The sequence below is a fragment of the Streptococcus sp. HSISS3 genome (assembly GCF_000448605.1).
Lineage (GTDB): Bacteria > Bacillota > Bacilli > Lactobacillales > Streptococcaceae > Streptococcus > Streptococcus raffinosi.
This window is the reverse complement of record NZ_CM002130.1, coordinates 316,893-418,047: the sequence shown is the minus strand read 5'-3', so window position 1 is coordinate 418,047 and position 101,155 is coordinate 316,893. Positions and strand designations below refer to the sequence as shown.

The following is a 101,155-nucleotide window of genomic DNA, read 5'->3' as shown; positions in this document are numbered from 1 at the left end:
CAGATAAAATTGACGCTGAAAAGTTAGCTAAATCTCAGCTTGTGCACAATCGTAAACCAACTTACGTGCAGGAAGAAATTTAGCAACACCTGCGTGATTTAAGCCGTTTCTATCAAAATATGGCAGAAGATCTTGTTCGAACTAAAAACCGTCTGCACAAGGTCTTACAAGTCACCTTTCCTGAATTGGAAAATCTATTATCCACACCTACTGGAGAGCAATATTGGAACTTAGTGATGGCTTTTCCATGCAAAGAGTTTGTATTAAGCCTATCTCAAAGTAACTTGTGTGAGATTATCCGTCAATCTACCTCCTAACGCATCTCTGAAAAGCGTATTGCTTACCTGACTGATAAACTTATAAAACTCGCTAAACAATCTTTTTGTGCGGTCAATAAAACCTCTCCAATGCTTGAAGAGGTTCGTTACTATGCTCAAGAATTGCTTCGTCTTTCTGAACGCAGACAAGTTGTCTTAAACGACATGGTAGAAAAGAGCCGAAATTGTAAGTAACGAAAACTTCCAAAGTCACTTTGACTTCGGAAGTTTTTGATATACCTTGTTCTTGGACACTTACCATCTACCCGCAACAATTGGTAAACAAGTAATAGCTACAATAAAACAATATTTAAACAAAATAATCCATAGATAGAATCCCGAGTTTAATTTAAGCAAATCACCCTTCTGCTTAACTAATACCAAGATTGACTTTCATATGAGCCAATGCTTAGTAATTTTGTTCCTAAATAGAATAAGCAAACGATTCCTGATAAAACTAGATCTGGTAGCCAAACGTTATTTATGCTTGTCATGTGATTACCTAATAAATTTGCACTATAATTAACTGCGAACAATATGATTAAATTAAATAAGAAAGAGATAACAAATATTATCAAGGAGTGTAAAAATGCTTCAGCAAATTTAATCATGATTAAATTTTTATTCGATGCTCCCAATACCTTTAGTTGAGATAATTCTTTCTTATCCTGATTTGAAGATAGTATTGTAATAGAAATTGTATTTGCCAAAATAATCAAGATTGGAGCAGACAAATAAGTAACAAAAGAAAAAACAGCTTCTTTAGCACCATCCGAATAATTTCCAATATAAATATTCTGTACATATAGTAAAAATCCTGAAACTAAAGTAATTCCCATTGTTACCGAAACCTGTAAATTTTTTAAATATGTTGGATTAAATAGAATATTCCATTTACCAACAACTAAAGCATAATTATTCGATGGAATAACCTTTGATATCCAGTTTAACAGAACCATCTGTGCCTTAGGAGACATCAGTTGAATCAAGAATAGATGAATCAAAAGTAAGAATAACACCGTACCTGTTTGTTGGATAATATCACTCATGCTCTTTCCAGCAGTGTCCGAAATAAGAATTTTAAAACAAAGAAGCCATAAACCAATAGAAACTCCCCAAAAAAGCAACTTTACTACTGTAGTTGAAAATTTCTTTTGTTTAACTGTATCATTTTTTTTCAATTCTTTTCGAGAATGATAATAAGCACTTGTTCCAACTATAACAGGTACAATAGAAACACTTAAAAGAAAAGTTTTTATATCAAATATTACAGTCAAATCAGGAAGTTCATTATGATTAACTAAAGTCTGCAACAACATATAATAATTATTTATAATTGCAAAAGATAAAATTGTTCCTAAAATACTTATCATTAAAGACATAATGAACAGCTGACCACTTATTATAAGTGATATATGAAAATAACTCGCGCCTAAAGTAGCCCATAACTTATAATCATCTTTAAAAATATCAATTAGAAACTGAATAATATTCGAAATTAAAAAGAATAGAGTTAATCCTCCAAAAAAAATGAGCATTTGAAATAACTGAATAGAAGTTATTGCTGTTTTTGAAGCACTGTTAATACCAATTACTGATGTTCCAACTATCATGCTGGAAACGAGTACTAAAGGCACAGTTCCTAATAATATTTTTTTTGCATAGTTAAATTGATAAAGAATAAGTCTAATCATAGTGAATTTCCTCTTCAGTCCGATTGTTTCGTCTCTAATTTATGATAAAGAACACTGGATGATGGTTTATCTATCTCCTCAGAAAGTAAACCATCTCTTAAAATAAATGCCTTATCTGTTTGAGAAGCCAACTCAATATCATGTGTTACCATAATAACACATTTACCATCATTAGCTAATTTACGTAATAATTCAAAAATCAATTGTCTTGATTCACTATCCATAGCCCCTGTTGGCTCGTCTGCAAAAATTATTTTACATTCTGACAGTATAGCTCTACATATTGCAACCTTTTGTTGCTCCCCACCAGATAAATTACCTACCAGACTGTCCAACTCTGCATTAAATCTTAATTTTTTCAGTAAACCTAATACCTTAGTTTTATCTACTTTCTTATGGGACAAGCGCAGTGGTAAAACAATATTTTCAAAAACAGGTAAAGAAGGTACAAGATTATATGATTGAAAAATAAATGAGATTTCTTCCCTTCGAACTTTTGCTAAATCTCTATTTTTTAATTTATAAGGATTTTTCCCATTGATTGTAACTTCTCCTGTCGTTGGTCTTGATAGACTAGACATACAATTTAATAAAGTTGTCTTTCCAGAACCACTAATGCCAAGAATCGATATAAATTCTCCATAGAAGACTGATAGCGAAATATCTTTCAAAACCGATATAGATTTATCTTTATCAATTTGAAACTCTTTTGTTAACCTCTTAACATCAATTGCAAGTTTATTCATCTTGTAATACCCTCCTATAATATCAACTCTGTTTTTTCATTTCATTACGTTTTGTAGAAAAAAGCTTAGTATATTTATCAAAAATTCACTATCTTCACTATTTATTCCCCCATGTCCTGCATTTTGGTTTAAGTAAACATAACTTCTTACATTAAGTTTTTGTAATTTTTTAGGCCATTCAATGACATCACTATTGTCAATATAATTATCTCTTTGACCTAAAATACTTAATACAACTGTATCTGTCCCCCTTGCCTTTTCTATATTTTGTAAAGGAGAATATGACCTAATAAAGTCTCTTATATTCTTATCTGATATATCTCCCCATTCTGTGACCTCAGTCTTTACAAGTGGATCATTACCAGAAATAAGTTGACCATAAGGATTGATAAATGGAGAAAATAATAGCATACATTTTAATAAATTTTTTCCTCGTTAGGTACAGAACCAGCAATTATTCCACCTGCACTAGATGAAATCAATTCTATTTTATTCTTATGTGCGATTCCCTCATCAATTAAAAAATGAATAGCATTTATATAATCTCTAATAGAATTTTTTTATTCATTTCTTTTCCAGCACGATACCAATCTCCACTAATAAACCAACTCCTCTAACATGAACCACTGCATAAAGAAATCCACTATCCACAATAGAAAGCACTATGGGATCAAATTCGATCTCATCGTTTTTTTCCAAATGAGTTGAAATAAAATCTCAAAGTTGACTTTACATAAAAAGTTTTAGTAATTTGATATTATCTACCAAAAACTTAATAATATTCCTCTCAATGTTACTTTTTGATAGAACTAAAGAAGACCTTTTATGTCTTTTATGTCTCATCACTAATACTTAAGGTAATCATCTCAGCTTTCAGTCTTTCAACGTCTTCAACAGTGGGTTTCCAGCCTTCTATCATATTCGTACTTAGAGCATACCAGACACTTTTAAAAATATTTCTGTCTATAAAAGATACACCCATAATAGTCATCTTTTCTTCATTTACATCTAAAACCATAAGGTACCTCTAGAATTGCGAGTATCTAGTACATTAAAGGATAACATAGATTCACTTGAAATAATGTAGAGTAGTTTTTCGATTACTAATTCAAATAAATTATTGATAATAATTACCGTGGCTACTTAATCATATGGATAACCCTGTACCAATAATAAATTTCGGAAAATTAGTTGTCGATAAATAACTTTTTTATATCAGAAAAAAAGTTATTCAAATTCTAAGTTAATGTCAATCTTATGCATTACCTCTCCTTTTTCTTACTATAACCTTTACGTGACTTCCCTAGCAATTCTCGTTCCAACCTAAGCATTTCCTCTTCCACCTTACTCCATTTCCCAAAGAGACATTCTTGTAAAACTGTTGCAGCTGGACCTTCGTCTGTTTCAGAATCATATATGCAGCTTCTATCTCTTTGGTAAATTTGAATTTGCTCAAAACACTTCTCGTTTTCCAACGCTCTGACATTATCAACCAAATGATTAACAATGTAATCATGATGTTCCTTAGGCGTTGCTCTAGCTTGATTTGGATCTTTAGCATAGAGTTCCTCATAACGTATCAAAGTGCTGAGATAGGACAACTCTGGTTTTGTCGCAATTAGTGCTAGTGATACCTGATAGCCTCTTGCTCTCAACAATTGAGCTGTTTGTCGTGGGACATCTGTTGTTCTTAATGTTCCTTCGATTAGTAAATCGTAGCCTAACTGACTTAGTGCGTCGACCAGTGTTTCTACCATTTTTCCAGCAAATCCTTTGGTATAGTCAACACTATCTTTACCATATTTTTCCTGCAATTCTAGATAATGAGGATGCTGAGAACGATAGCTATCGCCATCAATAATAATGATATTCCCACGATATTCTTTTTGTTTAATACGATGAATCGTTGTTTTTCCAGCACCACTTTGCCCACCAAGCAAGATGGCTTGTGGTTGTTCTGAAACAGTTTTCCCAAGAGTTAGGGTACGAATATTTCTCTTTACAACCTGTTGAAAGTCAGAATTACTAAAGTCTTCAAGTTTCATTAGGCTACCACCTGATGACGAGTCATCACCAACATACGCTCAATACCATCTAAATAGCCATCATAACGCTCCAATTCTTCAAAAGTATCTGCGAGATAAATTTGAGTATTGATGATATCAGCCAAATCGTCACTCATCAAAATCCATGGATTTGTCTCGTCATCAAAAGCGATGCCATGTTTATCTTGGTAGCGATAAAGTTCTGAAAGGATGGCAGCACCACGTTCTTTAATCACTTCCATTTTGAGAGTCAGCTGGTAATCTTCTACAGGTGTTAACATTTTATCTTCTCCCACGATATCAACATATGACACGTTAAACTTTTGACAAATACGATCAATCAGCTCTGTCGAAACTGCACTGGTTCCATTCTCATAGCGACTCAAGCTATTGCGTGAAATACCTACAATTTTAGCAAATTCTGGTTGTGTTAAACCATGTGTTTTTCGTAAAGATTTTATGTTATCTCCAATCATAGGATACCTCCTCATTTTCTTTTATTATACCATAAAAAGCAAAAACGCACCAAATTTGGTACGTTTAGATCTTTGTTTTATAGCAAAATAAAATATTAGCTTATTCATCATCTTAATAGAGATATTTCATGTAAAGAAGTCGTGTCCCCAAAAATGCTGCTTTTACACTTTAAAAGACACGACTTTGTAGTGTAAAGACAACATTTAAATGTATGTTTTCTTGTTTGCAAAGGCGTATAAACAAATAGGGCTGTACATTGAGCAATACTGGGCAGTTTTGTCTCAATCAAGAATAGACAAATAATCATCTAATCGTTCATTTACATCTGTTCTCAAGTCTGAAAACTTCTATCTCCATAAATGGAGAAACTTAACCAAAGATAGTATAACAGATATTGTCAATCTTATATCATATTTTATAATGAAACTAGAATTCAACAGAAATTAAATGACCAGTCTCCTGTAGAGTACAGAAAACTGGTCGCATAAGAGGGTTTTTCTCTTGTCCCATTATTGGGGTGTAGTGCCGCTCGTCCAATCGTTTTTAATGTATCTGTTAATTAAAGTAACTCTTACAAAAAATCAAAATAGTTCTTCACATCCTCCACATACCCATGCTTTTCAATTAAACTAGCTAACAAATCTCTATTATGGCCTTGGTAATTGTCCTCTCGCCGCAATTCTTCATACATTTCGATAAAAGGAAGACCTTTGGCCTTGGCTGATTCTAGCTCTGCTTCATAGTCATAGGCTACTTTTCGAAATTGAATATTGACTAATTCACCATTTTCAACCTCAAATAAGGCATACTGAGCTCGGTGATTTTTCAGCCCTTTCCAGTCAAAATAAGGCATACCAATCGAACCAGGGTTGATGATTTGTTGACCTTGACTACCATAACGCAGAAGCTGTTTATGGACATGTCCATAGACGGCTACATCAGTAGTTTCATCAAGTAGCTGGTCAAATTTTTCTGTACCATTTTCAACCAGCAAATCACCACCATAATTTTTCTCAGGTAAATTATGAGATAGAGAAAAACGCAAGCCTTCAAATTCTTTCTTGGCTACCATAGGTAGCTTTCTCAACCAATCAATATGCTCTGGGTTTAGGCGCTCCATCAAAAACTGGGTCATTCTGAGAAGCTGAATTTCTTGGGGTTCCTCTAAAGCATATTGCCCATCTAAAGCCTCTAACACACAATCATCCCAGTTTCCTCGAACGGATGCTGTAAGGGGGAGGTCTTTCAAAAGAGCCACCAAGTCATTTGCTCCCGGCCCAGGAAGAAAAATATCTCCCAAAAGCCAATATTCAGTCGCTCCCAAATTTTTAGCGTCCTCAAGCACTCCAGCTAAAGCCGTCGTATTACCATGAATGTCTGATAAAATTGCAATCTTATGGTTCATTTTCTTCTCTTTCTTTAGTGGATAACGTTCGGTTTATTCAATCCACTCTTATATTTTTGTTCTTCATTATAGCATAAAATCGCTAGAAGATTTTCACTTGAAAATATTCTTTTAAAAAATATGTCAAAAATAGTTGACATATTATTTTAAGAAGAATATACTATAGTCAAATATATACGACACATTCTGAAAAGGAGAAAGAATGAACCGTGTGAAAGAATTCCGCAAGGAACTGGGAAAGTCCCAACTCGAACTGGCCAAGGATATCGGTGTCTCTAGGCAAACCATCAACATGATTGAAAACGACAAGTACAATCCTACTCTGGAACTCTGTCTCAATCTCGCTCGTAGTCTCCAAACAGACCTCAACAGTCTCTTTTGGGAAGATGATTTTTAACAAGAAGGAGAAAGAAATAATGAAAAAAGAAACTCTCACTGAAAAACTTATGAAACGAACCTATGGCATTTCAGGACCACTTGATGAACACAAACAACGCGAGGCCGACCGCATTGGAAATAAAATCTTTATGGTTCTCTTTTACCTCATGATTTTTGGCAATCTCGTTCCCTTTGTTCTTGCTTATAAATATCCCCAAATTGTCGCTTTCGGATATCCAATCATTATTTTTATGATTTCCATGATTTGTGCAGTCTATGTCACCACTCAAACTAAAAAACTGGTATTACTGCCATTGACCCTGATATGTTGAGCCAGAAAGAAAAGAAACAGTTACGCTACCCTGGCCTTAAAGCGGGACTTGTCTATGGAGTTTTTATGTTCTTTGGAATGCCACTTCTCAATGTCTTAACGGATGATAACAAGAACTATCTTAGCTCCCTTTTCAATCTAGGTCATTTCACATCAATTCTTTTCGCAGCTTTCCTTTTCGGATTAATGATGCAAATTGTCGTTTGGCTTCGCATTCGCAAAGCCAAGGAAAATCAAGACGACTAATAGGAGGAAAATTATGAAATCACCATTTTGGTATTGTTGTAAACACTACATATGTATGGATGAATACTCTCAAATTCAATATGGAACTTTGCTAGTTTGGTAATGATATCCTCTGTGTTCTCGTGATACTCTATGAGTAGTTGCTCCATTTTTGGTCTAATCATGTAGGGCTGAGCTGGTTCATTAAGCCCATAATACGAACAGGAACATTTCGATAGACGCCTCTATCATCCTTTTTGTCAGATAATACAAGGCAATGAATATCCTTTATTATTTTTTCCGTCAAAGGTATGTTTTCAGAGACTAGGATTTGTACATATTGGAATGCTTCCTTGTGAGCAATAGCTTCTAAATGGTCCTTTAAAGGTTTCTGATCAATGGTTAACCCTCTCAACACCATATCAGTCTCTCTTAAAGTCAGGGTATTACCTTCAATGGCGTTCGAATTATAGGTGAACTCTACTAAAAACTGCTCGTTAAGACGTTCAACTTCACCTTCAGTCATTGGTCTTCTTTTAGATAGCTCTGTTTTCTTTTCCTCTATGGTCTTTAAAAGGTTAGAACCCTTCTTTAATCTTCCATCAGCTGGTTTCTTTGCACTAGCAGGTATTTTCCAAAGCTTACCATCATGAAATGCCCCATCAATTTTGCCTTGAGAACAGAGGGTACGAATGCGCCTTTCAGATATTCCCCATTTAATAGCAGCTTCTTTTACGGTCATAAACATTATAGTCTACCTCATTTCTGCTTATTATTATATCATTTGCGGAACAATACATCTATTTGCGGAACGACATAACTCAATTTGCGGAACAATAGAACTGCTTGTTAGTCATTGAAAATGGTTATCCGTGGGTACTTGCAAATATTCCAACCAGCCCTAAGCAGGGATACGGCAGAGGGTCTAAGAAGAACAACCAAACAAATTTCAATCCCTTACCTTTAGTACCTTCTATAGAACTCCGCATAGTCAACACCAAGAACTGCAACCATTCTATCCACCCAACGTTCTTGTGGTAGAAAGTGCTCTTTTTTGTAATGATACAGTTTGCAATACAAGCGCCAAAATTCGCTTGGGTAATGGTACTCTCCTACAAACATCTGCCTAACGAGCTCCGCAAAAGTCATCTCTCTCTCGGCTAATAACAGTGTGACATTATCCCAAAATAAACTGCCCATGATAAGCCTCCTACTCTTTGCTCTAGCTGTTGCACTTATTCTTGCAATTTATCAAAACTTAAAAAAAAAAAACGACTTCACTCAATTAGGATAGAAGTCGATTTTTCATGAGTTTGTCGAAATATCAAAAATGTCACCATGACTTTTAGTAAAATCTTAAAATTGTTGAAATAACACAATGATTGCCGATAAAATCATAGCAATACCACCGATTTGATTGATTCGTTTTTCAGATTGACGACCTAATAAATCTCCTATTTGAGAGGCAAAAAAACTATATAAATAATCATTGATTAGACCAACCGTTAAATAAGTTATACTTAAAATTCCCATTTGTAAAAGAAAAGAGGCTTCTTGCTTAATAAATTGAGGAATAAAAGAAGCGAAAAAAATAATATTTTTTGGATTCAAGAAAATGAGGAGAAATCCATTCTTAAAGGCTTCTTTTCGAGTTACTGGGGTTAGACTGTCAGTCCTATCCTGTGGTTGATTAGCTTCAATCAAACTTTTTATTCCTAAATATATTAAGTAAATAATGCCAAGTATACGTAGACTAGCATACAAAAGAGAGGATGTGCTGAGAATCGCACCTACACCAATGAAAGATAGTAGTAAACAAAGTAATCCACCCCAAAAGCTACCCCAAACAATTCCGTAGGCTACCTTCTTTCCATGTGACATGCTAGTAGTGATAAGATAGGTTACAGTCGGACCAGGTGGGGAAATAAGCAAAATACATGCAATGATATAAGACATCCAAGATGATAGAGTCATAATTCTACTTCCTTTATTTTTCTATATTTAATTTCATTTTTGGTTAACCCAAACAATATTACTGGTAATTGATGATGAACAAATCTTTTAGGAGTTAAAGATTCTGTCATTTTTGATAAAAAGTCTAGTAAATTATCTTTATTATTTGAAGCATATATCGTATAAAAGTTTCCTGAATTCCAATTTACTATTGCATAATCAAAAAGTTCACTTAAAATAGCTGTAAACTCTTCTAATGTAACTAGACCATTATGCATATCACCTAATACATTTTCTCTTTTTTTGTTTATATCTACTTGAGAGAAAAATAATTTATTTTTTTCATTATCCTGTGCAAATTCAAAAGTAACGAGATTTTTCTTGGTTAAACGTCTAACACTCTGAGTAATAGCACTCCTTGAGACTTCAAGTAACTCAGATAATTTTACTAGATTCATAGGCTGATTGCGACTTATCAGGCCAATCAAATGGACTTCATTATCGAAAAAACGGCTTTCGAAGATAAGTGGTTAAAATGCCAGGTTAAGTGGTGCGATAGTAGACATTAAACAAAATCCGAAATAGACTACAGCCATTCTTTTCCCCATTGATTCAAGTCTCTTAAAATCGGCATTAGCGATTTACCTTTTTCTGTTAGCTCATATTCTGTATGAAGGGGCATGGATTCAAAATCAACTTTCTTAACTAATTGATGTTCCAGTAAGACATCCAGTCCGCGTGTCAAACTAATCGTTGTGATTCCTTCGACTTCTCTTCTTAACTTGTTAAAACGAATCGTTTGATGCTTGTTGATCACCCATAAGATATTCATCCTCCATTTCCCACCAACCACATCTAAGACTCGAGACATACTACAGTTCCAATTTTTATTTGTTAACATTTTTTCTCCTTACAAAAATGTGCCTACTATTCAGGTAGTTTGTAAAGTATTATAATCTATTTATCATTTATTTTAAAGGAGTCGCTTATGTTTATTGTAAATCTTACCTATATCAAACCCCTTGATACAGTTGAAAAATTCTTAGAAAAACACATAGATTTTTTAAATCAGTATTATACAAAAGGTCATTTTATCGCATCTGGAAGAAAAAATCCAAGAACCGGTGGTATCATCCTCATGAGAGCAAAAAATAAAGAAGCTGTTCAAGAAATCATTGCACACGATCCATTCTATCAAAATGAGATTGCCCAATATGATATCATTGAATTTGAGGCAAGTAAGTATTGTCTGGAATTTGAAACTATCATCAGTAAACCTTTTGACGACAAGTAGGTTTATTAGGAATCTATATACAAAAGGAATTTTCAACACAAGTAAAAACAGCTCTTTTTATACGAAAAGAGCTGTTCTATTTTATGAAAGAGAAAGTCACTAGTTACCTTTGTGCTTCTCCCTACGTTTTTGCTGCTTGCGTTCAAATTTCTCTTGTTTGAGCAATTTATGCTGTTAAAAAGTGCTGTAAAATCTCAAAGACTTCTTCTTTAGACAGAAAAATATCTTCATTTTGAGGAATAGATTGAATATCTAAAGATAGTAATTCAATGAATTGCTTCATATCATTCTTTAGTGTCTCGGAAACCTCTAGATTAGCCAACTTATCATCATCATGAAGTAAGCCGGTCAATCGTGTGATATCGTTCAAATGTTTTTTTATCTTCTTACTGAGGCCATGCTCCCCTTGTTCTACACGAGCTTTCATGTCAAGCCAAGCTTTGGCTTTGAATACGATTAACCCACGATTACTTAATACAGAGTAACCATCAATTTCTTGACGTTCTCTCATGAGAAGTTGATAATAATCCTCGTCTAGCAACAAAGCAGACAGACTAGCTTCCTCATCAAAGTGTACTGGTGTTTCTCTGCTAAGTTTCTTCAGAGGATATTCTGGTAGGATACTAAACAATTCAACCATTTCTGGAAAACCTGGCTTCTTGGTTGTAAAACGAAAAAGCTGAGCCTTATGATCTTTATAACCTCCTTCGTATTCTCCCAATTCTAAAAACTTTGTCAAAACTTCATAGAATGTCTTATTTTTAATTCATCAATGATAACCATATCATAATCTTTTGTTGTACGACTTTCAAAACCATTAGCATCTAAGACAATAGATGTAGCTGTACCACCTATTAGGACATAGTAGTCTTTGAAATCTTGAAACATATTTTGAAAGGCAGGTTTAAAATTAGCTGGCATAGTCTTCTCCTAGAATAGTATATATCTTTTCTTCCAGTTCTTCCACTTCCTCCATAATACGAGGATCATCATTATCTTTTAAGGTTAAGTATAAGGAAATAGGATCTACCATATTATAATTAGTCTCCACTCCCAGTTGCGTCCAATAGTCGCTATTATATCCAAATACAATCGGATCATATGTCCAAAGTTCTATTCGGTGCCCTTGAAAAATCGGTTGCTTAATCGTTTTTCCTATTTTTTTATACTGTTTTTTTGATAAGGCATATTGACCGTAACTTTCCGTATTGGCTAACATGCCAAGATAAGATAAAGCTTCAAAATGTGATATCTTAAAATCTAAATTGGTTTTTAACCTCTGAAAATCTTCATCAGAAATAATTACAACTTTAGTTATTGGATTTTTTAAAAAATTTTTGACTTCATCAAATAAATCTGTTTTCGTTTTTGCTAAATGATAAGATTTCCGGTGATTAATTAACCAACCTCTCTCTTTATAAGATTTGAAGATACGGTACAAACTAGGTACCGATAGACCTGATAGCTGGCTAATTTTATTAATATCAATAACCAAATCAGATACAAACAGCAATAGAATAATCAACACACGCTGTTCTGTTGGCGTAAGTTCTCTTTCATTTTGTTTTGTGTCTGATATTTTTGAATACAAAAACCCTAATTTCGGTAAATAGGCATTTTCTTGATAATCAAGATATGACACTCTTGCATGTAGAAGTTTTTTCTTTTCATCATCTGCCAATTGTCTAAAGACTAGGATAACATTTTGATTCGTCAGCCTCTGAACGGCCTGACTTTGTTTAACAAAATTATTCAAACTTCCCGATCTTTTTTCAGCCATTAGCAAGAACTCTTGGTCTGCAACTACTAAATTTGCAAAGTCATATCGTCTTTGAAAGATAATAGGTAAGTCAAGATTCACAGGAGATATATTGGCAGCAAAACAAAAAGCTTGCAAAATTGTGTTAACTTTACTAAGATCCATTTCTCTCTCCATTTTATCAATATATTTGCATTTTATCACGTTAGATAATAAAATGCAATTTTTTTGATAAGATAAATTGCAAGAATAAGTGCAACATATACTCGAATTTTCTTAGAAAATGGTCTTTAGGCACAAGCTCATCAAGCGTATAGAAACCTACTTGACGACGATTATATTCAGGATTATCTTTGTGAAACATAGGAGTACCTCATCAAATACCTTTTCCTTTTATTATACTCCTTCGAAGCAAGAAAAGTCCCCAGAAGTATAACTTCTGAGGACTTTGTCTTCAATCTGAAACAAGCCAATTTAAAGGCTTGTTTTTTCGTAAACTATTTATTACAACTCTCCGTCTTCTCCAGCATCAAATTTTTGGAAACGGCGATCACTATCTAAGCTATTTTTCTTTGGTAAGGTTTGAGGAGGAGTGATAATATTCGAGGTATCTCCCTTTGGAGTAACTCTTCCTGCTCCCCCAGTGTTATTTAGGAGTTTATCTTTAACATTATCTCTAGCTCTTGTATAACCTTCTCCGAAACTACTAGAGAAATCTCTTTTGACTGCTTGACCTGCATTCTTGAATTCAGTTCCAACAACTTCTTTACCAGATTTAACAGTCTCTTTGACTCCTCTAGACACATTGCGTCCAGCAGTACTCATTGTGCGTCCAGCAGTACTCATTGAATTACCAGCAATCTCTCTAAACTTGAGCCCCTGATTTCTTTGTTTGGCTACTGCTTTCCAAGTACCAGCTACAGTACCGGCTGTAGCACCTGCAGCAGTCAGAGCACCTCGTCTCATACCATTAGCCATACCATAAGCAGTTGACCCCACTGTGCCTCCTGCATTCTTGAGACCTCTGATTCCACTACCCGCGCTATTTTTGAGGTGATTAAATCCACTTTGATTGCGTCTTCCAGTGACTGGATTATACCTACCAATAGCGAAGTTTCTAGCACCACCACCCATTTTATTAGCAGCCATAGCACCTAAAGCCATTGTAGCAACTCCAGCCTTAGTGCCACTTGAAAGGTTTGTATCGATACCTAGCCAACGTTCCAGCATTTTTGAACCTTGAGAAACAGCAAGATAAACACCTAGATAGACAGCAATTGTCGCTATGGCATGTTGGAATGGGTCTAATCCATCATAGAAACTGCCACCCAGTGTCTTCTTAGCAACATCAGATGCTCCATTACCTAAATTAAGCTTGACTTCGCTATAGGTAATTAAGAACCACTGAGCAACTTTGACAAATAGTAATTGGAACCAGATAGCGGCAATTCCTGTCATAACTTCTTGCCAAACCTCTAGGATACGCATACTATTTCCAACAGCCGAGTATGAAACCAGTGGTGAAATAATCACTGTTATAAGTGTTTTGAAAATTACTCGAACCGTAGTAACTAATAATCCAATTAAAAGCAATAAGAGTATAATTTGCTGAGTTATCAGAGCTATCCAGTCAACCTTATATCGGGCATATGTGGGTAAGAAAGCAGTATTATCAAAACCAAGGAAATAACCTGCTTTTGAAGTGGTAACTCGTGCATAAGCAATCTTCCCATCTGCATAACGAATAGTATTGAGGGTAGATCTCATTACGTCAGAAAAACCATTATAGGGTGATTTTTCTTGATTATCTTTCCACTCGGATTCTTCTTTCCAACCAGTAAATAATAGTTTACTTTGTAGAAGAAGACCAGTTATCGGGTTAGACATGGCTGCACCATTTTTAGTAACTTGCCACCAATCGAGTGAGCCATCTTCTCGTATCCCTAAAAACTTAGGTATCGACGATACTCGTCCTTCACGTCCAGAATAGTACTGAAGCATTGCCTTATTGGTTGGACCATATGTTTCAGTAAAATTAGTGGACCAAATGTTACCATCTGAGATAGTATTCCAGTTTTTATCACCTGCTATAAAATGAGTATCTTCATTATAACCCAATTTATCTGTATCAAAATCCATTGCATAAAGCATCTCAAGATCAACTGTATTACCTCGAAATGGTGTTACCGAAAGTGAAACACTTTGTCCACTACCCATTACATCGAAATAAGCCAACCCTACTGTATCTTTAGCAATAGCACTACCGAACTTTGAAGCAAAAGTCGGTAGTGCAGCAACAGAAAAAGTTACCAGAATTATATGATTGAAGAATTCTCGATATCTGAATGGTGCTCCTGCCATAGCCATTATTAGACGAATAAGTGTTACCAAAACAAATAAAGCAATCCCAACAATTTGAAGCCACTTATAAACTTGACCAACAAAGCTATCTGATTGACTGATATAATCAAACATCCCAAATAACTTAAACATGTTGAGATAAACTTTCTCAATCGCATAACTAAAACTATAGATACCTTTCGAAAGCATCTCTGGAATAAAGCCAAAGGCTATAAATAGTCCTGATGTTGGATGTAGATATTGGTCCCATTGTGCATAAAAAGATGCCAATAGGAGCTCTTTGTCTTTATCACCTCCCCAACCTTTAGCACCAACCTCATTAGGCCAATCTTTAGATTGGGAAATCATATCTGAGAGAGAGGGCCAAACCTTCCCTTGTTCAATTTCTATCGTTGCTTCTGCACCCATAGGCTAGCCCTCCTTATTTTCAGCTGAAGTTTCAGTAGAAGGAGATGTTGGGGTTGCAAATGCGGTTGTGGTTGGTTCAGTAGTAACTACCCACCCTTGAGTAGCTGATGATTTTTTCTTGACATTAAAGGTGACTCGATGAACAGTAGTTTTTTGAGCCTCATCTGTTGTACCTACGACGTATGTAACTTCATAGGTATCTTTCTCACCTTTAACAAGTTCAATTTTTTCTAACATTGTGCTAGAAACAGTTGCTACCTCTGGGTTAGTAAATTTAGCATCATTATTATCCAAGTAAGCCTTAAGCTTATCCTTGTCTCCTGAATAATAGTATGACAGGAAATAACGAGCCATAACATCAATCTCATGTTCATGATCTTGTATCATTGTAAGACGCTCAACCTTATCTGTTGTAATTACAAGTTCTTTTTTCACGCGCGTGAAATTACTATTATAGACCATTAGCATCAACAATAAGAATACCGACAACGTACAAGAGCTGATAGCCATAATCAATGGCAATTTACTTGGTGGTCCTACTTCTTCATCCTCATACACTCTTCCTGTTTTCTCCTTCCGTTTCTTTGCTCGAGCAACTGACTGCTTATGCTTATCCTTATTCGACATAAGACGGTTTGGAAGTTCTCCTTCAATCGTTCCAGGTTTTGGATAGGGTGGCATATCAACTAGAGACAAGCCAAGACTTTCAGCATAACATGGAAGTAACCCCATAGGACCACTGAAAAAGTTAGAGATGCCTTCATATGTTGTCTTCTCAAACCGTTTATCACGATGTGCTTCTTCGATAAGTGGGGTAACGAGTTCCTTATAATCTTTCGTAATAACAAAAGGGGTAATCTGTGGTTGTCCTTCAATACTAGGGACTCCCGTAGTTGGTCGTGTTAAACGACCATTTTGTTCCATCGGTTGACTAGCAAGAGCAATTCCCTTCAAGGTAAACTGAGAATAACGCTTTTTGATTTCTCGAAAAAGTAATTCCGCTTGTTTAAAAGTTAGGAATGGGAGACTTTGTGCGATACTTTCCTTTTTATTACTAGGAAAATATTCAGTATCTAAGTCATCAATAATATCCGCTAACTCTTCATCCTTTTTAGGATTTGCATTTCCTTTCCACTCGATATAAAGAAACAAGGCATCCGGAAACAATACCTTGCGATTCCCCTTTATGGTAAGTAATTCTTTTTCCATAAAGTATACCTCTTAAAGACTTATTTGGGTTGCCATAGGTAAGCAACGATTGTACTTATCGATGAACCAACACATAGTCCGATTGCAATCCACATCAGCCAATCAAGTGCTACTGTTCGTTTCTTATCTCCCATCATTAACAAGAAGGAAGCAATTAAGCCAAATACTATTGCAGCCGCTGGGAATGCAATACGCAACATACCTGAAACATCATTAAGTGTATTAGTTGCCTCATTAGCTGGGTTAGCAGCAGCCCCATTTCCTCCAGTTTGCTCCGCAAAAGCAAGTGATACAGAGTTTAACGTCAATAAAGCAGTCATTCCTAGTGTTGATGCCTTTGTCTTCACGTTGTTCAAAAATGTGTTTTCTTTCAAAACAGCCTCCTTAAAATTTTAATATCTGTAGTCTACAATATTCCATCTACGAGTCACAACCTAGTGACACCCCTTAAGAAGTAAGCAAGTAGTTACCATACTCCTCTGGAGGTATCCGTTTGACACTAATATGCGTCTGACGCCTATCTTGAACTGTCTTTCTACCTGAGTCCCCATACGCAAACGTTCCTGGTGCATGTCCAGATAGAGACACGTCAACTATAAAGTAATCTTCTGGCTTTCGCCCAAGGAAATACAATTGCTCAAAGATTTCATCTGTTAACACTTCATCAATAGTTCTCTCTAAAGGCCTTGCTCCATCTTCTGGGCTAACACCGACGCTACTGAGATATTCATAAAAGTATTTTTTACCATCGATAGTTTGCTCACCATCCATAACATCCTCATAATTAATAAGGATATGATGCTCTTTAAACCAACTGCTCTCATGTACAGCCATTTTTGAATAGACAATCTTATCAATGGTTTGTTTCGTCAAGATATTAGTCACTTCAATTTTCCAACGGTTGATAAATTCAGGACGTTTAAAGATCTTGATTAACTCGTCTCTCATGTCCTTCATGAACTCTTTATAGTCAGTCTTGTTCATTTCTGTAAAGGTCTGACCAGAGGTGATATATTTATCTTTGATTCGCTTATGCCCCACGTTTGATGTCGCAATGATAAACGTATTCTTAAAATTGATTTTTCGTCCACGTCCATCAGTCAAATGCCCGTCATCAAGCATTTGCAAATACAAAGCCCAGACATCTGGATGAGCCTTTTCTAACTCGTCCAATAGTACTAACGAGTAGGGATTCTTCTTAATTTTCTCCGTTAAGTCACCTTTTCTCTCGTCATTTCCTATAAGACGAACAACAGCATTATCAGTCATGTATTCTGACATATCCAGCCGAATCATCGCTTCTTCACTGCCAAACAGTTGTTTGGCTGCTTGTTTCGCCAATTCAGTTTTACCTGTACCTGTTGTTCCAAGTAGAAGAAGAGTTCCAAGAGGCCTTCGCTTGTTCTGTCCTCCCTGGATTCCCTTATACATAAGGCGTGCTATCGTTCGAATCACATGGTCTTGCCCCTTAACAACAGCACGCATCCCTTCCGCAAAATCCACTGGAGTTGACGACGTGCGTAGTAGACTTTCCATAGGAATACCTTTTTTACGGTGAATGACATTCGCAATATCTCTTAAGGTAATCTCTGATTTTCCATCGATATTTGCAGTCGCTGAAGCTTCATCAATAATATCAATAGCTTTATCTGGAAGCATTTTATCCGTAATATAACGAATAGATAATTCTACTGCTGCCTTAATGGCATCATTAGTAATTTCAATGTCAAGTTCTCGTTTATACTTGGAACGACGTTTTTTCAAGACCAAAATAGATGCCTCTTTGTCCAGTTCATCAACGTAAACTGGTTGCAGACGTCGTTCCATCGCTGGATCTCGTTCGATAATCATAAACTCATCAGCTGTAGTGGCTGAAATAAGATAGATTTCCCCACGAGATAAGGCTGGTTTCAAGCTATTAGCGACGTCAAGGGCACTTCCCTCAACCCCAGTTCCCATAATGGTATGCACTTCATCAATAAAGAGGATAAACTCATCTTTATGAGCCATAAACTCTTTAATCAATCCGTCCATTTTGGCAATGATGTTCACCTCTTTACCTATATGGTCAAATTCTTTCCCTTGGATAGCAGATAATTCTAGTTGCTTAACCTGCTTACCTTGGAAACGTGTTGGGACGTGGGCTTTCTTGTTAAGAATATCCGCACAAATTCCTTCTACAATAGCTGTTTTACCTACACCAGCTTCACCAATTAGTACAGGAGAATTTTTTTCTAATCGATTCAGTGAGATAAAGACTTGTCTGATTTCATCTTGTCTACCCCAAGCCACAAAATCTTGACGCTTGGGTCTGATTTTCTCAGTAAGGTCTGTTGTGTATTTGTCAATATAAGGAGTCTTACTAAGATTATGGTTAGTCCTCTCCTTCATCTATTTATACTTCCTTCCTAAACGTTCTGCAGCCTTATCCATTAAGTAGCGACGGTTTTTCGAGCCATCATCTCTCAACTCTGGGTAACAGTTCTTATCAATTGGATAATAACGTTTCTTTGTCCGACGGTGTGCATGAATAAATTCCCAGAACTTATTTCCACCAGACGAAGAAGGGATCATCCAATAAATCGTTAAAGTCATTGTACAGAGTAAATTGATTAGGAACTTCAACTCCTGCCCTCTAGGGAAAAATATATCCCTGAATTGTAGCGGAAAAACAAAACTCCCTACTATAATGAAGGCTTTCATTACCGGAACACCGTAGTACTTTACCTGCGTGTAAAGACCACGAGGCAGTCCCCAGTTCCCCTCTTGTTGTTGGTTTTCTTCTTGATTCATCCAGTACCTCCTAGAAGTCAATATCCATCATTGGTTGAATATTACTTTCAAAATAAAGGAAATAACGGAATTTCTCAGTCAAAAGCTCCACTTGATCCCTCTGAATACAAATAGAACCTTTCTCTCCAAAATCAATATCCAAAAGGTCCGTACATTCAATACGGCATTGGTTTAAGTGTGTCTTAACTACCTCAATGGATGTTTCAGAGTCATGATGTACGTTACTTGAGACAAAACTACGAAAGTTCTTCCAACCAACTTCTTTATCAATGATTTGATGTAGGCGTTCTAAACCGTCTGCCCATTTCCCTCTAAAAATTTGAAGGGGTTCATTCATAGCGTTACCTCGCTGGTATTTCATCAATAGGCAGTCCTGGTTAAGTAAATAGCGTTGTTCGTCAATTGTCATAATCGTTAATAAAGTCCTTTCTTTCCTTTTTATATTTATTCCCCAATATCTTGTTTTACTGAGCGAACTGGTGAATTAAACTTGTAAGTACCATTCTTAACTGCTTTGATATTTTTTTCAATCTGTTCAATGATTGTCTGAACATAAGCAGCATTTTCACGCGCTTTCGCTCCGTCCTTCTCTTTAGAGTCCATACTTTTCTCGATAGCTTCCATATCACTCTGCTTATCGGTTAACTCGTTACCGACCAAGTATTCTGACTCACGCTTCAACTGCTCCAATGTCTTAGTATCTTCCTTGACACTGTCATCAAGTGTTTTTGCAGAAGCCAAGAGTTCTTTTCGTTGACCTTTTTGATATTTCAACTCCTCTTCAAAAATATTGAGGGCAAACTTCTCACGAGACAAATTCTTGACATATTTGTTTTTGAGAAGTTCATTTTGAGGAGTTACAAAGAAATCAACGTAGTTCTTATTCACTTCCTTATCTTTTTGTTGATTCTGCTTAGAAACTGAAGCGTCATTAGAACTTGATGATAAGTAGTCATTGTATTCTTGAACGTCAATCTTGAGACTGTTTGAGTTCGGTGTCTTATTTGTCGCACGAATAACCATGAGCGTATAATCTGAAGGCACATTACGCATGACCAGATACACCTTATCTCCGGTTAACGGAATGACTTCTAAGGTCACTGCTTCAGGATTCTTAACACTACTTGGCAAGAAAACCTGCCAATCAAGATTTTCAGTATTAATCCCTTTTTTAACAGCACTAGTAGCATCTGATGTTGTCAACTCCATAACGACCAACCCATTTGAAGAGGAGTAAGTCATAGAGGTTGCTGTGATACTTCCAAGACCATTACCAAATGATTGGGTTGCCTGCAGTTGTGACTCTAAATAAGTAACTCGGGTTGGAGAGAAATAAGCAGTTGTAGCTGTCCATACCATTGTTCCCAATAATGCATAACTAATGATCATCGTTCGTTTTAACCGATGTCGCCTCAAGTAAGAGAGAACGCTGTTGCTCTCCCAGAAGGACTTGATCCTATTTGCTACTCTAATCGGAAAATACCGCCAACCTTCTAGTTCTTCGAGCTCTTTTGTACTTTCATAATCTTTAATTTCTACCATGAAGCCATGATAGGCTATATCATATAGGTATCGCAACCTAGTGACATAGGTTGACTTTCGAGATAATAATTCTCTTATTCTGGTTTCCTAGCCTTGAAACAACCCCGTCAATAAGCTATACTAAAACTGTGTTTAGGAGTAGTCCTAAACACAGTCATTGTTTTTCCCTTCGGGGAATTTTATGGAGAGGTTGCTTTTCTCCCTCTTCTCCATATCTTCTTTTTCATAAAACGTCATTGTTTTTTGAAAATATTGTTGTTGTGACCATTGGAACTTCCTGTTGTTCCGATGGTTTTTTCTTGTCTAAATGAGATCCTTTGACAACAAAAAAGAGGCAGCCCTCAATGGACTACCTCTCTTCCCAAGAGAAATTTCTCTGGAGAAGAAAAACAATGACTATTTTTAGTTTAACAGCGAGGTGAGAAACCTCATAACACTAAAAACAGAAAGGATAGTTATGCTTTGGGGGAGACCCCTGATTCATAACTAATAGAAGTTAATAGATTATGTTAGATGCGAGAGGAGAAATCTCGTCTAACCTTACAACAACAATGGTCGGGTTAAGGAGAGGGGAGAAACCTCATTCCTTAACCTTGATATAAGTATATCATAACAGGTCTTGTATTCGAAGCTCAGAGGACCCTTTATTTCACTTTTTTTATTTTTTCAACCAAATTTCGTAAATGCTAACAACCAGATTAAGCGGAAAGCAAATTACCTTATCAGAAAAAATGGTCTATTTAAATAAAAAAACATCATCTTGCTTATGCTTACGGATCCATTATCTAATGGTTGTTTGACCAATATTAAATCTTCTAGCAAAATAATCACAGACTTCTCTTCGTTTAGATAGAGTTGAACTACTCTTAGTTTTTTCAACAGATTTTGGACTTCTTTTGGGCGGCAATTCACTTCTAGTGAATTATAGTATTTTCACTGTCCACTGTAAGTGGGAGTATATCACCTTCACCGTCTCAGAGGATAGGAATTAAAAGAAGATTTCAATAGAAAAAGGACTCTGCATTGAAAAAGAATCCTTAATTTCTTATAATCCCATCAAATAATTTCTTCAAATTCCCAAAACTCACCACTGGAAAGACGAGTCCTGAGTAGAATAAGAGCACGGTGTTTAGAAAATCTACCAAGACTGAAATTCGTTGGAAGCGGATGGTCAGTCGAATCATGACAAGATAATAGCCGAGGAAAATCAGGAAACCAATCAGTACCACGAGCAGTACTTGGAAACTGATGACCTTCAAAGAAAAGTGAGTTGGTAAACCCTGATGAATCAAAAGCAGAGCAATCCAGAATATCAAAGACAACCAAACAAAGTAAACCACTGCTCGTTGCAGGTAAATTCTATACACTGATTGCAAAGCATACTGGGTGCCAAAATATTGCCCAGACCGAATCTCGTACTCCAACTCTTCATTTCCCAAGGAAACCACATGGGTCAAGATGAAATAATAATAGAAATAGGACAACTGAAAGTCAGAATTTCCCCTCAAAAGGCTATAAAAACCAAGAATGAAAATGACGTGGTAGAGGGTGTCAAACAGGGTATCCGCCCAGCGTCTCCTGCGAAAGAGATAAAATCGCTTCACTTCATTATACATGGAACAAACTTCCCTTCTTTTTGGCATAGGTCAAACAAGTTTGAAAGCACAAGTAACCCAAGAGCCAGTAAATCAAACCGTATCCCAGTAATAATAAAAGAACGAACCAACTTGGTTGGCGGATAAAACTCACCAAGAGATGAAAAGGCAAGAAACGAGTTAAAGTAGCAATCAAATGACTCGATTGTTCCTGAAAACCAACCAAAAAGAGAATCCCGTAAGCAAGGAGGCTAGTAATACTGGAAATTTTTGTAAAGACAAAGGAAAAACTGGCAAAGAGAAAGCCTAGACCATAAAGGGACGCAATAACCACAAAGGACAGAAGAAAAGTAACAAATGTAACGACCCAGTCAGTAGGAAAGGCAATCTGCTGAACCAAGGCAACCAAGCAAAACAAAGGAATGGCCTTGACCAAGTCCAACAAAATCTGTACGATAATTTTGATAAAAAGCATGCCAAAGATGCTCCGCCGACTCTGAATCACGTTGATAATGGTGCGGTCTGCAATCTCATCCTCGATAAAATAGGTTGGATGGGTGATACTGTGGCTAGAAAAATACCAAGTAAAAAGCAAGATAAACAACTCAAAAGTATCTTGCTGGCTGTCAAAATAGGTCAGAAAACCCGTAACTAGAAAGAAAATTCCCAGGTTGGCAAAGAGAAGATTGACTTTGAACTGTTTGTATTCACTGAGTTGGCGACTAAACTCTCGCCCAATCGCTGATAGCATCATTTGAGCACCTCATACAGCAAATCTTCCAAAGAGGCAGGTTCTCGGGTGAACTGCAAGACTTCTGTTTCTTCCAGCAATAGCCGATAAAGGTCTGGATTTCTGGTCTCTACCGAAATCCCACCGTCAAGGACCTTGTAGTCCAGCTCAGGGAATCTTTGTTTCAGTACACTTTCTGCACTCTTATCTAACAGCAAGTGATAGACTTCATGCTGGTGGACATTACCAAAAATCTCCTCAAAGGTTCCTTCACGATAAAGCCGCCCCTCCTGAATTACCACCACCCGAGTGCTGACCTTCTCGATAAAACTAGCATCATGACTGGTGATAAAAATACTGGCTTGATGGTGACGCGCATAATCCTGCAAAAGAGTCATCAGCTGTTTTTTGCCAGCAAATCTAGCCCATTGGTCGGCTCATCCAAACAGAGTACTTTCGGTTTTTGCACCAAGGCTAAGATTAAGGTCAATTTTTGACGGTTGCCCTGGGACAGTTCTGAAACCAGCGTGTCCTTATAAGGGGTAAACGCCAGCTGGTCGCACAAGACATCCACCTCTGCCTTGATATGAGACAAGGCAATCCCATTCAAGCTTAGAAAATATTGGAGATTCTCCATAGCTGTCAAATAACTGTACAACCCCTGCCCGCTCTCCAAGACAAACTTGACCAGCGAGTGGATTTTCTTGGAGCGATTAGAAACGCCATAGACACGAACCTCGCCCTTATCCTGCAAAAAAATCCCTGCCAAGAGCTTGATAAAAGTCGACTTCCCGGCACCATTACCACCAACGATGGAGATGATTTCACCTGAATCCGCTTGAAAATCAGGAATGTCTAACACCAACTTCTTGTGAAAACTCTTTTGAACTTGTGAAAATGTTATATTAGTCATTTAAGATAACCCCTAGATTTAGAAGATTCCCCTTAATTTGTTCAATTATTTTTTCAATATCTAATATGATAAAACTCTTCTTGCTTATCTTATAGCAATAAATAATTATTGATTGCACCATGAAAAGTTCATTCCTATAAAACTGGTTCTCCAAATATTACATAAAAATTGAACAACTCTACTCCTATAATATCTGGATTTCTGTCAATATCTTATACACATTTTGATAGTATATTATCTAACCAAATAAGTAATCACTTTATTGACACAATAATATTATCCTTTTCTCGGATAACTAGAACTAAAAATTATAGCTCAAAAACAAAGTCTGCTATTCGTTTTGCTGCTTTCTCTGTGGCTAAATCAATATCCTCTTTAGTCCAAGTATCTTTGGTATACGTCACGAGAGACTGAGCTATTGGAAACTTACTACCAATATATCCATTACCTTTAGAGATATGATTTTCCTTCTTAGTTCTAAACCAGGCATCTCCAATACCACGATTTATTTCTGCTTCAAGTAAAATTTTGTTTCCTAACTTCTCAGCATATTCACGAAATTCATCCGGATCATCGACACCTATATCATGCATGATGTGCTCTCTGTTAATCCCACTTTTTGGCATAATATGTTCGATGTCTATATTTCCGTCAAGCTTTAGATTTATACCATGTTCGGTTGCAAATAGGTACTCATTCACATAAATAAGAGCATTTGAGACTCCACTCTCTAAAAGTGTTTGTTTAACATTTTCATATTCAAAATTCAAACGTATATGCTCTCGAACCTTATCAATTAATGACTCTGTTGAAAATGTATCTACTTGACTATACAACAAATTGATTTCCTCAAGAAAGCGTTTGAATAATCTATGACTGTATGATAACTCTGATAATTCAATTAAGATACCAATTCGCATCAGGTACTCTATATATCTCTTATCATCTCGGAAAAATAGATAGCTACTCACAAATGGCCTTAAATTACCATTAAGCTGACTGACTACTCTACCAATCGATGTTTCTGATGTAAGCAAATAAGTATTGAGTATCTTTTTCAAATCATCTGTAAAGACAACATCATCATTAAGAAGTTCCTTATTCTTATTAAAGAATGCACGAATTCCGGGATTCCATCTGTCTGTACCATTTTGTTGCGATAGCTTAGTGAAAATATAATGTGTCATCAACGTATTCAAATCAAGATTTGACTTGTCAGCCCATTCTACTATCTCCTGCCAATTATTTTCAAATGTTTTTCTATCTGCAGCACTAGCAGTCGTTTTGGAAACAATGACTTCAATTGGAGTCAATGGTACACCAGTACCATTTAAAGAGTTAAAAATATTAATAGCTTGGTCAGTATTAAAACTTGTAATGGTGATGACTTGGCAATTTTTTATGAAATGATTAGCAAAATTAATGCAATTAATAACACTCAATTCTTTGCAAGTATTATAAAAATATCGGAAATTTTTGTAGAAGTTCGTATAGCGATTATCTTTTTGGCGACGGTATATTTGATGAACACTCTGTTTTATTTCTTCAAAATTGCGTCCAAGTAGAATAGCCTGCATGTCAAAAGAGTATTTTTCTGAGATGGAATCATTAATGTACTTTATCATTTCAACAGTTGGGAATGATAGCCCATCAACAAAATCATCTAGTTCATCCTCAGACATATTAAACAGCAATGATGCAATTTGTTCTTTTAATCCGTTCAGTCTCTTAATAAGTCGTCTACCATCTGCATCGTCTTGAGGTTGGATAGCTAATTCACTCTCAATTTTAAGTAACAACGCTTTTAATAACAACATAAAGGTAGTTGTTCTTTGTTGACCATCAATTAGTGTAACGTCATGGTCCTCACCAGATTCCTGGGCAATCAGTACTGCTCCAAAGAAGTAATTGTCCTGTGAATCTTTATCGAAGTTTTCCATATGCTGATTGATGTCTTCAATTAACTGATCACATTGTGCCACCTGCCACGCATACGGTCTCTGGTAGCTAGGAATATAAAATTCAGATTTAGAAAAATATTGTTCTACTGTTTGTAGACTCGGTTGAATATCGTTACGCATAATGAACTCTCATTTTTTAAAATTTGTCTCATTATAATGAAACTACACTTCCTCCATATTATACCACGAAAATACTAACACACTAAAAAAAGTAGAGAAACTAATCGTTGTGTCTCTACTTCAATCTCAATTTTTATTGACTGTTGAATTCAAGTAATATCATGTTCTCACTTTTTCTCTTTCTTTTCGAACATACTATAAAATTTGACTTCGTCTATAAACTACCACTTCTTTTTATCATATAGAATTATAACTAAAAGATACAACAATCTATTTTCAAAATAAAAATATTTTCATATATTATTCCCTCAACTCTTCAAGTACAGTCTCTAAGTCTACTTCTGTCACTATTTCTCCAGGTTCTACTTTCTCTCCTGGCAAAACATAATCATGGATCTTCCCATTTCGTCGGACAATACTGATTTTATCCCCCTTGATAAACCCTCTTTCTATCGCTTCCATTACTTCATCATATGTCATCATTTTATATACCTCCTATTTTCTACAATATATCTATTCGTAAAAGATATCAAAAAGTAACAAAAAAATCACTCAAAGTGATATGCCCCCTGTCAAGTAGACAGGTTAAATATCTAAAAAAGTGTCTGTTTTATAAGGTCAGTCGTACAAAATAAATGTACGGCTGATTTTTTATGCAGACCACTTAGACTTATACTTTTCAATTTTGTTATTCTTAGCGATTGGGTATGACAAAGGATGTTCTGATGTTAAGGCAGCTTTTCTGACTTCCAAAGGCGTTTTACAGTCATATCTGCTTTGTGGACGCTCTTGACAGTAAAACCGGATATAGTCTTTGATGGCATATCGGAGGGAGGCCTCATCTGAAATCTCATACATCTGATACATTTCCGATTTTATAACTCCCCAAAAACCTTCTATTGGTCCGTTATCAATACAATGACCTACTCTTGACATGGATTGAATCATATCAGTATCTTTCAGCTTTTTTTGAAAGTTTTTATTGGTATATTGAAACCCTCTATCGCTGTGAAATATAGGCTTAGCTGTGGGATTTTTTTCAATAGCTTTGTCAAATATTTTGAAGACTAGCCGATTGTCATTTCGACCACTTATGACAAAAGCAATAGGATAGCGGTCATATAAATCAAGTATGGCACTAAGATAGAGTTTCTTACGAGAGTTAGGAATTTTAAACTCTGTAACATCTGTTACCCATTTTTTATTTGGAGCAGTTGTATAGAAGTTTCTTGCCAACTTATTTTCTGCAGTTTCTTCAGGCTTGGTAGTCTTGTATTTTTTCCTTTTCTTACGGATAACAGCGTGAATATCGAGTATCTTCATAATTCGGTGAATTCTCTTTCTTGAGTAATTCGTATGATTGAAATGATTGATCCAATCGGTCATTCTTCGGTACCCCAAGATATGTGAAAAACGTTCGTCATATTCTTTAATTAATTCCGCAATTTCGCTGTTTAATTGTTCTTGTTCTGGGACTATTCGATATTTCCATTTATAAAATGCAGACCTCGTAATGCCGAGCTGATGACACATCCAGCTAATGCTCCACCCTTTATTGGTGTTGAAGTCTTCAATCACTAAGTATTTTGATTCGTGGCGCTGTTTGCCTAGCCTCACATCCTTCCGAATTCTTTCACTTTTTTTAAGAGTTCAACGGCCATTTCCTTTTCTTCTAACTGACGTTTTAAGCGCACATTTTCTCTTCGTAAACGTTCTAATTCATCAAGCTCATCATCTAGTTTGTGACGACCTCTTTTATCAATTAATCCTTCTTCACCATCACTATCACACTTCTTCATCCAGGAGTATACTTGACTATAAGAAACATTGTAAAGCGCCGCTGTTTCCTTATAATTGCGATTGTGTTCAATACAATGGTTGACAATCTCTTTGCGTTCATCAATAGTGGTTTTACGTCTTGCTTTTGCCATATAGACCTCCTGTTTTGGATTGTAATCCTTAAGTTCTATATTGGCATTATACATCCTAATCCACTTTCTTAAAAGTCCTGAAGAAATATCATACTGCTGGCCTAAATCAATAGACGAAGCCTCACCACTAATACATTTTTCTACAAGTTCTATTTTAAATGCTTTTGAATAGGAACGATTTTTTGTTTTCTTTGTGAATCCTAAAATTCCATATTTTTCATAGATAGCAGCCCAATCTTGAATCGTCCTTGTGGAAATATGGAGACAGTTACATATTTCAGATCTGGAACGATTACCATTAATATAATCAAGACAAGCTTGTTCTTTCTCGTATGGGGTTAATTTTTCTCTTCTAGACATAAAAATACCTCTTAAGTAGATTTTAGGTATTTACCGTGTCTACTTTAGAGGTATCATATCAAACTCTTGAGTGCTTTAAAACGTTGATATAATCGTATTGATTAACGTTTACTAAATTGTGATGCTTTACGAGCTTTCTTAAGACCTGGTTGGTGGAACCTACATCTCTTTAAATACTAAAAGCCTTTATTACTGCGCTTTTATCACTATGTATCTTTTATTATAACTTATTTAATTTCAAATAATTTCATTTAAATAAGGTAAATTTTTTAGCACTTTCAAATAAAATACTGAGCTAGAGGTTATCTCATTAAAGAAGGTGCCTTTTTATTTCGGTTAAATAAAAAATATAAAGTTGCTTAAAACAACGAAAAAAGTCTTCAAACCAATGTTTGAAGACCTTGAACTATAGCGGTGACCGATATTTAATTAAAATTACTTTATTGATTTTAAAGCATTTGGACAGTTTAGAAAACTACTTAAAAAGTAACTGATTTTGGGGGAGAAAAATTGAGGCACAACAAATATGATAGTTGTAACTGATTTGAAATATTTTTAGTATACTATCAAATAGTAATTAAATAATAATCATATTCATAGATTTAATTTATATTCTTCAATAAATTACCATCAATTTTTATAACTCTATCAAAAAAGTCAAGTTCAGTAAGATGGTGCCCCACTGCAATTATGATTGCTGTGGGAAGTTTCGACTTTAATAATCTTAGTAATTTTCTAGTAGATAAGGTATCGACATTTGACAATATTTCATCTAAAATTAATACCTTAGGAGAGTATAATATTGCTCGTGCAAGACGTAATTTCTGAAGCTCCCCTAAACTAAGATGTTTACTTAATTCTTGACCAGAAGTGTCAATACCTTTGTCTAATGTCAGTATTTTTTCATATAAACCAATATCTTTTAAAATATTAGATATGTCTTTATCAGATACTGTGTCTGATAAGAGTTCTTCTCGTAATGATTTTAGTGGAAAGCCTTGATTATTTGACAGATAAATAATATTAACCGGTGTTAGTTTTATTTGATTATCTAATTTTAGTGATACACCACTTTTCTTTTTAAAATATATATCTCCTGTATAGTTATCATATAAGTTAACAAGAGATTTCAAAAGTAAAGTCTTTCCACTACCATTTTCTCCACGCAACAGAATCCTTTCTCCTCTTAAGAAAGTAAGATTAATATTATCTATTAATTTGTTCTCACCACTAAAAATATTTAAATTACATAAATTCATAGAATCCAAATTGTTAAGGTCGACTGTAGCTTGGCTTTTCGGAGACATCTTTAAGAATTCTGCTATTCTCTGTTCATAAACCTTACTAATTGATACCGTAGCTATGATATTTACAAGTTGGGTAACTGGCGAGAAAATTACTCCACTATAGGTATTAAATGCTATTAAATCACCTATTGAAATTTGATTATTAACAACCAAAAATACTCCAAGAACAAAAATTAAAATTGTTGTTGAAGAGATTATACCTGCAGATATAATTCCTATAAAATTTTGAAAAGTTCTAACTTCGGAATTAGTTACATAATTACTGCTAATATTTTCTTTAAATTCTTTGTATACTTTTGAGAACAATCTAAATATTTTTATAACTTCATAATTTGTTGTTATCGTGTTTAAATTATTTAACAATAAATCTCTATTGTTTTGTTGTTCATAACTTAATAACTTTAATTTTTTCCTACATATATCATCCATAGTATATAGATAGGAATCATAAATAATACAATAAATGTTAAGCTAATATTTATCTGTGACATTAATATCAAATAACCCAAAAACAGACCTATATTTGAAATAAAAGGAACTACCGTATTCTCAACATTTGTCACATATAGCTCAGAATCATTAAAAATAACAGTTGTAATATTAGAATCACTTGTTAATGATTCTAAAGCATCTTCTGATAAAATTTGCTGACGCAATTCCATTAAAAATCTTTGAAAAAAGTGTGCTGATGCTATAGAATTTAGCCTACCAACAAGTAACTGAAATAGTATAATTACGATTACAAGTATAATATAGGGGAATAGTTTTTGAAGATTCCCACCAATTAAAACATTATCTACAATAAGTTTGGATATATATGGCATAGGTAAAGAAAATACCACACCTAATAAAATCAAAAAAACAATAGAAGTAAAATGATATTTATGTTGCCTTACAAAGTTCCAAAAGAATTTCATAATATTGATTTTCCTTTATAATTACCACACTATCAGTTTCTGAAAACTTTACAATAATTAACTTGCTATTGAATTAAATATAACCACCTTTTCCAAATATCTTGTCAAAACCTCGTTTCTAATCTCCATATAATTATTTTCTATTGCCTCTAATAAATGTTTATTATTGTATAAATAAGCACAGTATAAACACTTATGGGCAAAACTTGGTGACATTTCCCCTAACCATTTAGAAGCCATCTCAACAACTTTTTTAGGGCCGTCTACAAAAATCCATATTTTCAAAAAATCATTATGATGATTAGATAATAGTTCTTCTAAATCTGAATCCATGATTTTACCTAAGTGTAACTCACTAATATCATTAGAAGTGAGACCACAACACCCTACTACATCATTTCTAGGCTCCAAGGCAACTGTATCAAATATTCCATCACATCCTTCATCATTACCTGACAAAAGCGTCTTATCAAATTTATAAACTGTATCCGTATGAAAGGAAACCCATATCGTAGGCATAACTTTTAAAAGTTTAGAATAACTTTTATCTTGTATATATTTAGAATAGAGTGGGTGATTTATAAAATCTTCTACTTTAAATTTTTTACTACTATTAGTCTCTACTGCAATACAAGTTAATAGTCCCTTTTCTATACTTGCTATTGTACAATGTAAAACATACTCTACAGGAACAAATTTTTGATGACTATCACCAGTTGAAAAATTAATTTCATTTAATCCGTTGTCTTTTAATTTTTGAACTCGTTTTCTAGCAGACTCTATACTGGTACCCCAGAATCCGTTAGTTACACATCTTGTCAGAAATCCTAACTCGTGTGCATATTTGATACTCTTAATTAACAATTCAAAATTAATAAAACATTCTCCACCTGAAAAAACGACAACTTTTATACTCCCAATTTGCTTAACCTTATTTAAAAATATTCTTATTTTGTCGAAACTTAAAGAAGTCCCCTTTAGGCGAGGCGAACAAGAGAAACAGCATTCATCACATTCAGCAATACATTGATATGTCATAAGTATTGCTGCTGTCCGAGGTTTGGGTTCTAAATCATTCATTGACTTCTCCTAGGTTATTATACTCTCTAACTGTTTGAACAAATTGTTCAATTACATCTTTTAAATATGATACTCCACCAGTCTTAAGTGCCTTTCGAGATACTTTGGATAAAAATTCATTATCTATTTTTTTGAAAAAGTCTTCACTTTTATCAGGGTCAGAAGTTAGAACTCCTAATGCAACTGCAACTACAGTTGCAGCTCCTAGTACTGTGGTCAGCCCTGCCACTACATTTGCACCAGCCGCAACTTCGTGTACAGCTACATAAGATACGGTATAAAACCATCCTTTACTATATTCTACGGTTGGTTTCAGTAAATAGACATCATCCTTAGACATACCATAATGAATTCTTTCATTTTCTATAAAATCATATGGAGCTAGAAGATTTTGCTCGGATAGGTTATCAAAAGTCAATGAAGCTGCGATATCCATTGGGACATCTAAACTAAATTTAGATTGTTTGTCCATATCTCTTAAAGAATCACCAAAAATACGTTTATTACTCATAATGTTACCTCCTTCAATTATATGAGTTAATGTGTGGGACCCAAAATTAATAGTAAACAAAATATAATAAATATTAGGATAAAGGCACTAATATAGATTATACGACCTATTGGATGTTTAGGATTTATAGCTATACCAAGGTATCTAACTTCTGAAAAATTTTTAGAATCTTGGAATTTGTTATCTTCAAATTTATATCCAGCAACCAACATGCAAAATATTGAAACACATAGTAAACAAGCTAGTATCTTTTGGATTTTAAGTGGAGCACCACCACCTAAGCTAAGCATTATCCCCATTATAATCAGTTCACAAATAAGAAAAATGAAAAATAAAATCAATGGAATATTAATACTTCTATTTTGTTTATGTTTATTATTGTGTCTCTTTTTATCCCAATATCTATAATAATAATTTCCTAAAACAAGTATAATTAACAAGCTTCCTAATCCGACTAGACTTATCAAATAGTCAATATGAGTATAAGTACAAATAATGGCTAATAAAATAAACCCTGCTGTAATTATCAAATTAAAAATTCTTATTTTTTTGACATAATCTGCCTCCTCATAATAAGATGAAAAACATCTTATTTACCCTGCTTAATTAACTATTATATTAAAATTAGCTCTGATGTCTTATTTATTCCTTTACCATATTTCGCAATCATTATACAACTCCTTTTTAGTTTTTTCAATAGAAATTGAATAATTATTAATCAATATTTTTTGTTTGTCTATTTTTGTATTACATAATTGTAATATTTTTCTAGTATAATATTATTAAAGGAGGTTTGGAAAATGAAAAAAATACTTAGTTTATTACTTTTAGGAATTTACCGTGTCTACTTTAGAGGTATCATATCAAAGTTAAAAAAATTTAAGTGCCTATTTGTTTTCTACTATCAGTAAGCATTAGCTTAGGTTTGGATAAATTCCCAATGTAATGCTATATCATTTGGGAAAGCATAGACAACTAAATCTGCTACTGCTGCGCCATTTGTAAGTTGATTAAGTTCGGACGTTTCATCTGACTCTTTTAGAGTTGTCTCTTGTGCCGATGACAGCTGTTATTTCGAAAACTTAAGTAGCTCTTTTTTATGATATGGTACCTCAAAAAAGCCTGTTCAAAAGCCAAATCTCTGTCACTTTTAGAATTAAAACGCATCTGGTATGTCCCCTTTTAAAAAAGCCACGTATTAAATACGTATCTTAACTTTCTACTGAACTTCAGGCCCTAAGACGAGATAGAGAATATCTCGCTTAGTATCATACTCTCAGGCGTGTTCATCAACTTCAAACAAGACTTCCGACCTTTTTGTTTAGCCCTGCGGTCGTACTGTTCCTGTGCTTCTGTATAATATCGCTTACATTACATCATTTTTTAACCCTTTTGGAAAATAAGATCCATATCAAAAAACTCTCCAAGAAGGAGAGGGTGTTCTATAATGGATAAACTTTGCGAAATTCTTCTAAAACCACCTTGCTGTCAGGTGTAAAAGTCAGTCCGGCCTCGCTCATCCACTCGGTGAAAACCTCCTCATGAACCTGACGCCAATAGGCCAGAGATTTATCACCCTCACCTTCCTTGTAGGCATGGTCGGCTGACACTTGATGGAAAGGCTGAACAGAAACCTTTGTGACTTCGACAATGCAGACAGCTTGATCTTGACTGTCTAAAACAACATCAAAGGTCCCTTCTTGTGGCAGGGGGTCGTTATCAACTGCATAAAGATCATAGGCGGATGCAGTTGCCGTCTTTTCACCTTTTAACACCAAATCTGCCAAGAGATCGGCTTCTACTCCAAAAGCCCAAGCATCGATTTCATCTCCGATTGAGGGGTTAATTTGCTTGTAGGCATTCCACATTTCTTGAGGTGTCATTTCTTCTCCTTTATTTCTTTTACTTTCCAATTATTATAGCTTGTCAGTTCTAATTCTGGAAATCCTCGCAACTCTGCCTTCACCTTCAATACTAAAGGTGAAGCATTGTCTGCAGTAATTTCTTCCAAATTCAACCAAATTGCATTTGCTGAATCATTGCTTCCATCAAGAAGCTCCTGAGGAAGGGATTGTTGAGAGCGTTCGAAATCGAGTACGATATCATAAAAGGCCATGATATGGTATACGGCGAAGTCTTGCCCTTCTTCTTGAACCAACACATCATAGATTCTAGGGTTTGAATAAGAGCTTATCGCATATCCTGTCTCTTCCAAAACTTCTCTCTTAAGAGTTTCTGTCAACCCCTCACCGAGTTCTTGACTACCACCCGGTAAATCAAAACGCTGTTGATAAGGTCCTCTCGTTTTCTCAATGCAGAGAAGTTTCCCATCTTGAAGACAGACTCCGTATACACCAAAGTGATCTTTGATTTCCATATTCTTAACTTCCTAGCTTCATTTATTTTTTACCATACCTATCATCATACATTTATCTTGGGTTGGGGGGGACTCTTTATTAAAGACATTTTGTCTATTTAACTTTAACAGACTTTCAAAACAAAAAACGCAAGAGTTTCCCCTTGCGTTAAACGTCATGGTGAGATAACCCCATGAGCACATAATCAATTCTAAAGCTATTTTACCATATTTGTAAAGACTTTTCAACCAAAAATATACTGTCAATTATTTTGTGTTTACACAACTTATTTTACACTACCACCAATACATAGCAACTCCTTAATGATGAAGTCTTCATTGAGTGTGATAAAGACCAAAGCCTTGAAGATATAGCAAGTCTAATGGGTATAGCACCTAACTGGATGCCTGATAGCAACCTTCGAGCGAATGGATATGAATGTTCCTTTTACCAGAAGGATTAGAGACAAAAAACGGTTCACTACCCAATATATGGTAATGAACCGTTTTATATTACATAATAGTTGTCATGAGTTCTTTAACAATCTGAACTGATTTCTCAAAAGAAATATCTTGTGCATATTTGAATTGTCTTTGATAACGTGTCCAAAGTTGCTTTTGATACTCATCAGTTTCAATACTATTTAGCTGACTTTCCCAAATATCAATAGCCTCTTTACTTCCTCGTTTTTCTACAGTATTGGCCAGAGCTTTACGCAACACATCGAAATCTATCTCATCTTTTCTGATATGATACAAGGTAAAAAGGTCATAACGATCACGAGGACGTGTTGATGCTACTCCTCGGCTAATAATCGTTTCCAATTTTTCAGCTAGAACAGTTTCCAAATTATAAGTCCAAACCTCAATGGTTTCATTTGCAAATAGGGATGGCATCGAATAAGTAATTTCTCTAGGTGTAATCTTATCACCCGTTGTAATATCGATGAAAACAACCTCTCTTAAAGTATCAAATGTAGCATTGAGTTTTAGAGAAAATCCCCCGTATTCGTCATCTTGACGAATCGGCTCTAGTTTATCTACTTCAAATGAAAAGACATCGTCCGAATCCGAAAGAATCTCTTCAAAGATGGTAATCAGATTTTCTTGGCTAAGTGCAGTCCCTTTAAGTGTCACATCTAAATCCATTGTCGTTCTCTTATCAAGTCCTATCAACTGTCCTATTAGATAACCGCCTTTAACAATGAAAGAATCCTTATAGGAACTTTTAGCAATCAATTTCAATACCTGTTCAATCAGGAAGTTTTGCTGAAGCTGCTGGGCAGGAATACCTCTATCCTTAGCCATATTCTTAATCTTTGCCTTAAAGCTATTTGCATTGGAAAACATTAGGTTAATACCTCCATGTAAGATTGCAACTTATTAGTCACCTTGAATAACTGTGCATAGTGAAACAGTTTTGAATAGTTAACTTTGTGATTTTGAAAATACATCTTAAATGCAGGAGCTATAACTTGAACATCAACTTGATAAACTGGTCTCAAACATTCTGCTAAAACTCTCTCCGGCTCGTAAACCTTAATCTTCTGCCCCACTTGTCGCTCAAGCTCAATAATTCCTTCATCATAATAAGAACGAAGAACTAACGGACGTATACCTTCTGATTTAACATTTTTTGTATTGGTTCCATAAGGAAAGCTCATCGTCATCTCAAAGGGAACTGTTAGTGATAATCCATGTAACCAAAGAGCTGTTTCTAAAGAAAAAATTCCTTTTGAAAAACGTTGCTGCGCCACAAACCATTCGTCCAGATAAGTATCAGGGAGGCGATATAACCCCTTTCCTTCAATCTCTACTTGTCCCTCATCAATCATTCTCAGCAATATTTTGTAAGGTAATTTCTCTTCAAGTACTTGTTGAAAGGTCAAAAATCCTTGATGTTGTTGAAAAGAAGCCATAATCATTTCAATATTATTCATAATAGCACTATCCTTTCGTAAGAAATAAAATGCTAACACTTTTATTAAATGTTAGCATTTTATTTCTTTTTTATCAACTATTTCGGGTTTAATTCCTTCAATAAGGATCCACCAGAGCACGAGTTTTTGGCAAGCAATAAAAACCAGTAGACCGTATAACCCTTTTAAAAAAGCCACGTATAAAATACGTAGCTTACCTTTCTACTGAACTGCAGGCCCTAAGTCGAGATAGAGAATGTCTCGCTTAGTCGCATACTGTAGTGCATGTTCATCAGCCTCAAACAAATCTGAAGCTAGAAACGTTTTCGCAAAGACGGTTGCGTCTTTACGTTTAAATGTTGCTATATAACTATGTTTAGTCATTATCTTTCTCCTTTAATATTCGTACTGACCTTTGACTCCACTATAGAGCCAATACACAGCTTTATCGTAACCTTGCTGAAGGGTACCGTTAGCATCCTCCATTAGGTCTCTCAAGGAATAAAATCCTCTGTAACTGTCTAATGCAGATTCCATCAGACAGAAAAGATAGGTTGGCATATCTTTTGTTCCCCAAGCTAGAAGATCTAATTGACTTAAATCATCTCTTGCTTCTTTTGGAAAACGACTCGGAAAATTACTTGTCGTAAAATTTCCACATTCTTTTGCTCGCTGTAACATAATCAAGCGAGTTTCCAACATGTGTATATCAGCTTCTTGAAAAGCTTCTGCATGCTCTGTGGTAATAATCAACTTTGATAGACCAGGATTGATTTCCTCAACTTCATAATAAAGTGAAGATTCAAACGGGATCTCAATCGGAGGAAGGTTAGATACTCCCTCTCGATTCAAAACCACGTTCCTAACTGGTCGGCATAGCAAACTTTGTTGCATATCCGACTTGTTGCTATCAATAATCGACGCAATCCGGTCATCAATTAGGTCTGACGGAAATCCAGCAATATTACTATTATATTGGTGAACCTTTTCAATATAATAGAGTCCTTGAGTGATTGTCATTGTTTTCTCCTTTTTTATTCAGGTCAAGCCATTACAACATCGTCAAGACCGAGCTCCTTGAACTCTTCTTGTGTCTCGCTATTGCTTTCAGTTGTCTTCAATTTGATGACAACATTCAGCCCCATAGCACGTGCTTGTAACAATGCTGAAGCGAGTGCTGGTTCGGGTTTTCCCTCAACGAATAGGGTTTGAACCTTACGCTCCTTCATTTCCAGAATTCTCTTGAGATAAAGACAAGAGAGTTCCAAGAATGAATAGGATTGAGCGTTATCAATCTGAGGGAAAGTTGTAACGCCTTCAAGAAGGTCTTTGGCAAAAAGATCCGCAAAGACCTCTTGAGTTTTTTGTTTTTTATAAATATAGATATGTTTTTTTGTCATTGTTTTTCTCCTTTTTATTTTAGAAACTGGACTACCATAACTTCTCTACTTAACAGAAGGAAGCTCCTCGACACGACGTAAGAAAGAAAGCAGCTCCTTGCGCGTGTTGATGTCTTCAACATCTTCTGTTACTGGCGTATCGTAAGTAAGATGATACTCACCATTGTCCCAACTCTTAAAGACAGAAGACTGGCAGAACTCAATCTGGTCATCTTCTACCTGATAAACCAGGTTAGCCATGTAGCCATTATCAAAGTAATAGCGATGGAATACAACCTTACGATTGCTTCCCAAACGTACCAAAACTTCTGGATTTTGACGTTTATATTGGGTTGGTTTAATGAAAAACCCAAATTGTGACCTTAAACTAGTCATCTTTAAGTCTTCCATTGCTACCAACGCCTCTTCACAAGAAATAGGCATTAACCCACTTTGTACTAACAAGGTATTGATAGCAACCATTCCATCCTTCTTGATAAAAAGATGGCTATTCCCAGTCTTATTCAAAAACTGATGCAAGGTCATTCCTGAAAATGAACCATTAACCTCTTTATCAGAGGAAATACGTTCAAACAGTTTTCTTCCTAGTAAACTTGTTGATAATGTTGTCATTGTTTTTTCTCCTCCATAGAAAAAGAGGAAGGTGTAGCCTAGGGCTAATACCTTCCTCTTTCTCTTATATATCAAATATGCGATGTATCTTGCACGATACACTATTTATAGCAGTAACTCACCACTGCATCTCATCAAGTTCTCGTGGGCTTAACTCACGCCCCAATTTTTCTTCAACACGCGCAGCCCAGACAAGATTGCCATTCTTAATCATTTCAATCTCCTCTGGTGTCTTGTAAGGTTTATTCGGTAAACCTGAAGACTTCCAGTCTGCCTTAAATTGTTCAACTATCCTCATGGTTAGCTTTCGCCTCCCTTCAAAAATCGGTCAATAAGCAACTGGCATGCTGCCGTATGAAACATCACACGATTGGTGTTTGCAATACGACTGCAACCGTAGCGACGTACGTAGTAATCTAAAAGAGCAGTCTTTGAAAGACACATCATGAAGCCCTCAAAACCACGATTGAAAGCATCTTGGGCAACATGTGCTAACAAACGCCCTGCTATCCCTTGGTTTTTCTTGTCCATACGAACCTCTAGCTTATGAACAAAGGTGTAAGCATCTCTAGGCTCTGGAGTGAACTCAATCATTCCAGAAATCTCACCTTGAATCACAAAACCACTGGTCATAGCATCAGATGAACTCCTTACCGTCCAATCAACTTCAAACCCTTCTGACGTCAAATCAGATAAGGTCGAAATCGCATCTGAACTAAAGGTCCAAAAGAAGGTCTCTTTCATGCTTTGTCTCCTCGCTACATCTTTTTCTTTATACCTATTATAACACCATTTTTAGATAGACAGTCGGCCTAAAGCAAGCTCTTGCTCATAGACTCCCTCTAACTCTTTCAGATAAGACTCTGAGTAATCTCCGAGGTCTTCATCTGTTAAGAGTTTAGTGGTTACCCCTTTACCTGGGACATTGCGAGTCATAACGGTTGCTTTATAAATAAAGTTTACGCCAGACTCTGCATCCACATAATCAAATGTGGCAGACATTGGGATATCACTAAGAGTGCTATCTTGCTTTAAGATGTTAGTCAAAAAGCTATCGATATTCTCTCGAATATTCCAATTCCCACAAGCTGTAAAAGGAAGTGTCACTGAGACAAGTCCTTCTTCAGTTGTGATACAATCTGCTTTTCTTGGATGACCTTTTAGAGTCGTTGGGGTCCAAGCTTTGGCATTGATTACCCTATGAGTAGCCACAAGCACTTCAATATCTGAAAATGTTGGTGCGGAAATCGTTACCTTTCCAAAGGCATCAGAAATATTTCCCATTCTTTTTCTCCCTTCCTAGAAACAACGCATTCTTCCGTTATCTCTAAAAGAATAGTAATTATCTTTCGTTACGATAACATGGTCTAAGACCTCCATCTCAAAGAGCTTTGCAGCATCTTCAAGGGCCTCAGTAACATTAATATCATTATTGGAAGGATATACACTTCCAGAGGGATGGTTATGAGCTACCAGCACGTAGCGAGCTAAATTCTTCACTGCATAGTGAAAAATCTCTCTTGGACACGCCATACTACGATGAACGCTACCGATGAAAACTACTCGCTCCTCGATAACGTTATAATGCACGTCTAAGTACCACACTACAAGATGCTCTTGCTTCTTATGTCCATAGGCTTTTTGGATACTTTGAGCAAAATATCCTGTCCCAGTGACACAAGTTGGCTTTTCTTCCTCACCTTCTGAACGTTTGAAAAGTTCAAGCATTGAAAGAAAGGCAATAGCATCTCTCTGAGTTAATCCATAATGTTTTAACTCCTCGATACTTAACTCACAGACCTTCTTAAAGACCTTCTTAAAATCTCCTTGCAATTCAGAATACAAGGCATCGACCTTTTCTGAAGGAATCCAGTGAGTGAAAGCCCTTTTGAATAGCTCTCTATCACCAAAGTCTTTAGGATGTCTAACTTGTCTCCTAGTAATTGTTTCTGTCATTGTTTTTCTCCTTTACCTGTTAAACCACAAGCCATTTTTCCTGCAGTTGCATAGCGACTGCTGCGGTTGTGGTTACTTTAAAAAGCAAACGCTCCTGGTTATCTCTTGCAACTACAACAGCAACGTCACCCTTATAGATAACCGAAATGTTACTTTCTTCAGGTAGCGTATTGGTCAAAATCATAATTCTATCCATAACTACCTCCTCCTAGGCTGGCGCTACTACCCACATAGAACGGATAGCTTGCACCTTTCGATTCGTCTCTGCACGGTCTAAGCGACAATCGCTATCAAAATTAGTACCATAGACATCTTCATATACCTCTCGCATACGTCTGCCCAGGTCCTCAATATGAGACAATTGCGCTTTCGAAGCGCGTGCATTGAGGTCAGTCATATAGCGATGATAAACTTTCCTAAACATCGCATTTAATCTGGCATCATTCTCTAGGTACCATTTAAGGGAGTAGTTCTTGTAGTGCTCGTGTAACCACAAGGCTTTTTCTCTTTTTGTCATTGTTTTTTCTCCTTTATAAAACAAAAAATGGCCCCTAGGACCATTTTTCTGTTCTTGTTTTGAGGGCTGTCAGTTCGTTAAGCATAGCTTCGTAATAAAGTCTACGTTTCAGACGTGACGAAAACAAATCCACAAATTCCTTATAGTAATGAATATCTTCATTTGTATAGGACTTACAGGGACGATTTTCATCATAAACGATTAACCAGACTCTTTTTCCGGGAACGGCTTCACTCATTGAATTGACTCCTCTGTTATCCAAAGCTTCAAGACCCGCTAGTGAAACATACCCTACTCGAACCTTATGCCCGTCGTTCTTTAGATAAGTACACACTTTCGCCATACATTGCCTATGTTTTTTGGGCTTATGGGCACCCTCTAAAAAACACAGTATATTAATAATAGACGTCTCCTTCCTTTGTTCAACTACGAAAAAGGTGTTGAATCCCTTCTATCAAAAGAATAGGGATTAGAAATACTACGGCAACTAATAGTTTAAAAACCAATTTGTTGCAAAGCAAGTTGCATAGGGAAAAATAGCCTAGAATGGCCACAACCCCAATAACCAACAGCTCTGGAAGTGTCTGTTTAAAGAAAGTGTACCAAACTTGTTGTTCGACATAAGTTCGGTTTGAATGGAAAAGATCTAAAACACTGGTGATTGTTTATCTGACAAAGTAGTCACGACTAATCACCTCTTTTTGCTTCTGTTGCAAAGCATGGTTGTACATATTTAGCAAAAACTCCCTCTTAATAGAGTCCTCTTCTGCGATATATGCTTCAAAAAGATCATTAATGTTTTGCATATCCATTCCTACCTTCGTTCTTATAATATCATGTTCTATAATTCTCTTCCTATTATATCATACTCTTTCTCACCCAGGGATAGTTCTACCTTCTGGATAATGTTCACTTAATGCCAATCAGATAATGGCACTAATGAACATTTCTCTTATGTTGTTGCCGTAATAAAGCTTGACCACTTTTGGTTCTACACCTATTGTTGTTGTGCTTGTTGACGTTGTTTAGCAACAAAATCAGACAAAGCTTTGAGTTGAACAGTCAACCCTTTACTTTCGCCTAGTTCAGACCACTCAAGCAACTGGCTTTCTGTGGCCCCAAGAGACATTGCCGCTTCTTCACCACGAGCAACCATTTGAATCAGTTGATCGTCGTTACAAGCATTTGCTTTTGTCCCTTTTGGCTCTAAAGTGGTAGCTATTTCACTCTTTTGAGAAGGTACTTCAACTTCACTAGTTGCTTGTGATACACTATCGCTTGCAACTTTGTTAGCAGCTGATGTCACCTCACTTAGTGATGTCTGTTCACTACTACTCAAAGAAGTAGCAAGTGACGCAGACTTGGTTGTCTTTCCATAGCGAGCACCTGTTGGCTTGCGAGGTGTTTTTGCTTGGGCATTTGATTGATAATTGTGGTTATTACCATAATTACCAGTTTCTTGTGTTGATTGCGATTGATTTGGCACATTGTCCATATCTAGTTCTTCGCTATCAGCCTCAATGCCAAGCAAGGTTTTCACCTCGTATCGACGTAGGTAAGTCACCTGAGCTCCCAGGTTCTTAATGTCATTGACATTGTAGAACACAGGAACAGACTCAATAGCGTAAGAGGCACCACTTTCGTGAAGTAGTGTCGTCACAACTTTGAGTCCATTAGCATTACCAAACGGGATATGTTTGGTTTGTTGCGTCAAAGTTAGACCATACTTATTGAGTGCTGGACGTACAGCCCCTAAAATCTCTGAGAGAGGGGCGAACTTAAAGTCCACGTTCTTAAACGTGACTCTACTTGTCGCTGTTACAGCTCCAAACTCAGCTTGAGCCTTGGCCAAAGCCTCAAACAATGGAGCCATAACTTCCGGTTCGTCTTTTTTAACTTGTTCAGCCTTTTGCCATTCTAACTGCATTTCCGCCTTAGCTAAAGCTACTTTAGCTTCAATAAGTTCAGCTACTAAGGTTTTCTCATTTGGTGTGTTCAACATAGTTTCAGTCATTTGTTTTTCTCCTTTATCATAAAAAGTGGCCTTTAGACCACTTTCTCTATTTATTGTTGTAAAAATTCTGCCACTGTTTTTGCTGTTGTTAACGACTTATTCGTTAAACAGTAATCACAGTGCCCACATCCTTCGACAGACTTATGTGCCAAAGCATCTTTAAGCGCTTCAACATGTCCATAGAAGATGTCTCTCCCCATTTCAATGATTGTATCATCGATTAGAATTAACTCCTTATCGGGAACAGGTTCCTTTGAAACTGCCATAATATAAGGTGTAAACTCATAACCGTAGGTTTGCTTCAGCAACTCCTGATATACGTACATTTGTAGCGTATACTGATATTCTACTATGTTATAGAGAAGCGACTTCGTATAACGATGTAGTGTCGTCGAATATTTTTCCGACTGAAGACTCTCCATCGTTTTCAAATCTATGAAATAACCACCTGAAAGATTCAGACTATCAATTTTGCACTTGAAAGGAATCCCTTCTAACGTTCCAGTGATAATCCGTTCTTTCTCCACCATCTCATCATCTGTACCATGATACAAACGATTAAAAAGCTCCTCTTTTTCTAAAGCAGCAATCATCTTATCTGCTTGTTTGAAAGAGGCTTTTACCTGGCCAGCAGTTTTTCCTCGTTGACTGATGATCTTATCTCGATTCATTTCCAAGAAAGCTTCATGAGCTTCTTTAGTCTCAAAATAAGAATGGACATAATTACCAACAAGTAGGCTTTCTGTCTCCGTCTTCTCAGGCCAAAAGCCCAAATCGACAACTTGTTGTCTTAAGGGACATTTGATGTACTCCTTCAGACGAGAAGTGGACATGTAATACCTATCTTGGTAGTAATTATCCTCTGTCAATGGAGGAAGTATCTCTACTTCTTTTATCATTCTTTCTCCTTCCAAAACAAAAAGAGCTCAGTATGACTGAACTCTCTACTTTCTTCTTAAAACCTTGCACTATGTACTAGAAAGGAATATTCTCAAACATAGAATCATCTAAAGGTTCTCCACCTCCAGGAAAGCCCCCTTCTGCAGGTCCAAAATCTGGACTTTGCGAAGAAGTGTTACTATGTTCACGAGGATGTAGGTTGTCAAAGTTTGACACATTAACCTCGGTTACATAGACACGTTGACCTTGCTGATTCTCGTAGCTACGAGTTTGCAACCGTCCTTCAACGGTCACAAGATAGCCTTTCTTGATCCAGTTCGCGAAATTCTCCGCTTTACCCCAAATGACGAGGTTAATAAAGTCGGTCTCTCGCTCTCCATTTTGATTTTTGTAATCACGGGGAGAAGCGATTCGAGCCGTCGCCACTGCCTTGTTCGAAGGTGTGTAGCGAAGTTCCGGATCTGAGACCAAACGACCAGTAATAATGACTTTGTTAAGCATAAGCTTTTCTCCTTTATAAAAAATTGTTGTTGTAAAGTTACCTTGGAAAGCTTCGAATACCTATTCGTAACCTTTCCTCCGCATGCCGACTGTTTAGAGTTGGGAACACCTGTTCCTCGCCTCTAATCATCGAGATGTCGCCTTCCTTTTTGTCCATCTACCTAAACTCAAAAACAAAAAAAGCATAACAAAGAAGCCGGCAAGCCTTGTCTCAAAAAACAAGGATGCGCGTGCCTATGGCAAACCATAGGAAAAACTTCTCGTTATGCTTACTTGCTAATAACGTTTGTTGTAGCCTTTCAAAAACTCAAGGCAAGTTATCTCGTACGTGTTTTAAAGCGTTAAGCCCCTTCTTTCTGTCTGATGGCTTAACTGATAGCTAAAAGCGAGTACGCTCTCTTTTAACCCCTTAAACATGGTATGCTTTTCACTGGGACAGAACCAGTAATCACATATCCTCCTCCATGTTTCCTCTTTTCTCTAGTCACTTGACTATGAGTTCACCGTTTGAGGTGTGGTGAAATAGATATAAATTAAACAATTTATGCCTTTAGTATAGCAAACGCATGAAAAAATAGCAACCTAAGGTTAAAGATGACTTACAGTAAAATACAAAAACACCTAAAAGGTGCATGATATACATTTTATGCTCTAGTGCCATGTCAATTAGAACAGTAACAAAACCTCGACATGGACCAGCTCCCGACCTTCTTGCCTCGGCTTCCGGTTAGGCTATCTGGTATTTACAAGGTTATTCATAATTACCTTGAAGGTTCCTAAATAAACCTTTTTAGCTATTATAATATTATTTATCGTTTGAGGCAAGGAATCAAGCACTACATGATGAATTGTGATTAAAAAATATTTAATTATGATATACTTAAAGACAAGATATTATGGATATGGAGTAACACATGGCTATTAAACAAAGCGAAGGGCGTCATTCTTTAAAACAAAAATTACATGAAAGAAAATTGTATTTTGAAGATAAAGAACTTGATGATGCCCTAATAAAATATAATTACTTTAATTTATTTAATGGAATTGAAAACCTTTTACTCTCTAGTAGAAATCCCAAACGATTCAATAAAGTTACATTAGATGACTTTATTACAATTTATAAATTTAATAAAAAATTGGCGACTACAATTCTGGAGATTTTAGATAATATTGAATCAAAATTAAAAAATTCAGTAGCACACCATTTCACACAAACTTATTGTCTAACAATAAGTGATACTATGAACTATACCTTAAAATCAAATTATATAGACCCAAAAAATAGTCAATTTGCTAACAACTATCCCTTTGTAAATTACCAAAACAAAAGGATCTATGACGAATTTGATAATTTTATCCTTTTTAAACCTTTTTATCTTACAAAATTAATCAACGAAAACGACCACATTGACTATCGGTTTTATACAGATTCACGTTATACTAGCCAAAGAGGTCAGACAACTTTTCGTACAGGCCAAGCTCCAAATTATACCTATCATACTCACGTTGCAGTACCTTTTTGGGTCGCAATTGAAACACTGACCTTAGGAGAGGTGATCTGTCTACTACATTACTTAGATCCTTACGTACTAAATAAGGTAATGGAAGACTTTAATATGCCATTATTTTATCGAAATGAATTTTTAAATATGTTTGATATTATTAAATCACTTCGAAATTTTTGTGCCCACGGTTCATTAGTATATCGCTACCAATCTCCAAAATATATTAAGTTAAATGCGAACTTGGTTTCATTATTTAATTTAACACCATCTGAAACAGGTACACCTCCTTCAGCCCTATCTTTATTTGACACTCTACAGATTGTCAATTATTTTGAAAGTACTAAACCATTAAAGAAACATATCAATTCAATTATTTATAGAAACAATAAACATTTCAAATCACCTGATTTTGACTTGAATACTCGTTTATTGACACGAATGGGGAATCCGAATTTAAAAGACTGGAAAAAATTTATTTTTATGGACTCACAATATCATTTTTAAATAAAGCTAAATAAATTTGCTTTCTCTGTTGACATCTGTATCCAAATATACTAGAATAGCTATAGAAAATAGAATTGCTCTTAAGAGCGTTGGAGAATATCAACCTTATATTTTCCTCGAAAAAGTCCCCCTTGGTTTGACTACCAAGGGGGACTTTTGGTTTTACATAAGATGAGATATAACTAGGTGTTTCTGTCCTCCTGCTTCTATTTCGTCGTATAAGCAAAACTCATGGTACTATCCACTCCTAATAATTTTCGGAAGGTGTAGTTTGGATTACCGTTATAATTCGTTTCTGATATGAGAAATGAACCATCCGGGTAAACTTTTTCAATGAATGCTACATGCCCGTATGCTGTTGGTGTTCCATGTGCTCCTCCCGCAAAGGAAATGATAGCGCCCGCTTTTGGTGTTGTCCCTGTTTCTCCACCAAGGCTTGTGGCAGTCCGTACCCAATCTTGACCATTACCTATGTTACTGATAATAGGGAGTTTATCGCCACTTCGGCCTTTGAGTTTCAAGCCTAATTGGTTAATCCGAGAGGCAACTCCCCAGGTACATTGACCATAAGCATAACCCATGCCATCACCACCACCAGGTACAGAATTCTCATAAAGGTCACCTCTGACGGCTTCAAGTGCTTTTGAATCACTTTGAGAGGTTCCTCCATTTGGTTGGCTAAAGCCTTTTTCAATTTGGTAATACCACTCCGTTGCTCGTGTTTGACCTTCTAGGAGTTTATCGCCTGAATTGCCTTCCCAATAAATGAGAAAGAGTTGCGTCAGACTAGCTGGGCTTCCACTATTTTTAAAGAAGTCTTTCAACCAATTGGTGTAATAGGGATTATCCCCATGAAGCATAAAGTCAAGTTGTAGACCAAAGTCATACCACTTTTGATGTTTGCTTTTGGCATACTCTAAAAGAAGTGTGTGACGGCGAGACCCGTCAGCCGTATCTGTCCATTGACCTAACCCTAAGCCACGTTTTAGGATATTAGGGTATCTGCCATTATAGATAGATGGTCCACCTAGTAATAACCACCCCTCATCATCCCAAGAGGATTCTGTTGCCCCAACAGGAGGATTGAGATAGTCTCCTTCTGCTCGTTTGGGATTGATAGACGACTCTACCGACCAGTTTCCTAAAATCGCTGCGATGGCTTGATTGGTTACACCTTGTTTTTTGAGGTACTCCGAATTTAAATCTAATTTAACTAAATTAGATTTCATATACAAATAGACTAAAATTCAATTTGGTACAAATAAAAATTTTCGTAAAACCTGGTTTTTTCTACATTATGATATTTATGGTAAATTATCACTAAAATTAAGTACTTTTGAGAGATAAATCCTCAATTTTTACATATATAATCCTTTTAAAAATCAAGAGGTTATCAAAGGGTTATCAAAAATATCATGTTTTCAGATCTTATGTAATTGAGAAATACGAACTACCGTATCACAAAGATGATGTACAGTTTAACAACAAATATACAGTTTCTTCGTGCCAGTGCAATTTCTTTTTCTATCCTGAAGATATTCAAATAGCCCCAGATATTATTTCTAAATACTTAGAAATGATTAAATAAATCAAACATTATTTCTAAATATTTGAAAATAATTACTATTTATATTATACTGTCTTTGAGGTAACTATTATGAACTATATTAAAAGACCACATTATTTAGACTTTTTAAGAAGACATCGTGACCGACAAATCATCAAAGTTGTGAGCGGAGTTAGGCGAGCTGGTAAATCTGTACTTTTTCAACTCTATAAAGAGGAATTACTAGCAACTGGGGTAGACAAGGAGCAGATTATATCCATCAATTTCGAAGATTTGAGTTACTATGAACTGCGACATTTTCAAACATTATTTACTTATATAAAAGAGCGGTTAGTTGAAGAGAAAACATACTATATCTTTTTAGATGAAATTCAACATGTTGAAAAATTTGAACTGGTAGCAGATAGTCTATTCATCTTACCAAATGTAGACCTCTATTTGACTGGATCTAATGCCTACTTTATGAGTAGCCAATTAGCAACAAACTTGACTGGGCGTTATGTTGAGATAGAGGTTCTTCCTTTGTCATTTGAAGAATACCTATCAGGTCAATCTCTCTCTGAGAATCTGAATACAACAAAAATTTTTAACAATTATCTATTTAGTGCTTTCCCTTACTTATTGCAAACATCATCTTACGCTGAAAAAATTGACTATCTCAGAGGAATATATAACTCAATACTGTTAAACGATATTGTAACTAGATTGGGAAATCCAAATCCTACTATTATTGAGCGCATTGTCCGAACCCTTCTCAGTAGTACAGGTAGCTTAATATCAACAAATAAGATTCGCAATACCCTAGTCAGTCAAAATGTTTCCATATCCCATAATACTTTGGAAAATTATTTGACAACTTTGACAGATAGTTTACTTTTTTATTCCGTTCCACGTTTTGATGTAAAAGGTAGAGCATTATTGCAACGCTTAGAAAAATATTATCCCGTTGATTTAGGATTACGGCATCTCTTATTACCAGACCACAAAGAAGACATTGGGCATATCTTGGAAAATATTGTATATTTAGAATTGAGACGTAGATATTCACAAGTATATGTTGGTAATTTAGATAAGTATGAGGTTGATTTTGTTGTTGTAACTGATGTTGGTCACTACGCTTATTATCAGGTCAGTGAAACAACACTTGCTCCAGAAACACTAGACAGAGAACTTAGACCACTAGAAGCCATTAAAGATCAATTCCCAAAATATCTATTAACAATGGATACGATTCAGCCAACAGCAAATTACAATGGTATTGAGAAGAAAAATATCATAGATTGGTTACTAGAAAAGTAGATAGGCACTGAACACATAAATTGAGACGCAAAAATAACACTCCTGTTGAGCTCTAGTGAAACTATGAACAGGAGTGTTTTATTATGACCGAAAAAGATTATTCAGTAGAAACGAAAAAAGCTTGATTTATTTCTATCGTCTTTAATACTTTATATTCCGTTCGACAAACTTGAAGTTGTTTACTTACAGTACTCCTCTATTTTGTAGCTATATTCTTTTAGAAGTCCCCGTGAATAGATTTTTTTATTTTTTGAATCTCTAACTTCTTTCCAAAGGATAGCCGCAACTTTTAACTTGTTGGAGTAATGATTGCTAAATTCATCCGCACAAAAGTCTTTTAGAAATTGATTCCATTGGCAAGCTGAATTATCATACTTGGCGTAGTCTGACTCTCCATAGTATATTTTAATCATATCTTGGATTGTAAAATTTATGTTGTTGTCCCGTTTTACTTTTCGCCAAGCTGTTGCCATATCAGCATTAAATTTAAACGGATTAACACCTGTTACAGCTGAAAAATAATCACGAAATTTCTGATTAAAGGAAAACCCACATTCAAGTAATGATGTATTTAGGGTTATTATTTCGGTTTGATTTTTGTTTTTTTTCCTCAAAAATTTTTCTACTCTATTTCCCTTAAAATATTGTTCTATAATATGATTTAATTCTTTTTTTGTACATCTGTATTCTAATCCAAGGTACTTACAAATTTGTGAAAGCTCTTCTCGATACCAGTAGTATCTGTTAAATTCTTCAAATGATTTTATATCTCTAAAATCAGGTCTGTTTTCTTCCAAATGCTCACCTCTACAACTCCAAATTTATCTTATTATACCATAGGTAATAAAAGTCATCCCCTAGCTAATTTGTCATATAGACCTAGTATTTCATATATCATAGTATGCCATTGTCCTGTTTCATTTCATTCATCACTGCTTCTGTCACTCCTAACCTATAGTTCATATTAATTATTAGTCTAATTTTACTATACAATAAAACATACTACTATACCATAAGTCAGTCGTTCTCTAATTATAGGGGGTGTGACACCCCCTAAGTCCATTGTATCCTATCTCATAAATTGGTATAATTTTCTTGTAGTTCGATGAAACTACACTCGAAAACTAATCCTTTCTGTCTCTAATCCTCCTAATAGAAATAGAGACTCCTAATCAATCCCGTTCACATCATAATCTCCTATAAACCCAGATGTGAACAAACCTCCTTTACAACTAGGGCCATCGCTCTAGTTTTTTTGTGTTTAAAAGTTACATGATGTCCTACTCACGCGCGTGCTGAAAAAAAAGTGATAGGCTATTCTACCCATCACTTGTTGTATGAATTTTACCCAAACAAATAAACGTGTCCATAAAATCATACTAACATCAGTCTCCCTTTTAGGAATAAAAATATACTGTTTAGGCAAACATTCCCTAATTTATATCTTATTATGGCATAATTAATTAAATTACCTAAAAAGGAAATAATGTATGAAACGGTATGCTTATGTTGCTCAAATGGATATGCGTGACTGTGGTGTCGCTGCCCTTGCCTCCATTGCCAAACACTACGGTTCTGACTTCTCACTAGCTCATCTTCGAGAACTTGCAAAAACGACAAAAGAGGGTACTACTGCCCTAGGTATTACTGAAGCTGCCAAAAAAATGGGATTTGAAACCAAGGCAATTAAGGCAAATATGGAATTGTTTGATATGACGGATATTCCTTATCCGTTCATTGTCCATGTCAATAAAGAAAGGAAATTGCAACATTTTTATGTTGTTTATAAAGCTAAGAAAGATTATCTGATTATTGGTGATCCAGATCCGAGTGTAAAAGTTACTAAAATGTCTAAGGAGCGCTTTAAGCAGGAATGGACAGGTGTTGCTATTTTCTTAGCACCAGCTCCTAGTTACAAGCCACACAAGGATAAGAAAAACGGTCTTTTAAGTTTTCTCCCTTTAATCATAAAGCAAAAAACACTAATTACCTATATTGTTTTAGCTAGCTTGCTTGTCACTTTGGTCAATATTGTTGGTTCTTATTATTTACAGGGAATTTTGGATGTGTACATTCCTAATAATATGAAATCAACTCTAGGCATTATTTCTCTAGGACTTGTCATCACCTATATCCTGCAGCAGCTCATGGCATTCTCCCAGTCCTATCTATTAAGAGTGCTTAGCCAACGACTGACAATAGATGTCATTTTATCCTACATCCGCCATATCTTTACACTACCTATGTCTTTCTTTGCAACGAGGAGAACCGGGGAGATTATCTCTCGTTTTACAGATGCTAACTCCATCATAGATGCTTTGGCTTCAACTATCCTATCCCTCTTTCTAGATGTTAGTATCGTTTTTATTGTCGGTAGTGTACTAGTGCTTCAAAATATACGGCTATTTCTTTTGACACTCGTAGCTTTACCGATTTATACAGTCATTATTTTTGCATTTCTCAAGCCTTTTGAAAAGATGAACCATGATGTGATGCAAAGTAATGCCATGGTTAGCTCAGCTATCATAGAGGATATCAATGGTATTGAAACGATTAAATCGCTAACTAGTGAGGAATTGCGTTACCAAAAAATTGATAGCGAGTTTGTTGATTATCTCGATAAATCTTTTAAACTAAGCAAATATGAAAATATCCAAACTTCATTAAAGCACGGTGCTCAACTCATTTTAAATGTTGCTATTTTATGGTTCGGGGCTAGCTTAGTGATGGATAGTAAAATCTCAATCGGTCAACTCGTCACTTACAATACTTTGCTATCTTATTTTACAAATCCTATTGAAAATATTATTAATCTTCAAACAAAGTTGCAATCTGCTAAGGTTGCTAATAAACGTCTTAATGAAGTTTATCTCGTTGCTTCTGAATTTGAAGGCACAACTAGTATGACGTCAAAACTTTCTGGTAACATCACTTTTCATGATGTGTCTTACAGATATGGATTTGGGACCTACACTCTAAGTGACCTCAATTTAACTATAAAACAAGGAGAAAAAGTCAGTTTAGTTGGAATCAGTGGTTCTGGTAAAACGACACTTGCAAAGATGATTGTAAACTTTTATGAGCCTAACCAAGGCAATATTCGACTGGGTAATATGGATTTGAAAATGATTGATAAAAAGCAACTCCGTCAGTACATTAACTACCTTCCACAACAATCATATATTTTTTCAGGATCTATTTTAGACAATCTCACCTTAGGAGCAAGTCCAGACATTACTCAAGAAGATATCCTTATGGCTTGTCAAATTGCGGAAATTCGAGCAGATATTGAAGCTATGCCCCTTGGTTATCAGACAGAACTATCTGATGGAGCTGGCTTATCAGGTGGACAGAAACAACGCTTAGCTTTAGCACGTGCTTTACTAACCCAAGCTCCTATTTTGATTCTTGATGAGGCTACAAGCGGTCTAGATGTTTTAACAGAGAAAAAAGTCATCAATAATCTGATGCAGCTAACAGATAAAACAATTATTTTTGTCGCACATAGACTAAGTATCGCTAAACAGGTTGACCGTGTTATTGTCCTTGACAAAGGAAAATTAATTGAAGAAGGTAGTCACCAAGAATTGATCAATAAACAAGGCTTCTACTACCATTTATTCAAGTAAGGAGAGTTTTATGAACAACCACTTATTTCAATCAGCGGAGTTCTACCAACGTCGTTATCATAACTTTGCTACTATACTCGTGCTACCTTTGACGCTACTGGTCTTATTCATTGTATTATTTTCTTTGTTTGCTCATACAGAAATAACGGTAACAAGTACTGGGGAAATCACGCCAACAAAAGTAATCGAGGTTATTCAATCTACTAGTAATAATATTATCTCAACTAACAATCTTAAAGATAATAAGACAGTAAAAAAAGGAGACCTTCTCGTTAAATACTCTGATAAGCTCGAAGCTTCTCAGAGTAATAGTATTCAGCAGCAAATAGATAGAGATGATAGACAAGCTGCTGCTTTAGAGACGTTAATTAACAGTTTAAAACAAGGGACGAATCTTTTCGGAGATAATGATGAATTTGGCTACTCTAGCACAATCAATGCATTTTTAAACCAAGCGATTACTATTACTAGCCAAGTTAATCAAGCCAATGTCACAGTTGCAAAGCAAGAGGAAAGTGTGAATAAAGCTAATTCTAGTATTCCTAAACAAATAACAGAACTACAAACACAGGTCAACCAATATCAAGAACCACAATCAGACATTGACAATCTTAATCTGAAGCTTTCTAGTAATGTAACCACTGGAACTTACGATAATAGCGCTTCTTCACAAATAGAGACACTGCGAAATCAGCAAGTATCACAAGCTCAAGAACAGCTTAATCAAGTCAATAAAGACAAAGAAAGTCTTCAAGCCCAACTTGAACAAGCTAATATCAGAAAAGAAGCAACTAGCCTGTACGCTAACTCAAATGGTGTCCTACATCTCAATAGTCAAATCAAAGGCGAATCTTATATACCTCAAGGAACTGTTATTGGACAAATTTATCCTAATCTTTCTGAAGCTAAAAATGTAGCCATAACATACTATGTCAACTCAAACTATATCAACCAATTGAAAAAACAACAAACTGTAAGATTTACACTAAATACCGTTGGAAAAACTCCTACAGTTATAAAAGGAGAGATTGTCTCACTAGATAAAGCTGCAACAGAAACAAAAAACGGTAACTTCTTCAAAGTCACCGCTAAAGTCAATGTAACATCACAAGATAGAGAACATCTTACCTATGGTATGCAGGGAAAAGTAGTGAGTGTTATCGCTAAAAAAACTTTCTTCAACTACTTTAAAGATAAATTATTGAATAACAATTGAATCCTTATCGTTACGTTTTTTATCGGCTCTATAATTTCTGTAGTGGGTAAAACCACTGTAGAGATTATAGAGCTTTTTGAATGCAGACAAAAAGTCCCATAAGAACTATAATGAAAAGCAACCAAACCATCATTAGGAAGAACTTATGAGACTTATTAAGAATACCACAGAATTAATCGGAATTAAAGACCCTAACATCATTATTTCTCTTGTTTTTGAAACTGATACTCATATGCCAGAAAAATCTTGTTCAAGTGCATTCACAATATCGCTTCAGCTAGCCATACCAATCCTTGCCATATCTCAGATTTCTATGAGAAACGAAAAAGACAATCGCAGACAACTTCAACTAAGCCTCATACGATTGCCTCTATACATCGCCTTATTAGGACAATGTATTATCTTATAATACATAATAAACTTTACGACTATACTTTAGCCCAAAGTCATTAAAGTCGTCTATGCCCTATAATTCTAACACCTTGTTTCAAACAATACCAGATGAGGTGTTTTTTTAGCATGCCCATTTATGGATCAAAAAGTGTTAAAAATAAGACAGTAACCTCAGAATAGCTACTGTCTTATCTCTTTTTTTACTTAAAGTCTTGATAGACTTGACAAATGGTAGAAAGGAGCCGTTATACAGAACACAGTCTTTATTTAGTATTTATTTCTAATTATAAAATTCCCAATTCTTTCATACGTATTTTTAAGGTCTTTAAACGTAATCGTGACACAGGACAAGTGGTTCCCTCAAAAAACATCACTTCCTTCGTCTTTGAGTCATAACTAGCAATATTTTGAACATTAACAATAGCTGATCGGTCAACACGTTGAAAATGGTTCTTCGTATCCAATTGCAAAATTTCAGACAAGCTACCATAAAACTCTTTGATAAACTCACTAGTATAAATGACTAAGCGATGCGATTTTACAGAAGTTTGAATAAAAAGAATGTCTGAAATGGGAATGTTGATGCCTGGTCTTCCTTGATAACTATAATGTAAAATTTCCTCATGCTTATTCGTCTGTCCATGTTTTAAAACCTGCTCTAAGCATTGTTTGACACGTGCTCGATAATCTTTCTCAGGTAGGTCTTTTGTGATAAAATCAAGTGCTGAGACATGATTTTTAAAGACTAAAGGCATAGCTTCTGAAAGAGTTGTCGTAAAAATAATAACAGCATAGGGATTTATTTCTCTAATAGTTTTTGCTATTTGAAATCCTTTGTCTCTATCTCCATCAATCTCCAAATCAAGGAAGTAAACTTGGTTGACAGCTTCCTTTTGTTTATAGTCTTCAAACTCCTCTAATGTTGTAGCGCACTCAACATAAATATGAAGGTTCAAGTTTTTTGCAACATCATAAAGCGCTGATTCTAGTCGCAACTGATGATGAATATTGTCCTCTAAAACAATGATACGCATACTCCACTCCTTTACTGAATCGTCATTATCTGAGTAAAGTCCTCTTGACCGACTTTCGTCTCTAAACTTAATTGAGGATAATCTCCCAATAATTTTTTGAGATTATACAAGCCCAATCCTCTATCGTCTCCCTTACTTGATACACCTTTTTCCCAAATACGACGTTTATTTAAAGGTATTTTTGAACGTGTATTATAAATCATAACTGTTATAACATTATTTTTATTTGTTATAGCAACCTCAACGAGAGGTTTATCAGCTTCTTGCGCTGCTTCAACTGCATTTGTTAGAAGGATTGATAATATCCTAATCATATCAAGCATAGAAATATCAACAACTGGAATATGCCCTGGTACATCACACTTGAAAGTGACGCCTTGTTTTTCAGCTTCTAACATCGCTTTAGCAAGAGCATTTCTAAAAGCCAAATCATCAATATTTTTCAAATCAAAGGCAGAATAGTCTAACTTTTGAAGATTTGCATTTGTGGTTAGCAAAACATCTTTGTAAACTAACTCTATCTCATTAATATTTCTTTCTTGGATAACTGGAGCTAGACTGGCTATAATACCAGCAAAATCATGTCTAAATCCTCGAATTTCATCATATAAACTACCAAGCTTATTAACAAACTGATTAAGCTCTTTGTTCTCATCCTCTCGTCGTTTAATCTCTTGATGAACCATGTAAGTATTTTGTTGAGATTTAAGATATTGAGCGACATATAAAAAGAGCAGCAGGTGAACCAAGGAAATGGTTGAACCAAACGTATTAATAAGAAATGCATGGTTTCCCATGATAATAGTCCACATAGTCATGGAAAGAAGTAAAGCAATAAAGATAATATTAGCTTTACAGACTATCTTTTTAAAATCATCTTTTTCTAGCAGATCAAACCTAAGGTCTATATTTTTTAAGACAAGAATGAGACAAAATAAAGGAACCAGATATTCGACAAAACTCACAGCTAAAAAAAATAAAAAAACAAATGATAAAGACTATCCAAATCAATAATCTTAGTCATGACACTGCGAAAAAAGCGATGGAAAGTGTCATAACTAAGTACTATAAAAGCTGCATTAAAAAAGGAAAACGCTCTATTCTTTTTATTAGCCAGACGAAAAAGGATATAAAAATAGGCAATAAAAAGAAATGGTTCAAAAAAGTAGGGTAAATTGACAGCAACAAGGTAAATAGGAAAAAATAAAAGCCAATAAACTTTACCAATACTACAGCCCAGTTGCTTACAGGTAGCGTAAAACGGCAGATAAGCCATCAAAAGCATCTCAAGAATATTTAGTACCGTTATGAGCGCTACAAACACATAAGGTAACATTTACTATCCTATTCTCCCTTTTCCCCTACAATTAGTCAAATCACAAAAGAAATGATTGATATCATTGAAAATCGACATTCCTCCACCTTGAACAGTGGCTAATTCTTCATTCTTTAATACTTCAAAGTGCTTTTCTTCTGCTTTACGATGGTTTCCATTTAACATAAGATTTTCCTCTCTCCCAATCATTTTATTGTAAATATCATAAATGATCAATATGAAATAATTTTTTAGGAAATACCATTATTCTGTTATCACCTAAAAATACCCTTTATTCACGATAAAACTTTATTACAAATTCTAATCATCATAATAATACAACCTCTCAATATATATGAGCTTTTTATTCAATTATACCACAATAATCTTATTTTAATGAATTATTAATTGAAATGTCGATTTTTGTTCCTTAACTAAATTTATTCTAACTTTATTGCAAGCTTTTTATCATGTTCGTGCAAAGATACCTCCATGATATCATCTTTTCTTCATTTACATCTAAAACCATAAAGTATTGATGTTAGTATGATTTTATGGACACGTTTTGGTAGACTAGTATCTAACCAAAGGAGATGTCCAAATGAGCCAAAAATATACCAAAGAGTTCAAGGAAACAATTGTTCAATTGCATGAAGCAGGACAGCCTATTTCAGATCTAGTCAAAGAGTACGGAGTTGCCAACTAAACTATATACAAATGACTTCAGCTATACGGGAAATCTAAAAATCAAAATGTATCCCTTCATGAACTCCAACAAATGCGCAAAGAGATGGCTAAAATGAAGGAGGAAAATGAAATCTTAAAAAAGCCTTGAAGTTCTTTGCGAAGAAATAAAAGATTCTACTATCTTCCAAATGATTGATCATCTTTATGCTAGTCATCAGTTTTCTATCAAGGTGATGTGTCGCTTATTCCAAGTTTCACGGTTTAGCTACTACGCCTTTAAAAGCCACCAACCAAGCCAACGAGATCAAGAAAATAAACTTCTTAAAAAGGAGATTATGATCTCTTATCTTGCTTCTTCTAAGCGATATGGTGCTCCAAAGATCCATAAAGATTTATTGGAAAAGGGATACCAGATTTCCGAAAAGAGAGTACAAAAACTGATGACTGAATTAAATATTCGTTCGATCGTTAGAAAGAAATACCGACCTGCTTCATTGTCAAAACAAGAAGCAAAAGAATACCCCAATTTGTTAAAACGTGATTTTTCAACAGATAAAATCAATCAAAAGTGGGTAACTGATATGACATATATTTACACACTTTCGGATGGCTGATGTTATTTATCAAGTATTTTAGATCTTCATTCTCGAAAAATTATTGCTTGGAGACTTTCCAGACAGATGGAAACACGACTCGTTATAGAAACACTACAAGATTCCTTAAGTACGCGAACTGTAGCAGATGGGCTTATCCTTCACTCAGATAGAGGGAGTCAATATACAAGTAAGGAATACAATGATTATCTTGAACACCACAGTATTCGACACTCCTATAGTGCCAAGGGATGCCCATATGACAATAGTTGTATAGAGTCGTTTCACGCTACGATTAAAAAGGAGTGTATTTACGCCAAAACTAATGTTGGTTATAAAGATTTTCAGACCTGTTACAATAGTATTTTTAAGTATATTGAAGGTTTTTATAATTCGAGGAGACGTCACAGCAAACTGAACTATATTTGTCCGAATGAATTTGAAAAACAAAATGCTTAGTTAATAGCACTCCTTCTACGAGCTTATAAAATTCATTTTATGATCTCGTAGAAGAGCGCTAGCCTTCAAACTTTCCTCCCAAAATGTGTCCAAAATATTGACAGAATTCCAGACAGAGACGTACTGTTATAAATTTTAAAGTAGAAAAATTAGAAAATGTACAAGTATAACGGGAAATGATAGATACAGAATGTATAATAAGAAATCAGATATAAATACTTAATATTATTGTAATTACAGTATATAATATCTCTGTTGATATAGGAGTATCATACATTTTAGGCTTTATTGATATCATTTCAGGAATTATCATAGAATGTAAACGTTTTTACGATATACTATAAATGTCTCGAGATAAAGCAATTTTATTTAGGAGGTATTCGTTATGAATGCAGTGTTAAATCAATTTGAAGTTATGGATGATATTAAGCTTTCTTCTGTTGAAGGTGGTGGATGGGCAAGATGCGCCCTAGGAACGGCTGGTTCCGCTGGTTTAGGATTCTTAACTGGATCTGGGGCTGGTACCTTTACTTTTCCTATTGTTGGAACTATATCTGGCGGTGCAATTGGCGGATGGTCTGGCGGCGCAGTTGGTATCGCAACTTTTTGTTAAATTTTTCAACTAATGAAAATATTAAGTGTTTTTATAAAAAATATACTTCTTATATTTTTTATAATACTAGGTTGTATCAATATATTTAAAGACCAGACCATTTTCTTGAAAACTTTAAATATAATTGGGCTATTTGGATTTGTCATAATTGCTTTTAGAGTATTTAGTAAAAATAGAAACTAATTCATACTCTAGAGTATAATCGTACTTTACGATGAATATTATATGATAATCAGAAACAATGAGCAGTGATGGACTTCTGTAATTTTAAAGTCTGTCATTGCTTTTTTATTTTATTAGCGAGTCAAAATAATAAAGTATTCTTCTCCTTCCTCTGTAAGGTTCACATAAAGAGATCGAACAGAAAGTATTAGTATTTACACATGAATGGTTAACCTAATATTTTTAGAGCATGTTCATGACCACATAGGTAAAGACACTTCAGTGTAAACGTTTTTGTGACATATTGAGTATGCCAGAGTTGCAACGAGACAAACTAAAATGAAAAGGAGATATTGACTATGATGACAGCAATGGAACAAAATGTATAATAAGAAATCAGATATAAATACTTAATATTATTGTAATTACAGTATATAATATCTCTGTTCTTATTTAAGATTCTATAGTTTTGATATTTAGTACAAGATGAGTATAACTGTAACATTACGATGGTTATTATTAACTATAGTGGGTTGATAAAAACTATGTAAGAGAGAACGAGATTCGTTCTCTCTTTATGTGTTCAAAGTGATGAGAATCTTAATTTTAAAGTTTTTGAAGTTACGAAATCCGAAAACCTACTGTTTGATGTCCTTGATAAGTTTATTGGTAGCTTCCAGTTTAGTGTTGAAATAAAAAGTGTCAATCAAGACCTAATTATAACATTTTAGGCAAAAACGTAAAATAATAGAAAGCTTGTGCTATACTTATCCCATCTTAAGAAATAGCTTAAGATAAAAATAAAAAAGGAGACAATAGTAATGAATACTATTAAAGACTTTAAAAGTCTAAACACTGACGTATTAGCTACTGTTGAGGGTGGCGTTTGTAGACCTGTTTTATATGGAGCAAATGGCTATGGTTGTCTAGATACTAGGACTCATCAATGGCGTTATGTCGTTACCACTGGAAATGTTCAAGCAACTGTTAACACAGTTGTTAATGGCTGGATGAGGTATGGACCATGGATTCCTCGTCCATAATTAAAGGTTGATCACTTACATAAGGGGACCATAAGCAGATGATAAGCACACATAGTAATAAAAAAGAAGTTAAATTGACAAAATTGCTTGATGATTGTCTTGATTCTAAATTGTCTCAGTCTGAAAGGGTGATTTTACAAAAAGCTAAAAGTGATTTAGAAAAAAAGAGTTCTTATTTTCCACGAATTGTAGCTGATTTGGAATCTTCACTTCGTCCTTTGGCAATTAATCAAAAGTTATCAGATAGTGTAAAGCTCCTCTATATGACAATTACTAGTCATGAATATAAAAATAAAGGACTTGGAATCGGTTTGATGAGTATTGGACAATGGTTGTGAGTTTATTTTAGATAAAAGAGCTATTCTCCATTTGTTGAGTGCGAACTTTATTTTATTCCAATATTATGAATTAGTTGACAATAACTTAAACTAATGGGATAGTAAGGCTGGTTAGTGTCATAAAGCGAAATGCAAACGTTTGAGACTATAGTAAGTCTTATTATATTAAAAGTTTCAAGCTGAGCTTGTTCAATGGTTGTGAAATGAGCATCATTGACAAGCTCTCTTTTGATGTCTTATTTTCTTTCTAGATAATTCTCGAAATCATACTCTAGTATATTTATTGAGAGCTTTGGTAGTATGAACGATAAATCCTTCTTTAGGTAATACCTTCTCGCTTAGAAACATTTATGTACAAGATTGAGACGCATTAATGAGAAAAGGTCGACAGTTAGAGTATCTATATTTGTAGTATCTTCCCTTAGCAAAGAATTCTAACTGATGAGGTTGTGTTCTGCCCCATTTATGATTAATCTTTGTTTTTTTTGCCCAAAAAGCACCTTTTGGGCAAAAAACTATACCTTTTAGGAAAAGAAGAAAAAAGAGAGTTTCTTTTATGATATAGTCTTAAGACAGGAAACTTAAAAAGTGAAAGGATGATAACTATGATCAAAAAGCAACTAAAACAGATAACAGTGTTAACAAGTATCTTATTTATAGCTAACTTTCCAAATGTTTTAGCAGATGAAACCAGTTCTATAGATCAAAAAACAGCGATTATAACTGAGGATACGGTTGGTCAAAATAATTCAACCGTTGATGAAATACCAGAAATTACTGAATCCACAGATAGTTTTACACAAGTACCCGCAGTCGTTTCTGAAGAGGCCACAAGTACTAATATGGAAACACCTGTTGCTGAAGAAGCGTCCGATATAGAAGCTGAAGCTGCTCCAGAAGTTACACAAGAGCAGTATCAAGAAAATGTAGAGAACTTAACTAAAGTTTCTATCAATGATGTATATCAAATGTTTACCCCTGATGAGAATAAACATCTTCTTTATGTTGGGCGTCCAACTTGTTATTACTGTCGCCAATTTTCACCAGAGTTGAAAAAATTAAATCAATTAACACCAGTTGAATACTACAATACAGATGGTGAAGATTTTGATAAGAATGCAAGTGATTTTCTTTTCGGTACTGTGGGTATCCCTGGAACACCAACTCTTATTCGTCTTGAAAATGGACAAGCTATCTCTGGCTGGGTTGGCGGCGGCGGAGCCGATGATATTTATCGCTATATGTTTAAAGATCTAGATAAAAAAAGTAGTGAGGTAGCTTTTACTGAGAGTAACGTAGGCAACAGCGAACAAGAAAAGCAACTCCCTAGCGTTGGAGAAAAAACCGAAGCTACTAACAAAAATACAGGTGTTAGCTATACTACTTTATCAATAACGCCTACATCTTCAAATGAAAAATCTATTGGTACGGCAATAGTTGCGCAGTCAAATAATCTTCCTAAAACGGGAGATAAGAAAGATTATTTGACAATTATTGGAGGTATTATGTTGCTGATAGTCTATGGACTACTTAAGAAAATTGATAAAAAGTATATCAGTTAACAAATAATCACTTGTTTTCAAGGGAGATCAAATGAACTTTCTATCACTTAAGACAAATTCTAGAGTTTATCAGTTTGCTCTTGAAGATATTTATTACATTAAGACAATCAAGGAGCATAAAATTGAAGTGGTAACGATTGATTGGTCTTATTCATTTTCTTCAATACTTATATTGAAAAGTGTAGGAGGTAACCATTATGAACAAAGTTTATTTTAAGAGATAAATTGTAAAACATAGTGCAACAAAAACTCTAAGCAGGCTCTGCCTGCTTAGAGTTTTTTGTGTTTAAAAGTTACACGATGTCCTACTCACGCGCGTGCTGAAAAAAAGTGATAGGCTATTCTACCCATCACTTGTTGTATGAATGGGGCCTTAAGGGATAGCTAGATGAACTTAGCAGCTCTCACTTACTAATTCAGACACGCAGAACAAACAACTCAATTTTACATACAAAAAAAGCGTAGGAGAATTTCCTACACTTCACGCTATGTTGAAATTTCACAGCGTTTCCATTAATCCTCAATGAGGTGATAACATGGAAAATGTGATTTTAATACTGTTATTATACTAAAAGTTTAATTCTTTATCAATAAAAAACATAAATATCTTTATATTTTGTGGTAGTGTAAAATAAGTTGTGTAAACACAAAAAGGAATAAATCCATTATAGTAGAGTTGCGAAACAATAGCAGCATCTTGAACCTCTCTACCATACCTATTAATTTTGCTCAAATCACTTTCACTAACAGACCGGTATTTGGGTGTTTTCTTGACTTTAAGCCACTTTTTATGCTAATATTTATATAGCGAGAGGATACGGTAGGACGTCTGGTAACAGAGCGTTCAAAGGTATCAGTTTCTGGTACGGGTGCGGTGCTACCTTCAGCTTCGAGCTGTAAAGAACCCTTACTGACATTGGTCCTCTCTTTTTTTATTTGCTCCTGACTATGTTCAGGAGCTTTTTTTGTATCCTCAATTTGATTGTGTAATCCTTGATTGGTTTCTGTTGCTGGTAATGTCTTTTCTTCCTCTTGTATCTCTTGGTTGTCAAACTTACTAGCTTTTAATACATCATTCCAATCCTGTTTAATTTCTCCAGGTTTTTCAGGAGGAAGATCTGCAACTAATCCCACTCCCTTCTCTCCCTCCGATGCTCTCTTAAAAGTACTTCACCAAATTGTACCCCACTATCCTCACTGACTCGTGCCTGGCAATCGACACAATACAATTCTCTAGCCAATCGCTGTTGTCGCCCACCTACATAGACCACCTCATCCATTCCAGGCAACATATAAGGTAGCATGGTATCAACCAGCTCATCAAAATGTGATTCATCGTTACTTAAAAAGAAACGTGCAGGATGGTCACTATTTTCAAAATCTCCAATGCCCACAAGACTATCATCTTCTGTCAAGAGATAGTAATAAGCAGCTGTGAGGTCTTCTGTGTATCGAAAGAATAAATGTGATTCATGACAAAATGGGCATGTTTTATACTTATGGCCAATGACTGATTTTAACCAACGTACAAGCAAATCCGATAAAGAAGCTTTGATACCCTTAAACCAGAACAAGATATTGGGTAGAATAAAACCAACAATTATAGGAATAACGGTTAGATTATTATCCACTACCAAAAGATAAAACTGGGACATGGCTGTTAATCGCAGGAACCAGACAATAGTATTAAGGAAGATCAGATTCGTGCCACTCAAAAAAGTACTGACTACTGTAGACTCTTTATTCTTCACAAAAGTAAGAGTGACACACTTGATAGCAAACATAACTACAAACAAAATGATATAGGCTAACATTCACTTACCTCATTTTCAAAATCAGTAAATTCAGAAGCTACTTCTCCTAAAAGAGAGATTAACTTAAAAGCACCCAAGGTATTATCTTGACTCAAGTTCGTAAGCATACGGTCAAGGGTTTTTAGACAACGTTTCTTCTCTGAGAGTTTCCGTCTATCCAATAAAGCACTATCTTCTAAGTCTTCTGTGTTACTAGAGGAACGTAGTTCATTTAGATCATAAATATCCCCAACGTCCAGTACTGACAATTTTCGAAGCACCCTAGAAACAACTAATGAAGAATAATTCTGCGCGTGCTCTAGAAGTTCAGCAGACTCTTTCAAATTTTGAATAATGGTGTCTCTTTTGGCAAGTTCTTCCTCATCTAAAAGTAAAGCATCCAGTGGGAAAAGTTGTTCCACGATTGTCTTTTGACCTGATACGACAGAGTTACTTTGTCTCAAACCAGTGCTAGGGACAAAATGCTTTCCGTCTACAACTATAAGTCTCTTTCCTAACCACTTGTCAACAATACAACGCTCACTAGACACTACAATACCATCCATACGTGTTCTCTGAATAGCAACCTCGTCACCTGCTTTTAGGTTGGCAATCCACTCTGAAATGTCTTTTTTTGATAAATACATTATTTTGTTTTCTCCTTTGCGACTGATACGATATCACGAATAGCATCCTCATCAAGACGAGGTGCAGCATGCTTCCCACTTGCCATTCGTTCAATCCGTTTGGACCATCCACCAGAATTCTTATCCTTATGATAAATAACTACTGTTGCTGCTTTTTCTACCCCCATAGCTTCAGCTAAATTCTTACCACTTTCATCAAGAACATTGACATAGATAATCTTGTTTCGTTCTTTTTTAGTTAAGCTCTTGTTGAGTACTGGAATTGATTTTTGACAGTAAGGGCAATCAGGTCTAAAGAACACATATATCTCTGAAGCTGTATTCTTCTTATAAGGAAAAATGACATTATCTTTCTTAAAGTAATCAAGTTGGTTTGATGTAATCCTCGTTGCGTGGAAACTTTGTTGTGTGAGTTCTTGGTCAAAAACTGAAGTAACCATACGATTGCTATAACTATATTCATTCTTAAAATTAGAAGTAAAACCTATCAGAATTACTGGTAACATAAATAACCCAAGAACAACTTTAGTCGATGTAAACTGATGAGCATGGTCCACACCTTGATATACGATATAAAAGGTCGTAAGAACCCAAGGTAAGATAATTCCAAAAAGCAAACCAAACCAATCAAATGGAAATGCATAGACCACCTTATGGTTCACTACAACTACCATCAAAATAGATAATATCACAAGGACCGCATAGCTAATATACCAACCCTTGTAAAGTGGATTATCCTTTAATTTTGGGAATGCATCACAGAGGGACTGCCAAGCAGATTCAATTTTTATTTTCATTAATTATCGTTACCTTTCAATCTTTTTTTATAGCCAAGAGAATGATGACATGTTGCAGTTGCTGCGCGTGATTTAATCTTTTTTTGCTGATAAGAAGGCATCAACCTTCTTGATAACCTCGTTGTGTGGAACAAATAACGTATAGAGTGTTGGGATGATTAATACGGTTTGTAAAATCATTTCCAGCACATTATTCAGTGTTAGCGAATGCCATGATAGGAAAAAAGTAACTACCGTAAACAAGTACAAAATAAAATATGTAACAAGAACTAGCCAAGCAATCGTTAAGAAAATAAAGTAGTTGATTTTACCGATAACTTCATCACTTACTAGGGCCAATCCTTTCAAAAGTCGTGGTCTTTTTACTACGATTACAACTACAAGCGAAACAACTAACCATACAAGTCTTCTTCCTAAGTATTCCAAATAATCCATTCACAAACTCCTTTACTCTATCTATAAACAATAATGAAATAATCATCAAAAGGGAGTTTGATTTTTTCTGGTAGAACTTCTTTTGAAAATACAATGATCATATGTTCATACTCTATTGAGAATTCTTCATAGAGACTAGTTAAGTGTGGAATCAAGTCATTTTTGATATATGCCATAGGTATCATAGGGTACTCTTTCAATTCCCAGGAGTCAGTTTCAACAACAGCTGATAACTGGAATTTATCATCATCTAAAGGTTCTGATATCTCCTTTACAAGATAATCTATTTTATGTAGTTCAGAAAAATCATAAGCCTCGCAATCACACCAATCTTTATGATTTGAAAACAGCTTTTCTTGAATGATTTCGACAATAACGTCAGAAGCATTTGTTGTTGTTTGACTGAACAAAGAAATACTTTTACGCTTTAACATGTCATGTCCAGTTACACCTTCAACCTCGACCTCATTTACATATTCCAAAAAGTTCATTAAACGTTTAGATACTTGCGTATTATCTTTACGGCTATTCTCGAAAACGAAAAATAAACTAGAATTTTCAAATGCTGGTTCTTCTGCGTAACCAAATATTTTAGAAAGTAGAATTGTTTGACGTTCTGTTGCTCGGTCATACTCAATAAAAAAAGGGTTATCGTTCACAAATACAACAGCATCAGGAACCATTAAAAGATTAACCCGACTAATAGGAAATACGACTTGTATGTTAAGGTCGTAAACAGACTTGTCTTGTTTTTTTAAGAAAAGCTTGTTTAAGATTTTAGCAACTAATCGTCTGGTCTCTAGATCATGAATATTTACGGTTTGAGGTTTCCCTCCTAAAAGATTATTACTGACAATGCTATATACTGACCTATCATATTCTGTCGTTGTCGTCAGCAACCGAATTTTATCAATCCCCTTAATCATAGTAAGCAACCAGGTACTAAAACCTTTGTTCAGATAATATATTTTTCTCTTACCGCTTCTAGCATCCGAACATGCTGAAATAGGATGATTAACCTTTCCAACAAGACGATAAAACCATGAATTAGGAGTTTTGGATTTTCGTGTTACTGCGGTATAAATGAGGTCAACGATTTCCTTATCAAAATAACCAAACCTTAGTAAGTGGTAAAAGATAATGAGCTCCTCTTCTGAAAACGACAGTGAGATCTTTTGATTTTTTGAAACAAAATAAGTAGCTATTTTATTTCTCTGGGTGTAATGAATTTTATTTTTTTATTTGAAATAAACGAGGTAAAATCTCTATTTTTTATATCTTGCATTTTGTAGTTCTAAAATAGTCAATCAATAGGGTATATAGTCTAGTCTTTTTTCGAAGAGTGCAGCTATTACTTTTAAAGTCGTGTTATGCCTTTACTATTGCCTTACACAAGTATTCTCTTATACCCGTAAAATGCTGATTGATACTTTCATCTCCTCTCATTCATATAATCGTAGTATGTTGCTATAACGATAACCCTATAAAATAAAGTTGATTCTAGCTATACAATGCTCGCTATTTACTCATTTATAATTTACGTGTTTCTAATGTTACCTTTCAACCCCATAAATACAGGAAACTCTTAGACTATTGTTCTCTGTATACTTTCATTCATAAAATCTGGGTATTACATAACACTCGCAACAACCGGTTTTATTAGGTTTTAAGTACTTATAAACTACAACTAGGATTCATTTATAATAGGTCGCTATAGTGTTCAGTATACCCAAGAATAGATTATTTTCAAGGGAGTGACATGGGTTGACTTTTAATGTTTTCACTCTATACTATTAGATATAATTAATAATTAAGGAGCAAATTATGGTAGGAAAAAACAAAAAACTGAATCAGATTTTATTAAGGAACTTGAAGCTTTAGAACAACAAAAGAGAGAAGCTACAGAGCAACTTAAAGCCTATCTAAAATCACAAACAGATAAACTAGGGCAAATCTATTTTGAATTGAAAAAACTAGAAAATCCAGATTTATCTATTGATGAGTTGGTTGTTGAAACACAAAATAAGGTTAAAGAAGTAAAGAAAGAAATTAAGCAAAGAAAAGCAGAAGAAAAAGAAAGAAAGTATGCTGAGAAAACTAACAAAGAAACGTATAATGACTCTAAAAATTAGAACAAAAGCAACGGAAATCGTTGCTTTTTACGTTATCTAAAAACCTTCTTCTTCATCAATAGCCATTTGTTCTACATTACTTTTTAAAGTTTTAGTTGCTTTCTCACGTGCTACACGAGATAGCTCTTGAGCTAATTCAAACTCTTGATTAGGTGCTTGAATATTTTGAGTATCAACTGTTTCAGGTGTAGAGGATGGAGCTAGGATCACTCTTTGAGAGATTTCTTTATCCTTCAACTCAACGATATCATTTTTGCTTTTTACAGTTTGTTTTTCTTCAACAACTGGAGGGATTTCAGAGATATCGATCTCCTCTTTTTGCTCAGTATCCTCTGTCGACTCTTCTCTAATTGAAGTGTTTTCTCTATGTTCTGTCATACTTTCGTTGACTAAGATTGTTCTTTTACCTGATGGGGAATCATCCTTTTTACCAACCGTATCATTTACATTACTATCAACATTTGGCACTTTAACATCCATGATTGCTTGCCATTCTTCTTCAGTAAAATCACTTTCATAGAGGTGGCTTTCAGACTCTTTTTGAGCATAATATTCTATCACTTCTGCTCTCCACAACTTGTATGCTTTTGCAATTTCCGGTTCTTCCTCTCCAAGCCCATAAACCTTATTGAAAGGTGTATGTGAGACGAAAGAGTCCTTTGAAATATCCATTTCAAAATGCGGAGATGTTGTTAAATAAATCATATTTGAGACTTCATCATCACTGACGATAACACCACCAACTTGGAACTTCTCTAGGTTATTTGCATCTCTAGCAGTGAAGTTATCTTCTTCTACTACTTCCTCTGAAGTCGCACTTGAGTTACCTTGATTCCCTGCTAAGAGATCATCGTTTGCTGCACGTTTGGTTTCTTTAAGAGCATAATGTTTTCCTCCTGATCGTAGATTAATGAACTCTACAACCTTTGTTGAGGTTTGTTGGAAGGTAAAGGCATTACGATAAGACATCTTGATTGCATCGGCTCCAGATTCGCCAATAGAATCCCTAATTTGTTCGTCATGTTGATAAGCATGCATAACTGGAACATGGAACTTACGAGACTCATCTAGGAAATTACTATCATTACCTGGCATCAAATAACCATTCTTTTCATCTTCATAAAAAGCAAAGAATGGAGACTTATCTGGGAGACGTCTTTGAGCAGCATTTTGCATAACCAATGTTACCATCTGTGCTACCATTCGAGACTTTTCTTTACCAAGAACACCTTTAGCAGAATTGACCAAAATCATCCCACCCGTTTTTAAAACTATATCCAAATCCTTGGTGCTTTGAGAGAAAAATACACGACGGATTTCTGGTGAAGATGATAGGTCATCAATGACTGCTTTTAGACCAGATACATTAGCATCAAAGGTATAATAATATTCCTCTGTGTACGAATTTAATTGATGAGCATTGATGAAATAATCATAAGAGCTTTGGAGGTTTTCAAGTTTATTCCTTTCATCATTAAATGCGTTAATAGCTTCATGAACATTCTCTGGTCTAAGGATAGTATCAAAGAGTTGTTCGTGTTCACGATTGTACTCTGATTCCTCTAACCACTTTTCTTTTTCATGCTCTAAGAACGCTTCATGCTTTTTCAACGTTTCTTCAAAAAGCCTTTTCTTTCGATTGAGTAATTGTTCAAAAACAGCAATATAGGCTTCAATCCAATCGCTAGAACGTAACATATTTGAGAATTCAGTTAGTGTTGGAGACTTACCTTTTAACATATAGTTGATTGGTGCATCTGGGATCAACGCTACCTCTTTAATGACAGTAATGATATTATCAGTAAGTTGTCCTTCTTGGTTAAGGAAGAAAGAAGAACCAGTCCCTGTTGGATCACTAAATCGTTTAAATAGGTCTCGAACCGCCCCTTTTACCTGAGTAGTATCTCCATCTAAAATATTAATTGCACCAGTTCCTGGGTTAGTAGGATCTAGAGTCCAAATCATTTCGTCGGGGAAGCCCATCTTATGAGCATACTTAACAATTGTGCCATACATTGAACCCGATGGTTCGGTCATATAAATACCATTTGTAAGCTCTGCAGCATAACCATTGTTATACCACTGTTCCAACAATTCACGTCTTTTTTTCTTCCGTTCAAACTCTGTGCTAAAGAATTCTTCTTCCAGTTCTTCATCTACTTTCATCAAATACTTACGATAGGATAGTAGATAATATTTCATATTTTCCATATCCTGTAGCATTGCTGGAATCAGAATCGTTGCCGATTTACCAGTACCAATCAAACCAAAGATAATGGTATGATAAGTCCTCTCATTAGCATGTAAAATCACTTGCTCTCCAGTTTTAGAGTTAAGCCCCATAACCAAATTCGCTTGACCTTTTTCATCTTGATTATGAACGATATTACTTAATACACTGTCTTGGAAATAACGTCCACCAAGCCATTGCTCTACAAGTTTCTCGTAGGTTTTTTCAGCAATTCCAGTCGCATAACTATTATAAAAAATAAGACCAATTGCTCCAATCGGAGTCAACAATAATAAACTGTTGAACCAGTCCGCTCCTATTAAAGGTTTGAGGGTATGATAACTTAAAACAATACCTGTCTGACTTCCATTTGGTATTGACCAGGGCATATATTTGAGATAATTATCTGCCACATCATACATACGATTAATAAGGGATAAGATAAAATTATTGATTGTTAGTACATATAATCCAGAAGATATAAGTACTGCTGCTAGTGCTGCTCTTATAGCATACTTACCAATAATCTTCTTTCGTTCTGCTCGTTTCAAGGTATCATATTTTTCAAATAACACGAAAATTTGACGACTTGTAACATTACTGTGCCATACACCAATGTATAAAACTAAAGCCATATTAACGAACAAAAATATAAATAAAGATATAAATACCCAATTAGGTAAACGCCATCTAAAGATAAACATAATAATATTGAAAGCAAATAATCCAAAAGATATATGATATACCCAATCAATATATTTTCGCCAACAAAACAGTAAGATATCTATCGTTCGCTTACCATTTGTATAATAACGATTAAAAAATAATTTCAAGATCTTCCGCATAAAGCACCTCTCTAGTAAGCAAACATTCTTTTCAAGACTTCCATAAATACAACAATAGCAATCGGACTTATTACTCCAAGTCTAATGAATAGATTTCGTCGAGGTAAGCTTGTTGTTTTCTTACCTTCTGTAATTAACCATTGATAGTGATATATGTATCCTTGTATGAAACCATATGCAGGCAATATTCCAACTGCAAGAATTTCTATTAGGGTAAAGACTTCTACGAAGCTAATCATAGAGAAGTCACCACTATGTGTGCCTCCCTTTGATATCATTGCGAGTCCATAGATGATGAAAATAGGGATAAATGTAACGATATATAAGAATAAAATTGATTTTAAGGCAAAATTTACTCCCATAATTTGTTTCTCTGGATTATTGATAGATTTAGCATAACTCCACCTACCGATACCGATGAAGACCAAGGTAATAGGTAAGACATACCGAAAAAAGACTATCAGATAATAGACAATAGCATTGATATTATGATGGTTCATTGCCCCTCCTTGTTAAATTTTTCTGTTCCGAACGTAAACAAAAAGTTCCCATTTCAGAGGGAACTATATGCGACTCAACTAGTAAAAAATGTTGATAAGATTTTACTGTTCACACGATTTGGATAGAAACTATTGAAACGTGATTTGATACGAAACAGACATTTTTTCTCTTCCGTATTCTGTGAATTACTGCTCACTTCTTCAGTTTTTTTAGCCACTCGACGCCCCCTGCTATTTGCGTCTACCCAGCGATAATGAGCATCTTGAATAACAACTGAAATTTCATCTCCTTGCTTAAAAGGAACTCGATTTAAAGAACCTGAGTCCTTCATTTTAATTTTTATACCTGGAAAGTCAACCAACTCTACGGTATGTAGACTCTGTGGATCAAAACTGATAAATCGCACTTTAAACAATCGTCCTATGACTTTCTTATTATCAATCATCTCAATCAAAGCATCTTGAGGTGCTTCTTCGAGAACTTTCATATCTCCCTCGATACGAATATAGTCATGGATAATGTGACGTTCTCTTTGATTTGGACTTGGTTTTTGGGTATTGGCCCCAGTAATTTTAAATTCCACCCTATCAAAGACTGACACTACTTCGTCTAGGTTAACAAATGAAGAATCACACTCATAACTTACCCTATGTTTTGGAATGAATACCGTTTGTAATTTTTTGGTCATAACCATGATACCTGCATTACTACCATTGTTAATCACGGCAGATACAATACCTTCATGAGTACGTTCCAAGATGTTTTTTCTATCTCGATTACGTGAAGAGTTATCTTTACTCTTTTCAATTTGCTGAAGAAGTTGATAATTAGTTAACCACTCAGCTAACTCAATACTACCTTCAACAACATAGTTTGATGGGTTATTAATAGTTAATTTATAATTGTCGATAGTTTGGATATGAATTTCAGTTAATTTGCAAGGGAAAATACGCCCAACCATTTTAAAGAAGTCTTTTGGTTGGCGGAAGCCTGATTCTGTTTGTTTAATATAAACTGTTGTTCCAGCAAGTTCTCCATTCTGAACACGCCCTACTAACATATCGCAGAATGCGACACCTTCACCGATAGGGCGACCATTTCTATTTCTCGGAATAAACGGCTGTGTTTCAAGTACATTCTCTACCACAACTGATACAACCTTATTAGTTGCTTGTTCTAACAAATACTCATCTTCAGTATTTCCGAGATCAATATATGGGAGTGTATAGTTTCGAATGATATCTGAAACTTCTTCTGGAACACATTCGATTTCTGGTTGCTCAAACCATTGTTCTTGTTCATCTTTCCTATCTGCAACAACCAATGTTTTAAATTTTTGCTCCCCTAAACTAGCATAATGGACGTTTTCATAACCGTCCTCTCTTATAAGTTTAAGTGCTTTCATATTTTTCTCCTTTAATGTCTTTTTTTACATTAAAAGCATAACAAAAAAGGTCACTACCTGTAAGATAGTGACCCCCCCTTGACTTTTGTTAATTCATTGCGATTAGAATTTCCTCTTGACTTTTTATATAGAATGTCTCCTTTATTTAGTGCTAACGACTGCAATGTAACGTAAATCCTTGCCAATTTTATTGAAAAAACTATACATTTTCGTAAATTGGGAACGATTTTCTTTTTGTAAGCCTCGGTATAGAATCTGACAAGTTTTTAAGAATCCTTCATCACGAATCATCCCTGACAATGACATCAAAGTCATGTTTCCATAGGTTGCTTCAACACTTGAAAAGCCGATTGCCTGAAAAAGTTCTTGCCAATGATTAACATGTAAAGGTTCAACATTAGCATTAATCGTTTGGCTTAACTGATGTAATTTTGCTTCTGCTTTATCAGAAACATAGGAAACATCATGTGTTAAAAGGCGTCCGCCTGGTTTCAAAACTCGTAGATATTCCTTAATCGCTTTTGCTTTGGCTTCTCCGCGAAGCATGGTTAACATCGCCTCATTAATGACAATATCAAATGAATTATCAGGGAATGGGAGCTTTAGTGCATTTCCTTGCTGAACGTGGATATGATTCTCAAGTCCTGCATTAGCAATGTTAACACGCGCTTTTTCCAGCGCCTTACTATCCATATCAACACCAATAATTTGACAACCATAAGTTTGTGCCAATTCAATTGATGTGGTACACATATTGCAGGCGACCTCTAAAACCTTACTGTCTTTGGAAAAATTTCCCTGTTCAACCAACCAATTAGTAGCTTTTACGCCTCCTGGGCGCAAGCGTGTTTTTCCTAACCTAGCCAAAAAATGATGTCCGATTTCTTTTTTAGCCATATCTATGTCTCCTTTCGGATGTAAAGCTTATCTTTATAGCGACTAATCGCTATAAACCTTATTTTAGCATAAATTTTGATTCTCTTGTAAAAACATAAAAAACCAGAACCTCGGTTCTGGTTAACTTGTATTACAAGTTTTTCTTATATTTATATTAGTGGGTAGCTCCCGCTAGTATAAACCCTTTCTTTAATTATTTTTTAGATTTGTTTTATACTTCGTTCAGCGCTGTGGATTAGTACCATGTTTTAATCGCTTTGACGATTTAAAGGAGACTCTAACCACAGCTCTTTGTTTTATTGGTAATGAGAATGATAACGCTTGGACGTTTTATTTCGTGTAAGAATACAAGGCAAAGAGTGCGTGGAACGAACAACAGCTGCTAATCACTTGGAAAGGAATCAGAAACTTATGTTCTATGTTGGTATTGATATCGCCAAAACCAAACACGATTTAGCTTGTATGGATGAAACTGGAGAAACAGTAATCACTAACTTTAGATTTGCCAATTCTTATCAAGGTTTTCATCAGCTGAAAATAAAGCTAGAACAGCTATCTCCTATCACACAAGATGTCCAGATTGCACTTGAAAGTACAGGGCACTATAATTACAATATTGTCGCTTTCTTAAGAGAGATAGGCTACAACGTGTTTGCTTACAACCCTTTTATTATTAAGCAATTTGCCAAATCACAATCCCTTAGAAAAACTAAGACAGATACGAAATACACTTTATTAATCGCTCGTAAGCTACGCTCTGACGTCACTCCTGATTATTATCAGACAGATAAAGTAATGGATGAATTAAAAGAACTCACACGCTATCAAAATCGCTTAATTCAGTCCCGCTCTAAATGCAAGAACTTATATATCCGATTACTTGACATTATCTTTCCTGAGATTAATAGCTACGTTAGTAATCTTCATAGTCATTTTGTCTATGAGTTATTGACTAAGTACCCTTCTGCTCAAAAGATAGCTCGTGCTAGAGTCTCATCGTTACTTAAAATCAAACGGCTAACCGCTGATAAAGCTCATCAGATACAAGAGATAGCCAAACAAACTATTGGTAATACTTCTACCGTGTTATCCTTAGAATTAGTGCAATTAATTGAAAGCATTAAACACTACGATAAGCAAATTAACCAAGTCCAAGAAGAAATTAACCTCTTGATGATTGAGTTGAACTCTCCTATTACTTCTATTCCTGGAATTGGAAGTCGCCTTGGTGCAATTATTCTAGCTGAAATGAAGACTATTCATAATTTCAGAAATCCAAATCAGCTTCAAGCCTTTTCAGGTTTAGACCCTGCCATTTACCAATCAGGACAGATGGATAATACCGGTCATATGGTAAAACGAGGTTCCTCTTATCTAAGGTATGCCCTAATACAAGCTGCCAAGCTCATCTCGATTTACTCACCTCATTTTAAAGCCTATTTAAAGCTAAAAATCAGTCAAGGAAAACACTATAATGTAGCTGTGACACTTGTTGCCAAGAAGCTTATTCGTGTCATTTATCATCTCCTCAAAACCAATCAAACCTTTGATGAGGCTAAACTAAGATAAAAATACAGAAATCAAGAATGATTTTTAAAACTTGCTCCAGGGCAAGATTTTTTGCGTGTCTAAAATTAAGCTTTTAGACTAAAAGGTGTAAAATAATAAGTCCATCCTCCAGACGATTGAGTAACTTGCATTCAAGTTTATCGCAGTGGTGTTTTTTATTTTTTAGAATTTCCTCTTGACTTTTTATATAGAATGTCTCCTTTAATGTCTTTTTTGACATTAAAAGCATAACAAAAAAGGTCACTACCTGTAAGATAGTGACCCCCCTTGACTTTTGTTAATTCATTGCGATAAGAAGCCCGACACACAACACTACAATTGGTGTAATTAAGGCGAAAATTGAAAAGATTTTCTTGGCGATACCAATGGTAACATATAAGAAACTCGCTAATGTTAGTAATAGAACCAAGATCATAAACATAATTCTCACCCTTTCTTCTGGCTCTGTTTTAATTATTATTATATAGATTTTTGATATCAATGCAAGGCTAGAGAGCAACAAATGTAAAGATAACTGATTATAAACTACTTTTTCCCTTTGGAATAATACTTCGCTTGGGTGGTAAACCCAATCTAATATAATACTTTAGAGGGACTTTGGGATACATCACTAAAAACTTTTAAGAACTACTAGTGCAGCCCTGAGGTTTTCAAAAGACAATAAAACTCCAACACTGATTAATGTACAGGTAGGTTAGTGCACCTTTTCGATATTAAAAAAGTAATCTAGATATCCACTAATGACATTAGTAAATCCTGCTAATGACTTTTTTATATCAATAACACCTAAGAGTTCGAGATGTTCATTGAATATTCTTTTATAATCAATGTTTGGTATCAATAAAATAATTTGTGCACTAACGTTACACCGCCTAATTTTTTTGACTTTTTTCCCATAGTTACATCCATGTGTAAGTGTGATAAAATATAGACAATTGGTTGCTGTAGTAATTCTTAATGAATTAAATTGATTACTAATTTTAACTTTCAACTTATATTTTTTTATATACCTTTTTACAGTAATCAACAACCAAAAGTGCTTTACAATATTTAGCATGCTTCTCCTCCAATTTCTATTCCTATTATAGCTTGGTTATATCGTTTAATTAGTCGAATATCGTAAACGGTTCATTTATTGTCATCTACGATAAAAATATAGCGATGATGATTGTTTCTAGACTATTTACGACTTATCGGTTTTATTACTCCAATCACTACTTATACAATATTAACTTGGAGAAGAAATATGGATTTTTATTTAGATGCCATAGAAATGCATTAATTACCCCTAAATAATATCATTCTTATCTAAAACAACAAGTCATATAATTTTTAATTTTGGAAAAGATCTCAATGTCTTTTGTTTTAGGATAAGGAAGATACAGTTACTAAATATTTTAGCGAATGAGGAGTACACTAATTGTTAAATATTTTTATTTTAGAAGACGAATTTTTACAACAAACACGAATAGAGACTGTTATTAAGGATGTTATTTCAAAAAATCTCTAAAATGTAAAGGACCTGAGATTTTTGGAAAACCTAGCCAGCTACTTGATGCGATTACCGAAAGAGGTTCTCATCAACTTTTCTTTTTAGATATTGAAATTAAAGGAGAAGAAAAAAAGGGGCTAGACATTGCAAAAGAAATTCGGAAAAAAGACCCTAATGCAACAATTGTTTTTGTAACAACACATTCAGAATTTATGCCAGTCACTTTTAAATATAGAGTTGCTGCACTAGATTTTATTGATAAAGCTTTGGATGATGAAGAGTTTTATGAACGTGTTCTTTTAGCAATTGAATATACCATGGATAAAATGGGTGCCACTATTGCCCAAGATTCATTTACTTTTGAAACAGCTACGGCTCAAGTTCAAGTTCCTTTTAACAATATTTTATTTTTTGAAACATCTCCAACAATACATAAAGTTATTTTGCATACTAAAGAAGAACGCATGGAGTTCTACGCCAGTATTTCAGAAGTTGAACGAGCTGATGACCGCCTATTTCGATGCCATCGTTCATTTATCGTTAATCCTGAAAATATCGTTAGGATCAATAAAGAAGATAAAATGGTAATGTTTGAAAATAATAATGAATGTCCCATTTCGCGTACGAAATATAAGGGCCTCCTAGAAAAAGTTAAATCTCTGAAAAGCTAAGGTGTTTCTATGGATATAGTTATAAATTTATTGCTGTTCTATTCTAAGATGTTAGTAGCATTGTTACTGTTTCAACAGGTTAGTAACCAACCAATCAAACCTTTGTGGTGTATTATTGGTCCATTTTTGTATGTTCTACTCCTCATCATATGTCCTCCTGTTGGGTACTTTACTTTCTTTTTTACCTTTATTGCTTATAACATATATCAAAATAAGTATGGTAGTAAAACACTTGATATTTTTTATGGCTTGTACCCCGTTATCGTTGAAAGCTTGCTAGGTAGAATGTTAGCATTCTACGTTTTCCCTCTACTAGGAGTCTCTGTCTTCAATGAAGTCAAACTAAGTTGGTATGATATCTTAATTGAATTACTGGTTTTCCCTCTTCATTTACTCATAGTAAAATCTCTTAGGTTAGATTTTAACGAAATAAAAGAAGGTTTCAAGCGTTACTATTTCAAGTATTTATTGTTACTGATCAACATCTCTATGTTTGTATATATGCTCTTAGTTTCTATACTTGTTATTTATAGAGACAAATTAGCTGATGCAGATAATTGGAGAGGACATATTAATAACTTTTATATTGTTCTGTTTTTTGTAATGCTACTCTATCTCAATGCAATTTCAAAAGAAAAACTAGAGAAGGAAATAATTGATCAAAAAGATACTCAATTAAATGAACTATCTATTTACAGCCATCATGTTGAATCACTTTATGAGGAAATTAGAAGTTTCCGTCATGACTACATTAATATTTTGACCAGTCTAAAATTAGGAATTGATAATCAAGATATTGAAGCTATTAAAACTGTATACAATGGTGTACTTAGAGATAGTGCAAACCAATTCTATGATAGTAAGTTTGATATTGCTAAACTTAGTAATATTAAGAATGATGCTATCAAAAGTATTCTTTCCGCTAAATTACTTGAGGCACAAAATAGGGGAATTTCAATTTCTGTTGAGATTGACGAACCTGTTAGTAATTTTAGGATAGAATTACTAGATTTCATAACTGTTCTTTCTGTCCTTTGTGATAATGCCATTGAAGCCACCATTAAAGCCACAAGTCCTAGAATGACTGTTGTTTTCATAAACAATGATGATTCATTGGTACTTATCGTTGAAAATAGTATAAAATCAGAAAAAGTGGATGTTAGTCATATTTTTGCTAGGGGGTACTCTAGTAAAGGGGAAGGAAGAGGCCTTGGGTTACATAATGTAAATAGCGTATTGGAAAAATACCCTAAATCTACGATTACCACTCGTAGTGCAAATCATCTCTTTTCTCAAACTATCAGATTTTGTGAATAAGTGTCGGCTTTTAACTTTAACCTCTTTAATCGACTTAGGTTTTGCCGTTGAATAGTCTGTTTCTAGTATTTTTTGCTACATAGCTTAATAATTTTTGGGACCACTAGCTGTGCTAGTGGTTTTCGTAGGACCCAAAAAGACAGTAACTTCAGAATAGTTACTGTCTTTTTTATTTCATGTTTATCTTAAAGCCTTGATAGACTTGAAAAGTGGTTTATAAAGACTTCTTAATACTTTATCAATGCCCTACATCTGAATATGAAATATAATAACGTTGCCCATCTTTGACAAAACTATACCAGTTTCCATCAGGTAAAATTTCATATTTATCCCAATCAACATCACCTGCAGGCATTTTAGAAACAACCCCACTGTCTTTATCTGGTGCAGCATATACAGGGGTTTCCTCATCAAGTGTCAATGTTCCAGAAGTAGCTGTCCAAGCACCTCGACCACCTTCAACTCCCCCAACTTGAGAAGCTGGTGTTGTTGCTTCAGCCACTTGCCCAGCATCTGTAGTGCCTGCTTGAGCTTGTTCTTGAGAGGAAGCTTTAGGCGCTACTGCTGAAGCCTGATTGTCATTTTCTTCATTTGAAACTGCTGAAGTTGATGATTGGACTGATTTCTTATCCTTCTTAACAGCTTTACTTGAGCTTGAAGATGATTTCTTAACCGTCTTGGCTGGGCTACTACTTGTGCTAACACGCGCTGACTCATGACTATTAAACTTAGTCACTAAGAAGATAGCGAGGATAACTACAATAATAGCTGATAGGATACCAATGAGTTTAGTTGTTGTTTTCATGATTGACGTTCCTTTTCTTATGATTTACAAGATTAGTATAATATAAAGACAACTAAAGTTTCATTGAAGTCATAAACTGTAGTTTTTTCGTCATAAAAGGACAACATTTTCTATTTTTAGCGTCTGTTTTAAATGATAGTCTTTAAATCGTATTGACAAAGAACAATTAGGATACCTCCCTAAACTCTCTCGAACAGCGGACAAACCTATATCATGTCGATCCCCTTTGCTTTAGTAACTGAGTTTAAAGATATGGAGTACATTGATAGATTCTACTGCTCTCCAAACCAGATTCAATAGTATTATCCCTTTAAATTAGAATAAAAATTCTCCATTATATCAACAAAAAAGAGGCTATACCCCCCCTTTTTGTTGTTCAAACGCTTACGCTGATTCTTATTTTAGCATAAAACATTCTATAGTCAATGTTAGTAATTACTTGTGGCTGTACCATCTAAATAGTTAATGTTAGCATTCTTTGAAACGTTCTGAAGTGTGACCGAACTCACATTTCCATCACTTGTTGCTAATCCTTCTTCTGATAGTTCAACTCCATACTGTGAACCATTTTCATCAAAGGACGTCCAGTAAAGCGTTACAGTCCTAGGTACTAACTCATTGTCAGTATAGTTTGCAACAACACAATAATCTAAGTACATATTTGGGTTTTTCTTCAACCATTTGGCTAGTGCATTTTCGTAGTATAGCATACCGTTTGGATTATTAGCATCCGTTTTACTATCAGACATCGTTCCTGCATTCAAATAGCGTGTCATAGGTACTAGATTTTTTATTTCAGAATTCAATCCAGAAAACTGATAACCAATAAGATGGCCACGATTCATCAGATAAGCTTTTTTGACTTTTCCGTGCTCATCTTCATACTTAAAACGATAGTTATGCCAACCGACTGGATCAACATTTATTTTACTTTCCCTATCATCTTGTGGTTTGTCCGAATACTTTAGTCTGATGTGCCCATATGTTGCTCTACCAAGACTATCCAAATCTCCATTGACCATTAGCTTATGGTTTTCAAAAGGCAATGGACTATAGCTAAAAGCATCAGACTTTCCACCACTTGTTTTAGAAGAACTGTTTCCTGTTTCCGAAGATTCTGACTTGGGAAAAAATTTCCCAAATAATTTTCCGACATCACTTGAATTGGCATGCTCTCCTTTACTAATAACATTAAAGCCACTAGATAAAATACCAGGTACATTAATTCCTTGGGACATACCATATCCAGCTATACAAAACATAACAACAATAGCTATCGGTATCCAAATCAGACTGCCAAGACAACCTCTTTTTTCATTGTTTTTTCTAAGCATAAGACCTCCTTAATTCTCTATAAATTCATTATAGACTTAGGAGTCACTATTCGTAACCCAGTGACATAAAAAAGGCCTTAAGTAGCCTTTTGACTAATCTTGAGACAAGTTCACACGTTCAATCAATAAATCTTATAAGGTGATTCTTATCTAAACTATATCCTTGTATTTCAGCAACTTTCTTAATATCTCCTGTTTCTTTATAAACCATAGAGGCATGGCTGTCTTTTAAAATGCTAGGAGTGATTACCTTACCATAAGCACGTCCAATGTTCTTTGCCAAATGACCTATTGTATTTCTCCCCATAGGCTTTTTCAACATGGTTAAAAATAATGACGGTATAGAAGGGTCTAAGTCCCAGCGTCCACGTCGTTCCTTAACAAATGGAGCTATATAAGGAATTGTGAAAGGAAGAAAACGGATAAATTGTTTCTCATTGTTCCTAACAACCCAAATTCCTTTTTTTCGCATGTCAATATCCCTTACTGTCAAGTTAACAACTTCTTGAGTACTTGCTCCAGTACCAATTATGATCGCAAATATAGCAATATTTCGCTCTTTCTCCTTTTCCCAATTATCAGCCTTTTTCTGAGTTGGTAGAGTTGTAACATAACTGTTTGCCATGAAATCAAGTAGCCCTTCAAGCTCTTGCTGCGTATACAAAATAGTCTTTTTCTTTGATTCGGAATATATTATGTTGTGGTAACTCTCTTTATAAACAATCTTCCATTCATTAAACACGTTACGATAAAATAACGGCATTCCTCTCTCAATTGTAAAGGAGGTATTCGTAAGATAATTCCAAAATGCTGCTAAAGTATAGAGAATAAATCTTTTTCCTGCTGGTTTCAGACGTAAATTTGCCAAATAATTTTGAACAAATTCTCGTGGTAATTTTTCTAAGTCTGTCAATGATAGGGAGATACCCTCTTTATCAATCGTAATTGCATAGCTATTTAAAAATTTCTGGATTACTGACAAACGTTCAACCATTTTGGGAGAAGGCTCTTCGACATCTACTTGAAGGTAAGATATATACTCATCTATAATATCTGGTAATTGCCTTCTGAGTGCTAGATATTTATCTTTCTGTTTTGACATAATTCTCCTCCTCTCAATAATGATAGCAATTAACTACAGGTTTACCACTTATATTTTTAAACCTATTATATCATACAAGATTGCATGTTGATTTTAGATTTAACTAGTATAAAAAATCTCTAAAACAAAATAGCGATACATCGTGTATCGCTATTATATATATAATATATTTTCAAAAACATATCTGAAGTTATACTTTAAAATAATCAAGTATCTCAGTCAAAAGTTGTTCTCTTGTCTCTTCAAAATGACTATCAGACAGTGACTCTAAACCTTTATCTTTAAGTTCCCACAGCTTTTCTTGCAACAGTTTATCTGCTAAATGTTTAATATCCGCCTTATTCTCTTCGTCAGGCGTCTTTGAGAGTTCTATTTTAATTGCTGCTTTAACTGCTACTACTATTAGTCCTAAACGGTCTTTGTCATTCGTTCCATTTTCATAGTTTGGCTCAGACCAGTCTGGAACATTTGAAGGACGATTATCCTTATTAGTTGGATGACTATCTCTCAAATCTGAAAGTTTTGTGTACCCTGCTACTTCCCATTTATTGAGCAACGTTCTTGTCCAACCGAAAGTACGGTTTGCATCACTTCCTGTTCTTTCCAACGCCTCAATAACTAGTTCATGGTCCATTGTTTCAAGCCAACGTTTGAGTTGATTTTTATTATTGTAGTTGTCAGCTTTGCTCCCTTTAGGAAAAACAGTGTAGAATTTCTCCATCACGATAGCCATCTTACGTTTGAAGTCTAACTCCTTCTTCTTCTCAAAGGTAATGACTTTATCGTTTGTTGCAACAATACGTCTCAAATCGTCATCGAACGGTTTAAACCTAAATATATAGTGGGTAATTGATTTTCCTTTTTTGATTCGCTCTACTGTTAAATCCTGTATGACAGGAAGCCCATGCTCATCAACTAATAGCGTATTGATTTCATCCAACGCTTGCTGCAGCTTAGTACCTTTCGAACGAAGTAAACTTGGACTATCCAAAATCAAAACTTCTTGCTCCAGTTCTTCAGCTGTATCTTTTACAAAGCCTGTTTTACGCCAGTCTGCTAAATGTCTAAATAATCGTTTAGAATACTTACTCTTCAATAGGTTATGGTAATCACGTCCATACTGAATGTACTTAGCTTTTTTACCCCACTCTGGGTTATTGAAAAGGTCCTTAACTGTACGCTTGACCGCTACTTTTACTTTTAATCCATCTTCTGTAGTTACTTCATCATATTCAGTATATTCCGCATCAGACAAGTGGATTTTAATCAGTTTATTTTCGTGGTCTACTCTAAAGGTCTTGAACAGTGGGATGGAGGTATAAGAGACTACCTTACCATCGACAACCTTTTCGGGATGTCGATATACAATTTTAGTCATTCTTTCCTCTAGTTCCTCAACTGTAGTTTCAAATCGCTTACCAGTCCTAGGAACAATTTTTTGTTCCCTAGAACTGTAAAATGTATTTCCTGCTAGCATTGCCAGACTCGAATAAGAAAAGATTGCTGCTTCGTTTTCGTCATAAACATCTCGCAACTCACCAAATATAGAATAAATCATGTTTTCTTGAAGAGGTGAAAGGTCTCCCAGCTGAAACATTTGGGTGAACTTATTATCATATTTGATGATTTCTCTGAACTCTCTATTCTCTACCAAATGCTTCTACCTCTCTTAGTTCATTCATCATACATTTTGGTCGTATTTTAAATAAAAGTAATTATTTTACTACAAGCTAATTACTCACTGCAATATGTGACAGGGTATAAATATATTAATTTACAACCCTTTTGTATGACATTATATCACTAATATTCTGATTTTCATAGTATTTTTTAAAATTTACAACCCTTTTGTAGGATATACATACAATTTTATATGACATACATGCATTTTTGTAGACTTAACATACAACTTTATAGGACATACCTACCAATTTGTAGGATACACCTGCAATCTTATATGACATACATACATTTTTGTAGACTTAACATGCAACTTTGTGTGTCTTTCATGCAAAATTATATGATATACCTACCAATTTGTAGGATATACATACACTTTTATATGATAAAGGTAGGCTTAGCTCAATAATAGCAAGGGTTTCAGGAGTTCTACTACTTAAACTATAATTAACTACTTAGTTACTATTATTAACCACTTAATACTACTTAATACTATTTAAACTATTATTACTAAAACAAAATTAATAATACTAAGCTTTAGAACATCACTATTTTCTCTCTTAATTATATTCTAAAATACAACAAAACAAAAAGTGTAGTAATTACCTACACTTTTGTATGCAAAAAAAGATTTCAATACGAGTTACCTACATTTTTGTATGATAACTACATGTTAAACTTAATTACTTAAAACTCAACTCAGTTTCTACCAATGTATTAAACAACTCCTTTTGTTCTTCATCTAGAAGTTGGTACATCTGATCTAACATTTCAGTGAATAACTTATCAGATCCTCCGCGTTTAGGATAATTGCCATTTTCTCCTTTGAGGTCTTTTTTATTTAAAACAGCTCTTAATGCACTAAAACGAGACATTGATAATTGTGTCATATTTAGATTTGAACGCACTTTTTCTTCCGGAGTTTTTGCTGGTTCAAGTTTAGTTGGAATTTTGTTTTTTCTTTTTTCTGAGTAACAATGTTTACTTTTTTTGGAGAAACAGCAGCTTTTTTGGGTTCTACACTTGCTTCAGTTAGATAGGTAATATCATGCTTCTCCTTGAGTTTATCAATTACTACTTCTTCAATCTCTTTCCCTTTAAAAAAACGGTCAAATACTTCTTTAGCTGTTGTGCGATCATTTGATTCAACAGCTGTTAAAAGGTTATTATAATTTCTTTGTTGGATAGTATTAAGCTTTTTCGCCATTGTGTTCTCCAATCGTCTTAATTAGTTCATTCATAACATTTGTGATTTGTTTTTGAGGGATGCTATAGCCACTATTTGTAAAAACATTTGCTTGATTAGCAATCATATCTTTGTATTGTTTATTATTAAATAAGTATTGCTCAAAAACTTTAGTATTATGTTCTTCCGCAATTTTCTCAAGAGTTGTTACTGCTTCTCTTGCTTTGACTTGTTTAATTGATTTTTTACTAAAGCCGGGCCCTTTATCAACCTGAGTTATAACGATTCCAGCAATAACAATATCAATTCCAAAGAAAGAAAATCCTTCTTGAACAGCTTCAATATCTTCGATTGTATCTTTTACACCTTCAATACCAAACTTATCAGGTGTAGTAGGAATAAGAACATAAACTTTCGAATTTGTAAAAAGGGTACTTGTTGTAGAAACACCAAAGAACGGAGGTGTATCAAAGAGTACAAAATCGTAGTAATCATTGATATCTTGAACTACGTTCCTTAAACGAAAATCCCTATCTTTTAGTCCTGAAGCTTCACTCTCCCAGTTCTTCATCAGCTTACTACCTGGAAGCAGATCATATCCGTCAACCGGGACAATAGCATCAGCTACTTCTACTTCTTTTTTTAGTACAGAATAAATCCCTTCTTGTTCGTCTTCGTTCACTCCTGCTGCCGTAGTTAGATTGCACTGACCATCTAGATCACCTGCACACGTTTTATATCCAGCATTTCCTAGAGCTTGAGCCAATAATAAACTTAATGTTGTTTTGGCTGCTCCTCCTTTTTCATCCATCACTACGATTGTATTTGCAACCATATCTACTCCTTTCAATCCGATATGTACGATACACTATGTATAACAATGCGATACATATTTAACTACTTAAAGTATACCATATAGAAATTCAATAGCAAGTACTGTGTAAGATATATCGTAAACAATACATGATACACTATGTATAGTATATAAAAATAATGTTTCCTAACAAGGTTATCACGCATTAGCTAATACATAGTGTATCGTTTACTATATACTATTCAAAAGCATAACATATTACTGAGTATCAAACCACAACAAAAGTTATACCCGATACACTATATATTATGTAAAAAAGATAATGTATAATAGAGGATGTATCTTACAGATATATATTATACATACTGTATTGATATATAGTGTATAGTATTATGTTCGAGTTCTAACTCAAACATAATACCATTTGCTCACTACACTATACATAGCATTACTATATATAAATGACTAACAAAACAAATTGCAATTTTTTAATCGTATATTATAAACGATGTAGAGTATATAGACAAACAATGTAATGCAAAGCATTATATCGTATATCTTTTATAAAATACTTCTGGAAATAAAGAAAATTAACGCACATCACCATACACGATACATTATATACTATATAAAATATAAGAATGTACTCTAGACGACGTATTTATTCCATATATAATATACATAATGTATCGATATATAGTGTATATCACTATATTCGACTTTCTACTCAAATATTACACACTACACTATACATAACCTCACTATATATAGTGTAGTGCAAAGAAAGAAAAACTTTGTAGTATGCTATAGACGATGTAAGATATATCGTTAAGTAATGTACTGCTAGGTATTATATCGTATATTCTTTATTCATTCATTTAATATAATAAATAAGAACAGTTCTATCACAAGACGATACCTAATACATTATGTAATGTGAATAATGTATAGTTTCTTTATTTATCGTATATAGTAGATAATATACGATGCATATTGAACGATACATTAAAGAACTATATATGATTATATTCTTATTGGTTAATAAGTTATATTTAAAATTAGTATAAAGAGTGTTCTAGATTATTTACGATACAAGATACATAGTTTATCAATGTATCTTGTATTTCTTTTTTCATGACGACTGATTCTTCGCTTATTACTATTGGTGGACTATACATAATGTGTTGTAAACTATAGACTATGTATAGTATATAATACAATGAAGAGTAGTATATATGGTTATAATTCGAATAACGATAAACTTGTAATGTTAGTTGCTCTTTGCTATACTAAAGACATAAATTGTTTAATTTATATTTTTTCCACCACCTCAAACGGTGAACCTTTGGTCACGTGACTAAAGAAAATAGAAGCATGGAGGAGGAGATGCTATTTCTGGTTCTGTCCCAGCAATAGGTATCCCATGTTTGATTGGGTTAAAAGGGAGCGTACTCGCTTTTAGCTATCAGTTAAGCCATCAGACAGAAGAAGGGGCTTGACGCTTACAACAGGTACGAGATAATTTGCCTTTAATTTTTTGAAAGGCTACAACAAACGTTATTAGCAGATAAAAGCATAACGAGAAGTTTCCTATGATTTTCCATAGGCACGCGCAACCTTGTTTTTAGAGACAAGGCTTGCCGGCTTCTTTGTTATGCTTTTTTTGTTTTGAGTTTGAGTAGTCGGACAAAAAAGGAAGGTGACATCTCGATGATTAGAGGTGAGGTACAGGTGTTTCCATCACTAAATTGTCGTCATGCGGAGGAAAGACTACGAACAGGTGTTCGAGACTTTCCAAGGTCACTTTAAAACAACAATGTTATATTTTATAAGGAGAAAAAAATGACAAAAATTATTACGATTGGACAAACCGAGATGATTCGGGTAGGACGTGATTACCCTTGCCCTATTTGTGGCAAACCAGATTGGTGTCTGGTTTTTGCAGATCAATCTAAAGCAGTCTGTGCTAGAAAGATTGACCCAGACAAACCACAATTTGGTAGTGCTGGGACGATTTATGATTTGGATCCCCAAAAAGCTAAAGACGTGACTTTTGAACCTAGTTGGAAAAGTCAGCCTTTGGCAAGTATCTCAACACTTCACAAGGTAAATTCTCTTGTGATTGAAGTGTTGGGATTAACTAAGGACCATGTCAAGCACTTAACAAGTGCAGAACGAGGTCTTTCTGTTGAGACTATTGCACTGCGTGGCTATGCTTCATCAACAAAGCAAACACGCCAGAAGCAGGTTGATACAACAGTATCTCACCCAGCAACTATTTGGGAAAAGCTCTTTGTTGCAAATGGGCTTCCTAAAGATGCTTGGCGTGGAGTTCCTGGTTTCTATTGGAACGAAAACGCAAAATGTCCTATTTTTGAATCAAAAGATGGAATTCTAATTCCATGTCGCAATTCTTGGGGACAAATTGTAGGTTTTCAAGTACGTCTTGATAACATTAGTTATCAAGCCAAAGTAAACGAAGCCTTTCAAGAGGGACGAAATGCACGTACTGCTAAAGTCTTCCAAAATGAAGATGGAAGTTTCGATTGGTATGTGTTTGCTAAAGGTTCATCACGCGAACTAGCAAGTGGGACAACTAAGAAAACTAGTGTTAAACTTCTTTCTGGACTTGAGTTGACATTTAAAAAAGGGCAAAAGTATGTCTTTGTTTCGTCAGCATATAAGCCAGAAGGAACAAGTGCTAAGTCTTTTCCACATTTTGCTTATTCTGATGACATTTTAGAACAAGCACGCTTTTCGGATGAAGGCAAGGCTAAAGTCAACCTTATGAGTAAGGTTGATAACCTTCTAGTTACGGAAGGTTTGCTTAAAGGAGATATCACCGTATCAGTTGCGAAAAACACTCGTCTTTCTCAATTGGGGAATATCTGTGTTATCTCTATGGCAGGAGTAGCAGCATGGCGTCCTATCTCGGACTTTATTGGAAAGACTGAACTCAAAAAGGTCAAACCTATTTATCTAGCCTTTGACCAAGACTTTGAGGATAATGACTCAGTATTTGAACGTATGTATGACATGGTTCAAGATCTAGTTACGAAGCAATCTTGTACGGTTCGTGCTCTAATCTGGCCTCACGAAAAGGGAATCGATGATTTCCTTTTGAAAGCTTCTCCAGAAGAAAAGATTAAGTTCAAAACGTATAATAAACAGGATATGGTATAATGAAGAAAAATTATTTGGAGACGTATAAGGGTTGGATATCAAGAAAGTAGAGCGACTGATCTTTGAAATCAACACCATTCATATAAAGTATTCAGAAGAGTATTTTGAAAGTGGTAAACTTGCTAAAGTCAATCTTAATCACACTTTTGCGAAGGTGCCAGTTGATGAGATTCTAAAATATCGTTTGAATCTGCACGAATCTATCAACGATTATTTGATGGTAGCAGATGTCAGCGATATTAGTTACTTCTATAGAGTGAAGACATCTGAATCTATTTTAGATAAGATTGAGCGTTTTACTAAAAGAGCAGAAGGGTATCCAGTAAATTCGGTTTTAAATGATATTTTTGGAGCACGTGTCATTTTGCCAACATCTGTCATTACTGAAGTGATGGATCGTTTAGATGATTGGAAGGAAGAATACGGTCTTAAAAATTGGTATTTAAAAGATACTGAAGACTATACTGGCATCCATCTCTACTTTAAAAACAAGAGTCATTTCTATTATCCTTGGGAATTACAAATCTGGGATAAGAATGATATTTTTCGAAATATAGAGAGTCACAAACGAGATTATGCAAGGAAACTTGATAACAATAATTAGGTTTCCTTTTTTACGGAATAAATTGTATGTCATACTATGTATAGTTCATAGTGTATCGTACATAGTACATATAAGAGAAAGAGGAAGGTAGTAGCTTTAAGCTTTACCTTCCTTTTTGCTATTAAGGAGAAAAACAATGGCAAATTTACTAGCAGTAGCACAACAAACAACTAAAAAAGTCACTTTTCCGAAGATAAAAGAGACTGATAAAGCTGCAGATATCGTGAGAAGGTTTTGTATTTATTATGCGAATATTCGTAGATATCAATGTCAGGAACTTTTATCTCAAGAAGTCGGAGCAGTAGCAGTAGAGGTATTCGGACAAGATAATGTCTATACAGCCTATAAAGTCAAAGACATCATGGCTGATATTGAAACCATTGGTTATGATCAAGCTTATTTTTCGAATAAGCTAAAAAGACTGTTCGAGGGCATGAGTTTGAGGGATGAAGAAAATCAGGAATACCTTTTCGGTGAACAGATTCTTCTCACACTCCATGGGAGTAGATTACCTGCTACTAAAAGTGCAGAAGATACCAAACGCACTTTGTATCTTCTCATTGTCGACGATTCAAAGGTTAGAGTACCTTTGAAGAAAAACCTAAGTTTTTGGAGAGAGAGTAGTTCTCAAACGAGGTATGGACTAGTATCTTTTAGCTTTCTTGAATTGATGTCTATCCATAGTGAAGGTATCTACAAGGAATGTAGTTATTATGGAAATATCCAAAAGATAGCTAACGTTCTTAAAAGAGAGTATGAAGATGCTCTTGCAGCTAACCTTAATGCACAATATGTTAATCAGTCAACTAAGACGATAGCCAGTGTACGTGAGGATAAAATCTTTCAAGATCATGAAATGAACAGTAATACGTCATTTCTTGATTTAGGGTTTTCGAAAGTTGAAGTAGATACCGAGCGTTATCGAGGTAGTGATTTTGATAAGGAGAAATTCAGGGTTCTAGAGAACGAATGGGAGAAGTTGTGTAATCACTTACCTCATTCTACTGTAGAACCCGAACTCAAATTCCGAAAGCTAGGAAAACATAAAGCAAGCGGACTTTATGTGCCAGGGTTAAATATCATGGCAGTTGATGTAAGAGATTCCTCATCATTCATACATGAGTATGGACATTATTTAGACTATACGTATGATCAATCAGGTATCATTAGCTCTACATCACATAGCTTTAAGGATATTCGTAATATCTACAAGGCTAGCTTGCTGAAACTTATTCAAATAGCAGAGGAAACCAGAACGGACTTAGCTCAAGCTGTTCATATTAAGAAGAAGTTGGATTATTATTTGACACCGACTGAAGTGTTTGCACGTGGCTTTGAGTGGTGGGTTTTTGAAACTTATACCAAAGATTCTGAACTGCTATCTGATGAAGCTACTTACTATACTCGATTAGAGTATAGGGCTTTGAGTCAATGTCGACACCTTTTGTTCGCATTTTTTGACACGTTCTTTGAGAACTATCGTGCAATGCAACCTATTTATAAGGTTGAGAAGGAGCCAAAAACACTAGTAGCTTGTCGAAAGCCACTTAAAGATAAACCAACAACTGAAGGAGAACAGTTAAGCTTATTTGAGTTCTGAGAGGAGAAAAACAATGATTGTAAACAATATTTTAAAAGAAGCTATCGATAATAATATCCAAGATATTACCTTCTTCCCACATGGTGAAGATTACGAGGTAGTATTTAGAACTGCTGATGTTAAACAGGTCCATGACTTCATTTCATCAGAGGATGCGGATGCTCTATTTTGTCATATTAAATCTATAGCTGATATGGACGTAACAAAAAACCGTTGTAGTCAGGTAAGGACTTGTGACTATCAGTTGGATGATGGTAGAGTAATCACCATTAGGATATCGACGATAGTTAATTTTCAAGGACTAGAAACGATGTCTATCCGACTTATTCATGTGAATGAGCGACGAATTTCTTTGAGTGAGTTTGATAGTAGTCGTATGGAAGAAGTGCTTGAACAAGTAAGCATTCCAGGCTTACATGTCATTACTGGTCCTGCAGGTGTCGGCAAAACGACTTTAGCCTACTCGTTACTTGCTGAAGCTTTTAAAGAAGGTGAAGTCATAACAATTGAAAGACATGTCGAGATTAAGGAAATGTCTTTTTACCAACTACAAGTCAATAAAGCTAACGGTATGGAACTGGAAAAGCTCGTGACTTTTGTATTACGCTTCAACCCTGATGTCTTGTTTATTGGTGAAGCTAATACACAAGAAGAAGTAGAAGCAGTAATTAAGGCTGTTTCTGCAGGATTAAGTGTCGTTACAACAGCTTATCAAGATGACTTTTCAATCCCACACGATGTTTTAGAAATGACACAAGGAAAAGATGGGAAACGAAACGTAGCTTTGATTAAATAAAAGAGGAGAAAACAATGACTGATACAATTAAGATTGATGCTTTTGACTGCTTCATGGCAGTAAGCCATTTTGATGAAGAAATGGCTGAAGCACATACACCGACTGAGGATGCTATTCATAATTGGATAGTTGATCATCAAGAGGATGATGAGCTGATTGCTGGGATTCTTAAACATCTGGATCGTACGATTAAGGATGCTATGGCTTACTGCATCAGAAAAGCCAGTAAATCTGACTATAGAAATGGTCAAGGTGCTATGGTTGATGATGCCACAGTCTTTTCTTGGGTTAAAGAGTATTTTACCGCTGAGAAGGTTGAGACCAAATCCGTTGTAGGGAAAATGACTACTGGTAGTAAGAAATCAACCAAGCAACCAACTAAGAAGCCAAAAAAGAAACAGAATAAGAGCCTAAATAAAACAGAAACTAAAAAGAAAGTTCCAACTAAGAAAAACCTAAAAAGGATGGGAAACAGTTAGATCTTTTTTCAGATTTATCTGTTGAAGAAGGGGAATTTTAACAACAAGGAAAGAAAAATGGTCCTAGGGCCATTTTTTTATGATTAAGGAGAAAAACAATGGCAAAATCAAATAAGAGTATTCAAGATATCGTTGACAATCGTCTAAAAGTTCCTAACGGGTTCTTCAAGTGGGCGAAGAATGATTTTCCTATCTATGAATGGACTAATAAGTCCAGGACAATTATCTCTTCAGACCGAAAAAATTTTCGGAAAAGGTCACAAAACGCTTATCACTTAACAGCCGTTTAACCTTTGTAGGAGATACTTTTTACTTTGTCTGGATGGGAGTCACAAAGAAACGCATTGAAATGCAAATGTATGCCGTAACTCAATCATTTGAAGAAGGAAAAGAAAAGTTTGACGTCAGCCTTTATAACTTTTATCAGCTTGCCAACAATAAGATGGTGAAAGCACACTCGGATCCATATCTTTCAGTCCAAAAAGGTAAAGAAATCTATAGTACTGGATTCCAAAATCAGAGAAATGCTCTCTTTTTCGGTTCTGGTGCATTTAGTGTCTATACGCTTTATGGTGGTATGGAAAATCTTATTGAAAAGTTACAATCAAAATCTGAGTTGAGATACTTAGATTTTGATGAAGTGATTAAAGAAAATTTTGAGATAAGCTTAGTGCTACCTCATCTTTATAAATATAGAGAGCGTATTGAATTCGCCCAAAAAATTAAGGCGCGTGGAATCGTCAAAGATTTGGTAGGGTCTACGTTTTATAAATCATATTACTCATATAGTCTAGGACATAGTCATGCAAATATGAGTAAGGTTACCACGAACTTTCTTAAAAGGAATAAACCGTATCTAAAAAATACGGATATAAATGTTGAAAAGGCATTTTTCGAGGAAGATTTGCGTAGACGATATGGTCGAACCTTCGAGGGGTTATATGAGTTGATTATAAACGCTATGATTTCTGACAAGAAGCCACTAATTAAGCGTTTGGAAAGTATCATACCATCCACTGTGAAACCAATTCGTTTTATTAACTGGATGATGAAAAACAATATCTCCATTCGTGATTATGAGGACTATCAAGAAATGGTAGAAGCTCTGGGAATTCCATTTGATGGAGATTATGTAGTTATCCCAAAAAATTGGGAAAATAAACATACAGAGATCGTAGAAAATTATTCAGCTCTTCTCGAGAATCAACAAGCACGTGGTACATATTTACGTGTAACTAATGCTGTCAGAGATTTGAGAGTAGAGAAACAACGCCTTGAGGACGAAAAGAAAGAGGCGAAGTTGAGGGTTGAAACAGCTAAACGTTTGACAAACATGATGAAGGCTCAGACCGCATTTGACAAGTATGCTTTTATCTTTCCTAAAGACGAAAGTGAAATTGTCAAAGAAGGCAAAATCCTACATCATTGTGTTGGAAGTTATGCAAAAAAACACTTTGTCTACGGAACTTCTATTATTGTCTTTGTTCGTGATAAAGCACACAGAGAAACCCCTCTCTATACTCTTGAATTGAAAAACAATAGGATTATTCAACTGAAAGGAGAAAGGAACAAATCCGCAGATGAAGAGGCAAAGAAAGAAGCAGAACTTTTTTTAGCCCATTGTGGAAAGCTTAAAATTGAGTTTTAGATAAGAGGAGAAAAAATGAAACCGAGAACTCATTATGAGTCAACTGCGTTTTCATGTTATACTAGAGATAACACTATACGTGATTTCATGTATAATTCAGGGAGAAACGTCATGAAGTTGACTATTGTTCTTTATAACAATAAAAAGATGATTGGAAAATACCTGGTTGATACAATCAGTAAAACCTTAGATACGTTTGAAAGGGAAGATGATTTTTTGTTGAACACAGAATTCACCTATGAACGTATGGTAGATTTTCTAAAAGGGCGTCAAATTGATTTTGGACGAAAAAACCGAAAGGAACTTTTAGGTTATACCTATACAGCTCCCGATGTCTGGCACGAAATTGCTATGACACACGGTTTTGATACCGATGATTTTTATTGGGTATCAATACCAGAACTCAATGATGAGCCATTTGTTTTAGAAGATCATCATCCTAATTTGAGTAGAAAATAGGAGAGATACTATGACTGTATTTACCTCTAGCAAAGGAACTCAAGAGAAATGGTTGAAAGATGACTATTTCTATAAAAGAGACTTTTTTGGTGGGGAGGCTGAAGCTGAGTTTCTAGTATCTGAGTTTTTGAAAAGTTGTGGGATTGAAGATTATGTACCTTACGAAAAAGTAGGTAGTGATCTTTGTCGTTCACAAAATTTCATACCAGAAGGTGGAAGCTTCGTTACGATGTTTCGTTTGCTACAACAAAGGGGGTATACGGAATCAGATATCGAACAAATAGCCAAGAAACAACCTCAAGAGCAGTATAACTTTTTGAAAAAAGAGTTGGCTGAGATTGGTTTTTCAGAAGCTGAGCTTGATTCGATATTTGCCAGACTCTTTGAGATTGATCGCTTAACCTTAAATGTTGATAGACACTGGAATAACTTTGGTATTATCTTTTCTAAAGATGAACCGCCATATCTATTAACTTTGTTTGATTTTGGTTACTCTCTAGGAGTTACCTTTCCCAGAACAATGCCCACGCATGTAGCTATTCGTAAGAGTAAAGCTATGACAGTCAGCAAAAGCTTTGATAAGCAATGTGAACTGGCTGGAGCATTCTCTTTTGACATTCAAGATAGTTTTATTGAGTTCCTCAAAAACAGGAAAACACGAGAGGCTCACATATTTTTGAGTCGTATAAACAAATACTACAACTAAAAAGAAAGACTTGGTATTATACCAGGTCTTTTTTAGTTTTAAGGAGAAAGAACAAGAATGGAAGAACAAAAACAAAATAAAACAATGACTAAAGCAGAAAAGGTTCAAGCTAACCTTTCTGCCATTAAACTTGTGAAAGCACTCGAAGCAGATAACCGTCTAGCTGATAGTGCTGAACAAGAAATTCTCTATAACTATGTTGGTTGGGGAGGACTTGCTAACGATTTCTTTGATAGTAAGATTAATCGTTTTGCAAAAGAGCGTGATGAGCTAAAAAGTCTTGTCACTAAAGAAGAATACCGTGCGATGGAAATGAGCTCCTTGACGGCTTACTACACAAGTCCAGAGATTGCTACTGCAATGTGGGATAAGATTGTAGAAAGTGGTTTTAAAGGAGGTAATATTCTTGATCCATCAATGGGTACTGGTATCTTCTTTGAAACAATGCCAGAGGATATCAAGAAGAATTCTACTCTTTATGGAATTGAACTTGATACCATTACAGGTGCTATTGCTAAACACCTTCATCAAGATGCTACTGTTTTAGTCCAAGGATTTGAAACAGTAAACTTTGAAGGGACACCATTTGACTTGGTCATTACGAATGTTCCATTTGCGGATGTTCGCATTGTCGATAAAGCTTATGATAATAAACCTTATCGTATTCATGATTACTTCTTTAAGAAAGCTATCGATTTGGTACCCTATCATGGGATGGTTGCTGCTATCACTTCAACTGGTACTGCAGATAAGAGTGCTGGTTCAATTCTGCCAGAACTCCGTCGTAGCGGAACTCAGTTTTTAGGTGGTGTCCGCTTACCAAATACTGCTTTTAAAGATGCTGGAACACGAGTGGTAACAGATATCCTATTTTTCCAAAAAGGAGCTTTTATCCCTGTTCCCGATAATAATATCGACTTCTGGTCTTCAGATAGAAATAAACTCCCCTTTGATAAACGTGTCTCACTCAATCCCTATTTCTTCCAGGATGCTATTTGTAAAAATCCTTGTGTCCTAGGTGATTATCAGGTACGTCATTTCAATGGTGGAACACTGGATCTTGTGGTAGATAGCTCTTTTGACTTAGTTTCAGAGCTTCAAGAAGCACTATCAAAAGTAACAGTGCCTTTCGAAGTAGAGAGACTAGAACCTCGTGATATTATCCTTAAAGAAGAAGTGAATCATCTTGACCAAGGCTTGCTTACTTCACTTGACATTCGATTGAACGAGTATGCTTGTGATAAAAATGGGCGTGTTTATTATCGTGATAACACGTCTATCCGTCCTAGCTCACGCGCAGCTGAAATGATTTTTTATCAAGACGAACAAGGACAGTTCGTAAAATACGATGATAAATACAAAGAAGAAGCCATTTTAGACTTTGAAGCAGCAGTAGAAGCAGACCCTAATATTGTTACAAATACATGGGTAAGTCAAACACCTTCTAAAGCAGCTAAAAGTAAAGGGCTATACAAAGGTATTTATTTCTATGAAACACCCCTTACGGATACAGAAAACAAGCGTATTCGTGGCATGGTTGCTATCAAAAATGCGTATCAAGCCATTATTGATATTCAAATGACGACAGACTATGATGAAGGGAAATTCAAACAACTGCTTGCAACACTTAATCAAGCCTACGATACTTTCAAGAAGAAGTATGGTTATATCAATCAAGCGGTGAATGCTCGCCTCTTTGACCGAGATGACCGTTATCCTCTTATCGCTAGTCTTGAATTAGAGGAGTTGGACGAGAATGACAGCTCAAAGGTAGTCTTTGTGAAGTCAGATGCTTTTAAAAAGCCAACTATTCGTCCTAAAAAACACCTCCATCAAGTGATGTCAGCAGTAGAAGCCTTGAATGTGTCGCTTTCAGAAGGTCGTGGCGTTGATTTGAACCTCATGAGTTCTGTCTATCCAGATGTTTCAGAAGATATGATGATTTCTGAACTAGGTGAGACCGTGATGATTGATGTGGAACGCTATATTGATGATAAGACTGTACACTATGTTACTAAGGATAAATTCCTTTCAGGTGATGTTCTTGCTAAACGTGATTGCATTAACTCTCTCATTGAAGACGGAGATACACAAGCGGATTGGGAACGTTATTTGGAATTGATTTTATCTGTTGTACCAGAACCAGTTGTCTTATCTGATATTGATTTCAGCATTGGTTCTAGCTGGATTCCTAGTAACGTCGTTTCTCAATGGGTGTTTAGTGAATTGTTGGATGAAAAGGTTGGTCTCCATTCTGAAGAAGCTAAATCACTATTAGTGACATCCAGAATCGGACGAGGTTTCAACGAACGCTTGTTAAACTGCTATATGAGTCGTCAATCTAACCTTCGTTTAGGTCTACGTGATGAGTACAATAAAAGCTACTCACACGCAACAGATATTGTGGCTCACTTGCTTACAAGTAATCAACCAACAATCATGCGTAACTTTGGTACGACTGAAAACCCGATACGTAAGGTTGATGAAGTGGCTACAGCAAACCTACGTGAGTGTGAACGTGTTCTACAAGAAAGCTTTAAGAACTTTATTCATGAAAATCCAACAGTTCAAGAAGTGATTGAGGATACCTACAATGAAGTCTTTAATCGCTATGTGACACGTCAATATGATGGAAGTCTCTTGGAATTTGATGGGTTGGCTAAAGGAGTAGAGCTTCGCCCTCACCAAAAAAATGCGGTACAACGTATTCTTGAAGAGAGACGTGCACTGCTTGCTCACGAAGTGGGTACTGGTAAGACACTAACCATGATTTCTGCAGCTTTCAAGATGAAAGAACTTGGGCTTATTCATAAACCATTGTTTGTAGTTCCATCTAGTCTAACAGCACAATTTGGTCAAGAAATTATGCGTTTCTACCCTACCAAGAAAGTGTTTGTTACGACTGAGCAGGACTTTGAAAAGTCACGCCGTCGCTTGTTCGTTTCTCGTATTCTAACGAGCGACTATGATGGTATTGTGATTGGGCATTCTCAATTTGAGAAAGTTCGTGTCTCACAAGAACGTGAACAAGCCTTTATTTCTGAAAAGATTGATGAGCTTGATGAGATCATTGGTTACGCAAAAGCTAATGACGACAAAATTACTTTTAAGCAAGCACAATCTATGCGTAGAAGTCTTGAGGCAAACTTAGAAACGTTGCTTGAAAACAAGACTGGTATTGATGAGTTTATCAACTTTGAAAGCCTTGGTATTGATATGCTTTTTGTTGATGAAGCCCACGGGTACAAGAATGTCCGTCCTATGACACGTTTGGGGAACGTTGCTGGTATTACCAACCGTACCTCAAAAAAGAATATGGATATGGAAATGAAGGTGCGCGTGCTTCAAGAAGAGCATGATACACGTCACGTTGTCTTTGCGACTGGAACACCAGTTTCCAACTCTATTAGCGAAATGTATACGATGATGAATTATCTTCAACCAGATGTCATGGAACACTTCGGTGTAAGTTTCTTTGATGCTTGGGTTGGTGCGTTTGGGATTGTTGAGAATAGTCTTGAACTTAACCCTACTGGAGACAAGTATATTTCACGTAAACGCTTTGCTAAATTTATGAATCTCCCTGAGCTGATGGCGATTTATCGTCAGACTGCAGATATCCAAATGACTGAAGACCTTAATCTTCCAGTTCCTATGGTAGAAAAGGTAGCGGTTGAAAGTCAGTTGACTGAGAACCAAAAAGTTTATTTGGATGAGCTTGTAGAACGCTCAGACCGAGTTAAAAATGGGAATGTAGATCCTAGTGAAGATAACATGCTCAAAATCACTAGTGAAGCCAGAAAGTTGGCTTTAGACATGCGTTTGCTTGATGCGGAGTTCTATGTAAGAGCTGATGCAGATAAACTCATGCAAGTGGTTGAGCGAGTGGACAAGATTTATCACATGGAGGCTAAGCATAAAGGGACACAAATGATTTTCTCTGACCTTGGAACTCCTAATGGCAAGGGTTTCTCTGTTTATCAAGAGTTGAAAGATTTGCTTGTTGAACGAGGAATTCCAGAAGAAGAGATTGCTTTTATTCACGATGCTGCTAACAAAAAGGCTAAGCTCCAACTTCAACGTCAAATGAATGCTGGTGAGATTCGTATTCTCATGGCTTCAACGGAAAAAGGGGGAACCGGTCTTAACGTACAACGTCGTATGAAAGCTGTTCATCATCTCGATGTGCCTTGGAAACCGTCTGATATTATCCAACGTAATGGACGCTTGGTTCGTCAAGGAAATATCTATCGTAAGGTAAATATTTTCCACTATATCACTAAAGGAAGCTTTGATAACTACCTTTGGCAGATTCAAGAAACAAAGCTCCGTTATATTACGCAAATCATGACCAGTCGTACACCGATGCGAGCTTCAGAGGATATTGACGAGCAAACACTCTCAGCCTCTGAATTTAAAGCCATTGCGACAGGCAATCCATGCACCAACTATTGCTTCAGCTGTTGAAGGAAACAGAAAAACTGTCGAACAAGGTGCTCAACTGGACCTTACTTCTCTTGTGACAGTGGCAGATAAAGAAGATGATGCTCAAGCAACACTAGGTGATAAGGTACATGCTGAAGTCGTTTCAGTAAATGGAAACACAGCAACCAAGACAGTTGATACAAACACCCCAGGCACTTATACAGTTAAGTATAAAGCTGTTGATAGCCAAGGTAAAGAGTCAGGTGAGATTGAAGTTACTGTAGTTGTAAATCCTGCACGTCAAAACGAGGCTCCTACAGTAGAGATTCCATATTCAGATCCAGCTCCAAACAAAAAGAAGTTTATCTATATACTGGAGAAGAAGCTGACGTTGATATTACCTTTAACGACGATTCTGGAAAAATTAAATCCGCATCATTAAGAAAAGGTGGAAATATTGCCTTAAATAATATTGATGGGAACCCAGAAAAACAAAATAATGAATGGGGCTACACTGTAACAGCGATTAATTCTGAAACTGCTACACCAGCAAAAATTAAAGTTACTGGACAAGTTTCTGGTATTGCTGAAAGTAGACTTCCAAAAACAGAAAACGACTCTCTAGAGCTTGTAACTCGTTTTGCCACTGCAACTGATACAGATGGTGCAGAGATTTCCAATAATGCAACAAAAACTAAAAATAATGGAGAAGTAGTTGGTACTTACCTGACTGACCCAGGTGCAGTAACTTTCGTATTAAAAGCACAAACTAAAAAATATGATATCAAAACTCCATCAGAAGCAGATAAAGTAACCGTATCAAATGCTAACAATGTTACTGATAAAGAGTTTGAAAAAATTAAAGAGAAAGTTAAAGTTGAATATTCTCAAAACAATCCAGATGCACGTTTAGCTGACAAAAAAGGTCAGGAAGTAGAAGATGCTTCAAAAGTTGTTGATAAAGTGGAAAAAGATGGAAACAATGTTGTTGTAACCTATAAAGATGGTTCTAAAGATACAAAACCATTAACAGAATTTGTAGTCAAAGACACCACAGCTCCAGCGAAACCAGTCGTCGATACAGACCTTACAGGTAAAGCCGGTACTAAGACACCAGTTGAAGTGAGTGCAGAACCAGGATCAACAG

99 protein-coding genes and 10 pseudogenes are annotated in these 101,155 nt (G+C 35.2%); 30 read left to right on the top strand and 79 right to left on the bottom strand.

What is annotated here, in order from left to right; translation table 11 throughout:
- Positions 1-491, top strand: a pseudogene (locus tag HSISS3_RS02145) (transposase); the annotation flags it as partial.
- Positions 492-691: 200 nt separating this feature from the next.
- On the opposite strand, the gene HSISS3_RS02140 reads toward HSISS3_RS02145, so the two are convergent.
- The 7 genes from HSISS3_RS02140 to HSISS3_RS02110 form a co-directional block, all read right to left on the bottom strand.
- On the bottom strand, positions 692-2,011 hold the full coding sequence (locus tag HSISS3_RS02140) for an FtsX-like permease family protein (RefSeq protein ID WP_021151569.1): 1,320 nt from the start codon (positions 2,009-2,011) through the stop codon (positions 692-694).
- 14 nt (positions 2,012-2,025) lie between these two features.
- Complete coding sequence (locus HSISS3_RS02135) at positions 2,026-2,757, bottom strand: ABC transporter ATP-binding protein (protein WP_021151568.1); 732 nt, start codon at positions 2,755-2,757, stop codon at positions 2,026-2,028.
- 36 nt (positions 2,758-2,793) lie between these two features.
- Positions 2,794-3,168 carry a prolyl oligopeptidase family serine peptidase gene (locus HSISS3_RS11420; RefSeq protein ID WP_134954247.1) on the bottom strand — a complete coding sequence of 125 codons (375 nt, stop codon included), beginning with the start codon at positions 3,166-3,168 and terminating at the stop codon, positions 2,794-2,796.
- Between the two features lie 421 nt (positions 3,169-3,589).
- Positions 3,590-3,775 (bottom strand): hypothetical protein, encoded by a 186-nt coding sequence (locus tag HSISS3_RS02125; protein WP_021151567.1) that lies wholly within the window; start codon positions 3,773-3,775, stop codon positions 3,590-3,592.
- Between the two features lie 244 nt (positions 3,776-4,019).
- Positions 4,020-4,802 (bottom strand): type II toxin-antitoxin system toxin PezT, encoded by a 783-nt coding sequence (gene pezT, locus HSISS3_RS02120; RefSeq protein WP_021151566.1) that lies wholly within the window; start codon positions 4,800-4,802, stop codon positions 4,020-4,022.
- A complete protein-coding gene (pezA, locus tag HSISS3_RS02115; RefSeq protein WP_021151565.1) occupies positions 4,802-5,278 on the bottom strand; it encodes a type II toxin-antitoxin system antitoxin PezA in 477 nt (158 codons plus the stop codon). Before pezA ends, pezT begins: the two co-directional genes overlap by 1 nt.
- A gap of 572 nt (positions 5,279-5,850) precedes the next feature.
- On the bottom strand, positions 5,851-6,684 hold the full coding sequence (locus HSISS3_RS02110; RefSeq protein WP_021151564.1) for a metallophosphoesterase family protein: 834 nt from the start codon (positions 6,682-6,684) through the stop codon (positions 5,851-5,853).
- Between the two features lie 202 nt (positions 6,685-6,886).
- On the opposite strand from HSISS3_RS02110, the gene HSISS3_RS02105 reads away from it, so the two are divergent.
- Together HSISS3_RS02105 and HSISS3_RS02100 are read left to right on the top strand one after the other, a co-directional pair.
- A complete protein-coding gene (locus HSISS3_RS02105) occupies positions 6,887-7,081 on the top strand; it encodes a helix-turn-helix transcriptional regulator (RefSeq protein WP_006152985.1) in 195 nt (64 codons plus the stop codon).
- A 19-nt stretch (positions 7,082-7,100) separates the two neighbouring features.
- Positions 7,101-7,639, top strand: a pseudogene (locus HSISS3_RS02100) (DUF3278 domain-containing protein).
- Between the two features lie 50 nt (positions 7,640-7,689).
- On the opposite strand, the pseudogene HSISS3_RS02095 reads toward HSISS3_RS02100, so the two are convergent.
- The 5 genes and pseudogenes from HSISS3_RS02095 to HSISS3_RS02070 all read right to left on the bottom strand — a co-directional run.
- A pseudogene (locus HSISS3_RS02095) lies at positions 7,690-8,366 on the bottom strand (Fic family protein); the annotation flags it as partial.
- Between the two features lie 215 nt (positions 8,367-8,581).
- On the bottom strand, positions 8,582-8,818 hold the full coding sequence (locus HSISS3_RS02090) for a hypothetical protein (protein ID WP_042771748.1): 237 nt from the start codon (positions 8,816-8,818) through the stop codon (positions 8,582-8,584).
- Between the two features lie 156 nt (positions 8,819-8,974).
- On the bottom strand, positions 8,975-9,592 hold the full coding sequence (locus HSISS3_RS02085) for a LysE family translocator (RefSeq protein WP_021151560.1): 618 nt from the start codon (positions 9,590-9,592) through the stop codon (positions 8,975-8,977).
- 311 nt (positions 9,593-9,903) lie between these two features.
- Positions 9,904-10,095: pseudogene (locus HSISS3_RS12560) on the bottom strand (helix-turn-helix domain-containing protein); the annotation flags it as partial.
- Between the two features lie 62 nt (positions 10,096-10,157).
- The gene (locus HSISS3_RS02070) at positions 10,158-10,472 is read right to left on the bottom strand and encodes a winged helix-turn-helix transcriptional regulator (RefSeq protein WP_134954246.1); all 315 of its coding nucleotides are present in this window, start codon (positions 10,470-10,472) and stop codon (positions 10,158-10,160) included.
- 87 nt (positions 10,473-10,559) lie between these two features.
- Here HSISS3_RS02070 and HSISS3_RS02065 point away from each other — a divergent pair, with 87 nt between their 5' ends.
- Complete coding sequence (locus tag HSISS3_RS02065; protein ID WP_021151558.1) at positions 10,560-10,865, top strand: YciI family protein; 306 nt, start codon at positions 10,560-10,562, stop codon at positions 10,863-10,865.
- 457 nt (positions 10,866-11,322) lie between these two features.
- Here HSISS3_RS02065 and HSISS3_RS12200 read toward each other — a convergent pair.
- The 42 genes and pseudogenes from HSISS3_RS12200 to ssb form a co-directional block, all read right to left on the bottom strand.
- Positions 11,323-11,786: pseudogene (locus HSISS3_RS12200) on the bottom strand (hypothetical protein); the annotation flags it as partial.
- Positions 11,776-12,789, bottom strand: a complete 1,014-nt coding sequence (locus HSISS3_RS02050; protein ID WP_021151555.1) for a hypothetical protein — start codon at positions 12,787-12,789, stop codon at positions 11,776-11,778. The pseudogene HSISS3_RS12200 and the gene HSISS3_RS02050, both read right to left, overlap by 11 nt.
- Positions 12,790-12,829: 40 nt before the next feature.
- Entirely contained in the window at positions 12,830-12,988 is a 159-nt protein-coding gene (locus HSISS3_RS11900) for a hypothetical protein (RefSeq protein WP_021151554.1), read from the bottom strand.
- Between the two features lie 140 nt (positions 12,989-13,128).
- Positions 13,129-15,393, bottom strand: coding sequence for a hypothetical protein (locus HSISS3_RS12195; RefSeq protein ID WP_021151553.1), 2,265 nt, complete (start codon positions 15,391-15,393; stop codon positions 13,129-13,131).
- A gap of 3 nt (positions 15,394-15,396) precedes the next feature.
- Positions 15,397-16,602, bottom strand: coding sequence for a hypothetical protein (locus tag HSISS3_RS02040; protein WP_021151552.1), 1,206 nt, complete (start codon positions 16,600-16,602; stop codon positions 15,397-15,399).
- Between the two features lie 20 nt (positions 16,603-16,622).
- Entirely contained in the window at positions 16,623-16,976 is a 354-nt protein-coding gene (locus tag HSISS3_RS02035) for a TrbC/VirB2 family protein (protein ID WP_021151551.1), read from the bottom strand.
- A 73-nt stretch (positions 16,977-17,049) separates the two neighbouring features.
- Entirely contained in the window at positions 17,050-18,993 is a 1,944-nt protein-coding gene (locus HSISS3_RS02030) for an AAA family ATPase (RefSeq protein ID WP_021151550.1), read from the bottom strand.
- On the bottom strand, positions 18,994-19,395 hold the full coding sequence (locus HSISS3_RS02025) for a hypothetical protein (protein WP_002887310.1): 402 nt from the start codon (positions 19,393-19,395) through the stop codon (positions 18,994-18,996). It abuts the gene before it with no gap.
- A 10-nt stretch (positions 19,396-19,405) separates the two neighbouring features.
- Positions 19,406-19,804: a hypothetical protein gene (locus HSISS3_RS02020; protein WP_002892434.1), complete on the bottom strand. Its 399-nt coding sequence runs from the start codon at positions 19,802-19,804 to the stop codon at positions 19,406-19,408.
- 35 nt (positions 19,805-19,839) lie between these two features.
- Positions 19,840-20,937, bottom strand: coding sequence for a hypothetical protein (locus HSISS3_RS02015; RefSeq protein ID WP_240472095.1), 1,098 nt, complete (start codon positions 20,935-20,937; stop codon positions 19,840-19,842).
- Positions 20,938-21,974: 1,037 nt separating this feature from the next.
- Positions 21,975-22,553: a hypothetical protein gene (locus HSISS3_RS02010; protein WP_021151546.1), complete on the bottom strand. Its 579-nt coding sequence runs from the start codon at positions 22,551-22,553 to the stop codon at positions 21,975-21,977.
- Entirely contained in the window at positions 22,546-23,286 is a 741-nt protein-coding gene (locus HSISS3_RS02005) for a hypothetical protein (RefSeq protein ID WP_021151545.1), read from the bottom strand. Before HSISS3_RS02005 ends, HSISS3_RS02010 begins: the two co-directional genes overlap by 8 nt.
- Complete coding sequence (locus HSISS3_RS12190; protein ID WP_021151544.1) at positions 23,283-23,660, bottom strand: hypothetical protein; 378 nt, start codon at positions 23,658-23,660, stop codon at positions 23,283-23,285. Before HSISS3_RS12190 ends, HSISS3_RS02005 begins: the two co-directional genes overlap by 4 nt.
- Positions 23,660-24,175 carry an ATP-binding cassette domain-containing protein gene (locus HSISS3_RS12185; RefSeq protein WP_021151543.1) on the bottom strand — a complete coding sequence of 172 codons (516 nt, stop codon included), beginning with the start codon at positions 24,173-24,175 and terminating at the stop codon, positions 23,660-23,662. The genes HSISS3_RS12190 and HSISS3_RS12185 overlap by 1 nt, the downstream gene beginning before the upstream one ends.
- Before the next feature lie 308 nt (positions 24,176-24,483).
- The gene (locus HSISS3_RS01995) at positions 24,484-26,256 is read right to left on the bottom strand and encodes a DUF262 domain-containing protein (protein ID WP_021151542.1); all 1,773 of its coding nucleotides are present in this window, start codon (positions 26,254-26,256) and stop codon (positions 24,484-24,486) included.
- A 300-nt stretch (positions 26,257-26,556) separates the two neighbouring features.
- A complete protein-coding gene (locus HSISS3_RS01990; protein ID WP_021151541.1) occupies positions 26,557-26,739 on the bottom strand; it encodes a competence regulator inhibitor paratox in 183 nt (60 codons plus the stop codon).
- Positions 26,740-26,907: 168 nt separating this feature from the next.
- On the bottom strand, positions 26,908-27,873 hold the full coding sequence (locus HSISS3_RS12180) for an IS3 family transposase (protein ID WP_042771740.1): 966 nt from the start codon (positions 27,871-27,873) through the stop codon (positions 26,908-26,910).
- On the bottom strand, positions 27,870-28,547 hold the full coding sequence (locus tag HSISS3_RS01980; protein ID WP_021151539.1) for a helix-turn-helix domain-containing protein: 678 nt from the start codon (positions 28,545-28,547) through the stop codon (positions 27,870-27,872). The genes HSISS3_RS12180 and HSISS3_RS01980 overlap by 4 nt, the downstream gene beginning before the upstream one ends.
- A 602-nt stretch (positions 28,548-29,149) precedes the next feature.
- A complete protein-coding gene (locus HSISS3_RS12175) occupies positions 29,150-29,806 on the bottom strand; it encodes an ATP-binding cassette domain-containing protein (protein WP_240472102.1) in 657 nt (218 codons plus the stop codon).
- Positions 29,807-29,989: 183 nt separating this feature from the next.
- Positions 29,990-30,678 (bottom strand): annotated as a pseudogene (locus HSISS3_RS12170) (ABC transporter transmembrane domain-containing protein); the annotation flags it as partial.
- Between the two features lie 150 nt (positions 30,679-30,828).
- Positions 30,829-31,851: a radical SAM protein gene (locus HSISS3_RS01970; RefSeq protein WP_021151537.1), complete on the bottom strand. Its 1,023-nt coding sequence runs from the start codon at positions 31,849-31,851 to the stop codon at positions 30,829-30,831.
- Positions 31,844-32,362 carry a hypothetical protein gene (locus tag HSISS3_RS01965; protein ID WP_021151536.1) on the bottom strand — a complete coding sequence of 173 codons (519 nt, stop codon included), beginning with the start codon at positions 32,360-32,362 and terminating at the stop codon, positions 31,844-31,846. The genes HSISS3_RS01970 and HSISS3_RS01965 overlap by 8 nt, the downstream gene beginning before the upstream one ends.
- Positions 32,363-32,388: 26 nt before the next feature.
- On the bottom strand, positions 32,389-32,886 hold the full coding sequence (locus HSISS3_RS01960) for a hypothetical protein (protein ID WP_240472101.1): 498 nt from the start codon (positions 32,884-32,886) through the stop codon (positions 32,389-32,391).
- 918 nt (positions 32,887-33,804) lie between these two features.
- The gene (locus tag HSISS3_RS01955; protein WP_021151534.1) at positions 33,805-34,245 is read right to left on the bottom strand and encodes an ASCH domain-containing protein; all 441 of its coding nucleotides are present in this window, start codon (positions 34,243-34,245) and stop codon (positions 33,805-33,807) included.
- Positions 34,242-34,739: an NUDIX hydrolase gene (locus HSISS3_RS01950; protein WP_021151533.1), complete on the bottom strand. Its 498-nt coding sequence runs from the start codon at positions 34,737-34,739 to the stop codon at positions 34,242-34,244. The genes HSISS3_RS01955 and HSISS3_RS01950 overlap by 4 nt, the downstream gene beginning before the upstream one ends.
- Before the next feature lie 492 nt (positions 34,740-35,231).
- Entirely contained in the window at positions 35,232-36,068 is an 837-nt protein-coding gene (locus HSISS3_RS01945) for a nucleotidyl transferase AbiEii/AbiGii toxin family protein (protein WP_021151532.1), read from the bottom strand.
- Entirely contained in the window at positions 36,068-36,658 is a 591-nt protein-coding gene (locus HSISS3_RS01940; protein WP_021151531.1) for a type IV toxin-antitoxin system AbiEi family antitoxin domain-containing protein, read from the bottom strand. The genes HSISS3_RS01945 and HSISS3_RS01940 overlap by 1 nt, the downstream gene beginning before the upstream one ends.
- Positions 36,659-36,859: 201 nt before the next feature.
- Positions 36,860-37,021, bottom strand: coding sequence for a hypothetical protein (locus HSISS3_RS11895; RefSeq protein WP_021151530.1), 162 nt, complete (start codon positions 37,019-37,021; stop codon positions 36,860-36,862).
- Positions 37,022-37,033: 12 nt separating this feature from the next.
- Positions 37,034-37,657, bottom strand: coding sequence for a hypothetical protein (locus HSISS3_RS01935; protein WP_021151529.1), 624 nt, complete (start codon positions 37,655-37,657; stop codon positions 37,034-37,036).
- Between the two features lie 23 nt (positions 37,658-37,680).
- Positions 37,681-38,037 carry a hypothetical protein gene (locus tag HSISS3_RS01930; protein ID WP_021151528.1) on the bottom strand — a complete coding sequence of 119 codons (357 nt, stop codon included), beginning with the start codon at positions 38,035-38,037 and terminating at the stop codon, positions 37,681-37,683.
- 45 nt (positions 38,038-38,082) lie between these two features.
- Positions 38,083-38,649 carry a hypothetical protein gene (locus tag HSISS3_RS01925; RefSeq protein ID WP_021151527.1) on the bottom strand — a complete coding sequence of 189 codons (567 nt, stop codon included), beginning with the start codon at positions 38,647-38,649 and terminating at the stop codon, positions 38,083-38,085.
- A gap of 118 nt (positions 38,650-38,767) precedes the next feature.
- A complete protein-coding gene (locus tag HSISS3_RS01920; RefSeq protein ID WP_021151526.1) occupies positions 38,768-38,947 on the bottom strand; it encodes a hypothetical protein in 180 nt (59 codons plus the stop codon).
- 2 nt (positions 38,948-38,949) lie between these two features.
- Positions 38,950-39,393 carry a GNAT family N-acetyltransferase gene (locus HSISS3_RS01915; protein ID WP_021151525.1) on the bottom strand — a complete coding sequence of 148 codons (444 nt, stop codon included), beginning with the start codon at positions 39,391-39,393 and terminating at the stop codon, positions 38,950-38,952.
- Positions 39,394-39,444: 51 nt separating this feature from the next.
- Positions 39,445-39,933: a hypothetical protein gene (locus tag HSISS3_RS01910; RefSeq protein WP_021151524.1), complete on the bottom strand. Its 489-nt coding sequence runs from the start codon at positions 39,931-39,933 to the stop codon at positions 39,445-39,447.
- A 15-nt stretch (positions 39,934-39,948) separates the two neighbouring features.
- Positions 39,949-40,605, bottom strand: a complete 657-nt coding sequence (locus HSISS3_RS01905) for a JAB domain-containing protein (RefSeq protein ID WP_021151523.1) — start codon at positions 40,603-40,605, stop codon at positions 39,949-39,951.
- A 19-nt stretch (positions 40,606-40,624) separates the two neighbouring features.
- A complete protein-coding gene (locus HSISS3_RS11890) occupies positions 40,625-40,801 on the bottom strand; it encodes a hypothetical protein (RefSeq protein WP_021151522.1) in 177 nt (58 codons plus the stop codon).
- A 12-nt stretch (positions 40,802-40,813) separates the two neighbouring features.
- The gene (locus HSISS3_RS01900) at positions 40,814-41,122 is read right to left on the bottom strand and encodes a hypothetical protein (RefSeq protein WP_042771735.1); all 309 of its coding nucleotides are present in this window, start codon (positions 41,120-41,122) and stop codon (positions 40,814-40,816) included.
- A 34-nt stretch (positions 41,123-41,156) separates the two neighbouring features.
- A complete protein-coding gene (locus HSISS3_RS01895; RefSeq protein WP_083320431.1) occupies positions 41,157-41,465 on the bottom strand; it encodes a hypothetical protein in 309 nt (102 codons plus the stop codon).
- 322 nt (positions 41,466-41,787) lie between these two features.
- Positions 41,788-41,928 (bottom strand): hypothetical protein, encoded by a 141-nt coding sequence (locus HSISS3_RS11885; protein WP_021151519.1) that lies wholly within the window; start codon positions 41,926-41,928, stop codon positions 41,788-41,790.
- Between the two features lie 191 nt (positions 41,929-42,119).
- The gene (locus tag HSISS3_RS01890; RefSeq protein ID WP_021151518.1) at positions 42,120-43,136 is read right to left on the bottom strand and encodes an ERF family protein; all 1,017 of its coding nucleotides are present in this window, start codon (positions 43,134-43,136) and stop codon (positions 42,120-42,122) included.
- Positions 43,137-43,186: 50 nt separating this feature from the next.
- Positions 43,187-44,035 (bottom strand): PD-(D/E)XK nuclease-like domain-containing protein, encoded by an 849-nt coding sequence (locus HSISS3_RS01885; protein WP_021151517.1) that lies wholly within the window; start codon positions 44,033-44,035, stop codon positions 43,187-43,189.
- Between the two features lie 76 nt (positions 44,036-44,111).
- Positions 44,112-44,537 (bottom strand): single-stranded DNA-binding protein, encoded by a 426-nt coding sequence (gene ssb, locus HSISS3_RS01880; protein ID WP_021151516.1) that lies wholly within the window; start codon positions 44,535-44,537, stop codon positions 44,112-44,114.
- Between the two features lie 914 nt (positions 44,538-45,451).
- Here ssb and HSISS3_RS01875 point away from each other — a divergent pair.
- On the top strand, positions 45,452-46,546 hold the full coding sequence (locus HSISS3_RS01875; RefSeq protein ID WP_021151515.1) for an Abi family protein: 1,095 nt from the start codon (positions 45,452-45,454) through the stop codon (positions 46,544-46,546).
- Positions 46,547-46,752: 206 nt separating this feature from the next.
- On the opposite strand, the pseudogene HSISS3_RS01870 reads toward HSISS3_RS01875, so the two are convergent.
- Positions 46,753-47,739, bottom strand: a pseudogene (locus HSISS3_RS01870) (phage tail tip lysozyme); the annotation flags it as partial.
- Between the two features lie 464 nt (positions 47,740-48,203).
- On the opposite strand from HSISS3_RS01870, the gene HSISS3_RS01865 reads away from it, so the two are divergent.
- Positions 48,204-49,412, top strand: coding sequence for an ATP-binding protein (locus tag HSISS3_RS01865; protein ID WP_021151513.1), 1,209 nt, complete (start codon positions 48,204-48,206; stop codon positions 49,410-49,412).
- 179 nt (positions 49,413-49,591) lie between these two features.
- On the opposite strand, the gene HSISS3_RS01860 is transcribed toward HSISS3_RS01865, so the two are convergent.
- Positions 49,592-50,209, bottom strand: a complete 618-nt coding sequence (locus HSISS3_RS01860) for an SAP domain-containing protein (protein ID WP_021151512.1) — start codon at positions 50,207-50,209, stop codon at positions 49,592-49,594.
- A 693-nt stretch (positions 50,210-50,902) separates the two neighbouring features.
- Here HSISS3_RS01860 and HSISS3_RS01855 point away from each other — a divergent pair.
- The 3 genes and pseudogenes from HSISS3_RS01855 to HSISS3_RS01845 form a co-directional block, all read left to right on the top strand.
- Positions 50,903-53,041: a peptide cleavage/export ABC transporter gene (locus HSISS3_RS01855; RefSeq protein WP_021151511.1), complete on the top strand. Its 2,139-nt coding sequence runs from the start codon at positions 50,903-50,905 to the stop codon at positions 53,039-53,041.
- Between the two features lie 10 nt (positions 53,042-53,051).
- Positions 53,052-54,257, top strand: a complete 1,206-nt coding sequence (locus HSISS3_RS01850) for an HlyD family efflux transporter periplasmic adaptor subunit (RefSeq protein WP_021151510.1) — start codon at positions 53,052-53,054, stop codon at positions 54,255-54,257.
- Positions 54,258-54,488: 231 nt separating this feature from the next.
- A pseudogene (locus tag HSISS3_RS01845) lies at positions 54,489-54,710 on the top strand (IS110 family transposase); the annotation flags it as partial.
- A 224-nt stretch (positions 54,711-54,934) separates the two neighbouring features.
- Here HSISS3_RS01845 and HSISS3_RS01840 read toward each other — a convergent pair.
- Genes HSISS3_RS01840 through HSISS3_RS01825 form a run of 4 tightly spaced genes read right to left on the bottom strand, consistent with a single transcriptional unit; the run spans position 54,935 to position 57,185 of the window.
- Positions 54,935-55,684: a LytR/AlgR family response regulator transcription factor gene (locus tag HSISS3_RS01840; RefSeq protein WP_021151509.1), complete on the bottom strand. Its 750-nt coding sequence runs from the start codon at positions 55,682-55,684 to the stop codon at positions 54,935-54,937.
- Between the two features lie 11 nt (positions 55,685-55,695).
- Entirely contained in the window at positions 55,696-56,649 is a 954-nt protein-coding gene (locus HSISS3_RS01835) for a sensor histidine kinase (protein WP_003094496.1), read from the bottom strand.
- A 2-nt stretch (positions 56,650-56,651) separates the two neighbouring features.
- Positions 56,652-57,020: a hypothetical protein gene (locus HSISS3_RS01830; protein WP_042771729.1), complete on the bottom strand. Its 369-nt coding sequence runs from the start codon at positions 57,018-57,020 to the stop codon at positions 56,652-56,654.
- Between the two features lie 3 nt (positions 57,021-57,023).
- Positions 57,024-57,185: a bacteriocin gene (locus HSISS3_RS01825; protein WP_003094124.1), complete on the bottom strand. Its 162-nt coding sequence runs from the start codon at positions 57,183-57,185 to the stop codon at positions 57,024-57,026.
- 415 nt (positions 57,186-57,600) lie between these two features.
- Between HSISS3_RS01825 and HSISS3_RS11380 the strand changes: the two genes are divergently transcribed.
- From HSISS3_RS11380 to HSISS3_RS01810, 3 genes are all read left to right on the top strand, one after another.
- Positions 57,601-57,705, top strand: coding sequence for a helix-turn-helix domain-containing protein (locus HSISS3_RS11380; RefSeq protein ID WP_125411941.1), 105 nt, complete (start codon positions 57,601-57,603; stop codon positions 57,703-57,705).
- Between the two features lie 169 nt (positions 57,706-57,874).
- On the top strand, positions 57,875-58,300 hold the full coding sequence (locus HSISS3_RS11375) for an IS3 family transposase (protein ID WP_003094345.1): 426 nt from the start codon (positions 57,875-57,877) through the stop codon (positions 58,298-58,300).
- Positions 58,301-59,123: 823 nt separating this feature from the next.
- On the top strand, positions 59,124-59,351 hold the full coding sequence (locus HSISS3_RS01810) for a Blp family class II bacteriocin (RefSeq protein ID WP_021151506.1): 228 nt from the start codon (positions 59,124-59,126) through the stop codon (positions 59,349-59,351).
- Between the two features lie 685 nt (positions 59,352-60,036).
- Here HSISS3_RS01810 and HSISS3_RS12075 read toward each other — a convergent pair.
- A pseudogene (locus tag HSISS3_RS12075) lies at positions 60,037-60,220 on the bottom strand (transposase); the annotation flags it as partial.
- Positions 60,221-60,334: 114 nt separating this feature from the next.
- Between HSISS3_RS12075 and HSISS3_RS01805 the strand changes: the two are divergent.
- From HSISS3_RS01805 to HSISS3_RS01795, 3 genes are all read left to right on the top strand, one after another.
- Positions 60,335-60,556 (top strand): garvicin Q family class II bacteriocin, encoded by a 222-nt coding sequence (locus HSISS3_RS01805; RefSeq protein ID WP_021151505.1) that lies wholly within the window; start codon positions 60,335-60,337, stop codon positions 60,554-60,556.
- Between the two features lie 74 nt (positions 60,557-60,630).
- The gene (locus tag HSISS3_RS01800; RefSeq protein ID WP_051176068.1) at positions 60,631-60,894 is read left to right on the top strand and encodes a bacteriocin immunity protein; all 264 of its coding nucleotides are present in this window, start codon (positions 60,631-60,633) and stop codon (positions 60,892-60,894) included.
- 605 nt (positions 60,895-61,499) lie between these two features.
- Complete coding sequence (locus HSISS3_RS01795; RefSeq protein WP_021151503.1) at positions 61,500-62,456, top strand: LPXTG cell wall anchor domain-containing protein; 957 nt, start codon at positions 61,500-61,502, stop codon at positions 62,454-62,456.
- Positions 62,457-63,185: 729 nt separating this feature from the next.
- Here the strand turns inward: HSISS3_RS01795 and HSISS3_RS01785 are convergent.
- The 6 genes from HSISS3_RS01785 to HSISS3_RS01760 all read right to left on the bottom strand — a co-directional run bounded on the left by HSISS3_RS01785 (position 63,186) and on the right by HSISS3_RS01760 (position 67,054).
- Complete coding sequence (locus HSISS3_RS01785) at positions 63,186-63,590, bottom strand: hypothetical protein (RefSeq protein ID WP_042771724.1); 405 nt, start codon at positions 63,588-63,590, stop codon at positions 63,186-63,188.
- The gene (locus tag HSISS3_RS01780) at positions 63,581-64,270 is read right to left on the bottom strand and encodes a hypothetical protein (RefSeq protein WP_021151502.1); all 690 of its coding nucleotides are present in this window, start codon (positions 64,268-64,270) and stop codon (positions 63,581-63,583) included. Before HSISS3_RS01780 ends, HSISS3_RS01785 begins: the two co-directional genes overlap by 10 nt.
- Complete coding sequence (locus HSISS3_RS01775; protein WP_021151501.1) at positions 64,264-64,896, bottom strand: hypothetical protein; 633 nt, start codon at positions 64,894-64,896, stop codon at positions 64,264-64,266. The genes HSISS3_RS01780 and HSISS3_RS01775 overlap by 7 nt, the downstream gene beginning before the upstream one ends.
- Positions 64,896-65,693, bottom strand: a complete 798-nt coding sequence (locus HSISS3_RS01770) for a thioredoxin family protein (RefSeq protein WP_021151500.1) — start codon at positions 65,691-65,693, stop codon at positions 64,896-64,898. Before HSISS3_RS01770 ends, HSISS3_RS01775 begins: the two co-directional genes overlap by 1 nt.
- Positions 65,694-65,765: 72 nt before the next feature.
- Positions 65,766-66,128 carry a hypothetical protein gene (locus HSISS3_RS01765; RefSeq protein WP_021151499.1) on the bottom strand — a complete coding sequence of 121 codons (363 nt, stop codon included), beginning with the start codon at positions 66,126-66,128 and terminating at the stop codon, positions 65,766-65,768.
- Between the two features lie 17 nt (positions 66,129-66,145).
- Entirely contained in the window at positions 66,146-67,054 is a 909-nt protein-coding gene (locus HSISS3_RS01760; protein WP_021151498.1) for a replication-relaxation family protein, read from the bottom strand.
- Positions 67,055-68,092: 1,038 nt separating this feature from the next.
- Here HSISS3_RS01760 and HSISS3_RS12165 point away from each other — a divergent pair.
- Positions 68,093-68,260, top strand: a complete 168-nt coding sequence (locus HSISS3_RS12165) for a hypothetical protein (protein WP_021151497.1) — start codon at positions 68,093-68,095, stop codon at positions 68,258-68,260.
- A 36-nt stretch (positions 68,261-68,296) separates the two neighbouring features.
- On the opposite strand, the gene HSISS3_RS01750 is transcribed toward HSISS3_RS12165, so the two are convergent.
- The 4 genes from HSISS3_RS01750 to HSISS3_RS01735 all read right to left on the bottom strand — a co-directional run bounded on the left by HSISS3_RS01750 (position 68,297) and on the right by HSISS3_RS01735 (position 74,138).
- A complete protein-coding gene (locus HSISS3_RS01750; protein WP_240472094.1) occupies positions 68,297-71,125 on the bottom strand; it encodes a hypothetical protein in 2,829 nt (942 codons plus the stop codon).
- Positions 71,126-71,346: 221 nt separating this feature from the next.
- A complete protein-coding gene (locus tag HSISS3_RS01745) occupies positions 71,347-71,835 on the bottom strand; it encodes a hypothetical protein (RefSeq protein WP_042771718.1) in 489 nt (162 codons plus the stop codon).
- A gap of 74 nt (positions 71,836-71,909) precedes the next feature.
- Positions 71,910-73,241 (bottom strand): hypothetical protein, encoded by a 1,332-nt coding sequence (locus HSISS3_RS01740; protein ID WP_021151495.1) that lies wholly within the window; start codon positions 73,239-73,241, stop codon positions 71,910-71,912.
- A 141-nt stretch (positions 73,242-73,382) separates the two neighbouring features.
- Positions 73,383-74,138 carry a class I SAM-dependent methyltransferase gene (locus tag HSISS3_RS01735; protein WP_021151494.1) on the bottom strand — a complete coding sequence of 252 codons (756 nt, stop codon included), beginning with the start codon at positions 74,136-74,138 and terminating at the stop codon, positions 73,383-73,385.
- 411 nt (positions 74,139-74,549) lie between these two features.
- On the opposite strand from HSISS3_RS01735, the gene HSISS3_RS01730 reads away from it, so the two are divergent.
- Positions 74,550-75,707, top strand: a complete 1,158-nt coding sequence (locus HSISS3_RS01730) for an IS110 family transposase (protein ID WP_042771716.1) — start codon at positions 74,550-74,552, stop codon at positions 75,705-75,707.
- Positions 75,708-76,401: 694 nt separating this feature from the next.
- On the opposite strand, the gene HSISS3_RS12070 is transcribed toward HSISS3_RS01730, so the two are convergent.
- Complete coding sequence (locus tag HSISS3_RS12070) at positions 76,402-76,764, bottom strand: hypothetical protein (protein ID WP_042771714.1); 363 nt, start codon at positions 76,762-76,764, stop codon at positions 76,402-76,404.
- 363 nt (positions 76,765-77,127) lie between these two features.
- On the opposite strand from HSISS3_RS12070, the pseudogene HSISS3_RS01720 reads away from it, so the two are divergent.
- Both HSISS3_RS01720 and HSISS3_RS01715 read left to right on the top strand, forming a co-directional pair.
- Positions 77,128-77,870, top strand: a pseudogene (locus HSISS3_RS01720) (response regulator transcription factor).
- 9 nt (positions 77,871-77,879) lie between these two features.
- Positions 77,880-79,187 carry a sensor histidine kinase gene (locus HSISS3_RS01715; RefSeq protein ID WP_021151491.1) on the top strand — a complete coding sequence of 436 codons (1,308 nt, stop codon included), beginning with the start codon at positions 77,880-77,882 and terminating at the stop codon, positions 79,185-79,187.
- 238 nt (positions 79,188-79,425) lie between these two features.
- Here HSISS3_RS01715 and HSISS3_RS01710 read toward each other — a convergent pair whose 3' ends face one another.
- The 7 genes from HSISS3_RS01710 to HSISS3_RS01680 form a co-directional block, all read right to left on the bottom strand.
- The gene (locus HSISS3_RS01710; protein WP_021151490.1) at positions 79,426-79,992 is read right to left on the bottom strand and encodes a hypothetical protein; all 567 of its coding nucleotides are present in this window, start codon (positions 79,990-79,992) and stop codon (positions 79,426-79,428) included.
- Between the two features lie 428 nt (positions 79,993-80,420).
- On the bottom strand, positions 80,421-81,326 hold the full coding sequence (locus HSISS3_RS01705; protein ID WP_021151489.1) for a DNA/RNA non-specific endonuclease: 906 nt from the start codon (positions 81,324-81,326) through the stop codon (positions 80,421-80,423).
- Positions 81,327-81,444: 118 nt separating this feature from the next.
- Positions 81,445-82,428 carry a tyrosine-type recombinase/integrase gene (locus tag HSISS3_RS01700; RefSeq protein WP_021151488.1) on the bottom strand — a complete coding sequence of 328 codons (984 nt, stop codon included), beginning with the start codon at positions 82,426-82,428 and terminating at the stop codon, positions 81,445-81,447.
- 190 nt (positions 82,429-82,618) lie between these two features.
- Positions 82,619-84,082 (bottom strand): replication initiation protein, encoded by a 1,464-nt coding sequence (locus tag HSISS3_RS01695; RefSeq protein ID WP_021151487.1) that lies wholly within the window; start codon positions 84,080-84,082, stop codon positions 82,619-82,621.
- Positions 84,083-84,791: 709 nt separating this feature from the next.
- The gene (locus tag HSISS3_RS12160) at positions 84,792-84,998 is read right to left on the bottom strand and encodes a hypothetical protein (RefSeq protein WP_042771711.1); all 207 of its coding nucleotides are present in this window, start codon (positions 84,996-84,998) and stop codon (positions 84,792-84,794) included.
- Positions 84,999-85,000: 2 nt separating this feature from the next.
- A complete protein-coding gene (locus HSISS3_RS12155; RefSeq protein WP_021151485.1) occupies positions 85,001-85,315 on the bottom strand; it encodes a hypothetical protein in 315 nt (104 codons plus the stop codon).
- Positions 85,299-86,129, bottom strand: a complete 831-nt coding sequence (locus HSISS3_RS01680) for a ParA family protein (RefSeq protein WP_021151484.1) — start codon at positions 86,127-86,129, stop codon at positions 85,299-85,301. Before HSISS3_RS01680 ends, HSISS3_RS12155 begins: the two co-directional genes overlap by 17 nt.
- Positions 86,130-87,950: 1,821 nt before the next feature.
- On the opposite strand from HSISS3_RS01680, the gene HSISS3_RS01675 reads away from it, so the two are divergent.
- The 11 genes from HSISS3_RS01675 to HSISS3_RS12065 all read left to right on the top strand — a co-directional run.
- Positions 87,951-89,291: a DUF3854 domain-containing protein gene (locus HSISS3_RS01675; protein WP_021151483.1), complete on the top strand. Its 1,341-nt coding sequence runs from the start codon at positions 87,951-87,953 to the stop codon at positions 89,289-89,291.
- 31 nt (positions 89,292-89,322) lie between these two features.
- A complete protein-coding gene (locus tag HSISS3_RS01670; protein ID WP_021151482.1) occupies positions 89,323-89,895 on the top strand; it encodes a hypothetical protein in 573 nt (190 codons plus the stop codon).
- A gap of 136 nt (positions 89,896-90,031) precedes the next feature.
- Positions 90,032-91,495, top strand: coding sequence for a hypothetical protein (locus HSISS3_RS01665; RefSeq protein ID WP_021151481.1), 1,464 nt, complete (start codon positions 90,032-90,034; stop codon positions 91,493-91,495).
- 13 nt (positions 91,496-91,508) lie between these two features.
- Positions 91,509-92,291, top strand: a complete 783-nt coding sequence (locus HSISS3_RS01660) for an ATPase, T2SS/T4P/T4SS family (protein WP_021151480.1) — start codon at positions 91,509-91,511, stop codon at positions 92,289-92,291.
- 14 nt (positions 92,292-92,305) lie between these two features.
- Positions 92,306-92,770, top strand: a complete 465-nt coding sequence (locus HSISS3_RS01655; protein ID WP_021151479.1) for a Cas9 inhibitor AcrIIA9 family protein — start codon at positions 92,306-92,308, stop codon at positions 92,768-92,770.
- A gap of 322 nt (positions 92,771-93,092) precedes the next feature.
- Complete coding sequence (locus tag HSISS3_RS01650; protein WP_240472093.1) at positions 93,093-94,418, top strand: PcfJ domain-containing protein; 1,326 nt, start codon at positions 93,093-93,095, stop codon at positions 94,416-94,418.
- 111 nt (positions 94,419-94,529) lie between these two features.
- Positions 94,530-94,877 (top strand): hypothetical protein, encoded by a 348-nt coding sequence (locus tag HSISS3_RS01645; RefSeq protein ID WP_021151477.1) that lies wholly within the window; start codon positions 94,530-94,532, stop codon positions 94,875-94,877.
- 52 nt (positions 94,878-94,929) lie between these two features.
- The gene (locus HSISS3_RS01640; RefSeq protein ID WP_240472092.1) at positions 94,930-95,583 is read left to right on the top strand and encodes a hypothetical protein; all 654 of its coding nucleotides are present in this window, start codon (positions 94,930-94,932) and stop codon (positions 95,581-95,583) included.
- A gap of 57 nt (positions 95,584-95,640) precedes the next feature.
- Entirely contained in the window at positions 95,641-100,050 is a 4,410-nt protein-coding gene (locus tag HSISS3_RS01635) for an SNF2-related protein (RefSeq protein WP_021151475.1), read from the top strand.
- Positions 100,007-100,450, top strand: coding sequence for an immunoglobulin-like domain-containing protein (locus HSISS3_RS12150; protein ID WP_021151474.1), 444 nt, complete (start codon positions 100,007-100,009; stop codon positions 100,448-100,450). The genes HSISS3_RS01635 and HSISS3_RS12150 overlap by 44 nt, the downstream gene beginning before the upstream one ends.
- Before the next feature lie 521 nt (positions 100,451-100,971).
- Positions 100,972-101,155 (top strand): hypothetical protein (locus tag HSISS3_RS12065; protein WP_042771781.1); only part of this gene is annotated, 184 nt, incomplete at its 3' end.

Coding starts and splice junctions, on each gene's coding strand:
- HSISS3_RS02140 (WP_021151569.1), bottom strand. CDS start 2,011: ATGATTAGACTTATTCTTTATCAATTTAACTATGCAAAAAAAATATTA.
- HSISS3_RS02135 (WP_021151568.1), bottom strand. CDS start 2,757: ATGAATAAACTTGCAATTGATGTTAAGAGGTTAACAAAAGAGTTTCAA.
- HSISS3_RS11420 (WP_134954247.1), bottom strand. CDS start 3,168: ATGCTATTATTTTCTCCATTTATCAATCCTTATGGTCAACTTATTTCT.
- HSISS3_RS02125 (WP_021151567.1), bottom strand. CDS start 3,775: ATGGTTTTAGATGTAAATGAAGAAAAGATGACTATTATGGGTGTATCT.
- pezT (WP_021151566.1), bottom strand. CDS start 4,802: ATGAAACTTGAAGACTTTAGTAATTCTGACTTTCAACAGGTTGTAAAG.
- pezA (WP_021151565.1), bottom strand. CDS start 5,278: ATGATTGGAGATAACATAAAATCTTTACGAAAAACACATGGTTTAACA.
- HSISS3_RS02110 (WP_021151564.1), bottom strand. CDS start 6,684: ATGAACCATAAGATTGCAATTTTATCAGACATTCATGGTAATACGACG.
- HSISS3_RS02105 (WP_006152985.1), top strand. CDS start 6,887: ATGAACCGTGTGAAAGAATTCCGCAAGGAACTGGGAAAGTCCCAACTC.
- HSISS3_RS02090 (WP_042771748.1), bottom strand. CDS start 8,818: ATGGGCAGTTTATTTTGGGATAATGTCACACTGTTATTAGCCGAGAGA.
- HSISS3_RS02085 (WP_021151560.1), bottom strand. CDS start 9,592: ATGACTCTATCATCTTGGATGTCTTATATCATTGCATGTATTTTGCTT.
- HSISS3_RS02070 (WP_134954246.1), bottom strand. CDS start 10,472: ATGTTAACAAATAAAAATTGGAACTGTAGTATGTCTCGAGTCTTAGAT.
- HSISS3_RS02065 (WP_021151558.1), top strand. CDS start 10,560: ATGTTTATTGTAAATCTTACCTATATCAAACCCCTTGATACAGTTGAA.
- HSISS3_RS02050 (WP_021151555.1), bottom strand. CDS start 12,789: ATGGATCTTAGTAAAGTTAACACAATTTTGCAAGCTTTTTGTTTTGCT.
- HSISS3_RS11900 (WP_021151554.1), bottom strand. CDS start 12,988: ATGTTTCACAAAGATAATCCTGAATATAATCGTCGTCAAGTAGGTTTC.
- HSISS3_RS12195 (WP_021151553.1), bottom strand. CDS start 15,393: ATGGGTGCAGAAGCAACGATAGAAATTGAACAAGGGAAGGTTTGGCCC.
- HSISS3_RS02040 (WP_021151552.1), bottom strand. CDS start 16,602: ATGGAAAAAGAATTACTTACCATAAAGGGGAATCGCAAGGTATTGTTT.
- HSISS3_RS02030 (WP_021151550.1), bottom strand. CDS start 18,993: ATGAAGGAGAGGACTAACCATAATCTTAGTAAGACTCCTTATATTGAC.
- HSISS3_RS02025 (WP_002887310.1), bottom strand. CDS start 19,395: ATGAATCAAGAAGAAAACCAACAACAAGAGGGGAACTGGGGACTGCCT.
- HSISS3_RS02020 (WP_002892434.1), bottom strand. CDS start 19,804: ATGACAATTGACGAACAACGCTATTTACTTAACCAGGACTGCCTATTG.
- HSISS3_RS02015 (WP_240472095.1), bottom strand. CDS start 20,937: ATGGTAGAAATTAAAGATTATGAAAGTACAAAAGAGCTCGAAGAACTA.
- HSISS3_RS02010 (WP_021151546.1), bottom strand. CDS start 22,553: ATGTATAATGAAGTGAAGCGATTTTATCTCTTTCGCAGGAGACGCTGG.
- HSISS3_RS02005 (WP_021151545.1), bottom strand. CDS start 23,286: ATGATGCTATCAGCGATTGGGCGAGAGTTTAGTCGCCAACTCAGTGAA.
- HSISS3_RS12190 (WP_021151544.1), bottom strand. CDS start 23,660: ATGACTCTTTTGCAGGATTATGCGCGTCACCATCAAGCCAGTATTTTT.
- HSISS3_RS12185 (WP_021151543.1), bottom strand. CDS start 24,175: ATGACTAATATAACATTTTCACAAGTTCAAAAGAGTTTTCACAAGAAG.
- HSISS3_RS01995 (WP_021151542.1), bottom strand. CDS start 26,256: ATGCGTAACGATATTCAACCGAGTCTACAAACAGTAGAACAATATTTT.
- HSISS3_RS01990 (WP_021151541.1), bottom strand. CDS start 26,739: ATGATGACATATGATGAAGTAATGGAAGCGATAGAAAGAGGGTTTATC.
- HSISS3_RS01980 (WP_021151539.1), bottom strand. CDS start 28,547: ATGTCTAGAAGAGAAAAATTAACCCCATACGAGAAAGAACAAGCTTGT.
- HSISS3_RS12175 (WP_240472102.1), bottom strand. CDS start 29,806: ATGAATTTATGTAATTTAAATATTTTTAGTGGTGAGAACAAATTAATA.
- HSISS3_RS01970 (WP_021151537.1), bottom strand. CDS start 31,851: ATGAATGATTTAGAACCCAAACCTCGGACAGCAGCAATACTTATGACA.
- HSISS3_RS01965 (WP_021151536.1), bottom strand. CDS start 32,362: ATGAGTAATAAACGTATTTTTGGTGATTCTTTAAGAGATATGGACAAA.
- HSISS3_RS01955 (WP_021151534.1), bottom strand. CDS start 34,245: ATGACACCTCAAGAAATGTGGAATGCCTACAAGCAAATTAACCCCTCA.
- HSISS3_RS01950 (WP_021151533.1), bottom strand. CDS start 34,739: ATGGAAATCAAAGATCACTTTGGTGTATACGGAGTCTGTCTTCAAGAT.
- HSISS3_RS01945 (WP_021151532.1), bottom strand. CDS start 36,068: ATGTTTTCCAATGCAAATAGCTTTAAGGCAAAGATTAAGAATATGGCT.
- HSISS3_RS01940 (WP_021151531.1), bottom strand. CDS start 36,658: ATGAATAATATTGAAATGATTATGGCTTCTTTTCAACAACATCAAGGA.
- HSISS3_RS11895 (WP_021151530.1), bottom strand. CDS start 37,021: ATGACTAAACATAGTTATATAGCAACATTTAAACGTAAAGACGCAACC.
- HSISS3_RS01935 (WP_021151529.1), bottom strand. CDS start 37,657: ATGACAATCACTCAAGGACTCTATTATATTGAAAAGGTTCACCAATAT.
- HSISS3_RS01930 (WP_021151528.1), bottom strand. CDS start 38,037: ATGACAAAAAAACATATCTATATTTATAAAAAACAAAAAACTCAAGAG.
- HSISS3_RS01925 (WP_021151527.1), bottom strand. CDS start 38,649: ATGACAACATTATCAACAAGTTTACTAGGAAGAAAACTGTTTGAACGT.
- HSISS3_RS01920 (WP_021151526.1), bottom strand. CDS start 38,947: ATGAGGATAGTTGAACAATTTAAGGCAGACTGGAAGTCTTCAGGTTTA.
- HSISS3_RS01915 (WP_021151525.1), bottom strand. CDS start 39,393: ATGAAAGAGACCTTCTTTTGGACCTTTAGTTCAGATGCGATTTCGACC.
- HSISS3_RS01910 (WP_021151524.1), bottom strand. CDS start 39,933: ATGGGAAATATTTCTGATGCCTTTGGAAAGGTAACGATTTCCGCACCA.
- HSISS3_RS01905 (WP_021151523.1), bottom strand. CDS start 40,605: ATGACAGAAACAATTACTAGGAGACAAGTTAGACATCCTAAAGACTTT.
- HSISS3_RS11890 (WP_021151522.1), bottom strand. CDS start 40,801: ATGGATAGAATTATGATTTTGACCAATACGCTACCTGAAGAAAGTAAC.
- HSISS3_RS01900 (WP_042771735.1), bottom strand. CDS start 41,122: ATGACAAAAAGAGAAAAAGCCTTGTGGTTACACGAGCACTACAAGAAC.
- HSISS3_RS01895 (WP_083320431.1), bottom strand. CDS start 41,465: ATGGCGAAAGTGTGTACTTATCTAAAGAACGACGGGCATAAGGTTCGA.
- HSISS3_RS11885 (WP_021151519.1), bottom strand. CDS start 41,928: ATGCAAAACATTAATGATCTTTTTGAAGCATATATCGCAGAAGAGGAC.
- HSISS3_RS01890 (WP_021151518.1), bottom strand. CDS start 43,136: ATGACTGAAACTATGTTGAACACACCAAATGAGAAAACCTTAGTAGCT.
- HSISS3_RS01885 (WP_021151517.1), bottom strand. CDS start 44,035: ATGATAAAAGAAGTAGAGATACTTCCTCCATTGACAGAGGATAATTAC.
- ssb (WP_021151516.1), bottom strand. CDS start 44,537: ATGCTTAACAAAGTCATTATTACTGGTCGTTTGGTCTCAGATCCGGAA.
- HSISS3_RS01875 (WP_021151515.1), top strand. CDS start 45,452: ATGGCTATTAAACAAAGCGAAGGGCGTCATTCTTTAAAACAAAAATTA.
- HSISS3_RS01865 (WP_021151513.1), top strand. CDS start 48,204: ATGAACTATATTAAAAGACCACATTATTTAGACTTTTTAAGAAGACAT.
- HSISS3_RS01855 (WP_021151511.1), top strand. CDS start 50,903: ATGAAACGGTATGCTTATGTTGCTCAAATGGATATGCGTGACTGTGGT.
- HSISS3_RS01850 (WP_021151510.1), top strand. CDS start 53,052: ATGAACAACCACTTATTTCAATCAGCGGAGTTCTACCAACGTCGTTAT.
- HSISS3_RS01840 (WP_021151509.1), bottom strand. CDS start 55,684: ATGCGTATCATTGTTTTAGAGGACAATATTCATCATCAGTTGCGACTA.
- HSISS3_RS01830 (WP_042771729.1), bottom strand. CDS start 57,020: ATGTTACCTTATGTGTTTGTAGCGCTCATAACGGTACTAAATATTCTT.
- HSISS3_RS01825 (WP_003094124.1), bottom strand. CDS start 57,185: ATGTTAAATGGAAACCATCGTAAAGCAGAAGAAAAGCACTTTGAAGTA.
- HSISS3_RS11380 (WP_125411941.1), top strand. CDS start 57,601: ATGAGCCAAAAATATACCAAAGAGTTCAAGGAAACAATTGTTCAATTG.
- HSISS3_RS11375 (WP_003094345.1), top strand. CDS start 57,875: ATGATTGATCATCTTTATGCTAGTCATCAGTTTTCTATCAAGGTGATG.
- HSISS3_RS01810 (WP_021151506.1), top strand. CDS start 59,124: ATGAATGCAGTGTTAAATCAATTTGAAGTTATGGATGATATTAAGCTT.
- HSISS3_RS01805 (WP_021151505.1), top strand. CDS start 60,335: ATGAATACTATTAAAGACTTTAAAAGTCTAAACACTGACGTATTAGCT.
- HSISS3_RS01795 (WP_021151503.1), top strand. CDS start 61,500: ATGATCAAAAAGCAACTAAAACAGATAACAGTGTTAACAAGTATCTTA.
- HSISS3_RS01780 (WP_021151502.1), bottom strand. CDS start 64,270: ATGTTAGCCTATATCATTTTGTTTGTAGTTATGTTTGCTATCAAGTGT.
- HSISS3_RS01775 (WP_021151501.1), bottom strand. CDS start 64,896: ATGTATTTATCAAAAAAAGACATTTCAGAGTGGATTGCCAACCTAAAA.
- HSISS3_RS01770 (WP_021151500.1), bottom strand. CDS start 65,693: ATGAAAATAAAAATTGAATCTGCTTGGCAGTCCCTCTGTGATGCATTC.
- HSISS3_RS01765 (WP_021151499.1), bottom strand. CDS start 66,128: ATGGATTATTTGGAATACTTAGGAAGAAGACTTGTATGGTTAGTTGTT.
- HSISS3_RS01760 (WP_021151498.1), bottom strand. CDS start 67,054: ATGATTAAGGGGATTGATAAAATTCGGTTGCTGACGACAACGACAGAA.
- HSISS3_RS01750 (WP_240472094.1), bottom strand. CDS start 71,125: ATGGCTTTAGTTTTATACATTGGTGTATGGCACAGTAATGTTACAAGT.
- HSISS3_RS01745 (WP_042771718.1), bottom strand. CDS start 71,835: ATGAACCATCATAATATCAATGCTATTGTCTATTATCTGATAGTCTTT.
- HSISS3_RS01740 (WP_021151495.1), bottom strand. CDS start 73,241: ATGAAAGCACTTAAACTTATAAGAGAGGACGGTTATGAAAACGTCCAT.
- HSISS3_RS01735 (WP_021151494.1), bottom strand. CDS start 74,138: ATGGCTAAAAAAGAAATCGGACATCATTTTTTGGCTAGGTTAGGAAAA.
- HSISS3_RS01730 (WP_042771716.1), top strand. CDS start 74,550: ATGTTCTATGTTGGTATTGATATCGCCAAAACCAAACACGATTTAGCT.
- HSISS3_RS12070 (WP_042771714.1), bottom strand. CDS start 76,764: ATGCTAAATATTGTAAAGCACTTTTGGTTGTTGATTACTGTAAAAAGG.
- HSISS3_RS01715 (WP_021151491.1), top strand. CDS start 77,880: ATGGATATAGTTATAAATTTATTGCTGTTCTATTCTAAGATGTTAGTA.
- HSISS3_RS01710 (WP_021151490.1), bottom strand. CDS start 79,992: ATGAAAACAACAACTAAACTCATTGGTATCCTATCAGCTATTATTGTA.
- HSISS3_RS01705 (WP_021151489.1), bottom strand. CDS start 81,326: ATGCTTAGAAAAAACAATGAAAAAAGAGGTTGTCTTGGCAGTCTGATT.
- HSISS3_RS01700 (WP_021151488.1), bottom strand. CDS start 82,428: ATGTCAAAACAGAAAGATAAATATCTAGCACTCAGAAGGCAATTACCA.
- HSISS3_RS12160 (WP_042771711.1), bottom strand. CDS start 84,998: ATGACACAATTATCAATGTCTCGTTTTAGTGCATTAAGAGCTGTTTTA.
- HSISS3_RS12155 (WP_021151485.1), bottom strand. CDS start 85,315: ATGGCGAAAAAGCTTAATACTATCCAACAAAGAAATTATAATAACCTT.
- HSISS3_RS01680 (WP_021151484.1), bottom strand. CDS start 86,129: ATGGTTGCAAATACAATCGTAGTGATGGATGAAAAAGGAGGAGCAGCC.
- HSISS3_RS01675 (WP_021151483.1), top strand. CDS start 87,951: ATGACAAAAATTATTACGATTGGACAAACCGAGATGATTCGGGTAGGA.
- HSISS3_RS01665 (WP_021151481.1), top strand. CDS start 90,032: ATGGCAAATTTACTAGCAGTAGCACAACAAACAACTAAAAAAGTCACT.
- HSISS3_RS01660 (WP_021151480.1), top strand. CDS start 91,509: ATGATTGTAAACAATATTTTAAAAGAAGCTATCGATAATAATATCCAA.
- HSISS3_RS01655 (WP_021151479.1), top strand. CDS start 92,306: ATGACTGATACAATTAAGATTGATGCTTTTGACTGCTTCATGGCAGTA.
- HSISS3_RS01650 (WP_240472093.1), top strand. CDS start 93,093: ATGGGAGTCACAAAGAAACGCATTGAAATGCAAATGTATGCCGTAACT.
- HSISS3_RS01645 (WP_021151477.1), top strand. CDS start 94,530: ATGAAGTTGACTATTGTTCTTTATAACAATAAAAAGATGATTGGAAAA.
- HSISS3_RS01635 (WP_021151475.1), top strand. CDS start 95,641: ATGGAAGAACAAAAACAAAATAAAACAATGACTAAAGCAGAAAAGGTT.